General features: G+C 73.6%; 91 protein-coding genes, 2 tRNA genes and 1 pseudogene. 42 read left to right on the top strand and 52 right to left on the bottom strand.

All coding sequences use genetic code 11. The features are described from left to right. Nucleotides 1–353: 353 nt before the first annotated feature. A complete protein-coding gene (locus tag ACFW6A_RS29615; RefSeq protein WP_351843909.1) occupies nucleotides 354–818 on the bottom strand; it encodes a GatB/YqeY domain-containing protein in 465 nt (154 codons plus the stop codon). Nucleotides 819–892: 74 nt separating this feature from the next. On the opposite strand from ACFW6A_RS29615, the gene ACFW6A_RS29620 reads away from it, so the two are divergent. The 7 genes from ACFW6A_RS29620 (at nucleotide 893) to ACFW6A_RS29650 (ending at nucleotide 6904) form a co-directional block, all read left to right on the top strand. Further along, nucleotides 893–1831 (top strand): metallophosphoesterase, encoded by a 939-nt coding sequence (locus tag ACFW6A_RS29620; RefSeq protein ID WP_351843907.1) that lies wholly within the window; start codon nucleotides 893–895, stop codon nucleotides 1829–1831. Nucleotides 1832–1872: 41 nt separating this feature from the next. Next, on the top strand, nucleotides 1873–2556 hold the full coding sequence (locus tag ACFW6A_RS29625; protein ID WP_351843905.1) for a Pr6Pr family membrane protein: 684 nt from the start codon (nucleotides 1873–1875) through the stop codon (nucleotides 2554–2556). A 38-nt stretch (nucleotides 2557–2594) separates the two neighbouring features. Beyond that, nucleotides 2595–2668: transfer RNA gene (locus ACFW6A_RS29630), tRNA-Pro, on the top strand. 84 nt (nucleotides 2669–2752) lie between these two features. Then, nucleotides 2753–3811 (top strand): PucR family transcriptional regulator, encoded by a 1059-nt coding sequence (locus ACFW6A_RS29635; protein ID WP_386644267.1) that lies wholly within the window; start codon nucleotides 2753–2755, stop codon nucleotides 3809–3811. A 140-nt stretch (nucleotides 3812–3951) separates the two neighbouring features. Continuing rightward, entirely contained in the window at nucleotides 3952–4455 is a 504-nt protein-coding gene (locus ACFW6A_RS29640; RefSeq protein ID WP_386644270.1) for a hypothetical protein, read from the top strand. 105 nt (nucleotides 4456–4560) lie between these two features. Continuing rightward, entirely contained in the window at nucleotides 4561–6111 is a 1551-nt protein-coding gene (locus ACFW6A_RS29645) for an SPFH domain-containing protein (RefSeq protein WP_351843898.1), read from the top strand. A gap of 94 nt (nucleotides 6112–6205) precedes the next feature. After that, nucleotides 6206–6904, top strand: coding sequence for an alpha/beta fold hydrolase (locus ACFW6A_RS29650; protein WP_386644329.1), 699 nt, complete (start codon nucleotides 6206–6208; stop codon nucleotides 6902–6904). 42 nt (nucleotides 6905–6946) lie between these two features. Here the strand turns inward: ACFW6A_RS29650 and ACFW6A_RS29655 are convergent, their stop codons facing one another. Next, complete coding sequence (locus tag ACFW6A_RS29655) at nucleotides 6947–7825, bottom strand: glycosyltransferase family 2 protein (protein ID WP_351843894.1); 879 nt, start codon at nucleotides 7823–7825, stop codon at nucleotides 6947–6949. Nucleotides 7826–8145: 320 nt separating this feature from the next. Here ACFW6A_RS29655 and ACFW6A_RS29660 point away from each other — a divergent pair, with 320 nt between their 5' ends. Further along, the gene (locus tag ACFW6A_RS29660) at nucleotides 8146–9318 is read left to right on the top strand and encodes a serine/threonine-protein kinase (RefSeq protein ID WP_386644332.1); all 1173 of its coding nucleotides are present in this window, start codon (nucleotides 8146–8148) and stop codon (nucleotides 9316–9318) included. A 40-nt stretch (nucleotides 9319–9358) separates the two neighbouring features. Here ACFW6A_RS29660 and ACFW6A_RS29665 read toward each other — a convergent pair whose 3' ends face one another. The 3 genes from ACFW6A_RS29665 to ACFW6A_RS29675 form a co-directional block, all read right to left on the bottom strand. Continuing rightward, a complete protein-coding gene (locus ACFW6A_RS29665; protein ID WP_351843889.1) occupies nucleotides 9359–9640 on the bottom strand; it encodes a hypothetical protein in 282 nt (93 codons plus the stop codon). A 135-nt stretch (nucleotides 9641–9775) separates the two neighbouring features. Then, nucleotides 9776–10789: a YdcF family protein gene (locus ACFW6A_RS29670; RefSeq protein WP_351843887.1), complete on the bottom strand. Its 1014-nt coding sequence runs from the start codon at nucleotides 10787–10789 to the stop codon at nucleotides 9776–9778. A 118-nt stretch (nucleotides 10790–10907) separates the two neighbouring features. Further along, nucleotides 10908–12314 carry a tetratricopeptide repeat protein gene (locus tag ACFW6A_RS29675; protein ID WP_386644273.1) on the bottom strand — a complete coding sequence of 469 codons (1407 nt, stop codon included), beginning with the start codon at nucleotides 12312–12314 and terminating at the stop codon, nucleotides 10908–10910. Nucleotides 12315–12492: 178 nt separating this feature from the next. On the opposite strand from ACFW6A_RS29675, the gene ACFW6A_RS29680 reads away from it, so the two are divergent. From ACFW6A_RS29680 to ACFW6A_RS29690, 3 genes are all read left to right on the top strand, one after another. Further along, nucleotides 12493–13521, top strand: coding sequence for an AsnC family transcriptional regulator (locus ACFW6A_RS29680; protein WP_351843883.1), 1029 nt, complete (start codon nucleotides 12493–12495; stop codon nucleotides 13519–13521). Between the two features lie 220 nt (nucleotides 13522–13741). Then, on the top strand, nucleotides 13742–14041 hold the full coding sequence (locus tag ACFW6A_RS29685; protein WP_351843881.1) for a DUF6191 domain-containing protein: 300 nt from the start codon (nucleotides 13742–13744) through the stop codon (nucleotides 14039–14041). Nucleotides 14042–14101: 60 nt separating this feature from the next. Continuing rightward, nucleotides 14102–14851, top strand: a complete 750-nt coding sequence (locus tag ACFW6A_RS29690; RefSeq protein ID WP_386644277.1) for an SURF1 family protein — start codon at nucleotides 14102–14104, stop codon at nucleotides 14849–14851. 79 nt (nucleotides 14852–14930) lie between these two features. Here the strand turns inward: ACFW6A_RS29690 and ACFW6A_RS29695 are convergent, their stop codons facing one another. The 6 genes from ACFW6A_RS29695 to ACFW6A_RS29720 all read right to left on the bottom strand — a co-directional run bounded on the left by ACFW6A_RS29695 (nucleotide 14931) and on the right by ACFW6A_RS29720 (nucleotide 20401). Further along, complete coding sequence (locus ACFW6A_RS29695) at nucleotides 14931–16217, bottom strand: hypothetical protein (RefSeq protein ID WP_351843875.1); 1287 nt, start codon at nucleotides 16215–16217, stop codon at nucleotides 14931–14933. Further along, a complete protein-coding gene (locus tag ACFW6A_RS29700) occupies nucleotides 16214–16762 on the bottom strand; it encodes a SigE family RNA polymerase sigma factor (RefSeq protein WP_386478210.1) in 549 nt (182 codons plus the stop codon). The genes ACFW6A_RS29695 and ACFW6A_RS29700 overlap by 4 nt, the downstream gene beginning before the upstream one ends. 538 nt (nucleotides 16763–17300) lie before the next feature. Beyond that, nucleotides 17301–18569: an aspartate kinase gene (locus ACFW6A_RS29705; RefSeq protein WP_351843871.1), complete on the bottom strand. Its 1269-nt coding sequence runs from the start codon at nucleotides 18567–18569 to the stop codon at nucleotides 17301–17303. A gap of 127 nt (nucleotides 18570–18696) precedes the next feature. Then, on the bottom strand, nucleotides 18697–19353 hold the full coding sequence (locus ACFW6A_RS29710; RefSeq protein ID WP_351843869.1) for a DUF5063 domain-containing protein: 657 nt from the start codon (nucleotides 19351–19353) through the stop codon (nucleotides 18697–18699). 56 nt (nucleotides 19354–19409) lie between these two features. Next, nucleotides 19410–20009, bottom strand: coding sequence for a recombination mediator RecR (recR, locus tag ACFW6A_RS29715; protein WP_033202382.1), 600 nt, complete (start codon nucleotides 20007–20009; stop codon nucleotides 19410–19412). Between the two features lie 56 nt (nucleotides 20010–20065). After that, nucleotides 20066–20401: a YbaB/EbfC family nucleoid-associated protein gene (locus tag ACFW6A_RS29720; protein WP_351843868.1), complete on the bottom strand. Its 336-nt coding sequence runs from the start codon at nucleotides 20399–20401 to the stop codon at nucleotides 20066–20068. 289 nt (nucleotides 20402–20690) lie between these two features. Here ACFW6A_RS29720 and ACFW6A_RS29725 point away from each other — a divergent pair, with 289 nt between their 5' ends. Then, a complete protein-coding gene (locus ACFW6A_RS29725) occupies nucleotides 20691–21395 on the top strand; it encodes an SLATT domain-containing protein (protein WP_386644335.1) in 705 nt (234 codons plus the stop codon). 32 nt (nucleotides 21396–21427) lie between these two features. On the opposite strand, the gene ACFW6A_RS29730 is transcribed toward ACFW6A_RS29725, so the two are convergent. From ACFW6A_RS29730 to ACFW6A_RS29740, 3 genes are all read right to left on the bottom strand, one after another. Further along, a complete protein-coding gene (locus ACFW6A_RS29730; RefSeq protein WP_386478191.1) occupies nucleotides 21428–22078 on the bottom strand; it encodes a hypothetical protein in 651 nt (216 codons plus the stop codon). A 149-nt stretch (nucleotides 22079–22227) separates the two neighbouring features. Then, nucleotides 22228–22941, bottom strand: a complete 714-nt coding sequence (locus tag ACFW6A_RS29735) for a GntR family transcriptional regulator (RefSeq protein WP_351843864.1) — start codon at nucleotides 22939–22941, stop codon at nucleotides 22228–22230. A gap of 112 nt (nucleotides 22942–23053) precedes the next feature. Further along, a complete protein-coding gene (locus ACFW6A_RS29740) occupies nucleotides 23054–24415 on the bottom strand; it encodes an aspartate aminotransferase family protein (RefSeq protein ID WP_386644281.1) in 1362 nt (453 codons plus the stop codon). Between the two features lie 166 nt (nucleotides 24416–24581). On the opposite strand from ACFW6A_RS29740, the gene ACFW6A_RS29745 reads away from it, so the two are divergent. The 3 genes from ACFW6A_RS29745 to ACFW6A_RS29755 are packed head-to-tail and all read left to right on the top strand — an operon-like array spanning nucleotide 24582 to nucleotide 26586. Beyond that, a complete protein-coding gene (locus ACFW6A_RS29745; protein ID WP_351843859.1) occupies nucleotides 24582–25175 on the top strand; it encodes a DJ-1/PfpI family protein in 594 nt (197 codons plus the stop codon). Beyond that, the gene (locus tag ACFW6A_RS29750) at nucleotides 25172–25639 is read left to right on the top strand and encodes a MarR family winged helix-turn-helix transcriptional regulator (protein WP_351843857.1); all 468 of its coding nucleotides are present in this window, start codon (nucleotides 25172–25174) and stop codon (nucleotides 25637–25639) included. The genes ACFW6A_RS29745 and ACFW6A_RS29750 overlap by 4 nt, the downstream gene beginning before the upstream one ends. Before the next feature lie 35 nt (nucleotides 25640–25674). Next, nucleotides 25675–26586: a hypothetical protein gene (locus tag ACFW6A_RS29755; protein WP_351843855.1), complete on the top strand. Its 912-nt coding sequence runs from the start codon at nucleotides 25675–25677 to the stop codon at nucleotides 26584–26586. 16 nt (nucleotides 26587–26602) lie between these two features. Here ACFW6A_RS29755 and ACFW6A_RS29760 read toward each other — a convergent pair whose 3' ends face one another. Both ACFW6A_RS29760 and ACFW6A_RS29765 read right to left on the bottom strand, forming a co-directional pair. After that, complete coding sequence (locus ACFW6A_RS29760) at nucleotides 26603–27484, bottom strand: glycoside hydrolase family 19 protein (protein ID WP_386644284.1); 882 nt, start codon at nucleotides 27482–27484, stop codon at nucleotides 26603–26605. A 174-nt stretch (nucleotides 27485–27658) separates the two neighbouring features. Next, the gene (locus ACFW6A_RS29765; RefSeq protein ID WP_351843850.1) at nucleotides 27659–28600 is read right to left on the bottom strand and encodes an NADP-dependent oxidoreductase; all 942 of its coding nucleotides are present in this window, start codon (nucleotides 28598–28600) and stop codon (nucleotides 27659–27661) included. 215 nt (nucleotides 28601–28815) lie between these two features. On the opposite strand from ACFW6A_RS29765, the gene ACFW6A_RS29770 reads away from it, so the two are divergent. The 4 genes from ACFW6A_RS29770 (at nucleotide 28816) to ACFW6A_RS29785 (ending at nucleotide 34302) form a co-directional block, all read left to right on the top strand. After that, nucleotides 28816–30372: a PstS family phosphate ABC transporter substrate-binding protein gene (locus ACFW6A_RS29770; RefSeq protein WP_386644287.1), complete on the top strand. Its 1557-nt coding sequence runs from the start codon at nucleotides 28816–28818 to the stop codon at nucleotides 30370–30372. A gap of 62 nt (nucleotides 30373–30434) precedes the next feature. Continuing rightward, entirely contained in the window at nucleotides 30435–32357 is a 1923-nt protein-coding gene (locus ACFW6A_RS29775) for a serine/threonine-protein kinase (RefSeq protein WP_386644290.1), read from the top strand. Between the two features lie 38 nt (nucleotides 32358–32395). Next, nucleotides 32396–33520 (top strand): serine/threonine-protein kinase, encoded by a 1125-nt coding sequence (locus tag ACFW6A_RS29780; protein WP_386644293.1) that lies wholly within the window; start codon nucleotides 32396–32398, stop codon nucleotides 33518–33520. Nucleotides 33521–33606: 86 nt separating this feature from the next. Continuing rightward, a complete protein-coding gene (locus ACFW6A_RS29785) occupies nucleotides 33607–34302 on the top strand; it encodes a hypothetical protein (protein ID WP_386486152.1) in 696 nt (231 codons plus the stop codon). Nucleotides 34303–34322: 20 nt separating this feature from the next. Here the strand turns inward: ACFW6A_RS29785 and ACFW6A_RS29790 are convergent, their stop codons facing one another. Beyond that, entirely contained in the window at nucleotides 34323–35606 is a 1284-nt protein-coding gene (locus ACFW6A_RS29790; RefSeq protein ID WP_351843842.1) for an adenylosuccinate synthase, read from the bottom strand. A gap of 143 nt (nucleotides 35607–35749) precedes the next feature. On the opposite strand from ACFW6A_RS29790, the gene ACFW6A_RS29795 reads away from it, so the two are divergent. Together ACFW6A_RS29795 and ACFW6A_RS29800 are read left to right on the top strand one after the other, a co-directional pair. Then, on the top strand, nucleotides 35750–36556 hold the full coding sequence (locus ACFW6A_RS29795; protein ID WP_351843840.1) for a diacylglycerol kinase: 807 nt from the start codon (nucleotides 35750–35752) through the stop codon (nucleotides 36554–36556). Between the two features lie 75 nt (nucleotides 36557–36631). Next, nucleotides 36632–38587 carry a hypothetical protein gene (locus ACFW6A_RS29800; RefSeq protein WP_386644297.1) on the top strand — a complete coding sequence of 652 codons (1956 nt, stop codon included), beginning with the start codon at nucleotides 36632–36634 and terminating at the stop codon, nucleotides 38585–38587. Here ACFW6A_RS29800 and ACFW6A_RS29805 read toward each other — a convergent pair. Then, a complete protein-coding gene (locus tag ACFW6A_RS29805; protein ID WP_351843835.1) occupies nucleotides 38566–39087 on the bottom strand; it encodes a MarR family transcriptional regulator in 522 nt (173 codons plus the stop codon). The two genes, ACFW6A_RS29800 and ACFW6A_RS29805, sit on opposite strands and share 22 nt — an antisense overlap. A gap of 75 nt (nucleotides 39088–39162) precedes the next feature. Here ACFW6A_RS29805 and ACFW6A_RS29810 point away from each other — a divergent pair, with 75 nt between their 5' ends. Both ACFW6A_RS29810 and ACFW6A_RS29815 read left to right on the top strand, forming a co-directional pair. After that, nucleotides 39163–40062, top strand: coding sequence for an ATP-binding cassette domain-containing protein (locus tag ACFW6A_RS29810; protein ID WP_386644300.1), 900 nt, complete (start codon nucleotides 39163–39165; stop codon nucleotides 40060–40062). Further along, nucleotides 40059–41627 carry an ABC transporter permease gene (locus ACFW6A_RS29815; RefSeq protein WP_386644303.1) on the top strand — a complete coding sequence of 523 codons (1569 nt, stop codon included), beginning with the start codon at nucleotides 40059–40061 and terminating at the stop codon, nucleotides 41625–41627. Before ACFW6A_RS29810 ends, ACFW6A_RS29815 begins: the two co-directional genes overlap by 4 nt. Nucleotides 41628–41633: 6 nt before the next feature. Here the strand turns inward: ACFW6A_RS29815 and ACFW6A_RS29820 are convergent, their stop codons facing one another. The 18 genes from ACFW6A_RS29820 to ACFW6A_RS29905 form a co-directional block, all read right to left on the bottom strand. Next, entirely contained in the window at nucleotides 41634–42833 is a 1200-nt protein-coding gene (locus ACFW6A_RS29820; protein WP_351843829.1) for a cytochrome P450, read from the bottom strand. Between the two features lie 28 nt (nucleotides 42834–42861). Further along, complete coding sequence (locus ACFW6A_RS29825) at nucleotides 42862–43524, bottom strand: response regulator transcription factor (RefSeq protein WP_351843826.1); 663 nt, start codon at nucleotides 43522–43524, stop codon at nucleotides 42862–42864. Continuing rightward, complete coding sequence (locus ACFW6A_RS29830) at nucleotides 43521–44834, bottom strand: histidine kinase (protein ID WP_351843973.1); 1314 nt, start codon at nucleotides 44832–44834, stop codon at nucleotides 43521–43523. Before ACFW6A_RS29830 ends, ACFW6A_RS29825 begins: the two co-directional genes overlap by 4 nt. 137 nt (nucleotides 44835–44971) lie before the next feature. After that, nucleotides 44972–45766: a hypothetical protein gene (locus ACFW6A_RS29835; protein WP_386480872.1), complete on the bottom strand. Its 795-nt coding sequence runs from the start codon at nucleotides 45764–45766 to the stop codon at nucleotides 44972–44974. A 337-nt stretch (nucleotides 45767–46103) separates the two neighbouring features. Continuing rightward, nucleotides 46104–46982 (bottom strand): alpha/beta hydrolase family protein, encoded by an 879-nt coding sequence (locus ACFW6A_RS29840; RefSeq protein WP_386644307.1) that lies wholly within the window; start codon nucleotides 46980–46982, stop codon nucleotides 46104–46106. 135 nt (nucleotides 46983–47117) lie between these two features. Beyond that, entirely contained in the window at nucleotides 47118–48320 is a 1203-nt protein-coding gene (kynU, locus tag ACFW6A_RS29845; RefSeq protein ID WP_386480875.1) for a kynureninase, read from the bottom strand. Further along, a complete protein-coding gene (locus ACFW6A_RS29850; RefSeq protein ID WP_351843816.1) occupies nucleotides 48313–49176 on the bottom strand; it encodes a tryptophan 2,3-dioxygenase family protein in 864 nt (287 codons plus the stop codon). The genes kynU and ACFW6A_RS29850 overlap by 8 nt, the downstream gene beginning before the upstream one ends. Before the next feature lie 121 nt (nucleotides 49177–49297). Next, on the bottom strand, nucleotides 49298–50200 hold the full coding sequence (locus ACFW6A_RS29855; RefSeq protein ID WP_386644311.1) for a DUF3152 domain-containing protein: 903 nt from the start codon (nucleotides 50198–50200) through the stop codon (nucleotides 49298–49300). 195 nt (nucleotides 50201–50395) lie between these two features. Continuing rightward, complete coding sequence (locus tag ACFW6A_RS29860; RefSeq protein ID WP_351843812.1) at nucleotides 50396–50809, bottom strand: DUF3151 domain-containing protein; 414 nt, start codon at nucleotides 50807–50809, stop codon at nucleotides 50396–50398. A gap of 36 nt (nucleotides 50810–50845) precedes the next feature. Beyond that, entirely contained in the window at nucleotides 50846–52297 is a 1452-nt protein-coding gene (locus ACFW6A_RS29865) for an MFS transporter (protein ID WP_351843810.1), read from the bottom strand. A gap of 49 nt (nucleotides 52298–52346) precedes the next feature. Next, the gene (locus ACFW6A_RS29870) at nucleotides 52347–53516 is read right to left on the bottom strand and encodes a MalY/PatB family protein (RefSeq protein ID WP_351843808.1); all 1170 of its coding nucleotides are present in this window, start codon (nucleotides 53514–53516) and stop codon (nucleotides 52347–52349) included. 68 nt (nucleotides 53517–53584) lie between these two features. Then, complete coding sequence (fbaA, locus tag ACFW6A_RS29875) at nucleotides 53585–54607, bottom strand: class II fructose-bisphosphate aldolase (protein WP_351843806.1); 1023 nt, start codon at nucleotides 54605–54607, stop codon at nucleotides 53585–53587. Nucleotides 54608–54847: 240 nt separating this feature from the next. Beyond that, nucleotides 54848–55387, bottom strand: coding sequence for an orotate phosphoribosyltransferase (gene pyrE / locus ACFW6A_RS29880; RefSeq protein WP_386480883.1), 540 nt, complete (start codon nucleotides 55385–55387; stop codon nucleotides 54848–54850). A gap of 25 nt (nucleotides 55388–55412) precedes the next feature. Beyond that, a complete protein-coding gene (locus ACFW6A_RS29885; protein ID WP_351843801.1) occupies nucleotides 55413–56204 on the bottom strand; it encodes an aldose 1-epimerase in 792 nt (263 codons plus the stop codon). Between the two features lie 92 nt (nucleotides 56205–56296). Then, nucleotides 56297–57175, bottom strand: coding sequence for an SRPBCC family protein (locus ACFW6A_RS29890; protein ID WP_351843799.1), 879 nt, complete (start codon nucleotides 57173–57175; stop codon nucleotides 56297–56299). Nucleotides 57176–57247: 72 nt separating this feature from the next. Beyond that, nucleotides 57248–58933 carry a polyamine aminopropyltransferase gene (locus ACFW6A_RS29895; protein WP_351843797.1) on the bottom strand — a complete coding sequence of 562 codons (1686 nt, stop codon included), beginning with the start codon at nucleotides 58931–58933 and terminating at the stop codon, nucleotides 57248–57250. Nucleotides 58934–59008: 75 nt separating this feature from the next. Further along, nucleotides 59009–59527, bottom strand: coding sequence for a DUF2617 family protein (locus ACFW6A_RS29900; RefSeq protein WP_351843794.1), 519 nt, complete (start codon nucleotides 59525–59527; stop codon nucleotides 59009–59011). Nucleotides 59528–59828: 301 nt separating this feature from the next. Next, on the bottom strand, nucleotides 59829–60029 hold the full coding sequence (locus tag ACFW6A_RS29905) for a hypothetical protein (RefSeq protein ID WP_351843792.1): 201 nt from the start codon (nucleotides 60027–60029) through the stop codon (nucleotides 59829–59831). A gap of 105 nt (nucleotides 60030–60134) precedes the next feature. On the opposite strand from ACFW6A_RS29905, the gene ACFW6A_RS29910 reads away from it, so the two are divergent. Continuing rightward, nucleotides 60135–61313 (top strand): pyridoxal phosphate-dependent aminotransferase, encoded by a 1179-nt coding sequence (locus ACFW6A_RS29910; protein WP_351843790.1) that lies wholly within the window; start codon nucleotides 60135–60137, stop codon nucleotides 61311–61313. Between the two features lie 64 nt (nucleotides 61314–61377). Here ACFW6A_RS29910 and ACFW6A_RS29915 read toward each other — a convergent pair whose 3' ends face one another. Then, nucleotides 61378–61914: a YbjN domain-containing protein gene (locus ACFW6A_RS29915; RefSeq protein WP_351843788.1), complete on the bottom strand. Its 537-nt coding sequence runs from the start codon at nucleotides 61912–61914 to the stop codon at nucleotides 61378–61380. 109 nt (nucleotides 61915–62023) lie between these two features. After that, on the bottom strand, nucleotides 62024–64609 hold the full coding sequence (clpB, locus tag ACFW6A_RS29920) for an ATP-dependent chaperone ClpB (RefSeq protein WP_351843786.1): 2586 nt from the start codon (nucleotides 64607–64609) through the stop codon (nucleotides 62024–62026). A gap of 127 nt (nucleotides 64610–64736) precedes the next feature. Between clpB and ACFW6A_RS29925 the strand changes: the two genes are divergently transcribed. After that, a complete protein-coding gene (locus tag ACFW6A_RS29925; protein ID WP_351843784.1) occupies nucleotides 64737–65141 on the top strand; it encodes a TIGR03618 family F420-dependent PPOX class oxidoreductase in 405 nt (134 codons plus the stop codon). Nucleotides 65142–65298: 157 nt separating this feature from the next. On the opposite strand, the gene ACFW6A_RS29930 is transcribed toward ACFW6A_RS29925, so the two are convergent. Continuing rightward, entirely contained in the window at nucleotides 65299–65628 is a 330-nt protein-coding gene (locus ACFW6A_RS29930; protein WP_351843781.1) for a (2Fe-2S)-binding protein, read from the bottom strand. Then, entirely contained in the window at nucleotides 65625–65843 is a 219-nt protein-coding gene (locus ACFW6A_RS29935; protein ID WP_351843779.1) for a hypothetical protein, read from the bottom strand. Before ACFW6A_RS29935 ends, ACFW6A_RS29930 begins: the two co-directional genes overlap by 4 nt. Nucleotides 65844–65976: 133 nt before the next feature. Between ACFW6A_RS29935 and ACFW6A_RS29940 the strand changes: the two genes are divergently transcribed. Both ACFW6A_RS29940 and ACFW6A_RS29945 read left to right on the top strand, forming a co-directional pair. Then, on the top strand, nucleotides 65977–66957 hold the full coding sequence (locus ACFW6A_RS29940) for a helix-turn-helix transcriptional regulator (protein ID WP_351843777.1): 981 nt from the start codon (nucleotides 65977–65979) through the stop codon (nucleotides 66955–66957). Then, complete coding sequence (locus tag ACFW6A_RS29945) at nucleotides 66954–67433, top strand: hypothetical protein (protein WP_386644338.1); 480 nt, start codon at nucleotides 66954–66956, stop codon at nucleotides 67431–67433. The genes ACFW6A_RS29940 and ACFW6A_RS29945 overlap by 4 nt, the downstream gene beginning before the upstream one ends. Before the next feature lie 130 nt (nucleotides 67434–67563). Here ACFW6A_RS29945 and ACFW6A_RS29950 read toward each other — a convergent pair whose 3' ends face one another. Genes ACFW6A_RS29950 through dnaK form a run of 4 tightly spaced genes read right to left on the bottom strand, consistent with a single transcriptional unit; the run spans nucleotide 67564 to nucleotide 71689 of the window. Continuing rightward, nucleotides 67564–68031 (bottom strand): heat shock protein transcriptional repressor HspR, encoded by a 468-nt coding sequence (locus ACFW6A_RS29950; RefSeq protein ID WP_351843772.1) that lies wholly within the window; start codon nucleotides 68029–68031, stop codon nucleotides 67564–67566. A 4-nt stretch (nucleotides 68032–68035) separates the two neighbouring features. Beyond that, nucleotides 68036–69208, bottom strand: coding sequence for a molecular chaperone DnaJ (gene dnaJ, locus ACFW6A_RS29955; RefSeq protein ID WP_386479106.1), 1173 nt, complete (start codon nucleotides 69206–69208; stop codon nucleotides 68036–68038). Nucleotides 69209–69242: 34 nt separating this feature from the next. Beyond that, nucleotides 69243–69857 (bottom strand): nucleotide exchange factor GrpE, encoded by a 615-nt coding sequence (gene grpE / locus ACFW6A_RS29960; protein WP_386644318.1) that lies wholly within the window; start codon nucleotides 69855–69857, stop codon nucleotides 69243–69245. Continuing rightward, on the bottom strand, nucleotides 69854–71689 hold the full coding sequence (gene dnaK, locus ACFW6A_RS29965) for a molecular chaperone DnaK (protein ID WP_386644321.1): 1836 nt from the start codon (nucleotides 71687–71689) through the stop codon (nucleotides 69854–69856). Before dnaK ends, grpE begins: the two co-directional genes overlap by 4 nt. A 255-nt stretch (nucleotides 71690–71944) precedes the next feature. On the opposite strand from dnaK, the gene ACFW6A_RS29970 reads away from it, so the two are divergent. Further along, nucleotides 71945–72466 (top strand): sugar transferase, encoded by a 522-nt coding sequence (locus ACFW6A_RS29970; RefSeq protein WP_351843762.1) that lies wholly within the window; start codon nucleotides 71945–71947, stop codon nucleotides 72464–72466. Nucleotides 72467–72628: 162 nt separating this feature from the next. Further along, the gene (locus tag ACFW6A_RS29975; RefSeq protein ID WP_351843760.1) at nucleotides 72629–74887 is read left to right on the top strand and encodes a heterodisulfide reductase-related iron-sulfur binding cluster; all 2259 of its coding nucleotides are present in this window, start codon (nucleotides 72629–72631) and stop codon (nucleotides 74885–74887) included. A gap of 128 nt (nucleotides 74888–75015) precedes the next feature. Here ACFW6A_RS29975 and ACFW6A_RS29980 read toward each other — a convergent pair whose 3' ends face one another. Beyond that, the gene (locus ACFW6A_RS29980) at nucleotides 75016–75723 is read right to left on the bottom strand and encodes a hypothetical protein (RefSeq protein WP_351843758.1); all 708 of its coding nucleotides are present in this window, start codon (nucleotides 75721–75723) and stop codon (nucleotides 75016–75018) included. 181 nt (nucleotides 75724–75904) lie between these two features. Between ACFW6A_RS29980 and ACFW6A_RS29985 the strand changes: the two genes are divergently transcribed. Next, on the top strand, nucleotides 75905–76753 hold the full coding sequence (locus tag ACFW6A_RS29985; RefSeq protein WP_351843756.1) for a Yip1 family protein: 849 nt from the start codon (nucleotides 75905–75907) through the stop codon (nucleotides 76751–76753). A 122-nt stretch (nucleotides 76754–76875) separates the two neighbouring features. Here the strand turns inward: ACFW6A_RS29985 and ACFW6A_RS29990 are convergent, their stop codons facing one another. Then, entirely contained in the window at nucleotides 76876–77373 is a 498-nt protein-coding gene (locus ACFW6A_RS29990; RefSeq protein WP_351843754.1) for a phosphoribosyltransferase, read from the bottom strand. A gap of 14 nt (nucleotides 77374–77387) precedes the next feature. Beyond that, nucleotides 77388–77963 (bottom strand): dCTP deaminase, encoded by a 576-nt coding sequence (gene dcd / locus ACFW6A_RS29995; RefSeq protein ID WP_062754053.1) that lies wholly within the window; start codon nucleotides 77961–77963, stop codon nucleotides 77388–77390. Between the two features lie 410 nt (nucleotides 77964–78373). Here dcd and ACFW6A_RS30000 point away from each other — a divergent pair. Next, nucleotides 78374–78444 (top strand) — tRNA-Gly (locus ACFW6A_RS30000). 241 nt (nucleotides 78445–78685) lie between these two features. Here the strand turns inward: ACFW6A_RS30000 and ACFW6A_RS30005 are convergent. Together ACFW6A_RS30005 and ACFW6A_RS30010 are read right to left on the bottom strand one after the other, a co-directional pair. Further along, complete coding sequence (locus tag ACFW6A_RS30005; protein WP_386479091.1) at nucleotides 78686–79696, bottom strand: quinone oxidoreductase family protein; 1011 nt, start codon at nucleotides 79694–79696, stop codon at nucleotides 78686–78688. Nucleotides 79697–79781: 85 nt separating this feature from the next. Continuing rightward, nucleotides 79782–80306, bottom strand: a complete 525-nt coding sequence (locus tag ACFW6A_RS30010; RefSeq protein ID WP_351843749.1) for a DUF5994 family protein — start codon at nucleotides 80304–80306, stop codon at nucleotides 79782–79784. Between the two features lie 228 nt (nucleotides 80307–80534). On the opposite strand from ACFW6A_RS30010, the gene ACFW6A_RS30015 reads away from it, so the two are divergent. The 3 genes from ACFW6A_RS30015 to ACFW6A_RS30025 all read left to right on the top strand — a co-directional run bounded on the left by ACFW6A_RS30015 (nucleotide 80535) and on the right by ACFW6A_RS30025 (nucleotide 82909). Continuing rightward, complete coding sequence (locus ACFW6A_RS30015) at nucleotides 80535–80807, top strand: hypothetical protein (RefSeq protein ID WP_351843746.1); 273 nt, start codon at nucleotides 80535–80537, stop codon at nucleotides 80805–80807. A gap of 141 nt (nucleotides 80808–80948) precedes the next feature. Next, nucleotides 80949–82160 (top strand): PP2C family protein-serine/threonine phosphatase, encoded by a 1212-nt coding sequence (locus ACFW6A_RS30020; protein ID WP_351843744.1) that lies wholly within the window; start codon nucleotides 80949–80951, stop codon nucleotides 82158–82160. 188 nt (nucleotides 82161–82348) lie between these two features. Beyond that, nucleotides 82349–82909, top strand: coding sequence for a DUF5994 family protein (locus ACFW6A_RS30025; RefSeq protein WP_351843741.1), 561 nt, complete (start codon nucleotides 82349–82351; stop codon nucleotides 82907–82909). Nucleotides 82910–83249: 340 nt separating this feature from the next. Here the strand turns inward: ACFW6A_RS30025 and ACFW6A_RS30030 are convergent, their stop codons facing one another. Beyond that, the gene (locus ACFW6A_RS30030; protein ID WP_351843739.1) at nucleotides 83250–83903 is read right to left on the bottom strand and encodes a TetR/AcrR family transcriptional regulator; all 654 of its coding nucleotides are present in this window, start codon (nucleotides 83901–83903) and stop codon (nucleotides 83250–83252) included. A 106-nt stretch (nucleotides 83904–84009) separates the two neighbouring features. Between ACFW6A_RS30030 and ACFW6A_RS30035 the strand changes: the two genes are divergently transcribed. The 3 genes from ACFW6A_RS30035 (at nucleotide 84010) to ACFW6A_RS30045 (ending at nucleotide 85133) form a co-directional block, all read left to right on the top strand. Further along, entirely contained in the window at nucleotides 84010–84195 is a 186-nt protein-coding gene (locus ACFW6A_RS30035) for a hypothetical protein (protein WP_351843737.1), read from the top strand. 56 nt (nucleotides 84196–84251) lie between these two features. Continuing rightward, nucleotides 84252–84650, top strand: coding sequence for a VOC family protein (locus ACFW6A_RS30040; protein ID WP_351843735.1), 399 nt, complete (start codon nucleotides 84252–84254; stop codon nucleotides 84648–84650). Between the two features lie 138 nt (nucleotides 84651–84788). Beyond that, complete coding sequence (locus tag ACFW6A_RS30045; RefSeq protein WP_351843732.1) at nucleotides 84789–85133, top strand: YciI family protein; 345 nt, start codon at nucleotides 84789–84791, stop codon at nucleotides 85131–85133. A 528-nt stretch (nucleotides 85134–85661) separates the two neighbouring features. Here the strand turns inward: ACFW6A_RS30045 and ACFW6A_RS30050 are convergent. Next, on the bottom strand, nucleotides 85662–86000 hold the full coding sequence (locus ACFW6A_RS30050) for a MerR family transcriptional regulator (RefSeq protein ID WP_351843729.1): 339 nt from the start codon (nucleotides 85998–86000) through the stop codon (nucleotides 85662–85664). Between the two features lie 989 nt (nucleotides 86001–86989). Between ACFW6A_RS30050 and ACFW6A_RS30055 the strand changes: the two genes are divergently transcribed. Continuing rightward, nucleotides 86990–87412: an STAS domain-containing protein gene (locus ACFW6A_RS30055; RefSeq protein WP_351843726.1), complete on the top strand. Its 423-nt coding sequence runs from the start codon at nucleotides 86990–86992 to the stop codon at nucleotides 87410–87412. A gap of 252 nt (nucleotides 87413–87664) precedes the next feature. On the opposite strand, the gene ACFW6A_RS30060 is transcribed toward ACFW6A_RS30055, so the two are convergent. After that, on the bottom strand, nucleotides 87665–88027 hold the full coding sequence (locus ACFW6A_RS30060) for a hypothetical protein (protein WP_351843724.1): 363 nt from the start codon (nucleotides 88025–88027) through the stop codon (nucleotides 87665–87667). A 584-nt stretch (nucleotides 88028–88611) separates the two neighbouring features. On the opposite strand from ACFW6A_RS30060, the gene ACFW6A_RS30065 reads away from it, so the two are divergent. From ACFW6A_RS30065 to ACFW6A_RS30080, 4 genes and pseudogenes are all read left to right on the top strand, one after another. Then, the gene (locus ACFW6A_RS30065; RefSeq protein ID WP_079428392.1) at nucleotides 88612–88815 is read left to right on the top strand and encodes a cold-shock protein; all 204 of its coding nucleotides are present in this window, start codon (nucleotides 88612–88614) and stop codon (nucleotides 88813–88815) included. 192 nt (nucleotides 88816–89007) lie between these two features. Continuing rightward, nucleotides 89008–90381, top strand: a pseudogene (locus ACFW6A_RS30070) (DEAD/DEAH box helicase); the annotation flags it as partial. Between the two features lie 141 nt (nucleotides 90382–90522). Then, complete coding sequence (locus tag ACFW6A_RS30075) at nucleotides 90523–90786, top strand: CBS domain-containing protein (protein WP_351843719.1); 264 nt, start codon at nucleotides 90523–90525, stop codon at nucleotides 90784–90786. Between the two features lie 53 nt (nucleotides 90787–90839). Then, entirely contained in the window at nucleotides 90840–91151 is a 312-nt protein-coding gene (locus tag ACFW6A_RS30080; RefSeq protein WP_351843717.1) for an SCO5918 family protein, read from the top strand. The last annotated feature ends 117 nt before the right edge of the window (nucleotides 91152–91268 follow it).

Raw genomic sequence — 91268 nt, forward strand, 5'->3', positions numbered from 1 at the left:
TCGCTACGACAAGACCGCCACCATCTACCTCGCCGGACTCCACATCGCCGCCATCTTCATCTGGTCGGCGAGATGATCCGAAAGAAACTTCCTAGGGCCCACAGGCAGGACCCACGGGTAGGACCGACAGAAAGGGCGCCTCGCCGGATTTCTCCGGCGGGGCGCCCTTTCCGTGGCTTCGGCCCCACGGGCCGGACCCGTCGTGCGGGCCCGGGCTCCGGCCCGTTGCCGGGCCCGTCGTGCGGTCATGCGGCCCAGACCCGCGGCCCGTCGTGCGGCCCCGCAGGCCCGGACCCGCAGGCCCTGACCCGTCGTGCGGACCCCCGCCCGGACCCGCGGCCCGGGTGGGGGGTTCAGCTCGCGAGGAGCTTCTTCACGGCGGCGGCCACGCGGCCGCCTTCGGCCTGGCCGGCCACCTTCGGGTTCACGATCTTCATGACGGCGCCCATGGCGCGCGGGCCCTCGGCGCCGGCGGCCTTCGCCTCCTCGACGGCGGCGGCGACGATGCCCTCCAGCTCCTCGTCGGAGAGCTGCTTCGGCAGGTACGCGTCGAGCAGGACGCCCTCCGCCCGCTCGCGCTCGGCGGACTCCGCGCGACCGCCCTGCTCGAAGGCGTCCGCGGCCTCGCGCCGCTTCTTCGCCTCCTTGGCGATCACCTTCTGCACCTCGTCGTCGGAGAGCTCGCGCTTGGTCTTGCCCGCGACCTCCTCCTTGGTGATCGCGGCGATGGTCAGCCGCAGGGTCGAGGAGCGCAGCTCGTCGCGGTCCTTGATCGCGGCGTTGAGGTCGTCCTTCAGTCGTGCCTTGAGCGTGGTCATGGCAGCAAGTGTCGCAGGTGCCCACGGCACCCCGCCCGTCCATTTCCACCCCGCGGGTCTGGAACGATGGGGGGATGCGCGCACGGTACGGGATCCCCCTGAAGATCACGGCAGGCGTCGCGGCCACGGCCGCGGCCGGACTCGTCTACGCGGCGGGCTTCGAGGCCCGCTCCTTCCGGCTCCGCCGGATCACCGTCCCCGTCCTGCCGCCGGGCATGGACGACCTGCGGGTCCTCCAGGTCTCCGACGTGCACATGGTGTGCGGCCAGGACAAGAAGCGCGCCTGGCTGCAGAAGCTCGCCGGGCTCCGCCCCGACTTCGTCGTGAACACCGGCGACAACCTCTCCGACACCGACGCCGTGCCGGAGCTGCTGGACGCGCTGGGCCCGCTGATGGAGTTCCCCGGCGTCTACGTCTTCGGCTCCAACGACTACTACGGCCCCCGCTTCCGCAACCCGGCCCGCTACCTCCTGGAGAAGGTCCAGGGCCGGCACGGGCTCAACGGCAACAAGCCGGTCGTCGGCGCCGTCCACAACCCCTGGGAGGGGATCAAGGAGGCCTTCGACGCGGCCGGCTGGGTGGACCTCACCAACACCCGCGGGGCGCTCAAGCTGCCCCAGGGCGACCTGGCCTTCACCGGCCTCGACGACCCGCACATCAAGCGGGACCGGTACGAGCGGGTGGCCGGCGGCCCTGACGCCTCGGCGGACTTCTCGATGGGCATCGTCCACGCGCCGTACCTGCGCGCCCTCGACGCCTTCACCGCCGACGGCTACGAACTGGTCCTCGCCGGGCACACCCACGGCGGGCAGCTGTGCGTCCCCTTCTACGGCGCGCTCGTCACCAACTGCGACCTCGACACCGACCGGGTGAAGGGCCTCTCCACCCACACCGCCGGCGGGCACACCTCCTACCTGCACGTCTCCGCGGGCTGCGGCACCAACCGCTTCACCCCGGTCCGCTTCGCCTGCCCGCCCGAGGCGACGCTGCTGACCCTGACGGCACGCGCCTGAACGCCGGGCGGGGACGCGCCCGCCCCCGTACCGTGAACGCCATGCCGAACCGTTTCGCCGCCGTCGTCCGCGGTCTGATCGCCCTGGCCGCGGCGACCGGCATCGTGATCGAGTGCGTCCAAGGGAACCCGCTGGTCGTCTTCAGCTTCTTCACGATCTGGTCCAACATGGCCGTCGCCGTCGTCCTCGGCCTGGGGGCCGCCCGCGCCTGGACCGGCCGCCCGCCGCTGCCGGCCGTGTGGACCGGCGGGGTGCTGCTCTGCATCTCGATCGTCGGGCTCGTCTTCCACCTGGTCCTCGACAACCCGTCGAGCTCCTTCAACCAGGCCGCCGACATCGCCCGCCTCACCGGCGCCCGCGCCGTCGCCAACCAGCTCCTGCACACCGTGACCCCGCTCGGCGTCGCCCTGGACTGGCTGCTCCTCACCCCGCCCGGCGCGCTCCGCCCCCGCCACGCCGTGCTGTGGCTCGCCGCGCCCGGCGCCTACCTGGTCTTCGCCCTCGTCCGCGGCGCGCTGCTCCCCGACGGCGCCCGGACCCGCTACACGTACCCCTTCCTCGACGTCACCGCCCACGGCTACGCCGGCGTCCTGCTCAACGCCCTGGTCCTCGGTCTCGCCTTCTGCGCCCTCGGCCTGCTCCTCGTCGCGGCGGACCGCTTCCGACCTGCGGTGGCGGGGCGCCGTAACCGGATTTCGTCTCTGGGCGCCGGTGGGCTAAAGTAATCGATGTCGCCGCGACGTGAAGAACAGAGCAGCGACATCGGGGTGTAGCGCAGCTTGGCAGCGCGCTTCGTTCGGGACGAAGAGGTCGTGGGTTCAAATCCCGCCACCCCGACAGCCAGAAGTTCAGGGCCTGATCCGCGCAAGCGGGTCGGGCCCTGAGTCGTTTCCGGGGGCCGGGTGGGGGGCGGAGCCGACCATGACCGAACAGTACGAGGCGTACCTCGACGGGTACGCCGGGATCCTGGCCGGGGTGTGCGCCACCGGCCGGCGGCTGAGCCGCGAGGAGCTGGAGGGGCTGCGGGCGCGGGGAGAGCGGGCGGCCGAGGCGGGGATCGGGCTGCGGGCGCTGGTGCGGGCCCATCTGGTCGCCGCGCGGGTGGTGCGGGGCGGGCTGCCCCGGGGGACCGACCCCGATCTGCTGCTCGGGGCGGTCGAGCAGGCCGTCGACGCCTTCGCCGAGGGGCACGAGCGGGCGCAGAAGCTGGCGGTGCGGCAGGAGGAGGCCGCGCGGCGGGAGTTCGTGGACGACCTGCTGTACGGGCGCAGCGACCTGGGGCGGCTCTCGGAGCGGGCCGAGCGGTTCGGACTGCTGCTGTCGCACGCGCACGCGGTGGCCGTGGCGCAGGCGCCCGAGCCGTTCGGGGACGGGGCGCCGGTCTCGCGGAGCGTGGAGTCCTCGCTGCTCGCCCGCTTCGGCACCCGGCGGATCCTGCTCACCACCAAGGACGGGCGGCTGATCTGTGTCGCCCCGGCCGACGAGCCCGAGGTCCTCGCCCACTTCGCCAAGCAGACGTACGCGGCCGCCGAGGGCAGCCTCGTCGCGATCGGGCGCCCGCACCCGGGCGCCGGCGGCGTCGTCCACTCGTACGAGGAGGCCCTCGGCGCGCTCGACCTGGCCGGCCGCATCGGGCTCGACGGGCCCGTGCTGTACGCCGCCGACCTGCTGGTCTACCCGGTCCTCGGACGGGACCGGCAGGCCATGGCCGACCTCGTCGGGACCGTGCTGGGGCCGCTCGCCGGCGCCCGGGGCGGCGCGCGCCCCCTGCTCGACACCCTGCACGCCTACTTCGAGGCGGGCTGCGTCACCACCGAGGCCGCCCGCCGGCTCGCGCTGAGCGTGCGGGCCGTCACGTACCGGCTCGACCGGATCCACCGGCTCACCGGCTCGGACCCCGGCGACCCGACCCAGCGGTACACGCTCCAGACCGCCGCGATCGGGGCGCGGCTGCTCGGCTGGCCGGACGAGGAGCTGTGAGCCCTCGGGCGTCCCGTCCGTTTCGGGACGGCATCAAGAACGCGTAAAGATTGCCGATCACCGGCAATGCGGGGGATGCCTGTGCGGTGAAACGATCCTCTGGACGGCGGACAGGACACGGCGGCCGAAGGAGCGGGGACATGGTCTGGTTTCTTGGTCTCGGCATCGGCGGTCTGCTGCTGCTCGTCCTGAGCCTGGTCTTCGACGGGGTCCTGGAAGGACTCCTCGACGGCTTCGGGGGGCTGGACGGGGTCCTGTCGCTGCCGGTGGTCGCCGGGTTCCTCTCGGCACTCGGCTTCACCGGGGCGCTCGTGCTCGGCACGACCGGCACGGGGGCGGGGGTCGCCACCGGTGCGGGCGCGGTCGCGGGGATCGGCGTCGGGTGGGTGACCTGGCGGTTCGGCCGGGTCCTGCTGCACGACCCGAGCGCGCCCGCACCGCGCGGCGAGGACCTGGCCGGCAGCTCCGGCTCGGTGGTCACCGCCGTGCCGGCGGACGGCTACGGCGAGGTGCTGCTGTACCTGGCCGGCCAGCCCGTGAAGTACGCGGCCCGGTCGGACCGGGCCGTCCCGCGCGGCACCGAGGTGTGGGTCGAGTCGGTCCTCTCGCCGACCTCCGTCCTCGTGCGCCCCGTCGACCGCTGACCGCCCGCCGCCGACCACCCGGCCGTCGGTCACCGGCCGCCGCTCACGGCCGCCGGCGCCCGGCCGCCGTTCCTTTCGCTGAATCCGACCGAAGGGGGTTTCGTCATGAGCCCTGTCCTCACCGCTGTGGTGGGCATCGTCGTCCTCGTCGTCCTGCTCGCCCTCGCCGTCGTCACCCGCTACAAGGTCGCGGGTCCGAGCGAGGCGTTCATCATCACCGGCCGGCGCGGCCAGAAGGCCACCGATCCGGCGACCGGCCGCGTCTACACCGACAACAGCGGCCAGAAGGTCGTCGTCGGCGGCGGCGTCTTCGTCGTGCCGTTCGTGCAGCAGAAGTTCACCCTCGACCTCTCCAGCCGGCACATCCCGATCGCGGTCCGCGGCGCCGTCACCCTGCGCGGCGTGAAGGCCAACCTGGAGGGCGTCGCGATCGTCAAGGTCGGCGGCACCGAGGACTCCATCCGGGCCGCCGCCCAGCGCTTCCTGATGCAGCAGGACGGCATCGTCGGCTTCACCCAGGAGGTGCTGTCCGGCGCGCTGCGGTCCATCGTCGGCCGGATGTCCGTCGAGGACATCATCCGCGACCGGGCCGCCTTCGCCGGGCAGGTCGCCGAGGAGGCGGAGGCGAGCCTCTCCGGGCAGGGCCTGGTCCTCGACGCCTTCCAGATCCAGGACATCACCACCGAGGGCTCCTACCTGGAGGACCTGGGCCGGCCCGAGGCCGCCCGCGCCAAGCAGGAGGCCGACATCGCCGAGGCCGAGGCCCGGCGCGCCGCCGAGCAGGCCCGGCTGAAGGCCGAGGAGGAGATCGCGGTCGCCCAGCGGACGCTGTACCTGAAGCAGGCCGAGATCAAGGCCCAGACCGACGAGGCCGCCGCCCAGGCCAACGCCGCCGGCCCGCTCGCCGAGGCCGCCCGCCAGCAGGACATCCTCACCGAGCAGGAGAAGGTCGCCGCCCGGCAGGCCGCGCTGACCGACCGGCAGCTCGACACCCAGGTCCGCAAGCCCGCCGACGCCAAGCGGTACGAGGCCGAGCAGCAGGCGGAGGCCCAGCGCACCGCCCGGGTGAAGCAGGCCGAGGCCGAGCGGATGGCGGCCATCGCGGCGGCCGAGGCCGAGGCCGAGCGGGCCCGGCTCACCGGTGAGGGCGAGAAGCAGCGCCGCCAGGCCCTCGCCGAGGCGGAGGCCATCGAGGGGGCCAAGCGCGGTGAGGCCGAGCGGGCCCGCCGTGCGGCCATCGCGGAGGCCGTCCGGCTGGAGGGCGACGCGGAGGCCGGCGCCATCGCGGCGAAGGGGGCCGCCGAGGCGGAGGCCATGCACAAGCGGGCCGACGCCTTCGAGCGGTACGGCGACGCGGCCGTGCTCCAGATGCTGGTGGAGGTGCTGCCGCAGGTGGTCGCCAAGGCCGCGGAGCCGCTGGCCGCCGTCGACAAGATGACCGTCATCTCCACGGACGGCGCGAGCCGGCTGACCCGCACCGTGACGGACAACGTCACCCAGGGCGTCGAACTCCTCTCCTCCACCACGGGAGTCGACCTGGCCTCCCTGCTCCAGGGGCTCACGGGCAAGGCGGTTCCGGCGGGCACTCCGGCGTCCTCGGCAGCTTCCCCGTCGGCTTCCTCTTCCGTGAACGGGAAGGTGGAGATCACCGACTGACCCGTACGACGCCGCCCCGCTCCCGCCGTGATAGGCAGGGGCGGGGCCAAGTCGTGCGTACGGAGGGGCGGTTGTCGTGACGGGGCTGTTGCTGGTGCACGGGGGCGGGGGGAGCGCCGAGGGGCACTTCGGGGGGCTCACGAGGCGCCTGGGGGACCGGTTCCGTTACGTCCGGGGGCAGTTGCCCGACCGGACCGGGCTCGGGACGGACGAGGTCGTGGACGGCCTCGTGGCCGCCGCGGACGCCGCCGGGACCGGGACCTTCGCCGTCTGCGGCTACTCGCTCGGCGCCCCGCTGGCCGTACGGCTCGCGGTGCGGCACCCGGAGCGGGTCACCGCCCTGGTGCTGACCGCGCCGTTCGCGTACCCCGACCACCGGATGCGGCTGGCCCTCTCCCTGTGGCGGGGACTGCACGAGACCGGGCGGCACCGGCTGCTCGCCGAGCACCTGGCGCTGAACGGACTCGGCGACACCTTCCTGGACGCGACCGACCCGGACCGGCTGCGGGCCGTGCTGAGCTTCGCGCCCGCCCCGCCCGCCGGCACCCCGGCCCACCTGGAACTGGCCGGGCGGATCGACGTACGGGAGGACCTGGGGCGGATCGCGGTGCCGGCGCTCGTCGTCGTCACCGCCGAGGACCCGCTCGTCTCCCCCGCCCGCCAGCGGGCGCTCGCCGCCGCGATCCCGGGCGCCAGGGACGTCGAACTCACCACCGGGCACCTGCCGTTCTGGGAGGACCCGGAGGGCTGGGCGGACGCGGTGGGGGCGTTCCTGACGTCCGTCGCCGGATGACGGACGCCTCGGCCGACGGCCGGCGGCGGATGACGGACGGCGTCAGATGATCGGCGGACGGCCCAGCTTCGTCATGCGGAGGACCGTCGACCAGCGCATCGGGCGGCGCGGGCCGGCCGGGGCCTTCAGGCCCTCCGCGAAGCCGGCGAACCAGGAGCGCAGGCCGCGGACCGAGCGGGTGCGGGCGACCGTCAGGAGGACCCAGACCACCAGGTAGAGCGGGACCAGCGGGGCCGGGAGGTTCCGCTTCGCCAGCCACACGCGGTTGCGGGCGGTCATCCGGTAGTAGACGTCGTGCCGGGCCGGGCTGGTCTTCGGGTGCTGGAGCAGCAGCTCGGGCGCGTACCGGATGCGCCAGCCCGCGTCGAGGGCGCGCCAGGCCAGGTCGGTCTCCTCGTGCGCGAAGAAGAAGTCCTCCGGCCAGCCGCCGATCCGGTCGAGCATCGGCATCGACAGGCCGTGGCCGCCGCCGAGGAAGGTGGTGACCTCGCCGCCGCGCATCGGGTCCTTCGCGCCCAGCCGGGGGATGTGCCGGCGCTGGGTCTCGCCCGTCTCGTCGGCGATCCGGAAGGAGACGACGCCGAGCTTCGGCTCGGTCTCGTACAGGTCCACCAGGCGGCGGAAGACGTCCGTGTCGACCAGCAGGCCGTCGTCGTCGAGGTCGACCAGGACGTCCACGTCGCCGAAGGAACGGAGGGTGTCGATCGCCACGTTCCGGCCGCCGGTGACCCCGCGGTTCTCGGGCAGCTCCACGCCGGTGACGCCGTCGGGGAGCGCGGGCAGCGATCCCGTGCCGTTGCCGACCACGACGATCCGGGCGGCGGGCTCGTCCTGCATCGCCACCGAGTCGAGCAGCGCGCCCAGCTCGGCGGGGCGGGTGCCCATCGTCAGTACCGCCACGCCCACTCGCGGTCGCGCCACGGTCCACTCCGTTCCAGATCGGGGTCGGGTCTCGCGTACGGGCCGGCAGCCGCCGGCCCCACGGCACCCATTGTTCACCCTCCGGGAACCCCGGTGGAACCCGGAAGGAACCCGGGGCCCGCCTCCGGGGGAAACGGGGGCGTCCGGCGCGCGGAACCCGCCTCCGGGCGGAACCCGCGGGGCCCTTCCGTACGTCCGTGCGTACGGCGGCGGTTCTCCCCCGGTTCCGCTTCGGGGGGAGCCCGGCGGACGCGCACAAGCAGCGGCTCTACCCTGGTCCTCTGCCGTCAAGTGATCGATTGTCGAAAGGGCGTCTCCTGGTGCTGGTCGCGGACCGATATCGGCTTCACGGGTGTATCGGCCGTGGCGGCATGGGCGAGGTGTGGCAGGCCACCGACGAGGTCCTCGGCCGCCCCGTCGCCGTGAAGCTGATGCTGGCGCAGTCCACCGACCCGTCGGGCGCCGACCGCTTCCGCCTGGAGGCGCAGACCGCCGCCCGGCTCAGCCACCCGCACGTCGTCGGCGTCTTCGACTTCGGCACCTGGGACGGCAAGCTCTTCCTGGTGATGGAGCTGGTCGAGGGCGACAGCCTCGGCTCCTCCCCCGCCCAGCCGCTGGTGCTGCCCGCCGAGCGGGTCGCGGTGGTCGCCGCGCACGCCGCCGCCGGTCTGGCCGCCGCCCACCGGCAGGGCGTGGTCCACCGCGACATCAAGCCCGGCAACCTGCTGATGGACGCCGAGGGCACGGTCAAGCTGGCCGACTTCGGCATCGCCCGCTTCGTCGACGACCCCTCGGCCGGGCTGACCACGACCGGGCAGATCGTCGGCACCGGCCTCTACCTGGCCCCGGAGCGGGCCCTCGGGAAGCCCGCCTCCCCCGCCTCGGACGTCTACTCGCTGGGCTGCGTGCTCTACCAGCTGCTCACCGGGCACCCGCCGTTCCGCGCGGACACCGCGACCGCCCTGCTGTACCAGCACATCGACAGCGCCCCGACCCCGCCGAGCCGGCTCGGGGTGGTCCTCACGCCCGCCTTCGAGGCGTACCTGCTGAGCCTGCTGGCCAAGCAGCCCGAGCAGCGCCCGCCGGCGCAGGCCATCGCCGACTGGTTCGGCTCCGGCGCCTGGCGGGAGTACGCGCCCCGGCCCGCCACGGCCGGCGCCATGCCCGGGGCCGTCCACGCCCCGCCCGCCCAGGCCGCACCGCGCGCGCCTCACGCACCGCACGCGCCCGCGCACACCGCGCCGGTGCCCCCGGCGGCGGCCATGCCCGCCCCGCGCACTCCCCTCCCCGGCCCGGCGTCCGTGCCGACGGCCGTGTCCGGCCCGGCGGCCGGCGGGTCCCGGCGGCGGGTTCCCGAGCGGGCCGGGAACTCCGGCTCCGCGAGCGGCGCGCTCGCCGAGCTGTCCCGGCGGCGCCCGCGCAAGACGGCCGCCGTCGCCGGGGTCGTCGCCTTCGTCGTCTTCCTCTTCATCGGCATGGCCTGGCTCTCCTGACCGGGCCGTGCCGCCCGTCCCGCCCCGCCCGGCCCCGCCCTCAGTACAGCCGTGGCGCCATGACGTGCGGATCCGCGTCGCCCTCGGCGAGCAGCAGGCAGCGGGGCACCCCCGGCCCCGGGGTGGCGCGCACGGTCGCCGGCGTCGGCGGGTCGGTCGGCAGCTCGATCGGGACGGCCACCGGGCGGTCGTCCCGGGTCGTCGCGTGCCCGGTCTCCTTGCCGTCGACGAGGACCTCGACCGTCGGCCGCGAGCCGCTCTCCACCGTCGCCGAGACGGAATGGCCCCGGTAGTCGATGTGGAAGTGGTGGCGTCGCCTCATGGGGTCACCTCCGCGGCGGCCTCCGGGCACCTCCCGCCGGCGCCCTCGGACACCTCCGTCCCTCCAGCGTAGGGACCCCCGGCCGGACCCGCCCGTCCGGCCCGTCGGCGCGGCCCGCCCCCCGGGGCGCGGCCGTCACGCCGTGACCGCGAGCCCCAGGCAGCCGATGGCGACCAGCACCGCGCAGACCGTCAGGTTGACCGCCCGGTACTCCAGGAAGACCGCGGCGAACTCGCGGATGGTGGCGCTCGGCCAGAAGTAGGCGGCGGTCGGCGAACCCACCACCTGGCCGTCCACCCCCGCCTTCCGGGCCATCAGCGCGGCCCGGAAGGCGTGGAAGTTGTTGGTGACGACGACGCAGCCCGCGCCCGGCCGCTCCGCGTCCATCAGCTCCTTGCTGAACAGCAGGTTCTCCTCGGTGTTGCGGGAGCGGTCCTCGCGGAGGATCCGGTCCTCGGGGAAGCCCCGCTCCACCAGGTAGGCGGCCATGGCGTGCGACTCCGGCAGCTCCTCGTCCGGGCCCCGGCCGCCGGAGACGACGAGGAGCGGCGGCCCGTCCTGGCCGCGCGCGGCCAGCAGTTCGTACACCTCCCGGCCCCGGTCGAGCCGGCTCGCGAGGAGCGGCGGCACCCGCCGGCCGCCGATCAGCCCGGAGCCGAGGACCACCACGAAGCCGGCGTCCCGGCGCAGTCTCATGCGGCCGTACAGGAACGCGTACCCGACGAAGCACAGGAAGAGGAAGGAGACGTAGCCGAGGACGAGGAGCAGGGTGACGGCGACGACGCCGAGGACGCGGGAGCGGGTGAGGACCGCGACCGCCATCAGTCCGAGCACGCCGAGGATGCCGAGGCCGGCCAGGAGCGACAGCAGGTTGGCCGGGCTCCTGCCCTCCTTGCGGACCATCTTGACGCCGTTGGCGCAGAGCAGCCCCGCGAGGACCACCGGGCCCAGGCCGAGGACCAGCAGGAGCAGCACCAGGACCGTCTCCGTCAGGCCGTGCGGCAGGTCGTCGACGGCCGAGAGCAGGCCGAGGCCGAGGAAGGTGACGGCGAGACCGAGGTACACCGCGTTCCCGAAGCGGCGGCGGTCGCGCAGCACACCGGCCCCGAAGAAGAGGAGGAACAGGGCGGACACCGCGAAAGCGATCATGCCGCCATCGTAGGCAGCGCGCCCGGCGCCCGGGAGGACCGCGGACGAGACTGTGGACAAGTCCCCGGCGGGCCGCCCGCCCCCACCCCGGACGGGTGACGCGGTCCGGGCCGGCCCCTCACCGCTCCCGCGAGAGCGCGAACAGGCCCTTCCGCGCGCCCTCTTCGTACGCCTCCCGCAGCTCCGGGTCGTCGAGGAGCGCCCGCAGCGCCTCGTCGCTGCGGGCCCGCGCCGCCGTGCAGTAGCGCGACGGACGGTAGGAGGTGTCGAAGAGGGAGGTGCGCAACAGGTCCACGGCGCCCAGGAGATGGGCCGCCCGGTCGGGGCGGCCGTCGAGCAGCCGCATCCGGGCGAGGAGTTCGGCCGCGCAGGAGGCGCCGACGGCGCAGCCGAGCCGCAGGTGCTCGCGGAGCGCCCGGCGGGCGTGCTCGGCGGCCCTGGTCCGCTCCCCGTCCCAGGCCAGGAGTTCGGCCCGGGCGTGGTCGGCCCACGCGTCGGCGAACAGGTCCCGCCCCGCCCAGGTCCGCCGCCCCGCCCCGTCCAGCTCCAGCTGGTCCAGCGCCTCCTGCGCGGCCTCCGGGTCGGTGCGGCTGTGGCAGAGCGCCAGCGCCGCCCAGCAGGCCTCCCGGGTCGGGCCGAAGTCGGGCACGTCCCCGATCTGCTCCAGCGCCTCCCGGAACTCGTCCGCCGCCGCCCGGGTGCGGCCCTGGTAGAGGGCGATGGCACCGCGCAGATGGGCCAGGAGCCCCAGGCACCGCTCGTCGCCGTCCCGCACCGCGCTCGCCCACGCCTGGACGAGGAGCGGATCGGCGTCCTCGGGGCGGCCCGACTCCAGCTCCAGGAAGGCGGCGAGCCACAGCGCGCGGGCGGGCGGCGGGCCCTGGTGCAGTGACAGGGCGTGCCGCAGCCGGGTGCGCCCCTCGGTGGTCCGCCCGCAGGACACCCACAGGAACCACAGCGAGACCGCGATCTCCAGCGCCGCTCCGGTCTCGTCCCCGGCCGCGGTCTGCGCCGTCGTCGGGTCCATCGCGGCGGCCAGGTCGGGCAGTTCGCGCAGGGCCAGGTCGCGGGCGTCCAGCTGCCGGCCCCGCTGCCACCACTCGGCGGCCCGCCGGGCGACCTTCACGCACCACCTCCGGTGGTGCAGGACGACGGTCCGGCGGTCGCCCCGTGCGGTGAGCCGCCGGGCGCCCACCGCCCGCATCGCGTGCGGCATCCAGTGGCGCGGCCCGCCCTCCTCCCCGTCGAACAGGTCGTCCACCGGCAGCAGCGCCAGCGGCGCCAGCCGCTCCAGGACCGCCCCGACGTCGGTGGCGGCCAGCGCGCCGTACCCGCAGACCTCCTCCACCGCCCGCAGGTCGAAGGCGCCCTCGAAGACCGAGAGCCGCTCCCACAGCAGCCGCGCGGCGGGGCCGGCGGCCGCGTACCCCTCCTCGGCGGCGGCGAGTTGGGCGGACCCGACGTGCTCGCCCCACAAGACCTGGTACTCGGGTGGCTCCCCCGCCACGCGCCCCATGCCGTCCATCCGCCGTGCGTCCCCGTTCCTCCGGCCGGCGCCGCCGCCGGGTGTCGTCGCTGTGACGTTTGGCCGACTTTGTGGCCACCGGGCGCCGGGGCGGCTTGAATGCATATGCCCTGGTCCACATCCTGGGGTGCGCCCGGGGCCGCGGCCAAGGTTTTCCGGGGATCGGCCAAGGAGGAAAATGCGGAGCGGGGAATCCGTCCTGGGGGAGGCGGACATGTCGCTGATCCACGCCCTCCAGATCCTGCCGCGGGCCAGCTGGACCCAGCTCTCCACCGTCCTCGGGGCCGGGCCCGACACCCTCGCGCGCCGCTGGGAGCACCTCACCGCCGGCGGCTACGCCTGGACCTCGCTGCTCATCGCCCGGCGCGGCACCGAGGCCGCGCTGTACGCCTGGGTCGAGCTGGAGTGCACCGCCGACAGCACCGAGGCCACCGCGCTCGAACTGGCCGGCGACCCGGGCACCCTCGGCGTGCACGCGGTGACCGGCGGCGCCGACCTGGTCCTGCTGCTGATCGCGCCGGACCTGCCCGCCCTCGACGCCTACGTCACCGGGCGGGTGCGCCGGCTGCCCGGCGTGCTGCGGGCCCGCACCCAGGTCGTCACCCGGATGCACAACCGTCCCTACCGCTCCCGGACCGAGCAACTCACCCCCGCGCAGGCCCGGCTCCTCAGCGGCCTCAGCGCCCTGGAGCGGCGGGACGGGGCACGCGCGCGCGTGGTCCCCCGGGTGACGGAGCTGGACCGGCGGCTCGTCGCGGAGCTGGCCGGTGACGCCCGCCGCAGCGCCGCCGAGCTGGCCCGGCAGTGCGGCACCAGCGAGTCCACGGCGCGCCGGAGGCTGGACGTCCTGGCGGCGGGCGGCGCGCTCCACCACCACTGCCAGCCGGCCCCCCGCTTCTCCGGCCGCCCGGTGTGGGCGATGGTGACGGCGCAGGTGGCGCCGCTGGACGAGCCGGGCACGGTGGCGGCGCTCACCCGGGTGCGGCGCACCCAGGTGATCACCTCGGTGACCGGGCCGCACAACCTGGCGCTGTCGATGTGGCTGGGCTCGGTCGAGGAGCTGCACGAGACCACGGCGGGGCTCGTCCGGGCCGCGCCGGCGCTGCGGATCACGGGGACGGCGGTGAGCCTGCGCACGTACAAGCTCGGGGCGCAGGTGCTGGGCCCCGACGGCCGCCGCCTGCACCACGTCCGCCCGGAGGCCTGACCCGCGGCCGGCACCCGGCCGGGGACCCGGCACCCGCGGGTGCCGCCCGGCCCGAGGCCCGACCCGCGCCCGCCCCCGGGCCGAGACCTGACACGCGCCCACCGTCCGCCGCCCGCCGTCCGCCGTCCGCCGCCCACCGTCCGGCCGGAGGGCGGGCGGGCGGGCGCCCGTGCCCGTCGGAGGCTTCCGGGGGTCCCGGTCCGCGTGGTCTCCTGGGGGCATGGAGTTCGCCGTGTTCGTGACGCTGCCGGGGCTGGTCGTCCTGCTGACCGTGATCGCCTTCGCCGACCAGTTCCTGCGCATGACCGGCCGGGGCAAGCGCCGGGGCACGGTCTCCTCGACCGGCTTCGAGCAGCTGCACGCCACCTTCTCGCCCGGCAAGCAGAGCGAGCTGAAGGAGCGGCAGAGCGCCCTGCTGCTCCGCGACGACGAGGAGGACGGCGCGCCGCCGCGCCGGACCACGGTGGACCTGACGGGCGGCCGCGCCGTGATCCGGCTCCGGCCGGACGCGCGCGGCTAGCGGGGCCCGGCGGGGGCCCTCCCGGCGGGCGCGCGGGCCCGCCCCCGTACCGTGGGGGGTGTGTACCGGTTCCTGAGGACCCCCCGCTGGTGGGGGATCAATCTCTTCGTCCTGCTGGCCATCCCGTTCTGCGTGTTCATGGGGACCTGGCAGCTGGGCAAGTTCGAGGATCGCGTCGACTCCCACCAGGAGGCCGAGCGGAAGCCGGCCGCGAGCGCGCTGGAGGCCGCGCCGCTGGCCTCGCTGCTGCCCGTGGACAAGGAGACCTCCGGCCGCGCCGCCGAGGCCCGCGGCCGCTACGGGGAGCAGTTCCTGGTGCCGGACCGCGAGCTGGACGGGAGGTCCGGCGCGTACGTGCTGACGCTCCTGCGGACGGACGCGGGCCGCTCGCTGCCGGTCGTCCGCGGCTGGCTGCCGGCGGGCGCCGAGGCGCCCGCCCCGCCGTCCGGCGAGGTCACGGTCGTCGGCGCGCTCCAGGCCTCGGAGAACCAGGGCACGAAGGGCGTGCGGACGGCCGGCGGGCTGCCCGAGGGGCAGCTCGGCATGATCAGCGCGGCCTCGCTGGTGAACGTGGTCGACGACGACGTGTACGACGCCTGGGTCACGCTCACCGAGTCGCCCGCCGGCCTCACGCCGGTCCCCGCGGCCGCGGCGGCGGGCACGGGCCTGGACGCCAAGGCCTTCCAGAACCTCGGCTACACCGCCGAGTGGTTCGTCTTCGCCGGCTTCGTCGTCTTCATGTGGTTCCGGCTGCTGCGCCGGGAGGCGGAGGCGGCCCGTGACGAGGCGCTGGGCCTGGCGGGCGCCTGACGGGCCCGTACGGCACGGCGAAGGGGCCGGGGGACGGTGATCCGTCCCCCGGCCCCTTCGCGTGGTGTGCGGGCCGCTCTCAGCCCCGGAGCATTCCGGTGCGGTAGAGCGTGCCGGCGCAGGCGCCGTTGAGGACCGTGGTGACCGTCGGGTCGCCGGGCTCCGCGGTGTAGCCGACGGAGACGCTGCCCTCGGCCGGTTCGGCGCGCAGGAGCTGGGTGCCCAGGCCGGAGTCCGTGCCGGTGCCGCTCCCGGTGCCCGTCCCGCCGGCGCCGGGGTCGGTGCCGCCCGCGTCGGTGCCGCCCGCGTCGGCGCCGTCGCCGCCGCCGGTGGGCGTCGGGGTCGGCTCGGTCGGGACCTCGGTGGGCTCGGTCGGCGTCGGGGTCGGCTCGGTCGGGACCTCGGTGGGCTCGGTCGGCGTCGGGGTGACGCCGCCGCCGTCGGTCGAGCAGCTCGCGGACGGCACCCAGGCGAACTTCACCTGGAACGAGCCGCCCGGTTCGAGCACCAGCGGCTTGACGTCCGCCGAGGAGTCGGGCAGGCCGGTCGCCGGGTCGCCGGCGGTGTGCCGGACGACGGCGATCCGGCTCTGGTCGGCGGCGCCGCTCGCGGTGACGTGGACCACTCCGGACCCGTCGACCCGGCAGGCCGTTCGGGAGCCGTTGACGACGGTGAAGCCGCCGTAGACGACTCCGGTGGAGTCGGGTCCGCTGTTGTACCCGCCGCCCGAACGGAGAGTCCCGGGGCCGCAGCTCCGCACGGAGCCGGCGTCGCCGCCGGAGCCCGGGCCGGTCCGGCCGGCCTTGGGGCCGTCGGGGTCCGCCCCGCCCTTGTCGGGGGCGCCCTTGGTGGGGCCCGTGGTCGGCGAGACCTTGACGGAGGGCGCCTTGGTGGCGGTCGGGTCGCCGCCCTCCGCCTCCGCGCCGGTGCCGCCCTGGGCCTGCTCGCCGTGGCCGGCGAGGGCGGGGTTGGCGGCGGTGAGCCCCGGGGCTCCCGCGACGTGGAGGAAGGCGGGGACGGCGGTGCCGAGGAGGACCGCCGCGGCGGCGGCGCCGACGAGCGCCTGCCGCTTGCGGGCGCGGCGGGCGGGGACGGCGCGGCGCAGGTGGTCCAGGGACGCGGCGGACGGTTCGAGGCCGGAGACGGCGCCGTGGAACAGCCGCCGCAGCGCGAGCTCGTCCTCCCCGTCGTCCTCGCCGGTGCCGTACTCGAAGTCCCTCATCAGTCGTCCACTCAGCTCGTCACGTCCGACGCGGGCCCGTTCCGCTCCGCGTCCGCTGCGTTCGTCGGGGTCGTGGCGCTCCTCGCCCCCGCCGCGTTCCTCGCGCGCCTCCGGGGCCAGGTCGTCCTCGTGGCCGCCGCTCATGCCTTCGCCTCCATGACGACGCGCAGGGCGGCTATGCCCCGGGAACCGTACGCCTTCACGGAGCCGAGCGAGATCCCGAGGGTCTCGGCGACCTGGGCCTCCGTCATGTCGGCGAAGTAGCGCAGGACGAGGACCTCGCGCTGGCGGCGCTGGAGGCCCTTCATCGCCTTGATGAGGTCGTCGCGCTCCAGCTGGTCGTACGCCCCCTCCTCGGCGCTGGCCATGTCCGGCATCGGCTTGGACAGCAGCTTGAGGCCGAGGATGCGGCGGCGCAGCGCGGACCGGGACAGGTTGACCACGGTCTGGCGCAGGTAGGCCAGGGTCTTCTCGGGGTCGCGGACGCGCCGGCGGGCCGAGTGGACGCGGATGAAGGCCTCCTGGACGACGTCCTCGCAGGAGGCGGTGTCGTCGAGCAGGAGGGCGGCGAGACCGAGCAGCGACCGGTAGTGGGCGCGGTAGGTCTCGGTGAGGTGGTCGACGGTGGTGCCGGTGCTGGTGACGGTGGCGGTGACGGTGCCTTCGGCGGCCTTGCGCGGCGTCGGGATGCCGCTCACTCTCGCGCGGGAATCGGTGGTCACGGCGGTGGTCACCGGAGGGCCGTCGAGGAGTCGCGGGCGTCCGAGCGGACGGACCGCGGCGCGTCCGGGCACGGCGCCGGTGCCGGGTTCCCGCGGGGGGAGCACGGCCGTGCGTCCCCGGCGGAGCGGGGAGAGCGCGGGAATGTCGAGTACGTCTGCCACGCCTGTTTGACTCGTGTTCCCCCGGAATGGTTGTACGCCTGCGCCGCCGTTCTCGTCGGCGAGCTGTTCGTCCTCATGCGTAACCGTTCTCCCCCATTGCCCCGTTCCATCGCGCACTCCGCTCCCCTGTGGTGGGTGAACGCGGAGACGCGCCCCGCCCAACTACTAGTTGCAGGAAGGGGGAAGAGCATCGTCCGTCACCACATCGCCGCAGTTCAAGGGGGTTCCGTCGCCGAATTGCTCACAGGATGTTCACAGATCCTCCGAAGCCACCGCAATCGGATACGACCGCGCCCGGCCGCTGGGGAGCGGCCGGGCGCGGTGCGGGACGGGTCGGGTCGGGTCAGCGCCCGGTGCCTCCGTAGACGACGGCCTCGTCCGAGTCGCTGTCCAGTCCGAAGGCGGAGTGGACGGCGGTCACGGCCTCGTTGACGTCGTCGGCGCGGGTGACGACCGAGATGCGGATCTCGGAGGTCGAGATCAGCTCGATGTTGACGCCCGCGTCGGACAGGGCGCGGAAGAAGTCCGCGGTCACGCCCGGGTTGGTCTTCATGCCGGCGCCGACGAGGGAGATCTTGCCGATCTGGTCGTCGTAGCGGAGCGAGTCGAAGCCGATCGAGCCCTTCGCCTTCTCCAGGGCGTCGATGGCCTTGCGGCCCTCGGCCTTCGGGAGGGTGAAGGAGATGTCGGTGAGACCGGTGGAGGCCGCCGACACGTTCTGCACGATCATGTCGATGTTGATCTCGGCGTCCGCGACGGCCCGGAAGATGGCCGCGGCCTCGCCCGGCTTGTCCGGCACGCCGACGACGGTGATCTTCGCCTCGGAGGTGTCGTGGGCGACACCGGAGATGATGGCCTGCTCCACCTTGTCCCCTGTCGGTTCGTTGCTGACCCACGTGCCCTGGAGTCCGGAGAAGGACGAGCGGACGTGGATCGGGATGTTGTAGCGGCGTGCGTACTCGACGCAGCGGTGCAGCAGCACCTTGGAGCCGGAGGCGGCGAGCTCCAGCATGTCCTCGAAGGAGATCCAGTCGATCTTCCGCGCCTTCTTCACCACGCGCGGGTCGGCGGTGAAGACGCCGTCGACGTCGGTGTAGATCTCGCACACCTCGGCGTCGAGCGCGGCGGCGAGCGCCACGGCCGTGGTGTCGGAGCCGCCGCGGCCCAGGGTGGTGATGTCCTTCTTGTCCTGGGACACGCCCTGGAAGCCGGCGACGATGGCGATGTTGCCCTCGTCGAGGGCGGTGCGGATCCGGCCCGGCGTGACATCGATGATGCGCGCTTTGTTGTGGACCGAGTCGGTGATGACACCCGCCTGGCTGCCGGTGAACGACTGGGCCTCGTGGCCCAGGTTTTTGATCGCCATCGCCAGCAGGGCCATGGAGATCCGCTCTCCGGCGGTCAGCAGCATGTCGAACTCACGTCCGGCAGGCATGGGAGAAACCTGCTCGGCGAGATCGATCAGCTCGTCCGTCGTGTCGCCCATCGCGGAGACCACGACGACCACCTGGTGGCCGTTCTTCTTGGCTTCCACGATCCGCTTGGCGACGCGCTTGATGCCCTCGGCATCGGCAACGGAGGAGCCTCCGTACTTCTGCACGACAAGGCCCACGTGCGCTCCTCGCTCGGTCGGTGCCGCAGCCCGTGCTGCGGTCGGCTCAGTCTAACGAGCGACCGAAAAACACCAGCCCGCTATCACATCCTGAGACGGCGTGCTCGGGAAGTGATCACGGGGCGGTCTAGAGGCCCTTCATCCCCAGCGGGCCCGCGATCTCCTGGATCATCACGCGGCCGGCCTCCTCCGCCAGGTCGTCCTCGGTGAGGTCCTCGTCGGTGTCGAGGCCGTCGAGGGCGGCGAGGGGCTGGTCGAGCCGGACGTGGGCGACCAGGGACTGCAGGGCGCGCAGGGTGGCGGAGGCGGTGGGGCCCCAGTTGGAGAAGTAGGAGAACTGCCACCACCACAGCGCCTCGGAGGTGCGGCCGGCCCGGTAGTGGGCGAGACCGTGGCGGAGGTCCGCGACGATGTCCGCGAGGTTGTCCGAGATCCGGGCCGGGACCGGCGCCTTGCGGGGCTCGTACGGGTCGAAGACCTCGGAGAAGACGTCCACCGGGTCCAGCATCGCCGCGAACCGCTCCCGCAGGTCGTCCACGTCCGGCTCCGGGCCCGTGTCGGTCTCGTACCGCTCGTCCGGGACGATGTCCTCGTGCGCGCCCAGCCGGCCGCCCGCGAGGAGCAGCTGGGAGATCTCCAGGAGCAGGAAGGGCACCGCGCTGTCCGGCTCGTCGCCCTTGGCGACCTCGGTCGTGGCGACGATGAAGCTCTCGACGGAGTCGGCGATCTGGACCGCGAAGTCGTCGGGACTCTGCGTGAGGGAGTGGAGCGTGGGGTCAGACATCGAGGAGCCTTTCTGAGAGCTCGCCGGCACCGGCCCGGTCCTCCCGCGCCCGGTCGTCATACATCTAGCAGCCTCCGCCCCTCGAAGGCACGGCCGAGCGTGACCTCGTCGGCGTACTCCAGGTCGCCGCCGACCGGCAGGCCGCTCGCGAGCCGGGTGACCTTGAGCCCCATGGGCTTGATCATCCGGGCCAGGTACGTGGCCGTGGCCTCGCCCTCCAGGTTGGGGTCGGTCGCCAGGATCAGCTCGGTGACCGCGCCGTCCGCGAGGCGGGCGAGCAGCTCCCGGATCCGCAGGTCGTCCGGGCCGACGCCCTCGATCGGGCTGATCGCGCCGCCGAGGACGTGGTACCGCCCCCGGAACTCGCGGGTCCGCTCGATCGCGACGACGTCCTTCGGCTCCTCGACCACGCAGATGACGGTCAGGTCCCGGCGCGGGTCGCGGCAGATGTTGCACTGCTCCTGCTGCGCCACGTTCCCGCAGACCGCGCAGAACCGGACCTTCTCCTTGACCTCCAGGAGCGCGTGCGCGAGGCGGCGCACGTCCGTCGGCTCGGCCTGGAGGACGTGGAAGGCGATCCGCTGCGCGCTCTTGGGACCGACGCCGGGCAGCCTGCCCAGCTCGTCGATCAGGTCCTGGACCACGCCTTCGTACAACGGAACGCCCTTCGGGGAGTGCTCTTGCTTCTTACGGTAGTGGCTGGGGGTGCCGCTTAGAACCCCAGACCCGGCATCCCGCCCAGGCCCTGCGCCAGCGGGCCGAGCTTGGCCTGCTGGAGCTGCTGCGCGTTGTCGTTCGCGGCCTGCACGGCGGCGACCACCAGGTCCGCCAGGGTCTCGGTGTCCTCCGGGTCGACGGCCTTCGGGTCGATGACCAGGCCGCGCAGCTCCCCGGAGCCGGTCACGGTGGCCTTCACCAGACCGCCGCCCGCCTGGCCCTCGACCTCGGTCGCGGCGAGCTCCTGCTGGGCGCGGGCGAGGTCCTGCTGCATCTTCTGCGCCTGCTGGAGGATCTGCTGCATGTTGGGCTGGCCGCCACCGGGGATCACGGTCACTCCTCGTGTTCGAAGCTCGGCCGGTCCACGTCCGGTACCGGTGCTCCGAGCCTACGCGGTCGCGGACCGGCCCGCCGCGACAACTCTTTCGGGTGAGAAACTGCGGGCTCCTCTACCTGATCAACACCCTCTTGCGGGCGGAAATCCCGGGATTCCGGGCCCGCCGCCCACCATTCGGCGGTAGGAAGGGCAGGCACCACGTGCACCGCACGTCACAGAAGGACACGAGCGACACGAACGCTGGGCTGAACAGAGGAGTCCCCCGGTGAGCCACCAGCCGGAGATGCAGCCGCCGGGGCAGCCCGGGGAAGACGTCCACAGAGATCTGACGGGGAAGCCCTTCCCCCTGGGCGACTGGGGCGAGCCCGCGGAGCGCCTCGACGAGCTCTACCGGTGGGTGGAGGCCGGCGCCCTGCGCACCGCCGAGTGGTACCTCTCGGACCGGGTGTGGAAGCGCCGCTGCGCCCGGGTGCTGAGGATCGGCACCGCGCTCGGCGTGATCGCCGGGGCGGCGCTGCCGCTGCTCGACCTGACCGGGGTCGCCGAGGGCACGGCCGGCTGGGGCTACCTGTCGCTGCTGCTCGGCGCGGCCTGCATGGCCTGCGACCGGTACTTCGGGCTGACCTCGGGCTGGATAAGGGACGTGGCGACCGCCCAGGCGGTGCAGCGGCGGCTGCAGGCCCTCCAGTTCGACTGGGCCTCGGAGAGCGTGCGGGAGGTCCTCGGGCCGACGGAGGGGACCGCCAGCGAGGCCGCCGAGCGCTGTCTCGGAGTGCTGCGCCGCTTCTCGGAGGACGTCACGGAGCTGGTCCGGGCGGAGACGGCGGACTGGATGGTCGAGTTCCGCTCGGGCCCCGCGCCGCTGGCGCTCCAGTCGGTCGGGGTCGTACCGGCCCGGCCGGAGGTGGCGCACCCGTCCGGGCGCTTCCCGCTGCCGCCCGGCACCCGGCCGAACATGCCGCGCCAGCGGCCCCCGGAGGCCCGCTGAGGCTCCTCCGGGGCGGCCGGGCGCGCACGGGGTCAGCTGAGCATGATCATCGAGCCCTGGGCGAGGCTGCGGGTGGCCGCCGCGTGCAGGCCGAGCCAGACGTGCCGCTCGCGGGCGAAGGGGCCGCCGTCGGGCGGCACCGGGGCGGCGGGCTCCTCCAGCTCGGTGGGCCGGGCGGGCGGGGCCGGGGCGGCCGGCGGGTTCGCCGGGTCGATGCCGAGGGCCGGGGCGACGAACTCCAGCTCGCGCAGCAGCCCGTACGAGGAGCCGAGCGGGCCGCCGCCCTCCAGGAGCCGGTCGTTGGAGAGCGGCACCGGGAAGTCGACCGGCACGTAGGCGCCCGCGTGGTCGTAGTGCCAGACCAGGTGGGACTGCTGGGCGGTCGCCTCGAACATCTCCAGGAGCTGCTCGTAGTCCCCGCCGAGTTCGCCGACGGGCTCGACGGGCAGTCCGCAGATCGCCAGCAGGTAGGCCCGGCGCAGGAAGTGCAGGGCCTCGTAGTCGAAGCCGGCGACCGGCGCGACGTCGCCGGAGAGCCCCGGCATGTACGCGTACACGGGCACGGTCGGCAGCCCCGAGGCGCTCAGCACGGCGTCGTACTCGGCGAGGTCCTCGGCGAAGGGGTTGTCGGGGCTGTGGCACAGCACGTCGACGAGGGGGACCAGCCACAGGTCACAGGCCAAGGGAGGCTCGCTCTCCGTCGGTTTCGGGGAGGGCCAGGGTAGTCGGCGGGGCCGACGACGCCCACCCGTGGGAGGCCTGCCCCGGGAAGCGCCGCCTCAACCCGGCGGCGGGTCACCGGGTGGACCGGGCCGCGTGTCCCGGTGGGCGGTCATCGGCCGAGGCGGGTCTCCAGGCGGTCGGCCCATTCCAGCGAGTGGGTGTTGTAGGCGCGGACGACGGCGGCGGCGGCCTCGGCGTCGCCGCGGGTGACGGCGTCGATCAGCTCCACGTGTCCGGACCAGAGCCAGCCGTGGAGTTCGCGCTCGGCCCGCAGGTGGGGCACGGAGAAGACCCAGGCCTGGACGCGGAGCCGGTGCAGGAAGTCGGCGATGTGGCCGTTGCGGGCGACGAGCCGGCCCAGCTCGTGCCAGTAGCGCAGGTCGTAGCCGATGAGGACGTCCAGGTCGCCGGCGCGGGCGGCGCGGGCGGCGGCCTCGCCCCGGCGGCGTATCGACACCAGGACGACCCCGATGCCGGGGTCGGGTTCGGGGAACGCGGTGCGGGCCTGCGGGGTGTGGCGGCGGAAGATGCCGTCGACGACGAGCATCCGGGCCTCGACCATCTCCCGGTAGTCGGCCACCGAGAAGCGGTGGACCCGGAAGCCGCGGTGCTGGTCGGAGTCGAGCAGGCCCTGGGCGCAGAGCTCGACGAGGGCCTCGCGGACGGGGGTGGCGGAGACGCCGTACTGCTCGGCGATCTGCTTGACGGTGAACTCACGGCCGGGCTGGAGACGCCCCGCGAGGACCTCGTCACGGAGCGCGTCCGCGATCTGCCGGCTGAGGGTGCTGCGGGTGACGGCGCTGTTCGCGGACGTGCCGGGCATGCGGATGGGCCCCCTCCGTGAGGTTCCGGGAGACTCTAGTCCAGAGCCGGTCCCTCGGGAGGAGGCCCTCGTCACACGGGGTGACGCCGGCCGGTGCCGTCGGCGGACGGCGTCAGACCGTGTGCTCGTCGGCGACGGTGAGCGCCGCGTCGAGGGCCGCCAGGCCCTCCTTGACCTCGTCGTCCGTGACGTTGCAGGCGGGGACGGCGTGGGTGCGGTTCATGTTGACGAAGGGCCACAGGCCGTTCTTCTTCGCCGCGGCGCCGAAGGCGGCCATCGGGGCGTTGGCCTCGCCGGACGCGTTGTACGGGACGAGCGGCTCGCGCGTCTCCTTGTTCCTGACCAGGTCGAGCGCCCAGAAGACGCCCATGCCGCGGACCTCGCCGACGGACGGGTGGCGCTCGGCGAGCTCGCGCAGGCCGGGGCCGAGGACCTGCTCGCCGATCCGGGCGGCGTTCTCGACGACCTTCTCGTCCTCCATCACCCGGATGGTGGCGACGGCGGCGGCGCAGGCCAGCGGGTGGCCGGAGTAGGTGAGGCCGCCCGGGTAGGGGCGGGTCTCGAAGGTGGCGGCGATCCTCTCGCTGATGGCGACGCCGCCGAGCGGCACGTAGCCGGAGTTGACGCCCTTGGCGAAGGTCATCAGGTCGGGGACGACGTCGAAGTGCTCGGCGGCGAACCACTTGCCGGTGCGGCCGAAGCCGGCCATGACCTCGTCGAGGACGAAGACGATGCCGTACTTGTCGCAGATCGCGCGGACGCCGGCGAGGTAGCCGGGCGGCGGGGTCATGATGCCGGCGGTGCCGGGGACGGTCTCCAGGATGATCGCGGCGATCGTCGCCGGACCCTCGAAGGCGATGGTGTCCTCCAGGTGCGCGAGGGCGCGCTCGCACTCCTGCTGCTCGGTCTCCGCGTAGAACGGCGAGCGGTAGAGGAAGGGCGCCCAGAAGCGCACGACGCCGGCGGAGCCGGTGTCGGAGGCCCAGCGGCGGGGGTCGCCGGTGAGGTTGATCGCGGTGGAGGTGGCGCCGTGGTACGAGCGGAAGGCGGAGAGCACCTTGTGGCGGCCGGTGTGCAGCCGGGCCATCCGGACGGCGTTCTCGACGGCCTCGGCGCCGCCGTTGGTGAAGAAGATCTTGTCGAGGTCGCCGGGGGTGCGCTCGGCGATGAGGCGTGCGGCCTCGGAGCGGACGTCGACGGCGAAGGCGGGGGCGAAGGTCGCGAGCTTCGCGGCCTGCTCCTGGATGGCGGCGACCACCTTGGGGTGCTGGTAGCCGATGTTGGTGTAGACGAGGCCGCTGGTGAAGTCGAGGTAGCGGTTGCCGTCGTAGTCCCAGAAGTACGAGCCCTCCGCGCCGGCCACGGCGAGCGGGTCGATCAGGCCCTGGGCGGACCAGCTGTGGAAGACGTGGGCGCGGTCCGCGGCCTTGACGGCGGCGCCGGCCTGGGGGTCGGGCACGACATGAGGGGTCATGCACCGAAGGGTAAGGAACCCCAGGTGGGGCGGCCATCACCATCTTGTCCACCGAGAACGCGCCGGACGCGACACTGTGCTTCGCCGGGGGGCGCTGCGGATTCCGTCGCGGGGCTCCGGAGGCGTTTCTCTTGACAGTATCCTGTCGTTTTGACAGTCTACTGCCATGACCTCGAAGACCGTTCACCTCGCCGTGTACGACACCCTCGCCGACTGGGAGACGGGGCACGCCACCGCGTGGCTCGCCCGCGCCGGATTCACCGTGCGGACCGTGGGCGTGGACGCCGGGAGGCCCGTCACCACGATCGCCGGGATCCGGATCGTGCCCGACGTCGCGCTGGACGAGCTGCGCCCCGAGGACAGCGCCCTGCTGATCCTCCCCGGGGCCGAGAAGTACGACGAGGGCGACGAGCTCGCCCCCTTCGCCGCCGTCGCTCGGGCCTTCCTCGACGCCGGGGTGCCGGTCGCCGCCATCTGCGGCGCGACCGCCGGACTGGCCCGCGAGGGCCTGCTCGACGACCGGGCCCACACCAGTGCCGCCTCCTTCTACCTCGCCGCGACCGGGTACGCGGGCGCGGAGCGGTACGTGGAGGCCGACGCCGTCACCGACGGGGACCTGATCACGGCGGGCCCGACCGAGCCGGTCGCCTTCGCCCGCGAGATCTTCGCCCGGCTCGGCGCGTACGAGGGGAAGCGGGACGCCTGGTTCCGGCTCTTCCACGACTCCGACCCGGCGGCCTTCGCCGAGCTGAACGGATGAGCGGCCGCGCCCGGCAGGACGCCCTGAGCCGGACCGCCCTCGGCGTCTTCCGGCTCAACGGCCAGTTCCTCGCCGTCTCCGAGAAGCTGGCCGAGCCCGCCGGCCTGACCGCCGCCTGGTGGCAGGTGCTCGGGGCGGTGCTGCCCGAGCCGCTGCCGGTGGCGGGGATCGCCCGGGTCATGGGCATCACCCGGCAGAGCGTCCAGCGGATCGCCGACCTGCTGGTCCGCGACGGCCTGGCCGTCTACGCCCCGAATCCGGCGCACCGCCGCGCCAAGCTGCTCGCCCCCACCGGGGCGGGCCGGGCCGCGATCGCCCGGATCGACCCGGGGCACGCGGAGCTGGCCGCCCGGCTGACGGCCGAACTCGGCGGCGTCGAGGCCTTCGAGGAGACCGTGCGGGTGCTGGAGCGGCTGTCGGCGGCGCTGGAGGCCGTCGAGGCGGCGGCCGACCGCGAGGGGTAGCCCTCCGGCCACCCGGGCGACCTATGCTGCGCGCCATGTACACGTCGGGTGGAAGTGCCGCCACCAGGGTCTGCGGGTGGGGGATGGTCGTCAGCGCGGGCGCGGCGGTGGGGTGTTCGCTGGCCGGGGTCTCGCCGTACCCGCCGCTGGTGTGGGAGGTGGCGCTCGCGGGGGCCTCGGCGCTCTTCGCCGTCGCCTGGGTGGCGGCCTCGTGCCGGAAGCCGGAGGAACCGGACCACTTCGGCGACCGGCCGCGCAAGCCCCGTACGCTCCGTGGGTCCGGCGGGCCCAACCCGGCACTGCCGTACGTCTTCGGCTTCGGGATCGCGCTGGCCACCGTCGCCGCGTTCCTGGTCGGCTTCACGCCGAGTACCGCCCGGGGGCAGTGGGAGGAGCGGATGCTGGCGGCCGGGTACGGGGAGTTCGAGGTGCCGGTCGTACGGGTCTCCGGCGAGCCGGAGTTCGTGCCCGAGAGCCAGGACAACAGCGCGTACCACCTCACCGACGTCGTGGTGCGGGTGCCCTTCGCAGCCGGGCCCCGCGAGGTCCTGGTGGAGGGGATGTACTCCGCGTCCGAGCCGCTCGCGCCGGGCGCGAAGGTGGCGGTGTACTACGCGCCGGGGCTCCCGGACGAGCCGGTGACCGAGCACGACCAGGTGGAGGAGGGCGCGCCGTTCCTCGGCTTCGAACTGGGCGTCTGGGTGTGGCCGTGGGTGATCATCGCCGGGGTGATCCTGAAGTCGCAGATGGAGGCGTCCGACCTGCACTGGCTGCGCCGCTTCCGACCGGTGGTCCATCTGCCCGCGCTCGGGATCCTGTTCGCCGGGCTCGTGCTGCTGCTGCCGATGGCGCTGGGGTTCCAGGTGGCGGGCTACGACCGACTGCCCGCCTTTATCGCCTCGCTCACCCCCGCGCTCGCCCTGACCTGGGTGGTCAGGGCGAGCTGAGGAGGGCGGTGCGGGATCAGCAGGAGAGGTTGGATCCGGCGGGGACGCCGAGGATCTGGGTGAACTGCTGGTACTTGGTGACGCGGCTCTGGACCTGGGCCGGGTTGCGGCCGTTGCACTCCAGGGCGCCGTTGATCGCCCAGATGGTCTGGCCGAAGCCGGCGCCGTTGACCATGGCGTTGTGGGCGGTCATGGTGCCGGGGCCGTTCTGGGTGTTCCAGTACCAGAGGCCCGTCATCATGGCGACGGCCGGGTCCTGCTCGACGCGCCAGGGGTTGTTCAGGAGGTCGATGCCGAGGGCGTCGCCCGCGGCCTTGTAGTTGAAGTTCCAGGAGAGCTGGATCGGGCCGCGGCCGTAGTAGGCGGCCTGGCCGGCCGGGCAGCCGTAGGGCTGGTTGGCGTCGCAGTAGTGGGGGTAGTTGGCGGTGTTCTGCTCGACGATGTAGTAGAGGCCGCCGGTCTCGTGGGAGACGTTGGCGAGGAAGGCCGCGGCCTCCTGCTTCTTCACGGTGTCGCTGCCGGTGCCCGCGAAGGCCGGGTACTTCTTGGCGGCGGCGACCAGGCCCGCGTACGTGTAGAAGGGGTTCCGGTTCGGGAACATCTGGTTGAACTGGGCCTCGGTGACGACGAACCCGGAGGGGTCGGGGGTGCCGCCGCCGCCCGTGCCGCAGGCGCCCTCGTCGCGCCAGACGTCGCTGGAGCCGGGACGCTCGTTCTGCGTCCACCACTTCGCGTACCAGTTGCGGCCGTTGTACGAGGCGGTCATGCCGCCGGTGTAGACCTGGCCCGAGTTCCAGGCGCCGACGCAGGCGGGGGCTGCTCCGGCGGTGGCGGGGAGCAGGACCGCGAGCCCGAGTGCCGTACAGAGGGCCGCGAACAGGGCGAGAAGACGTCGCATGCGCTGTCGTCCTTCCGGTGGGGGGAAGGACAGCGAAGCGATAATGGTCTGTACCTGTCAAGGTCTAGACCAGAAGTGGCGGGTTCGAGCCGGCGGCACGACTCCGCCCCTCCGCGCCGGGGGCACGAAGGGGCGGGCGTTGGGGGAGGGTTGGGAGCGGGCGCCGGGCGCCCGTCAGATCATCAGCACGATCCGGCCGGGCCGGTGACCCGCCTCCGCGCGCCGGTGCGCCTCCCCCGCCCCCTCCAGCGGCAGCACGTCGGCCACCCGGGTCGCGAGGCCGCCCGTGCCGACCAGCTCCAGGAGCTCCTTCAGCCGGGCCGCGTCCGGGCGGCCCTCCACCACGTCCACCCGGACGCCCCGCTCGGCCACCGGCACCCGCTCGCCGGTGGCGGAGACGAAGACCCCGTCGTCCTTGACCGCGGGCAGCAGCGGGTCGGCGATCAGGGCCGCGTCGAAGACGCCGTCCACCCGGTCCGGCGCGAAGCCCAGCACCCCGGTGATCACCTCCTCCGGCGCCCCGCGCGGCACCACCCCGTCGGCCCCCAGGAGCCGCAGCTCGTGCGCGTCGTCGGCGTCGCCGAGGGCGATCACCCGGTGGCCCGCCCGCGCCGCCAGCTGCACCGCGAACCGGCCCACCACCCCGCTCGCACCGGTGACCAGCAGCGTCGCGCCGTCCGGCAGCGCCATCAGGTCCAGCGCCTGGGCGGCGGTCAGCGCGGAGAGCGGCAGCGAGGCCGCCGCCGTGAAGTCCACCTCGTCCGGGATCGGGGCCAGCCACTCCGGCTCCGCCAGGATCGTCTCCGCGTACGTCCCCGCCCCGGCCCCCTCCGCCACCCAGGGCACGAAACCGGCCACCCGGGTGCCCGGAGGAAGGCCGGGCGCCGGGTCCACCAGGGTCCCGGCGAAGTCGTAGCCGAGCACGAAGGGCGGGGCCAGCGGGCCGAGCAGCGCCGCGAACCGGCCGGAGCGGATCTTGAGGTCCGCCTGGTTGACCCCGGCGGCCTTGAGCCGCACCCGGACCCGCCCCGGGGCGTCCGCCGGATCCGGCTCCGGGCGGCGCGCGGACCTGAGGACCTCGGGTCCGCCGTAGGCGGTCACTTCGACGACACGCATGGGGTTCCTCCTCCGGAAGGGCCCCCTCACGGTCATTACATCCACGCTCCTCCGACCCGGGCAACCCCGGCCGGGCCACCCGGACGACCCCCGCCGCGGCGGCCCCCGCACCGTCCTCCCGGCCGGCTGAACGAGCGGCGAACTCCGGGTGTCGGGCCGCTACGCCGCCCCCGGGCCCGCACACCCGTCCGTACCGTCCCGGCCATGGAGTCCCCATGGAGTGGATAACCGCCGAGAACGTGGTCGCCGTCGCCACCGCCCTGCTCGGCGTCCTCGTCTCGGTCGGCGCCGTCTGGATCGACCGCTTCAAGCCCCAGCGCAAGCGCCTCGGCTACCGCGTGCAGCTGAACACCCCGCTGCACAAGGAGGGCGACGACCAGGACGGCGGCGCGATGACCGTCCGGGCCGGCGAGGTGCTGGGCAGCGCCGCCGCAGGCGCCACCCTCGTCCTGCTCCGCATCGAGAACGACCGCGACCTCGCCATCGGCATCGACGACTACGGCGTCGCCCCCGCCGAGCACGCCCTCCGCATCACCTTCGGCACCCCCGCGGTGACCGTCCGGGGCGTCGTCGCCACCGTCCCCGCCGGCTGGAACGCCGTCCGCGACGACCTCGACGGCGCCCCCAAGCTCGGCCGCGAGGGCAACGCCGTCCTCGTCCCCCGGGTCGCCCTCGACCCCGGCCAGTACTACAAGCTGCTCGTCCAGCTGTCCGGCCCGGTCGCCGACCGCGACATCAAGGTGCACGGCACCGTCGCCGGCGGCTCGCTGCGCCGCAACCGCTCGACCACCCCCGACGACCAGACCGGCCGCTTCAGCACCGCCGCCCGCTCCGTCACCGTCGTCCTCACCGCCTGCGTGGTCGCGCTCGCCGCGATCATCGTCCGCGAGCGGACCCCGCCCCCGATCGGCTGCGCCCGCGGCAGCCTCACCGTCACCGGCTCCACCGCCTTCGCGCCGGTCGTCCGGGAGGTGGCGAAGGCCTACGAGAAGGACTGCGCGGGAGCCGTCGTCACCGTGGACGCCGACGGCTCCACCTCCGGCGTCCGCGACCTCGCCGAGGCGGGCGCGCGCACCGGGGGCTCCCCCGCCGTCATCGCCCTCTCCGACGGGCACGGTCCGGCCGGCCACCCGCGGCTGCGCGAGCACATGGTGGCCGTCTCCCTCTTCACCGTCGTCGCCCACGACGCCGTCCCGGTCCGGGACCTCACCCTGGACCAGGTCCGCGCCCTCTACCGCGGCGACGTCGCCCGCTGGAACCGGCTGACCGGCCCCGGCCTGCCCGCCGGCCTCCCCGACCTGCCCGTCCTCCTCGTCAGCCGGGACGCCAACTCCGGTACCAGGGAGGTCTTCCAGCGCCGGGTCCTCGGCCGCAACGAGCCCGCCGGCTCCTCCCGCGACTGCGCCACCGTCGACGACCCGGAGGCGAAGGTCGTCCGCTGCGAACTCGACTCCACCGACCAGGTCCTGGCCACCGTCGCCCGCCTCCCCGGGGCGATCGGCTACGCCGAACTCGGCGCCGTCGCCGCGGCGAAGGGCCTGCACCGCGTCGGCCTCGACGGCCGCGGCCCGGTCCTGGACGAGCTGGGCACGTCCCCGTACCCCTACCGGGAGATCGAGTACGCCTACACCTGGGGCGACCCGGCGAGCGACTCCCTCACCGCGAGCTTCCTCGCCTACCTCGCGCGGGGCCGGGGCCAGGACGTCGTGCGCGCCCGCGGGCACCTGCCGTGCGCGACCCCGCAGGGGCTGCGGATCTGCGGGGACGGCTGACACCGGACCGTGACCCGGAGCGGGCCCCGGCCCCTCCGCCCGGTCTGGCATCCTCTTGCCACGTGGAGCCATTGAACGCGGAAGACCCGGTCGTCATCGGCCCGTTCCGAATCGTCGGCCGGCTCGGGGTCGGCGGCATGGGCCGGGTGTTCCTCGCGCGTTCGGCCGGCGGGCGGACCGTCGCCGTCAAGGTGGTGCACGCCGAACTGGCCGCCCAGGACGAGTTCCGGCGGCGCTTCGCCCGCGAGGTCGAGGCGCTGGAGCGGGTCGGCGGCACCGGCACCGCGCCCGTCCTCGGCTCCGACACCACCGCCGCCGCCCCGTGGGTGGCGATCGGCTACGTCCCCGGCCCCTCGCTGCGGAACGTCGTCGGCGACGAGTACGGGCCGCTGCCGCCCGCGACCGTACGGGCGCTGGGCGCCGGCCTCGGCCGGGCCCTGGACCACATCCACCGGGCCGGGCTCGTCCACCGCGACCTCAAGCCGTCCAACGTGCTGCTGACCGTCGACGGGCCCCGGATCATCGACTTCGGCATCGCCAGGGCCGTCGACACCGTCACCGACGGCGGGCTCACCAGCACCGGCGCCGTCGTCGGCTCCCCCGGCTTCATGTCGCCCGAGCAGGTGCGCGGCGAGAAGGTGGGCCCCGCCTCCGACGTCTTCTGCCTGGGCTCGGTCCTCGCCTACGCGGCGACCGGCCGCTCCCCCTTCGGCACCTCCGACAGCGGCGTCCACGCGCTGATGTTCCGGATCGCCCACGACGAGCCCGACCTGACGGACGTGGCGCCCGCGCTGACCGGGCTGATCCGGGCCTGCCTCGCCAAGGACCCGGCGAACCGGCCGACCGCGGCCGAGATCGCCGAGACGCTGCCGGTCGCCGACCCCTGGCTGCCCGCCGACGTCCTGGCCCGCCTCGGCCGGCACGCGGCCCGGATCCTGGAGGCGGAGGGCGCGGAAGGCACCGGCGGGGCGGCGCACGCCCCCGACCGCACGGCGGGCGGCGCGGCGGCCGGCGACCCCACCGGGCCGACCGGGCCGGCCGGGGGCTCCCCGGCCGCCGCCCCGGCCCCGGAGGCGCCGCGCCCCCGCTCCCGCCGCCGGGTCCTGGCCGCCGCGCTCGCGACCGCCGCCGTCGCGGCCGCGGCGGGCGTCGGCTACGCCTTCTGGCCGCAGGGCGGACCGGGCGGCACCCCCGGCGACGGCAGGGGCACCGGCTCGTCCTCCGCCTCGTCCGCCACCGGCTCCCGCCCCGCCGGGGCCGTCCCCGCCGCCTTCCTCGGCGCCTGGGAGGGCGTCCTCCAGGGCACCCCCGAGAACCCCCGCGAGACCGTCCGCATCGAGCTGTCCCAGGGCCCGGCCGGCGCCAAGACCGCCGTGTACACCCACGTCGGCGACGGCCGCCTGTGCATGGGCCGCTCCCGGCTGGTCTCCGCCGACGAGGACAAGGTCGTCCTGGGCGAGTCGACCGTCACCACGAGCGTGCCCGCCCGGCGGTGCATGGCCGCCGCGCACCAGACCCTCACCCTGCGCTCCCCCGAGGTCCTCGAATGGACCTCGGGCGCCGCGAGGGCCACCTTCCACAAGGCCCGCACCGGCTCGGAGGTCCTCCCCGCGGAGTACCTCGGCCGCTGGCGGATGAAGCCCCTGGTCGAGGGTCCCGAGGCCGACCGCTACACCGACGAGGTGACCGTCGCCCAGGGCGCGGTCGGCGCCGCCGTCCTGCGCACCCTCAGCGCCTACCCGCGCACCGACGAGGAGGGCAACGCCCTCGCGGACGCCGTCAACTGCTCCTGGACCGCCATCCTGGCCACCACCACGCCCCCGTACGTCGTCGGCCCCCTGACCCCCGAACCCGGCGCCGACCCGGAATGCGTCCGCGACGACCTCGGCAGCTACCTGGTCCTCACCACGTACAAGGGCGAGAAGGTTTTCCAGGTCTACCCGATGACGGACACGGAACCGGCCGAATACCACCGCCCCGACTGACGGGCCCGCGCTCCGGACGCCTGTGCGAGGATCCGCGGGTGGACCAACTCCTGCCGGACGACCCCGCGTTCATAGGCCCCTATCGTCTCGTCGGCAGGCTCGGCGCGGGCGGGATGGGCGTGGTGTACCGCGCCGAGGCCGCCGGCGGACGGCCGCTGGCGGTGAAGCTCGTCCGGGCCGACGCGGCCAGGGACGCGGAGTTCCGGCGCCGCTTCGCCCGCGAGGTGCGGGCCGCCCGCCTCGTCGGCGGCGAGTGGACCGCGCGGGTCCTGGACTCGGACACCGAGGGGGAGGTGCCGTGGGTGGCCACCGAGTACGTCCCGGGACCGTCCCTGCGGGCCGCCGTCGAGGGCAGGCTCGGCCCGCTGCCCGCCGCGTCGGTGCTCGTCCTCGCGCACCGGCTCGCCCTGGCCCTGCGGGCGATCCACGGGGCCGGGCTGATCCACCGCGACCTCAAGCCCTCGAACATCCTGCTCACCGAGGGCGGCCCCCGGGTGATCGACTTCGGCATCGCCCGGCTCGCGGCGCTCTCCTCGGAGAGCGACCTCACCCGGACCGGCGTCCTGCTCGGCTCGCCGGAGTTCATGTCGCCGGAGCAGGTGCGGGGCCAGGAGGCCGCCGCGGCGAGCGACGTCTTCTCGCTGGGCGGGGTCCTCGCGTACGCCGCGACCGGCCGCGCCCCCTTCAGCGGCGGCGAACCCGGCGTCCACGGCCTGCTGTTCCGGGTGGCCTACGAGGAACCGGACGTGGCGGGCGTCCCGGAGGCGGTCGCGGAGCTGGTCCAGGAGTGCCTGGCGAAGGAGCCGGAGGCACGGCCGACGGTGGAGGCGGTCCTCTCCCGGACCGGCAAGGCCCTGGGCGGCAGCTGGCTGCCGCCCGAACTCCTCGCCCGGCTCGACGCGGACGCGGCGGACTTCCTCCGGACCCGGCCGCGCGGGGAGCCGGACCCCCGCCGGGAGCCGGACCCCCGCCCCTTCCTCCGTACCCGGCCGGCGGAGGCCGTCCGCCCGGGGCCGGACACCCCCGCGCCGGACGCCCTGAGGTCGGACACCCCCGCGGCGGGCACCGGCAGGACGGGCACCGGCGCGCCGGAACCGGCGCGGCCCGGAGGCGCGGGCCGGCCGCGGGTTTCCCGGCTCCCCGGCTCTCCCGGCGGCGGCTGACGGCGCTCCTCACGGCCGCGGCGGTCGGCGCCTTCACGTACTTCACGGGCGTTCCCGCGTCCCCGTGGCCGTCGGACGGCACGGAGGTGGCCGCCCCGTTCGCCGGGTCGTGGCTGCTGGACCGGAGCGTGGGGGTGGAGCCGTTCCTGGTGCGGTTCGACGTCACGAACTCCCTCACCGTGGGACGGCGGGCAGGGGGCTACGTCGCCGCGACCGCGGCGGGCGTCTGCCGCGGGGACGCGGTGCTGGCCGGCCGCACCCGAGACCGGATGGTCCTCGCGGAGTTCCGGGTGACGCACAGCACGCCCGGCGGCCTCTCGGCGCCGGAGTGCGGGCTTCCGGAGGAGTTCACCCTGGTCGGCCCGCTCCCGGGCGAGGGGGCGGGGATCGCCTGGCAGCAGGGGGACACGTTCGTCGGCCTGTCGCGCACCGCGTGGCCGACCGCCGAGATCCCGCCGGACTTCCTGGACGTCTGGACCTCGGGGAACGGCCTGGTGGTCACCTTCCGGCGGGGAGCGCCGGGCGACACCGTCGTCCGGTCCATCGTCGCGGACGCCGAGGGGCACTGCGAGTGGACGGCCGCGCTGCTGGCTGTCGACGGGCAGCGCCTGATCACCGCGCCCCCGCTCGTCGACCGGTCGGCCTCGGACGTCAGCTGCCTGCCCGAGTGGGTCGCCTGGAACTACCGCCTCGTGCCGGGCAGCGCACGGCGGCCCGCCCCCGCCCTCGTCCGCGAGTCGGAGACCACCGCGAAACGCGACCGCCTGCACCTCGTGGAGTGAGGCGCAGGCGGTCGCGGGGCCTACAGGAAGGAGTTGATCTCGATGGTCTCGGTGCGGCCGGGGCCGACGCCGATGGCGGAGATCGGGGCGCCGGACATCTCCTCCAGCGCCTTCACGTAGTTCTGCGCGTTCTTCGGGAGGTCCGCGAAGGTCTTGGCCTTCGTGATGTCCTCCGACCAGCCCGGCAGGGTCTCGTAGATCGGCTTCGCGTGGTGGAAGTCGGTCTGGGAGTACGGGAGCTCCTCGACGCGCTTGCCGTCGATCTCGTACGCCACGCAGACCGGGATCTCCTCCCAGCCGGTCAGGACGTCCAGCTTGGTGAGGAAGAAGTCGGTCAGGCCGTTGACGCGGGTGGCGTAGCGGGCGATGACCGCGTCGAACCAGCCGCAGCGGCGGTCGCGGCCGGTGGTGACGCCCCGCTCGCCGCCGATGCGGCGCAGCGCCTCGCCGTCCTCGTCGAAGAGCTCCGTCGGGAACGGGCCGGCGCCGACGCGGGTGGTGTAGGCCTTGAGGATGCCGATGACCCGGTTGATCTTCGTCGGGCCGACGCCCGCGCCGGTGCAGGCACCGCCGGCGGTCGGGTTCGAGGAGGTGACGAAGGGGTACGTGCCGTGGTCCACGTCCAGGAGGGTGCCCTGGCCGCCCTCGAAGAGGACGACCTTGCCCTCGTCGATGGCGTTGTTGAGGATCAGGGTCGTGTCGGCCACGAAGGGCTTGATCTGCTCCGCGTACTGGAGCATCTCCTCGACGATCCGGCCGGACTCGATGGCGCGGCGGTTGAAGACCTTGGCGAGGAGCTGGTTCTTCTGCTCCAGGGCCGCCTCGACCTTCTGCTCCAGGATCGACTCGTCGTAGAGGTCCTGGACCCGGATGCCGGTGCGGTTGATCTTGTCGGCGTAGGTGGGGCCGATGCCGCGCCCGGTGGTGCCGATCTTGCGCTTGCCGAGGAACCGTTCCGTCACCTTGTCGAGGGTGACGTTGTACGGGGTGATCAGATGGGCGTTGCCACTGATCAGGAGCTTCGACGTGTCCACGCCTCGCTCGTTCAGTCCGCTCAGCTCGGAGAGCAGGACCGCCGGGTCGACGACGACACCGTTCCCGATCACCGGGGTGCACCCCGGGGAGAGGATTCCGGAAGGGAGGAGGTGGAGCGCGTACTTCTGGTCGCCGACGACGACCGTGTGGCCGGCATTGTTGCCGCCCTGGTAACGCACCACGTAGTCCACGGATCCACCGAGCAGGTCGGTGGCCTTTCCCTTGCCCTCGTCACCCCACTGAGCACCGAGCAGCACAAGTGCGGGCACAGGCGTACACCCCTTCCGGGTGGGGCATGTCCAAGGTCAGGGGGCGTACGCCGCCTCACCGGTGTGCCCCGGAATAGACGAAGCCCCTGGCGCAATAGCGCAAGGGGCTCTTGCACAAAGATGCTACCCGAGGAAGGACCGAGGTGTCGGATCACGACCAGCTGCTGGTCATCGTCGACCCGGTCGCCCGCCGAAGTGACGGCGAGTCCGTGCGGATCGCGAAGGATGTGCTGTCCGCGGGCGCGGAGGCGAAGATCTGCCTGCCGGACTCCCCCGAGGAATTCTCCCGCGCCCTGTCCCGGCGCGGCTCCCGGCGCCCCGTCGTCCTCGGCGACGACCGGGCCCTGCTGCGCGCGGTGACCCTGCTGCACCGGGACCGGGCGCCGCTCGCCCTCGTCCCGATCGGCCCGCCGGACGCCCTGGAGACCGCGTACGGCCTCGGCGTGCCGCGCAGCGCGGTGGCCGCCGCCCGGACGGTCCTGGACGGGACGGTGCGGAGCCTGGACCTGCTGGTCGACGACAGCGGCGGGGTGGTCCTGGGCGGCCTGCGGGTGCCCGCCGTGCCGGTGCCCGCCGCCGGCACCGCCCCCTCCGTCTGGGGCACCTGCCGCTCCCTCGTGCGCACCCTGGTGCGGCCCGCCCCGCCGCACCCCGGCGTGCTGGTGCACCGGCTGCGGGTGGAGGCCGACGGGGTGCTGCTGGCCGACGTGGACGCGCCGGTGACGGCGGTGACGGCCCGCCCTGACGGCGGCGCCGGCACGGCGGAGGTGACCGTCCACCCGGCCGGTCCGGCCGCCGCCCCGCGCCGCGCCTCCGCCGGCGTCCTGACCGTCTCCGGACCCGACTTCCGCTACCGCGCCGACGGCCGCGTCGCCGGCCCGGTCCGCCGCCGGACCTGGACGGTCCGCCCGGACGGCTGGGGCCTGACGCTGCCGCGCGGCGCCGCCTGACACTGGCCCGGCGGCCCCTCCGGCGCTACCTTCGCCCCGGGGACACGGGGACACGGGGACACCGGGGGGGGCGAAGTGGCGCGTGCGCTGGATCTGCGGGAGACCGCCGGGGCGCTGGAGGCGTACCGGCGGTCGGGCGTCAGGAAGACGGCGGGCGGCGGGGTGCTCCTCGCGCTCTCCCTCGGCATCGCGTCGTCCGGGTCCGGGCCCGCCTGGCAGGAGGACCTGGTCGGCTGGCTCGCCGTCCTCGGCGTGACGGGCCTCGTCCTGGGCACGGTGAACCTGGCCTACGCGCGCCGCTTCCGGCGGGTGCTCGGCGCCGGGGCCTGGTCCGCCCACGCGGCCGTCCCGGTGGCCAGGTCCTGGACGTCGGAGGCCGTCGTGCTGTCCCACGGGCCGGGCGGGGACGAGCTGTGGCCGCTCGCGGTGGTCGCGACGCGCCCGCGCTGGGAGCCGTTGCGGCCGGCCCGGGGCGCGGTGATGTGGTGGTGCGGCGACCCGGCCGCCGGCGGGGTGCTCGCGCCGCCCGGCGGCGGGGCGCTGGTCTGGACGAGGCCGGTGCGCGGCCGGAAGGGGCGGCGCCGGCTGGTGGAGCGGGCGGCCGGGGAGGGCCTGGCCGGGATGCCGGTGCCGGTGCAGCCCCAGCCGGCCCCCGCTCCGGGAGCGGACCCGGGGGCTGCCCCGGGGGCGGCGCCCGGGCCGGTTCCCGGGCCGGAGGAGGAGCGGCGGAAGGAGCGGCTGCGGCTGCTGACCGGGCGCTGGCGGTGGCTGGTCGTGGCCTCCGCCCTCGTCCTCGCGCTCAGCTGGAGCTGGGCCGGCGCCGCCGAAACGGACCCGCAGGTCGACCTGACCGTGCTGAGCGAGGAGGCGGACGGCGGCTGCGTGGTCCGCTGGAAGGACCCGTGGGACGGGTCGGAGCGCTCCGGGCCCTTCCACTGCGACCCGACGCGCGATCCGCTGCTCGTCGGCACCTGGGAGAGCGCCTTCGTCGTCTCGTACGGGCCCTGGAAGGGCGACCTGTACGGGTACGACGCCGAGGGCGCGCGCCACGGCTCGCAGGCGCTGGGCGCGGTCGACACCATCGGCCTCGCCTCCGTCGGCGGCGTGCTCCTCGGCCTCGTCGCCGGCTGGGCGACCTTCTGGAACCGGTGGCACCGGCGCCGGCGCGCGGCCCGGGAGGCGCGGGAAGGGCGAGGGGGTCGGGCGGCGGCGTCCACGGCCCCTTCTACCGCCGGCCCGGCGGGGACCCCGCGCGCCGGGGCTCCGTCCGCCGGGGCGCCCTCCCTTCCGTCCTACGCGCGCCTCGCCGCGCAGGCCGAGCGGCAGGCCGTCCCGCAGCCGGGCCCGCCGCGCCCGGAGGCGGACGTCCGCGAGGCGCCCTGGTGGCGGGTGCGGAGCCTGCGGCGGTGGGCCGGGGTGCGGGGCCTCCTGCTGCTGCCGGCGTTCCTCGCGGGGGCGGTCGTGGCGGGTTTCGTCGTCCCGCCGGACCCGGCGTCGGCGATCCCGGCCGTCGCGGCGGGGGTCCTCCTCGCCGTGCTGCTCGTCCGCAACGCCTTCCGCTTCCTCACCGCCGGCCTGCCGGCCGTCCGGCTGGTGGTCCGCGCCGCCACCGCGCCCGTCCCGGTCGTCCGGCGCTACGCGCTGCTCCACGACCCCTACGGAGGCGGCCCGGTCCTGGTGCTCTTCCCCGGTCACGGCGGGGACGACGACCTGCCCGAGGGCGTGCTCGAACTGGCCGCGCCGGGGCCGCCGAAGCGGCCGTGGCGGGGGCTGCCGGCGGAGCCCACCGGCACCGTCGAGCTGCGCGGCTGGCTGGACCGGGCGGACGACGGGGACCCGTTCGTGGTCGCCTGGCACGAGGGGCGGGCGCTGTGGCCCGCCGCGCCCTACCGGGAGGCCGGCTCGGCGGAGGCGTCGGCGCTGCTCGGCCGGCTCGCCCCGCCGGTGGAGACGCCTGCGGAGGCGCCGCCGGAGGAGCCCTCGCCGGAGGGGCCCTCGCCGGAGGGGCTTCAGGAGGCGGGCGGCTCCTGAGCGGGGCCGTCGGCGGCCTTCCCCGCCTTCCGGTCACGCCAGCGGTCCATCAGGGTGAGCATCTCCTCCTGCATGAAGGCGAAGAAGTCGGCGGTCTCGGTGGTGCGGGCGCCGGCGGCGGTGTCGGGGCCGAGGGAGGCGGCGCCGTCGCGGAGGACCTTCTCCCAGCGGAGCAGGATCTGGTCGCGGCGGGTGAAGGTCTCGTACCAGATCTCGTTGTGGAGGACGTACCGCTCGCGCCGGGTGCCCGGTTCGCGTTCGCGGGCGACCATGCCGACCTGGGTGAGGTAGCGGATCGCGCCGGAGACGGCGGCGGGGCTGATCTTGAGCTGCTCGGCGAGTTCGGCCGAGGTCAGCGAGGCGGTCTCGGAGGCGAGCAGGGCGGCGAAGACCCGGGAGGCCATCCGCTGCATGCCCGCCTCGGTCAGCTCGCCCGCGAAGCGCTCCACGAAACGGGAGACGGCCTCCTCCTGTGCGGGGGTGCCTTCGGTGCTGGTCATGGGACGACTCTATACCGTCTCTTTTTACGATTCCTTAACTTCACAAATTTGTGAAATGAGCGTACGTTCCGAAGCATGACGAACGCCCTCAGCGTCACGGGACTCCACAAGTCCTTCGGCCGCACCCACGCCCTCGACGGACTCGACCTCACCGTCGCCACCGGCGAGGTCCACGGCTTCCTCGGCCCCAACGGCGCCGGGAAGTCCACCGCCATCCGCGTCCTCCTCGGACTGCTGCGCGCCGACTCCGGCGCCGTGGAGCTGCTCGGCGGCGACCCCTGGGCCGACGCCGTCGCCCTCCACCGGCGCCTGGCGTACGTCCCCGGCGACGTCACCCTCTGGCGGAACCTCTCCGGCGGCGAGGTCATCGACCTGTACGGGCGGCTGCGCGGCACCGGCCTCGACCGGGCCCGCCGCGCGGAGCTGATCGAGCGCTTCGAGCTCGACCCCACCAAGAAGGGCCGCACCTACTCCAAGGGCAACCGGCAGAAGGTCGCCCTCGTCGCCGCCTTCGCCTCCGACGCCGAACTCCTCGTCCTCGACGAGCCCACCAGCGGCCTCGACCCGCTGATGGAGGAGGTCTTCCAGGACTGCGTCCGCGAGGCCCGCGACCGGGGCCGGACCGTCCTGCTCTCCAGCCACATCCTCAGCGAGGTCGAGACCCTCTGCGACCGGGTCAGCATCGTCCGCAAGGGCCGCACGGTCGAGTCGGGTTCGCTCGCCCAGCTGCGCCACCTGACCCGCACCAGCGTCACCGCCGAACTCGCCGGCGCCCCCGAGGGCCTGGACCGCCTCACCGGCGTCCACGACCTGCACGTCGAGGGCCGCAGGGTCCGGCTCCAGGTCGACACCGACAAGCTCGACCCGGTCCTCGCCGCGCTCCTGGCCGCCGGCGTCCGCTCGCTCACCAGCACCCCGCCCACCCTGGAGGAGCTCTTCCTCCGCCACTACGCGGACACCGAGGTGGCGTCATGACCGCCCTCGCCGGCACCGGCACCCTCACCCGGCTCGCGCTCCGCCGCGACCGGCTGGCCCTCCCGCTGTGGGCCCTGGTCGCCGGCGGCCTCGTCGCCTCCGGCCCCGGCTCCCTCGGCGGCCTGTACGACACCGACGCCGCGCGCGCCGAACTCGCCGCCTCGATGACCGCCAACAGCTCGATGCGCTCGCTCTACGGGCCGGTCTTCTCCGACTCCCTCGGGGGCCTCGTCGCCTGGCGCTTCGGCACCTTCGCCGCCGTCCTCGCGGCCGTCGCGAGCCTGATCGTCGTCGTCCGGCACACCCGCGAGGAGGAGGAGTCGGGCCGTCAGGAGCTGCTCTCCGCCGGGGCGGTCGGCCGCCGCGCGCCGCTCACCTCCGCGCTGCTCGCCGCCCTGGCCCTCAACGCCGCCACCGCCCTGCTCGTCTTCGCCGGGCTCGCCGGCCAGGGCCCGGCCGGAGCGCTCGCGCTCGCCCTCGCCGTCGGCGGCACCGGCATGGTCTTCGCGACCGTCGCGGCGCTCGCCGCGCAGCTCACCGAGAGCGCCCGGCTCGCCAAGGGCATCGCGGGCGGCGCCCTCGGCCTCGCGTTCGCGCTGCGCGCGGCGGGCGACTCCGGGGACGCCTCCGGGGACTCCGTGCTCACCTGGCTCTCGCCCGTCGGCTGGGCCGAGAACGTCCGCGCCTACGCCGACGAGCGGTGGTGGGTGCCGCTGCTGATCGCCGCCGTCGTCGCCGCGCAGACCGCGCTCGCGTACGGACTCGCCGCCCGGCGCGACGTCGGCGCGTCCTTCCTCGCCACCCGTCCCGGACCCGCCACCGGACGGCTCGCCACCGCCGGGGCCCTCGCCCTGCGGCTCCAGCGCGGCGCCCTGGCCGGCTGGGGGGCCGGCTTCCTCCTCGGCGGGCTCGTCTTCGGCGGCATGGCCGAGGGGGCCGCGGACATCGTCGGCGACAACGACAAGGCCCGCGAGATCTTCGAACGGATGGGCGGCCAGACCGCCCTCACCGACGCCTTCCTCGCCACGATGGTCTCCCTCTTCGGCATGCTCGCCGCGCTGTACGCGGTCGGCGCGGTGCTCCGGGCGCACACCGAGGAGACCTCCGGGCGGGCGGAACCCCTGCTGGCGGGCTCCCTCGGCCGGCTCCGCTGGGCGGCGGGCCACCTGGTCCCCGCCTTCGGCGGCTCGGCCCTGATCCTCCTCGCGGCCGGCCTCGGCCTCTCCCTCGGCTTCGGCGGCTCGTACGGCCCCGTCCTCGGCGCCGCGCTCGCCCAGCTGCCCGCCGTCTGGACGCTCGCGGGCGTGGCGACCCTCCTGTGGGGCGCGGTGCCCCGGGCGGCGGGCGGCGGATGGGCGGCCGCCGGGCTCTGCCTGGCGCTCGGCTGGATCGGCCCGGCCCTGGACCTCCCCCGGGCGGTCCTGGACGTCTCCCCCTTCGCCCACCTGCCGAAGCTGCCGGGCCCGGAGACGACGTGGACGCCGCTCCTCGCCCTCACCGCGGTGGCGGCGGCCCTCACCGCGGCCGGCCTGGCGGGGCTGCGCCGCCGCGACCTCCGGGTCTGACGCGGGTCAGACCTCCACGAGCAGCGACTCGAAGCCGCGGATCACGTAACCGGGTCTCCGGACGGGGTCCGCGGCGAGCCGCAGCCCGGGCGCCCGCCGCAGCAGCGCGTCGAAGACGGCGGCGAGTTCGAGGCGGGCCAGCGGGGCGCCGAGGCAGTAGTGGACGCCCGCGCCGAAGGTGACGTGGGGGTTGTCGGCGCGGGTCAGGTCCAGCGCGTCCGCCGTGGGGCCGAAGCGGGCCGGGTCGCGGTTGGCGGAACCGAGGAGGAGGGCGACCTCCGAGCCCCGGGGGATGACGGTCCCGCCGACCTCGACGTCGTCGAGGACCCAGCGCTCGAACAGGTGCAGCGGGGTGTCGTACCGCAGGAGTTCGTCCACGGCGGTGGACAGCTCCGGCGCGGGGAGCGCCGCCCACGCCCCGTGCCGCAGCAGCGTCCACACCCCGCCCACCGTCGTGTTGACGGTCGCCTCGTGACCGGCATTGAGCAGCAGCACGCAGGTGGAGACCATCTCCTGCTCGGTCAGCTCCTCCACCGCGATCAGCGCCGAGACCAGGTCGTCGCCCGGCTCGGCCCGCCGCCGGGCGATCAGCTCCCGCAGGTAGCCGGAGAACTCGATCGAGGCCCGCACGGCCGCCCGGGCCGTCTCCTCGGAGGGGTTCAGCTCGAACATCCCGCAGATCGCCGCCGACCAGGGCCGCAGCATGGCCCGCTCCTCGTCCCCCTCAGGGACGCCCAGCATCGCGGCGATGACCGCGACCGGCAGAGGTTCGGCGACCGCCGCCTGGAGGTCGCCGCCGCCCGCCGCGACCAGCTGCCCCACCAGGCCGTCCGCCAGCCCCCGTACCGTCGGCGCCAGCCGCTCCACCGTCCTCGGGGTGAACGCCTTCGACACCAGCCGCCGGATGCGGGTGTGGTCGGCGCCCTCCAGGTCGAGCAGCCCGTGGTCGTTGAGGGTGTGGAAGGGCTCGTGGCGGGGGTCCGGCGCCTCGCGGCCGAACTCCTCGTGGGTGAAGCGGTGGGTGTACGTACGCCCCAGGCGCCGGTCCCGCAGCAGCGCCGACACGTCCTCGTGGCGCGGGATCAGCCACTGCCCGGTGGGCCCGTACCAGTGGACGGGCCCGGCGGCGCGCAGTTCCGCGTAGGCCGGGTAGGGGTCGGCGACGAACTCGGGGGACCAGGGGTCGAAGGCGGCGACGGCGTCCATGCCCGGACGCTACCCCCGCTCCCCCGGCTCAGCGACCGACCCGCACCAGCCGTGCCTCGTACGCGAAGACCGCCGCCTGCGTCCGGTCGCGCAGGCCCAGCTTCACCAGGATCCGGCTGACGTGGGTCTTGATGGTCGACTCGGCGACGACGAGGTGGCCGGCGATCTCCTGGTTCGACAGGCCCTGGGCGATGAGGACCAGCACCTCCGTCTCGCGCTCGGTCAGTTCGCCGACCCGGTCGACGGCGGGCGCCCTCGGCGCGGTGTCGGCGGACTTCGCGAACTCGGTGATGAGCCGCCGCGTGACGGTCGGCGCGAGCAGCGCCTCGCCGGCGGCGACGACCCGGACGCCCTCGGCGAGCTGCCGGGCGGAGGCGTCCTTGAGGAGGAACCCGGAGGCCCCGGCGCGCAGCGCCTGGTAGACGTACTCGTCGAGGTCGAAGGTGGTGAGGACCAGCACCTTGGCGTCCGCGTCGGCGGCGACGATCTCGCGGGTGGCGTCGATGCCGTTCAGCTCGGGCATCCGGATGTCCATGAGGACGACGTCGGGACGGAGGGCGGCGACCTGGGCGACCGCCTCCCGGCCGTTGACGGCCTCGCCGACGACCTCGATGTCCGGCATCGCGCCGAGCAGCACCGAGAAGCCCTCGCGGACCATGATCTGGTCGTCGACGATCAGTACCCTGATCACTGGTCGGCCCCCTCGCGCTGGACGGGGACGAAGACGGCGACCTCGTAGCCGCCGTCGTCGGTCGGTCCGTCGGTCATCTCCCCGCCGAGCATCGTGACACGTTCCCGCATGCCGGTGATGCCGTGGCCGGCGCCGGTCGAGAGGGGCGGGCGCAGCCCTCCTTCAGCGGCGGCGGCCGGGTGACGGGTGGGCTTGACCAGGCCGCGCGCCGGACCGTTGGCGATCCGCAGCCCGAGGCCGCCGAGCACGTGGCTGACCTCCACCTTCGCGTCGGCCCCGGGCGCGTGCCGCAGCACGTTGGACAGGGCCTCCTGGACGATCCGGTACGCGGAGAGCTCCACGCCCTGCGGCAGCTCGCGCACCGCGCCGGTCACCGCCATGGAGACGTCGAGCCCGGCCTCCCGGACGTTGTCGACCAGCCCGTGCAGATCGGCGAGGGTCGGCTGCGGGGCGTCGGGGGCCTCGTAGTCCTCGGCGCGGACGACGCCGAGGATGCGGCGCAGCTCGGTGAGGGCGGCCACCGCGTTCTCCCGGATGGTGCGGAAGGCCTGCTCCAGCTCGGGCGGCGGGTTCTCGACCCGGTAGGGCGCGGCCTCGGCCTGGATGGCGACCACCGACATGTGGTGGGCGACGACGTCGTGCAGCTCCCGGGCGATGGTCGTCCGCTCTTCGAGGAGGGTCCGCCTGGAGCGTTCGACGGCGGTGACGGTCTGCTGGGCGGTGACCTCCCGGTCCGCCTGGCGGCGGATCTGGACGACGGCGATCACCAGCAGGAAGAGCGCGGAGAAGAAGAGCATCTCGGCGCCGTTGGAGCCGTACCCCGAGGACATGCCCAGGAAGAAGGAGGTGAAGGCGGCGTACGCGGCGGTGATCACCCACATCCACGCGGCGGCCCTGGGCCCGGTCCGCAGGGCGACGATCACCATGACGAAGAGGTGGGCGGCGAAGGAGTTCGGGGCCCAGGGCCAGCCGTCGTAGCCGCTCAGATAGGCGACGAAGGGGGTCGACCCGATCGAGAGCCAGAAGGCCGACGCCGGCCGGATCAGGGTCAGGAGCACGGCGGCGACGGGCGTCAGGCAGGAGACGAAGGCGACCGGGCCGCTGCCGCCGGCGTTCTCGAAGCCGAGGAGGAAGGTCACCAGGGCGAGGAAGCCGACCGCCGCGTGCGGGAGCCGCCCGGCGTACGGGCGTATCCGCCGGGGCAGGAAGCGCAGGGCGGGGCTGTCCGGCGCGAGCGGGGGCAGCGGGCGGTAGGCGAGGGCGTCGCCGGCGAGGTCCGCGCGGAGACCGCCGAGCGCGTCCAGCGTCATGCGGAGTTCGGGGCTGCGGCTGCCCGTGCCGGGGGTCTGTGTCGGGTTCACGCCGACCACCGTACGGAACGGCCCGGGACGGCCGCGTCCCGCTGGATGCGGATCCCGGGCCGTCCCCCTTGAGTACTACGCGCCGGTCAGGACGTCTTGGGCCAGACGTAGAGGGTGCCGCTGGCGGTGTCCTCCGCGTCGCCCTCGCTGATGTGGTCGATCGTCGCCATGGCGACGGCGCCCTCGGTCGTCACGGAGCAGATGGCGGCGCCGACGACGAAGCCGGCCTGCTCGATCGTCTTGGACTGGTTCAGGTTCAGCGGGGGCAGGCCGGTGTTCGAGACCTTCCGGCACTGCTCCGCCGTGTGCGGCTCGCCGGCCCGCAGCAGGCCCACCCGGGTGTTGGGGACGCCCCGCAGGCGGTAGTCGGCGTAGCCCGTGCAGTCCTCCGGCCAGTAGTGGAGCTCGGCCCCGCCGGGCTCCCCGATCTTTCCGTCGTCCTCCTTCTCGACGCGGCTCAGGCCCGTGTCGAGGTCGATCAGCTGCTGCTCGTAGTTGGTGCAGGGCGCGGGGGTGAGGCCCCACGAGGACTCGCGCGCCGGGCCGTGCCCCCGGGGAGGGGCCAGGTCCACCCGGGTCGTCGACGCGCCGGACCCGGTGGGGCGGGGACTGTCGGGCGGGTCGAGCGGCGGCACCGTGCTCTCGTCGCCGGAGGCGGAGTCGGAACCGGAGGCGGAGGCGGACGTGGTCGGTTCCACCGGCTCTTCGGAGGAGGCCGGATCCAGGGGACCCGGGGAACCCGAGGGATCGGAGGAATCCGGGGAATCGGGGGAGGACGAGGAGGACGAGGGCGGGGCGGCCGCCGGGGACGTGCCGTCGCGGTCCATGCCCACGACCAGGCTGGCCACGATGCCCAGCAGGGGCAGGGCGATCCCCGCCACCCACCACGCCCACCGGGGCTGCTCCGGCCGGGGCGGGCCCGGCGGCGGCTGCGGAGGCGGGTAGGCGCCCGCGTGCTGCGGAGCAGACGCGGAGGGCGCGTGCTGCGGAGCAGACGCGGAGGGCGCGTGCTGCGGAGCCGGGGCGGAGGGCGCGTGCTGCGGAGGAGGCGCGGAGGGCGGGTGCTGCGGAGGAGGCGGAGGCGTCGCCCCCGTCTGGTCGTCGGTCCCCATGAGCCCCTACTCCCCCTGCCGTCACGTCAGTTGACCCACACAGAGAATATCCGCAGCCGCCGACGGCGGTTCGGGAAAAAGAACCCGGCGAGGCCGCCGGGTCCCCTCAGAAGGCGAGCTGCGCGAGCTCCTCCGCGACCACCGCGCACGCGTCGGCCGCCGGGTCGATCAGCGGGAAGTGGCCGACGTCCTCCAGGAGCGTGAGGCCGACCGTCTCGCCGGCCTTCGCCGCCGCCTCCACGAAGGCGTCGGCGACCTCGGCGGGGACGGTGAGGTCCGCGCGGCCCTGGACGAGGGCGGTGGCGATGCCGGTGGGCAGCAGCCGTGCCGGGTCGGTGGCCGCGGCCCGCTCCTCGTACGCCCCGCGCGCCTCCTCGCCGCCGAGCAGCTGGGTCACCGCGCCTCCGCACACGTCGAGTTCGCGGGCCCGGTCGAAGTGGCCGATCGGGGCGAGGGCGACGACCCCGCGCAGCGCGGGCGGGGCGGGCAGCCGCCACGGGGAGCCCGCGGGCAGCACGTGCCGGGCGGCGGCCCACAGGGCGAGCTGGCCGCCGGCCGAGTGCCCGGTGAGGACCGTGCGGTGCGGGTCGGCCCGCGGCAGGTGGGCGGCGGCCAGGCCGGGCAGGGCGTCGAGGGCGGCGGCCACGTCGTCGAAGGTCTCCGGCCAGCGGCCCGCGACCGGGGCCGCGCCGCCCTGGTGGGGCAGGCCGGGGCCGCGCCGGTACTCGACGCTGGCGACGGCGAAGCCGCGGCGGGCGAGGAAGTCCGCGAAGGGGCTGACGTGCAGGCGGTCGTAGGGGGCCCGCCAGGCGCCGCCGTGCAGGACGACGACGAGCGGGGCCCGTCCTTCGCCGGTCCTGGGGGCGTAGAGGTCGACGATCTGGTCGGGGTGGTCGCCGTACGCGGCGGTGGCGTCGGGGGGGACGGCCGGGTGCGAGAAGGCCGACGCCTCTTCGGCGGCATCGCGCGCGGCGGGGTCCGGCATGGGGGTTCCAACCTCTCGGTGACGGGGCCGAATCGGCCTGACCTGCGGGGACCGTACCAGGGTCACGGGCCCCGCAGATCAGGTGAAGATCCGACCTGACGACCGGTCACCGGCCGTCCACCGTCGGTGAGTCGGCTACTCTCCGGCGGGCGATCCGGCCAGCACGTCGGCGAGGACGCGGGCCGCGCGCTCGGCGTCCGCGAAGCCGACGTACAGCGGGGTGAAGCCGAAGCGCAGCAGGCCGGGGCGCAGGTCGCCGACGATCCCCCGCCGGATCAGCTCGGGCATCACGGTGGGCGCGTCCGCGCAGGCCAGCGCCACCTGGCTGCCGCGCTCGCCGTGCGCCTCCGGGGTGATCGGGGTGACCCGGCCCTCGGGGACGTACGCCCGCACGCACTCCAGGAAGAAGTCCGTGAGGGCGAGGGACTTGGCGCGGACGGACTCGATCGCGACCCCGTCCCACACGTCGAGCGCTGCCTCCAGGGCCAGCATGGACAGGATGTCCGGGGTGCCGACGCGGCCCCGGACGGCGCCGTCGGCGGCCCGGTAGCCGGACTCCATGCCGAAGGGGTCGGCGTGCGAGGTCCAGCCGGGCAGCGGCGAGTCGAAGCGGCCCTGGTGGCGCTCGGCGACGTACACGTACGCGGGCGAACCGGGGCCGCCGTTGAGGTACTTGTAGGTGCAGCCGACCGCGAGGTCGACGCCGTGCGCGTCGAGTCCGACGGGCAGGGCGCCGGCGCTGTGGCACAGGTCCCAGACGGCCAGCGCGCCCGCCGCGTGGAGGGCGGCGGTGGTGCCGGGCAGGTCGTGCAGCCGGCCGGTGCGGTAGTCGACGTGGTTGACGAGCGCGAGGGCCGTCCGGTCGCCGGCCGCGGCGGGGATGTCGGCCGGGTCGAGGGGCACGATCCGGTGACCGGTCATCCGGGCTGCGGACGCGGCGATGTACCCGTCCGTGGGAAAGGTCGACGCGTCCACCAGGATCTCGTCGCGTCCCTCCCCGGCGATCCGGGCCGCCGCGACGACCGCCTTGAAGACGTTCACGCTGGTCGAGTCGCCGACCACGATCTGCCCGGCGGCGGCGCCGACGAGCGGGGCGATCCGGTCGCCGATCCGTTCCGGGGCGGTCCACCAGCCCGACTCGTCCCAGGAGCGGATCCGCAGCTCGCCCCACTCGCGGCCGATGACGTCGGCCATCCGGGCGGGGACGTGCGCGGGCAGCGCGCCGAGCGAGTTGCCGTCGAGGTAGACGGTGGCGTCGTCGAGGGCGAACTTGGCGCGGTGGCCGGCGAGCGGGTCGGCGGCGTCGAGGCGCTTGGCCTCCTGCTGGAGGTCAGACATGGCTGCGCGCCGTCCACAGCTCGGGGAAGACGTTCTTCTGGGCGCGCTTCTCCAGCCAGGCCACGCCCGCGGAGCCGCCGGTGCCGGTCTTGGACCCCATCGCGCGGCGGGTCGCCACCAGGTGGTCGTTGCGCCAGCGCCAGACCAGTTCGGCGACGTCGCTGAGCGCCTCGCCGAGGCGGACCAGTTCGGCGTTGCCGTCGGCCTCGGGCTCCGCGTAGAGCGCCGTCCAGACGGCCTCGACCTGCGGCGAGGGCTCGTACCGCTGCGCCAGGTCGCGGCCGAGGACGGAGGCGGGCACGGGCAGGCCGCGGCGGGCGAGGAAGCCGAGCGCCTCGTCGTACAGGCTCGGCTCGTGCAGCGCCTTCTCCAGCTCGGCGTGGACGCGGGGCGCGCCCCGGTGCGGGACGAGCATGGACGCCGACTTCTCGCCGAGCAGGAACTCCATGCGCCGGTACATCGCCGACTGGAAGCCGGAGCCCTCGCCGAGCGCGCCGCGGTAGGCGTTGAACTGGGCGGGGGTGAGCTGGGAGAGCGGGCGCCAGGAGTGGTTGAGCGCCTCCAGCTCGCGCACCGAGCGCTTGAGCGCGTCGATCGCGACCGGCAGGCGGTCCTCGCGCAGGGCGCGGCTCGCGGTCTCCCACTCGTGCACGATCACCGTGAACCAGAGTTCCATGACCTGGGTGGTGACCAGGAAGACCATCTCGCCGGGGTCGTCCGAGCGGAGGTGCTGGAGGTGGGTGAGGACGTCCGCCTGGACGTAGTCCTCGTAGGGCGTCGTCCCCGCGAAGTCGAGGTTCGGGGCGTCGACGGCCGGTCCGGATCCGGTGGCGTCCGGAGGGGGGGTGGATGACATTGCTGTCTCCTCGGTACGGGCTACCGGGTAGCGGTCCGCTCCACCGCGGGCACGCTGCGGTGCGCCGCGGGAGCTCCGGTCCCCTCGGGAGGCGCGCTTCCTCGCGCGCGTCCCACGCGCATCATGACACGATCGGACCGGTGATGTAGATCCCGTCTTCGCTGTACGGAAATTCGTTCGAAAGACAGCCGTTGAGGCCCTTGATCTGCTGCATCATCGCGGGCGCCGGCTTCCCCGGTCCCCCGCAGCCCATGTGCTGCCGGATGCCGATCTCGTGCCCGACCTCGTGGTTGATGATCAGGTGCCGGTAACGCTCCGGCGGCCCGGCGAAGGTCGGCGAGCCCAGCATCCAGCGCTTGAGGTTCACCACGACGCCGTCGGTGGTCTCGCAATTCAGCTCGCCGTGCGTGTTGAGGCCCTGCCGGGCGCAGAGCGCGTCGGCGGTGTCGGGGGTGGCGATCCGGATCACGAAGTCGGCGTTCGACGCGACCAGCTGGAAGCGGCCCCGGCCGTGGGCCGCCCAGCTCTGCGGGTGGGCGAGGATCGCCTCGATCTCCTCGGCGGTCCCGCGCGCCGACAGGTCGACGCCCTCCTCGATCTGCACCCGGTAGCGGCGGAGCGTGCCGCTGGTACCGGTGATCCGTCCGGAGGCGGTGGCGGTGGTGAAGGTGCCGGGACCGGACCGCGGCACGGTCGGGGGCTTCTTCTTCGTCGCGGTCGGCTTCGGCGACGGCGTCGGCTTGGGCTTCGGCTTCTTGCTCGGGGTGGGCTTCGGCGTCGGGTCGGGCTCCGGCGGGGCCGAGGCCGGGGGCGACGCGGTCAGCGGGGCGCGGGCGGCGGGGTCGGCGGAGTCCTGGAGGCTCTGGAAGTGGGCGAGCGCCACGCCCGCGCCGAGCGAGACGCCCATCAGCACCAGGGTCGACAGGACGAGCCGGCCGCGGCGCGTGACACGCGTTCCCCCGCGGCGGCTCCGCCCGCTATGTCGGTTCTGGCGGCGCCGGTCGGCCGCCCCCCGCTTGCCCATGACAGTTCCCCCCTGTTCAGGCCGGTCCGGGGATCGTACCGGCCGGGGAGCGGCACCCGGCCCGGGGCCTCGACGGCCCCCGGGCGCCGGGGGGGCGGGCCGGGCCCCGGCGCGTCCGGGCGCCGAGGGGGCGGCCGGCCCGGGACCCCGACGCCTCCGGGGCCCCGGGGCGGCGGCCGGCCCGGGGCCCGGCGGTCAGCCCAGGGTCGCGGCGGCCGTCTCCGAGGAGTCCCGCAGGAAGGTCGTGCACCGCTCGTACTCGTCCTGCTCGCCGATCTCCCCGGCGGCCCGCGCCAGCGCGTGCAGCGCCCTCAGGAAGCCGCGGTTCGGCTCGTGCTCCCACGGCACCGGGCCGTGCCCCTTCCACCCGTTGCGGCGCAGCGCGTCCAGCGCCCGGTGGTAGCCGGTGCGGGCGTAGGCGTACGACTCCACCACGCGGCCCGCCTCGAAGGCGTCGTCCGCGAGCTGCGCCCAGGCGAGCGAGGAGGTCGGGTACTTCGCGGCGACGTCGGCGGGCGCGGTGCCCTGCGCGAGCGCCTCGCGGGGACCGGGGTCGTCGGGCAGCAGGGTGGGCGCGGGCCCGCCCAGCAGATTCTCATGCGTAACCATCCCCCCAGTCTGCCCCAGGGCCCCGCGGGGCGGGCGTCACGGGGGGCCGGGATCCAGGGGCGGGGCGGAGACCGCGCAGTGCGTCCTGCACGTGGGATGGCAGGCGGGCGGGCGGGGGGCGCGCAGGGTGGCCCAGGCGAGGCCGGCGCCCAGGAGCAGCACCGCCGCGCACATCGGCATCGCCTTCCCGAACGTCTCGTCGAACTCCGCCGGCGAGCGGTACGCCTCCGGCCCCATCCCCGTCAGCAGCGGCAGCGCCGCCACCGCGACCAGCCCCGCCGCCCGGGCCGCCGCGTTGTTGATGCCGCTGGCGAGCCCGGCCCGGGAGACGTCGACGGAGGCGAGCACGGTCGCGGTCAGGGGCGCGACCAGCACGGTCATGCCGAGGCCCAGCACGACCAGGGCCGGCAGCACGTCGCGCACGTACGAGGCGTCCGCCCCGACCCGCAGCATCAGCAGCATCCCGGCCGCGCACAGCAGCGGCCCGACGGTCAGCGGGACGCGCGGCCCGATCCGCTCGCCCAGCTCGCCGGACTTCGCGGAAAGCAGCAGCATCAGCACGGTGGTCGGCAGCAGCGCCGTCCCGGCGGCGAGGGCGGAGTAGCCCGAGACCACCTGGAGCTGGAGCGCGGCGAGGAAGAAGAAGCCGCCGAAGGCCGCGTACACGCAGAGCGTCACGAGGTTCACCGCCGTGAAGAGGCGGGACCGGAAGATCGACGGCGGCACCATCGCCCGCTCGCCCCGCCGCCGCTCCACCCCCACGAAACCGGCCCCGGCCAGCAGGCCCGCCGCCCCCGCCCACCACACCGCGTCGATCAGCGCGTACGTCACGAGGGCGAGCGCCGCCGCGCCGAGCACCGCCCCGAGCACGTCGAAGCGGCGGCCGCGCGCCGCCTCGTCGCGGGACTCGGGGACGTGCCGCAGCGCGACCGGCACGCAGAGCGCGGCGAGCGGCACGTTCAGGAGGAAGACCCACCGCCAGCCGGGCCCGTCGACGAGCCAGCCGCCGACGAACGGCCCGACCGCCGCCCCGACGCCGCCGAAGCCGGACCACAGGCCGACCGCCCGAGCCCGGTCGTCCGGGTGGAAGCTCGCCTGGATCAGCGCGAGCGACCCGGGGGTGAGCAGCGCCCCGCCGACGCCCTGGAGGGCGCGGGCGGCGACGAGCACGCCGGCGTTCGGGGCGAGCCCGCACAGCAGCGAGGCGAGGGCGAACCAGACCACGCCGACGACGAAGACCCGCCGGCGGCCGTACCGGTCGCCGAGCGAGCCGCCGAGCAGGATGAGCCCGGCCAGCGTCAGCATGTACGCGTTCACGGTCCACTGGAGGACGGCGAGGTCGGCGCCGAGGTCCTCGCCGATGTGCGGCAGCGCGACGTTGACGACGGTCGAGTCGAGCAGGGCCATCCCGGAGCCGAGGACGGTGGTGAGGACGATCCGCCGTCCGGTCCGGGAGGCCATCCGCACCTCGGGGCCGGCCGTGCTCATGCCTGCATGGTCCCCCGGGCCCGGCTCCCCCGCCTCCCCGGCGGCGGGCTCAGCGGGTCCGCAGCCGTCCCGCCGCCGCGACCAGGGCGTCGACGCCCCGCTCGGCCTTGGACCGGGGGCAGCCGACGTTGAGCCGGACGAAGCCGGGGGTGCCGTACGTCCCGCCGGGCATGATGGCGACCTTCTCGGTGCGGATCAGCTCCTCCTGGAGCCGGTCCTCGTCGATGCCGAGCGGCCGGAGGTCGATCCAGGCGAGGTAGCCGGCCTGCGGCGGGGTCCAGTCGACTCCCGGGAGGCCCGCGCGGAGCCGTTCCCCGACCATCGCCATCGTCCCGGCGACGTAGTCGCGCAGCCCGTCGAGCCAGGGCGCGCCGTGCCGGTAGGCGGCGACGTGGGCGGTGAGCGAGAGGACGGCCGGGGAGGCGAGGCCCTCGGCGGTCTCCATCCGCCGCAGGAACTCCGCGCGCTCGGCGGGGTCGCCGACGATGCCGTACGAGCCGGAGAGGGCCGGGAAGTTGAAGGCCTTGGTCCCCGAGGTGATCAGGGCCCAGCCGCAGCCCGGGCCGGGCTCCGCGATCCGGCTCCACGGGACGTGGCGGTGGCCGTCGGCGGTCAGGTCGGCGTGGATCTCGTCGCTGACCACGGTCGCGCCGTGCCGCCGGGCCAGCTCCCGGAAGCCGGTCAGCTCCTCCTCGGTCCACACCCGGCCGGTCGGGTTGTGCGGGGAGCAGAGCAGCAGCATCCGGCTGTCCGGGCGGGCCAGCTCCCGCTCCAGCGCCTCGCCGTCCCCGACCGGGACCCCGCGCAGCTCGCGCCCGAGGCCGGTGACGGCCTTGCGGAAGCCGTCGTACGTGGGGGTGTGGACGACGACGCCGTCGCCGGGCTCCGTCCACATCTGGAGCAGCTGGGAGAGCTGGCTGAGCACCGAGGGCGCGTACACGAGGGCGTCGGTGTCGATCGCGGTGTCGTACCGGCTCGCGTACCAGTGGCGTATCGCCTCCCGGAAGCCGCCGTCGCCGCCGAGCCGCCAGTCGGTGTAGCCGAAGACGCCGTGGGCGACCCGCTCGCGCAGCGCGTCGAGGACCACGGGCGGGGAGGCGAAGTCCATGTCGGAGATGGTGAAGGGCAGCAGGCCGGGGACGCCGAAGCGGTCCGCGACGCCGTCCCACTGGACCGACCAGGTGCCCGTCCGGTCCCGCGTCTCGTCGAAGTCGTACATCGATCCCTACCTCCAGGTACGCGAAGGGCCCGGCACCCTCCGTGGATGCCGGGCCCCTCGGTCACGGCTTACTTCAGCTTCTTGCCGGCCGAGCGCAGCGCCTCGCACGCCTCGGTGACGCGCTTGGCCATGCCCGCCTCGGCGAGCTTGCCCCAGGTCCGCGGGTCGTAGGTGGACTTGGTGCCGACCTCGCCGTCGACCTTCAGGACGCCGTCGTAGTTGCGGAACATGTGGTCCACGACCGGACGGGTGAAGGCGTACTGGGTGTCGGTGTCGAGGTTCATCTTCACCACGCCGTTCTCGATGGCGGTGGCGATCTCCTCGGCGGTCGAGCCCGAGCCGCCGTGGAAGACGAAGTCGAACGGGGAGGCCTGGCCGAACTTCTCGGCGACGCCGGCCTGGAGGTCCTTGAGGAGCTCCGGGCGCAGGACGACGTTGCCCGGCTTGTAGACGCCGTGCACGTTGCCGAAGGAGGCGGCGAGCAGGTAGCGGCCCTTCTCGCCCAGGCCCAGGGCCTCGGCGGTGCGGATCGCGTCGTCGACGGTGGTGTACAGCTCGTCGTTGATCTCGTGGCTGACGCCGTCCTCCTCGCCGCCGGTCGGGGTGATCTCGACCTCGAGGATGATCTTGGCGGCGGCGGCCTTCGCGAGCAGCTCCTGGGCGATGGCCAGGTTGTCGGCGAGGGTCTCGGCGGAGCCGTCCCACATGTGCGACTGGAAGAGCGGGTTCTCGCCGCGCGCGACGCGCTCGGCGGAGACCTCCAGGAGCGGGCGGACGTAGCCGTCCAGCTTGTCCTTCGGGCAGTGGTCCGTGTGCAGCGCGACCGTGACGTCGTACTTCGCGGCGACGATGTGGGCGAACTCGGCCAGGGCGACGGCGCCCGTGACCATGTCCTTGCTGTACTGGCCGCCCAGGAACTCGGCGCCACCGGTCGAGATCTGGATGATGCCGTCGCTCTGGGCCTCGGCGAACCCGCGCAGCGCCGCGTGGAGGGTCTGGGAGGAGGTCACGTTGATGGCCGGGTAGGCGAACTTGCCAGCCTTCGCCCGGTCGAGCATCTCGGCGTAGACCTCGGGGGTTGCGATGGGCATTCGTCCGCTCCTTGTGATGTGCGGGTGTGCGTTGCTGTATCCCTGACCTAGGGCGACGTCATCGTCGGTGCCATCTTTCCAGACTCTTGTACGGGCTCCCACGGGCACCGCGCGCCGAAGGGCGGGGTGTTTCACGTGAAACACCCCGCCCTTCGGTAAAAGCGCAGGTCAGAACCGTATGTGCCGGGGTCCGGGACCTAAGTCACGACTTCGCGGCGGTTACGCCGGTCCCCGCCGGCCTCAGGCGAGGCCGAGGTCCGTCAGCTGGTAGCCGGTCAGGTACGGCAGGCCCGCGTCGGCGATCGCGCCGGCCGCGCCCCGGTCCACGATCGTGGCGACGGCGACGACCTCGCCGCCGGCCTCGCGGACGGCCTCGACGGCCGTCAGCGGGGAACCGCCGGTGGTCGAGGTGTCCTCGACCACCAGGCAGCGGCGGCCCTTCACGTCCGTGCCCTCGATCCGGCGCTGCATGCCGTGCGCCTTCTGCGCCTTGCGCACGACGAAGGCGTCGAGGCGCTGTCCGCGCGCGGCGGAGGCGTGCAGCATCGAGGTGGCGACCGGGTCGGCGCCCAGGGTGAGGCCGCCGACGCAGTCGAAGTCCAGGTCCGCGGTCAGGTCGAGCATGACCTGACCCACGAGCGGCGCGGCCTCGCCGTCCAGCGTGATCCGGCGAAGGTCGATGTAGTAGTCGGCTTCCAGACCCGAGGAGAGGGTCACCTTGCCGTGCACCACGGCCTTGTCCTTGATCTGCCGGAGCAGTTCAGCGCGTACGTCAGTCATGCCCCCGAGCTTAAGGGCGCCGGGGTCAGAGCCGCCGCCAGGCCCAGACGCTCTCGACCTCCAAGGGGTCGATGGGGGTGACCAGGCGCGGGTGGGTGTTGAGGCCGTTCGGCGGGCCGGACTGCGGCTCGACACAGACGGCGTCCTCCGGCTCGTCGTAGATCACCACCCACGCGGCGCGGCTGGTCACCTCGAGCTCCAGCTCGCCCGGCCAGGTGAGGGTGACGTCCACGCCGTCGGGCATGCCGAAGCAGTCGTCCCAGGGGCCGGGGAGGGGGGCGATGCGGCGGCCGGTGGGCAGGTGGTTCCCGCCGCGCTCCTCCTGCCAGGCGGGGGTGAAGCCGATCGTCACGTCCTCGCCGCCCCGGCCGAGGTTCCGCAGGAACCAGGGGTGCCAGCCGGCCTGCGCCGGGAAGGAGTCGTCGTACGCCTCCACGCCGAACCGCAGCGTCAGCCGGTCCTCGGCCAGTTCGAGGACCTGGGTGACCCGGCCCTTGTACGGCCACGGGTCGTCGAGCTCGCAGGTGAGGACGGCCTCGGTGGCGGAGGACCGGGCGAGCGTCCAGGCCCGGTCGCGGACGGTGCCGTGGATGGCGTGCGGGGCGGCGTTGACGGGCAGCCGGTGGGTGGTGGCCCCGTCGCGGAACCGGCCGTTCTCGGTCCGGCCGCACCAGGGCACCATCGGGAAGCTGCCGTAGCGCTCGCCCTGCTTCAGGACCTCGGTGCCGGCGATGCGCAGGCTCTCGATCCGGCCGCCGTGCTCGGGGTTGATGGTCAGCTCGGCGTCGCCCGCCGTCAGTCGCGTCAGGTTGCTCACGCCCCGACCCTAAGTCCTGGGACCCACGGGATTGGACCGTTTCAACGCCGACTTTCGGGGCCGTCGTGCGGCGCCGCCGCGCGGGCGGGCCCTCAGCGGCGCCGGCGCAGCGCCCGGGTGACGATCACCGCGGAGGCGAGGGCGAGGGCGGCGGCGGGGGCGACCCAGCGGAGGGTGGCGCCCGCACCGCCCTGCTCGGGGGCGGGCACGGGGGCGTACCGTCCGCGCGGCGGCGCGTGGTCGACCTCCTCGGCGCTCCGGCCGATCATCGTCCGCCGTGCGTGGGCGGCCTCGGCGGCGGGCTTCGCGGCGGGGAACTCCGGGGGCGCGGCGGGGCCGGGGACCGAGTCCTCCTCGAAGTCCGGTCCGCCGTCGAAGGCCCCGGTCCCGAAGGCGGTCCGCCCCTCGGGGCCGGCGTCCGCCGCGGAACCGGCGGCATCGGCGGCATCGGCGGAACCGGCGGCCTCACCGGTCCCGCCCGCCGCCCCGGCGGAATCCGTGGAATCCCTGGAGCCCGTGGAATCCGCCGCCCTCGCCGCGAGCGCGGCGGCGGCCTCCACGAAGGCGTCGAGGAGTCGGTCGCGGGCGGCGGTCCGGGCCTCCTCGGGCTCCTCGGCGAGCCGGCCGGTGGCGGTGAGGGCGCCGGTGAAACCGAGTCCGGTGCCTTCCGCCGCCGGGGTGAGGACGACGGTCAGGGAGACCTCGACGACGCCCTTGCCGCGGGCCTCGGTGCCCTCGCCCTCGTAGGTGATGGCGCCGTCCCGTTCGACGATCCGCAGACCGCCCCGGTAGGTGATGGTGTGGCCGCCGACCCGGAGCCGGAACCGGCCGACGAGGTCCTCGCCCGCCTCGGACGCCGCCTCCGAGGCGTCGCGCTGGAGGCCGGGGACGCAGCGCGCCACCCGCGCCGGGTCGGTGAGGGCGGCCCGCAGGGCCTCGGCCGGGACCGGGACGAACACCTCATGCTCCATGGGAGCCGAGCCTACTCAGCGGGGCGCCCGGCGTCGCCCGTTCGCCCCCGGAGCCCCTCCCGGGTCCCCCGCTCAGCTGCCGTAGCGGGGGTGCACCAGCGTGGACGGCGGCAGCCCGGTGAGCCGGGTGCGCTCGGCGCGCCGGGCGGCGGCGGCCAGGTCGCGGGGGGTGAGGGAGCGGAGCGGGGGCGCGTCGGCGGCGAGCCCGAGGGCGGGCGGCCGGTGGCCGCGGACGGCGAGCAGGAAGCCCCAGTCGTCGGGCTCGTGGCGGCTGCCGCTGGTCCGGTCGGCGCGGTCGGGTCCCGCGGCGAAACCGGGGGCGCGGCCCTCGGTGCTGTACGGCCGGGTGGCGTAGCCGGCGGCGCGCAGGGTCGCGTCGGCGGTCCAGTAGGCGCGGGGCCGGTCGGTGGCGGTCCCGGCGTGCACGACGAGCCGGCCGCCGTCGGCGAGGACGCCGGCGACGAGGCCGTAGAACTCCTGGGCGTACAGCTTGGTGCTGGGGGTGATCCCGGGGTCGGGCAGATCGGAGATCACCACGTCGTACCGTTCCTGCACGTGCCCGGCGGTGCCCCTCAGCCAGTTGAAGGCGTCGGCGTGGACGACCTCCACGCGCGGGTCGCGGAAGGCCTGGCCGTTGAGCGCGGCGAGGGCGGGGTCGGTGCGGGCGAGCCGGACGACGCCCGGGTCGATCTCGACCACGGTGACGGAGCGGACGCCGCGGTGGCGGAGGACTTCGCGGGCGGCGAGGCCGTCGCCGCCGCCGACGACGAGGACGCGCGCGTGCGGACCGTTCATCGCGGGGTGGACGAGCGCCTCGTGGTAGCGGTACTCGTCCGCTCCGGCGACCCGCAGCCGGCCGTCGAGGTAGAGGTCGGGCGGGCCCTCGCGGCCGCCGGTGACCACCACCTCCTGGAGGTCGGTGTGGACGGCGACCCGCACCCGCTCCCCGTACACGGCCCGGCGGGCGGCCTCCTCGAAGTCGTCGACGAGGACGGTCGCGGTGGCGAGCACGCCGAGGACGGCGAGGTTGACGCCGACGACGAGCGCGCGGGTGCGGGCGGTGAGGTCGCGGCGGAAGAACCAGAGGACGAGGGCGGCGCCCGCGACCGCGTTGACCGCGCCGGTGACGAGCGCGCCGGTGAGCTGGCCCAGCCAGGGCAGCAGCAGGAACGGGAAGGCGAGGCCGCCGACGAGCGCGCCCACGTAGTCGGCGGCGAAGAGGTCGGCGACCGTCCCCGCCGCGTCGTCGGGGTCGCCGGCCGGGGCAGGCCGCCCCGCCCGGCGGGGTCTGCCGCCGTCCCCGGACCGCTCCGGAGCCCGCTGGATGAGCGACATCAGCAGCGGGATCTCCGCGCCGATGAGCACCCCGATGCCGAGCGAGAAGGCCACCAGGACCCAGCGCGACTCGCCGAGCCAGGCGAAGCACGCGTACAGCACCAGCGCCGAGGTGCCGCCGATGAGCGCGAGCGCGCCCTCGACCAGGCCGAAGCCGACGGCGGCGCGGCAGCGCAGCCGCTTGGCGAGGAGCGAGCCCAGGCCCATCGCGAAGACCATCACGGACAGCACGACGGACGCCTGCGTGACCGAGTCGCCGATCAGGTACGAGGCGAGGGCGACGAGTTCGAGCTCGTAGACGAGTCCGCAGGCGGCGCAGACGAAGACCACCGCGAGGATCGGCCACCGCACCGTGTCGCGCGGCCGCGGCGGCGGCCGGCGTCGCACCCTCGTGGGTGGCAGGGTCACGGTCGGCTCGATCATGCCCGTAACGCTACGTCACGACTTCCTCGCCCCTTGTCACCCACACGAGTGCACCTGGGGCAAGGGGGAGGCGCGTCAGAGCGTGGCGGGCATACGGGCGCCGATCCTGGTGCGGGTGACCACGAGCTGGCCTTCCTGCGGGTAGGCGTGCCAGGTCCGCCAGCGCACCTGTCCCTCGTGACGCTGCGCCAGCATGGCGGTGAAGGCGTGCGGCGAGCCGGGGAAGGTCCCGGCCAGACCGTGGGGATGGTCGGCGACCAGCGCGAGCAGTTCCTGCGCCCGGCCCGCGAAGGACCCCCGCGTGAGCGTCTCGACGCGGGCCGCGAATTCGTACTCCCATTCTCCGAAGCGCTTGGAGACGCCGAGCGGCAGCGGGGTGCTGCTGCCCTTCATGCAGGCGACGGTCTCGGAACAGGCCCGGCCGTCCTCCTCCAGGAGGACCTGGTGGGAGGCGCCGAGCAGTCTCAACTGCAGTTTCGCGCCTGATAGTTCGAGGTCGAGCACGGCGAGCGCGGGCAGCGGTTCGCGGCCCAGCGCCCAGGCCAGGTCGGCCGCGCGCGTGTCGGTGTAGGAGGTCTTCAGGGTGGTGAGCATGGGTCGGCTCCGCAAACACGGTTTGACGGGTGGGCCGGGGGCGCCCCGGAGAGGATGTCAACGGGAGTGGGGGATCGCCGGCTCGGGTCCACACACGGTCCGAGGGCTGTCTCTGACAGGAGCGAGAGAACCACGGACGCCGGACGACTCGCAGCGTTTTTACCCAACTTGCCGTGGTTTCCATCCCCTTCGGGGACCCCACAGTTCACTTGTTCAAACGGAATCGATCGTTGAGCGAGCGAAAAAGCCCTGCGGAACGTCAATCCCGCCCCGTCCCGGGCCCGTTGTCGCGCCCGTCCCGTCAGTCGCCGCCACCACCGCCGCAACCGCCGCCCCCGCAGCCGGATCCGGAGCCGCACGAGCTGGAGCCGCACCCGCCGCCCCCGCCGTCGGACCAGCCGCCGCGCCGCTTCCTCCTCCCGCCGCCCCCGCCGCCCCTGGTGCCCGACACGATCAGGCCGACCACCAGCACGCCCATGAACACCACGATCAGGGTTTCCATCGTCGTCTCCCCCGTGCGGCGGCACCCTGCCGCCTCCGCCCGGGGGATTCCCGCCCCCCGCCGCCCCCAAAGCGCACTTGAGCAAGTCCAGAGCTTCGGCCCAGGATGACCGGCATGACAAGGCCACCGCTCAACCGCCGGCTCGCGGAGTTCGGGACGACGATCTTCGCCGAGATGTCCGCCCTCGCCGCCCGGACCGGATCGATCAACCTCGGTCAGGGCTTCCCCGACACCGACGGCCCCGAGGAGGTGCGCGAGGCCGCCGTGCGCGCCCTGCGCGACGGCCGCGGCAACCAGTACCCGCCCGGCCCCGGCGTCCCCGAACTGCGCACCGCGATCGCCGACCACCAGCGCGCCCGATACGGCCTGGAGTACGACCCCGACAGCGAGGTCCTGGTCACGGCCGGCGCCACCGAGGCCATCGCCGCGGCCCTGCTCGCGCTGGTCGAGCCCGGCGACGAGGTCGTCGCCCTGGAGCCGTACTACGACTCGTACGCGGCCTGCGTGGCGATGGCCGGCGGCACCCGCGTGCCCGTCACCCTCCGCCCCCACGAGGGCCGCTACGTCCTCGACCTCGACGAGCTGCGGGCCGCCGTCACCCCGCGCACCCGGCTGATCCTGCTCAACACCCCGCACAACCCCACCGGCACCGTCCTCACCCGCGCCGAGCTGACCGCCGTCGCCGAGCTGGCCGTCGAGCGGGACCTCCTCGTCGTCACCGACGAGGTCTACGAGCACCTGGTCTTCGACGGCGCCGCGCACCTGCCGCTCGCGGCCCTCCCCGGCATGCGGGACCGCACCGTCACCATCGGCTCGGCCGGCAAGACGTACTCCTTCACCGGCTGGAAGGTCGGCTGGACCACCGCGAGCCCGGAGCTGACCGCGGCCGTCCGCTCGGCGAAGCAGTTCCTGACCTACGTGTCGTCCGGGCCGTTCCAGTACGCGGTCGCCGAGGCCCTGCGGCTGCCCGACGCCTACTACGACGGGCTGCGCGCCGACCTCCAGGACAAGCGGGACCTGCTGAGCGACGGCCTCGCCCAGGCGGGCTTCACGGTCTTCCGCCCGCAGGGCACGTACTTCGTCACCACCGACATCCGCCCCCTCGGCACCGGCGACGGCTTCGCCTTCTGCCGCTCGCTGCCCGAGCGGGCGGGCGTCGTCGCCATCCCGAACGCGGTCTTCTACGACGACCGCGCGGCCGGCGCCCCCTTCGTCCGCTTCGCCTTCTGCAAGCGGACCGACGTCCTCCAGGAGGCGGTGGACCGGCTCAAGCGGCTGGGCTGAGGAAACGGCGGAAGCCGGGCCCCCTCGTGGGGGCCCGGCTTCCGCGCGCGGTGCGGGACGGGGCTCAGGCCTCGTCGGCCTCGCCCTCGGCCTTGTCCTCGGGGGACTGCAGGCCGAACTGCTCGACGATCCACTTGTCGAACTCGATGGAGGCGCGGACCCAGCTCACCGTGGAGGACACGAAGTGCTCCAGGGCGACGCCGGTGCCGATCAGCATCTGGGCCTCACCGATGAGACGGAGGGTGGCGGAGCCGTCCTCCTCCTCGTGCAGGTGGGTGTAGACCTTCGGCCACAGGGTGCGGCGGTTCCAGTCGTCGATCGCGTCGAGGATCCTGGACCGGTCGTCGGCCGAGTGCGGACGGTCGTAGAACGTGCGCACCGAGAACACCTGCTGCTCGTTCTCGCCGCGGAACATGAAGTATGTGCGGAAGTCCTCCCACGGCGCCGCGAGGTCACCCTCGTCGTCGACGACGTACTTGAGCTCCATCTGCTCCAGGAGCTGCTTCACCAGGTCCTGGTCGGGGACGACGGGGCCCGCCGGTCCTGCCTGGGGCTGGGGCTGTCCCCCGAAATTCGGAATCGAGGACGGGTCGATGCTCACCGTGAATTTCCCTTCGTACGGATGTTGCCATCCTCCCCCATCCCGGCCGGTCCGTGGCAAGCCCCGCCGGGGCGGATCCGCTGCGGGCTGACTTGATCCGCGCCCCGGCCTACTGCGCCGCCCCGACGATCAGTCCGTCCTCGAAGCGGTCCACGCGGACGGTGTCGCCGTCGCGGACCTCGCCGGCCAGGATCTCCTTGGCGAGCCGGTCGCCGATGGCCGTCTGGATGAGGCGGCGCAGCGGCCGGGCGCCGTACGCCGGGTCGTTGCCCTCCTCGGCCAGCCACTCCAGGGCCTCCGGGGTGACGTCCAGGGTGAGCCGGCGGTCGGCGAGCCGCCTGGCGAGCCGGTCGATCTGGAGGCGGGCGATCCGGCCCAGCTCGGCGCGGTCGAGCGCGGAGAAGACCACGAGGTCGTCCAGCCGGTTCAGGAACTCGGGCTTGAAGCTGGCCCTGACGACCTCCAGGACCTGCTGCTTCTTCTCCTCGTCGCCGGTCAGCGGCTCGACCAGGTACTGGCTGCCCAGGTTCGAGGTGAGGATCAGGATGGTGTTGCGGAAGTCCACGGTGCGGCCCTGGCCGTCGGTGAGGCGGCCGTCGTCGAGGACCTGGAGCAGGATGTCGAAGACCTCCGGGTGGGCCTTCTCCACCTCGTCCAGGAGCACGACGCTGTACGGGCGGCGGCGGACGGCCTCGGTGAGCTGGCCGCCCTCCTCGTAGCCGACGTAGCCGGGGGGCGCGCCGACCAGCCGGGCCACCGAGTGCTTCTCGGAGTACTCGGACATGTCGATGCGGACCATGGCCCGCTCGTCGTCGAAGAGGAAGTCCGCGAGCGCCTTCGCCAGCTCGGTCTTGCCGACGCCGGTGGGGCCGAGGAAGAGGAAGGAGCCGGTGGGCCGGTCGGGGTCGGCGATCCCGGCGCGGGTGCGGCGCACCGCGTCGGAGACGGCCCGGACGGCCTCGGTCTGGCCGATGAGGCGGCGGCCCAGCTCGTCCTCCATGCGGAGCAGCTTCTGGGTCTCGCCCTCCAGGAGGCGTCCTGCGGGGATGCCGGTCCAGGCGCCGACGACGTCGGCGATGTCGTCGGGGCCGACCTCCTCCTTGACCATGGTGTCCTTCTGGACCTCTCGCTCGGCCTCGGTGGCCGCCTCCAGCTCGCGCTCCAGGGTGGGGATCTCGCCGTAGAGCAGCTTGGAGGCGGTGTCGAAGTCGCCGTCTCGCTGGGCGCGCTCGGCGCGGCCGCGGGTCTCGTCGAGCCGTTCCTTCAGCTCGCCGACCCGGTTGAGGGACTGCTTCTCCTTCTCCCAGCGGGCGGTGAGGCCGCGCAGCTCCTCCTCGCGGTCGGCGAGGTCGCGGCGGAGCTTCTCCAGGCGCTGGACGCTGGCCGGGTCGGTCTCCTTGGCGAGGGCCAGCTCCTCCATGCGGAGCCGGTCGACGGAGCGCTGGAGCTCGTCGATCTCGACCGGGGAGGAGTCGATCTCCATGCGGAGCCGGGAGGCGGCCTCGTCGACGAGGTCGATGGCCTTGTCGGGGAGGAAGCGGGAGGTGATGTACCGGTCGGAGAGGGTCGCGGCGGCCACCAGCGCGGAGTCGTTGATCTGCACCTTGTGGTGGGCCTCGTACCGGCCCTTGAGGCCGCGGAGGATGGCGACGGTGTCCTCGACGGACGGCTCGGCGACCAGGACCTGCTGGAAGCGGCGCTCCAGGGCGGGGTCCTTCTCGATGCGCTCGCGGTACTCGTCGAGGGTGGTGGCGCCGACCATGCGGAGCTCGCCGCGGGCCAGCATGGGCTTGAGCATGTTGCCGGCGTCCATGGCGGAGTCGCCGCCCGCGCCCGCGCCGACGACGGTGTGCAGCTCGTCGATGAAGGTGATGACCTGGCCGTCGCTCTCCTTGATCTCGGAGAGGACGGTCTTCAGCCGCTCCTCGAACTCGCCGCGGTACTTCGCGCCGGCGACCATCGCGCCGAGGTCCAGGGAGACCAGCCGCTTGTTCCGCAGCGACTCGGGGACGTCGCCCTTCACGATCCGCTGGGCGAGGCCCTCGACGACGGCGGTCTTGCCGACGCCGGGCTCGCCGATGAGGACGGGGTTGTTCTTGGTGCGCCGGGACAGGACCTGCACCACGCGGCGGATCTCGTGGTCGCGGCCGATCACCGGGTCGAGCTTGCCCTCGCGGGCTGCGGCGGTGAAGTCGGTGCCGAACTTCTCCAGGGCCTTGTACGAGCCCTCCGGGTCGGCGGTGGTCACGCGGCGGCCTCCCCTGGCCTTCTCGAAGGCGTCCTCGAGCCGGCGGGCGGTCGCGCCCTGCCGGTCGAGGACCTGGCCGGCCTGGCCGCCCTTGGCGGCGAGGCCGATGAGCAGGTGCTCCGTGGACAGGAACTCGTCGCCGAGCCGCTTCGCGCGCGCGTCGGCGTCGGCGATGACGGCGAGCAGGTCCCGGTTGGGCTGCGGGGGCGCGACGGTGGAGCCGGTGACGCTGGGCAGGGCGGCGAGCAGCCGCTCCGCGCCCTCGCGGACGGCGGCCTGGTCGGCCTCGACGGCGGCGAGCAGGTCGGTGATGTTCTCGTTGTCCTGACCGGCCAGCAGTGCGAGCAGAAGGTGGGCGGGGGTCAGGTCGGCGTGCCCCTGGGACACGGCGCGGCTGCTCGCCGCGTTCAGCGCGTCCCGGCTCCTGTTGGTCAGTTCGGCGTCCACGTGCGGGGTCTCCTCCTGGGTGCGGTCCTCTGGGTCCTTGTCTGTACTGACTCATACAGCGTACATAAAGTTGAGTCTATTCCGCTCAAGGTATCGGGGCCGGAGGAAGCGGCGGTAGTTTCCGGGCATGGCGACTGACCCGAGGAACCCCACCGACTCGTACCTCAGCTTCTGGCGCGAGTACCACATGTGCACGCTGACCACCCCGCGCCCGGACGGCACCCCCCACGTGGTGGCCGTCGGCGTCACGTACGACCCCGAGAACGGCCTGGCGCGGGTCATCACCAACAAGCACAGCCGGAAGGTCGCGAACGTGCTGGCGGCCGGCGCGGAGGGCGCGCGGGTCGCGGTCTGCCAGGTCGACAAGGGCCGCTGGGCCACCCTGGAGGGCGTCGCCCGGATCCGTACGGAGGAGGCGCGGGTCGCCGACGCCGTGGCGCGCTACGCGGAGCGCTACGGCCGCACCCCGACGCCCAACCCCGACCGGGTCGTCATCGAGATCGCCCTCACCCGGGCGATGGGCCGCGCGTAGCGGAAACGGGAACGGCGGCAGCGGCAGCGGCAGCGGCAGCGGCAGCGGCAGCGGGGCGGAAACGGAAAAGCACAACGGCGCCATCGCGTTTCAGGTCCGCGATGGCGCCGTTGTGTGGGGGAAGCACCTGAGCGATCTACAACGACGGGGGAATCGCTCAGGCGCTGCGGGGGGTGGCGGTGATGGTCTCGGGCTCGAACCGCGCCCCGACCGGCTGGTGGTCGCGCTGGTCCAAGTTGACGAAGATCATGCCGTACCTGATGGCACAGCGGACGGGCCGAGGGGCGCCGCGCGGGCGGCGGAGGCATCGATAGGCGCGAATGTCCTCGTCGTCCTCGCGGACGATGACGATCGGCTCACCGAAGAGAGTGACCTTCAACGACTCGCCACGGCGCGGCACCGCGGTGACGAGGTCGATGAAGTGCCACCCGGACCGGTAGGCACTCGCCATCTCGCGTCGAAAACGAGGGTCTTCGGGAACCGTCATGCCCTCACGGACCCCCATCCGGGATCGGCGGCCGGCGCCACGCCCCAACCGGGATCGGCGAGGGCGACGGCCTGTCGCAGACCCCAGCCCGGGTCCGCCTGCACGACCTTCGTCTGCGAACCCCACCCCGGGTCCTGGGTCACCGTGACCGCGCCCACAGCTGCAGCAGCCATCAGCGCGACACCGACTACGGTGCGTATGAGCTTCTTGGACATGACCGAGCAACCTCACTCGAAGGTGTGTAACTACCTGCTCCCCCGCAAGTCACGACGATCGCTCACTCGTCCCGTTTCCACCACTCGCCCAATGCATCATGTTCCTGTAATGCAAAAGCCTGGGGGTGTACGCATGCGGATAGAGCCTGACGAAAAGGTGCATTCTCACACGCACGCAGACCTGTGCGAACCGGGCACTCGGCTCTATGCGGAGGCCCTCAGGGGAGGCCGGATCGCCCGTTCCGACATCTCTCCCGCTCCCTGCCTGATGGAGCTGGACCTGCTGCGTCCCGACCCCGACGACGCCGAATGGCTCCGCCCGGTGGCCCCTTCGGCCGCCCTCGCCCGCCTCCTCGACCCGCTGGAGAAGGAGATACAGGAGCGGCGGCGCCAGACCGTCACCCTCGCCGACGCCTTCGAACCCTTCATGGCCCTCGGCGCACGCGACCCGTCGATGACCCACGCCATCACCGTCCTCGAAGGCCTGGAGCGGATCAACGACAACCTGGACCGCGCCGTGGCCGAATGCACCTCGGAACTGCTCACGGTACAGCCGGGGAAGGGCCGCAGCGCGCACACGTTCGGCGAAGCCCTGCGCCGGGTGCGGCCGTTGCTCGGCCGGGGCATCAAGATGCGCACCCTCTACCAGCACACCGCCCGCCACCAGCCCATCACCCTGGCGTATCTGGAGCGCATCGGGCCCGAGGTCGAGGTCCGCACGCTGGAGGAGATCATCGACCGGCTCATCATCGTCGACCGCAAGGTCGCCTTCGTGCCGGCGAGCCGCGACCGCACCATCGCCCTCGAACTGCGCCACCAGGGCCTCGTCGAGTACCTCGGCGGGGTCTTCGACCAGTTCTGGCTCCAGGCGACCCCGCTGGACGCGCCCGTCACCTACCAGCCGCAGCTCAGCGGCATCAGCGGCGTCCAGCGCTCCATCGCCGCCCTCCTCGTCGAAGGCCACGTCGACGAGGCCATCGCGCGCCGGCTCGGGATGAACGTCCGGACCTGCCGGGCGCACATCGCCAAGCTCGCGGCCACCCTGGGGAGCGGGAGCCGGGCGCAGCTCGGGTACCTCATCGCCCGGTCCGGGATCCTCGAACGGGACAACTGACCACCGTGCACGCACACATCGCGCTCGACGGCCCCGCCGGCACCCTCCGCGTCACCGGGGCCGGGCTGCCCGCCGTGGAACTCGTCCGGGCCCCGGGGACGCCCGCCGACGCCCACACGCCCATCGGCACCCGCAGGGCCGCCCTGCTGACGCTCACCGTCGACGGCGCGCCCGCCGTGATCCGGCCCGCCCGGGGGCGGCTGCTGCGGCGCTCGTACCGGGTGGACGTCCGCGTCGGCGGCCACCGCTACCGGCTCGTGCCCTGCTCGTACGGGGAGAGCCGGCTCAGCCGGGACGGGCGGCGGATCGGCACCCTGGAGTCCAGCGGCGACGGGCGGGTGAGCGACGCGTGGGACGCCGGGCCCACCCCGCTCGACCTGGCCGTCGGCACCGCGCTGGCCGCCGCCTTCGGCACCGGCGCCGCGCCCTGGTGGGAGACGGTGGGCGACATCGTCGGCGAACTCGTCGCGCCCTGAGGCGCCGCGCCCGGGACGACAGGCCCCGGGACGGCGCGCCCGGAGACGGCACGCGCGGGATGCCGAAACCCCCGGGACGCCGAAACGGCCCCCTCCACCGGAAGGGGGCCGTGCGGTCGCGTACCGGCGGCTACTCGCCGCGCTTCGGCGCCGGCCGCCAGACCACCAGCGCGCTCGCCTGCTGCACGTCCTGGTACGGGACCAGGTCGCGCCGGTAGGAGGCGTGCACCTGGGCCTCGCGCTGCCGCATCGCGGCGGCCGCGCCCTCGACGGCCGAGGAGAGCTCGGCGACGCGGGCCTGGAGCGCGGCGACCTGGTTCTCCAGCTCGATGATGCGCTTGATGCCGGCCAGGTTGATGCCCTCGTCCTGCGACAACTGCTGCACCTGGCGGAGCAGTTCGATGTCGCGGGCCGAGTAGCGGCGGCCGCGGCCGGCCGTGCGGTCCGGGGAGACCAGACCCAGGCGGTCGTACTGGCGCAGGGTCTGCGGATGCAGACCCGACAGCTGGGCCGCCACCGAGATGACGTACACCGGGGTCTCGTCGGTCAGTTCGTACGCCCTGCCGCCGAAGCCCGGCTGCCGTCGTCGTCCTTCCACCGCGTCACGCTCCCTTCGCCGCCTGGAACAGCTCCGCCCTGGGGTCCGTCGAGGCGGTCGCCTCGCGGTAGGTCTCCAGGGCCTCGCGGGCCTTGTCGTCCAGCTCCTTCGGCACCGCGACCTCGACCGTCACCAGCAGGTCGCCGCGCGTGCCGTCCTTGCGGACCGCGCCCTTGCCGCGGGCGCGCATGGTCCGGCCGTTCGGGGTGCCCGCGGGCAGCTTGAGGGTGACCGCGGGGCCGCCGAGGGTCGGGACCTTGATCTCGCCGCCGAGCGCGGCCTCCGTGAAGGAGACCGGGACGGTGACGGTGAGGTTGTCGTCCTTGCGGCCGAAGACCGGGTGGGCGTCGACGTGCACGACGACGAACAGGTCGCCGTGGGGTCCGCCGCGCTCGCCCGGGGCTCCCTTGCCGCGCAGCCGGATCTTCTGGCCGTCGAAGACGCCCGCCGGGATCCGGACCTGCATGGTGCGCGAGGACTTGGCCCGGCCGGAGCCCTTGCAGACCTCGCAGGGGTTCTCGGCGATGAGGCCGCGGCCCTTGCAGTCCACGCACGGGTCGGTCAGCGAGAAGCCGCCGCCGCTGCCGCGCGAGACCTGGCCGGTGCCGACGCAGGTGGGGCACACCCGGGGGGTGCCGTTCTTGTCGCCGGTGCCGGAGCAGGCCGTGCAGGGCTGCTGGCTGGACATCCGCAGGGGCACGGTCGCGCCCTCGATGGCCTCGGTGAAGCTGAGCGTCACCTCGGACTCGATGTCCTGGCCGCGCCGGGGCTGGGTGCGGGCGCCCGCGCCGCCGCCGCGGTTGAACAGGCCGCCGAAGACGTCCCCGATGCCACCGCCGCCGAAGCCGCCGGGCCCGCCCTGGGCGCCTCCGAAGAGGTCGCCCAGGTCGAAGTTGAACGAGCCGCCGGCCCCGGGCCCGCCGGCCCGGAAGCCGCCGTTCCCGAAGAGGGCGCGCGCCTCGTCGTACTCCTTGCGCTTCTTGGGGTCGCCGAGGACGTCGTTCGCCTCGGAGATCTCCTTGAAGCGCTCCTCGGCCTTGGTGTCGCCCTTGTTGGCGTCCGGGTGGTTCTCGCGGGCGAGCTTCCGGTACGCCTTCTTGATCTCTGCCTCGGTGGCGTCCTTGGGGACGCCGAGGACCTTGTAGTAGTCCTTCTCGACGAAGTCCTTCGTGCTCATCGACGTCCCTCCTCCCGCACGCGGGTGTGGCTGCTTACTCGCTGTCCTTCTCGGCGGAGTCGTCCGACTCCTCGGCCTTCGCCTGGGCGCCCGGCTGGGGCTCGGCGACGGCCACGCGGGCGGGCCGGACGGTCCGCTCGCCGATCCGGTACCCCGGCTGCAGGATCGCCACGCAGGTCGTCTCGGTGACGTCCGGCGCGTAACTGTGCATCAGGGCCTCGTGGATCGTCGGGTCGAAGGGCTCGCCCTCCTTGCCGAACTGCTGGAGCCCCATCTTGGCGACGACGGTCTCCAGCGACTCGGCGACCGACTTGAAGCCGCCCACGACCTCGCCGTGCTCCCGGGCCCGGCCGATGTCGTCGAGGACCGGGAGCAGCTCGGTCAGGAGGCTCGCCACGGCGATCTCCTTGACCGTGACCCGGTCCCGCTCGACCCGGCGCCGGTAGTTCTGGTACTCGGCCTGGAGCCGCTGGAGGTCCGCGGTGCGCTCGGAGAGCGCCGTACGGGCCTGGTCCAGCTGGGCCAGGAGAGCAGTGTCCGTCACGTCCCCGGCCGGGGCCGCCGCGTCCTCGGAGGACTCGGCGGCCTCGGCGGCGTCGCCGGAGGGGACGTCGGGCTTCTCCTCGAAGCCCGGAGTCTCCTCGCTCACGCCTGGCCGTCCTTCTTGGGCTCGTCGTCGACGATCTCGGCGTCGACGACGTCGTCGTCGGCCTTGGCCTCGCCGGCGGGCGCGCCGGCCTGGGCGGCCTGCGCGTCGGCGTACATGGCCTGGCCGAGCTTCTGCGAGACGGCCGCGACCTTCTCGGTGGCGGTGCGGATCTCGGCGGCGTCCTCGCCCTTGAGCTTCTCCTTCAGCTCGGCGACGGCGGCCTCGACCTCGGTCTTCACGTCGCCCGGGACCTTGTCCTCGTTGTCCTTGAGGAACTTCTCGGTCTGGTAGACGAGCGCCTCGCCCTGGTTGCGGGACTCGGCGGCCTCGCGGCGGCGGTGGTCCTCGTCCGCGTACTGCTCGGCCTCCTGGCGCATCCGGTCGACCTCGTCCTTCGGCAGCGAGGAGCCGCCGGTGACGGTCATCTTCTGCTCCTTGCCCGTGCCCAGGTCCTTCGCGGTCACGTGCATGATGCCGTTGGCGTCGATGTCGAAGGCGACCTCGATCTGCGGGACGCCGCGCGGGGCCGGCGGGAGGCCGGTCAGCTCGAACATGCCGAGCTTCTTGTTGTACGCCGCGATCTCGCGCTCGCCCTGGTAGACCTGGATCTGCACGGACGGCTGGTTGTCCTCGGCCGTCGTGAAGATCTCGGACCGCTTGGTCGGGATCGTGGTGTTGCGCTCGATGAGCTTGGTCATGATGCCGCCCTTGGTCTCGATGCCGAGGGACAGCGGGGTCACGTCGAGGAGCAGGACGTCCTTGACCTCGCCCTTGAGGACGCCGGCCTGGAGGACGGCGCCGATGGCGACGACCTCGTCCGGGTTCACGCCCTTGTTGGCCTCGTTGCCGCCGGTCAGCTCCTTGACGAGCTCGGCGACGGCCGGCATGCGGGTCGAACCGCCGACCAGGACCACGTGGTCGATCTCGGAGAGGGCGATGCCCGCGTCCTTGATGACGTTGTGGAAGGGGACCTTGCAGCGCTCCAGGAGGTCCGAGGTGAGCTGCTGGAACTGGGCGCGCGTGAGCTTCTCGTCCAGGTGCAGCGGGCCCTCGGCGGAGGCCGTGATGTAGGGCAGGTTGATGGAGGTCTCGGTCGAGGAGGAGAGCTCGATCTTCGCCTTCTCGGCCGCCTCGCGCAGACGCTGGAGCGCCATCTTGTCGGCGGAGAGGTCGACGCCGTGACCGTTCTTGAACTGGGTCACCAGGTAGTCGACGACGCGCTGGTCCCAGTCGTCGCCGCCGAGGTGGTTGTCACCGTTGGTGGCCTTCACCTCGACGACGCCGTCGCCGATCTCCAGGAGGGACACGTCGAAGGTGCCGCCACCGAGGTCGAAGACGAGGATCGTTTGGTCGTCCTTGTCGAGGCCGTAGGCCAGGGCGGCCGCGGTCGGCTCGTTGACGATGCGCAGGACGTTGAGGCCCGCGATCTCGCCGGCCTCCTTGGTGGCCTGGCGCTCGGAGTCGTTGAAGTACGCCGGGACGGTGATGACCGCGTCGGTGACCTTCTCGCCCAGGTAGGCCTCGGCGTCGCGCTTCAGCTTCTGGAGGATGAAGGCGGACATCTGCTGCGGGTTGAAGTTCTTCCCGTCCAGCTCGATCTTCCAGTCGGTGCCCATGTGGCGCTTCACGGACCGGATGGTCCGGTCGACGTTGGTGACCGCCTGGCGCTTGGCGACCTCGCCGACGAGCACCTCGCCGTTCTTGGCGAAGGCGACGACGGACGGCGTGGTCCTGGCGCCCTCGGCGTTGGTGATGACGGTGGGCTCGCCGCCTTCCAGAACGCTGACGACGGAGTTAGTCGTACCCAGGTCGATGCCGACCGCACGTGCCATTTCGATTCCTCCAGCTGACTGACTTGAGTGGAACTGACTCAAGGATGCATGACGGAACGCGGGGCGTCAACAGACCTGAGTCGGGTGGGCTCAACTCTTCGCCCTCCTCCTCGCTCAAAGAGACGCAGGGGGCGCGTCGTTACCTGACGCGGGGCGGAGGAAGTGGCAGAGTCCTGGTGCCCCTTGTCGGGCAAAGCAGGCAGAGCAGGCATATCCCACGAATATCCCATGATCTCAGCCGGAGGGGGCCGGGGCATGACGGCGGACCATCGCAGCGTCGACCTCAAGCGCGGCTTCGACCTGGTCGGGGGTACGGCGCTGCTGCTGCTCCTCGCGCCGGTGCTCGGCGCGGCCGCCCTCTCCCTCGCGCTCACCCGGGAGGGCCCCCTCCTGCGCCGCCGCACGGTGGCGGGGCGGGGCGGCCGGCCCTTCACGATGCTGACCCTGCGCACCCGCGGTCCGCTGGCCGCGCTGCCGCTGCTGCTGCACGTCGTGCGGGGCCAGATGTCGCTCGTCGGACCGTGCCCGCTCTCCCCCGGCCACCGGGAGTGCACGGGCGAGGCGCGGCGCCGGCTCTCGGTCCGCCCGGGGCTGACCGGGCCGTGGCAGATCAGCGACCGCTCCGACCTGCCGTGGGAGGAGCGCGAGCTGCTCGACCTCCACTACGTGGACCACCACTGGCTCGGCATGGACCTGGCCGTTCTGGCGCGTACGCTTCCAGCAGTCCGCCGACGTCGTCTCCGTCGCGCCTCCGCCCGCGCGGCAAGGCTTGCCTGAGCGACACAGATCACCGCAGGGGCCGCTACAGAGAGGCGGCCGGAAACGGTAATCTCAGCACGGACTAATTAAGTTACCGCTTAGTAGGCTCTGGGCGATGGTGAGGGTGAGGCGAGCACAGGCCGCCCCCGCCGCTCCCCGGGCCCGCCCGAGGAGCCCGTCATGCAACTCGCCGCGATCATCGTGTCGCTGACGCTGACCGTGGTCGGCGTTGCCCTGCTCGCTCGCGCCATCGGCCAGTTCGTCCGCTACTTCAAGCTCGGCCAGCCGGTCCCGGCCGGCACCCGCACGGACAACCCCTACCAGCGCAGCGTCACCCTGGTCCGGGAGTTCCTGGGCCACACCCGGATGAACCGCTGGGGCATCGTGGGCTTCGCCCACTGGTTCGTCGCGGTCGGCTTCCTGACCCTGCCGCCGACCCTCGCGCAGGCCTTCGGCCAGCTCTTCCAGGCCGACTGGACGCTGCCGGTCATCGGCGGCTTCCTGCCCTTCGAGCTCTACATCGAGTTCATCGGCGTCATGACGATCCTCGGCATCGCCGTGCTGATGGTCATCCGCCTGCTGAGCCTGCCCTCGCGCGCCGGCCGCAAGTCCCGCTTCGCCGGCTCCAAGGCCGGCCAGGCGTACTTCGTCGAGTACGTGATCCTCACCATCGGCCTCGCGATCTACGTGCTCCGCGGCCTGGAGGGCGCGATCCACCACGTCGAGGGCTACGAAGCCGCGTACTTCGCCTCGTACCCGCTCGTCCTGGCCTTCAAGGGCCTGTCGGTCGGTACCCTCCAGACGCTCATCTACTTCACCGCCATGGTGAAGATCAGCACCTCGTTCATCTGGATGATCGTGGTCTCGCTGAACACCAACATGGGCGTCGCCTGGCACCGCTTCCTCGGCTTCCCGAACATCTGGTTCAAGCGCAACGCCGACGGCGCCACCGCGCTCGGCGCGCTCCAGCCGATGACCACCGGCGGCAAGCCGGTCGACTTCGAGGACCCGGGCGAGGACGACGTCTACGGCGTCTCCCAGGTCGAGCAGTTCTCCTGGAAGGGCCTGCTCGACTTCTCCACCTGCACCGAGTGCGGCCGCTGCCAGTCGCAGTGCCCCGCCTGGAACACCGGCAAGCCCCTCTCCCCCAAGCTCCTCATCATGTCGCTGCGCGACCACGCGCACGCCAAGGCGCCGTACCTGCTCGCGGGCGGCGGCAAGGACATGGAGGGCAACGAGAAGGCGACCGCCGAGCAGCTCAAGGACGTCCCCGCCGCCGCGCTGGCCGAGGCCGAGCGCCCGCTGATCGGCACCGTCGAGGAGAACGGCGTCATCGACCCGGACGTCCTGTGGTCCTGCACCACCTGCGGCGCCTGCGTCGAGCAGTGCCCGGTCGACATCGAGCACATCGACCACATCGTCGACATGCGCCGCTACCAGGTCATGATCGAGTCCGCCTTCCCGTCGGAGGCCGGCACGATGCTGAAGAACCTGGAGAAGAAGGGCAACCCCTGGGGCCTGGCCAAGAAGCAGCGCGTCGAGTGGACCAAGGAGGTCGACTTCGAGGTCCCGATCGTCGGCAAGGACGTCGAGGACCTGTCCGAGGTCGACTACCTCTACTGGGTCGGCTGCGCCGGCGCCCTGGAGGACCGCGCCAAGAAGACCACCAAGGCCTTCGCCGAGCTGCTGCACATCGCGGGCGTCAAGTTCGCGATCATGGGCGGCGACGAGAAGTGCACCGGTGACTCCCCCCGCCGCCTGGGCAACGAGCCGCTCTTCCAGCAGCTCGGCCAGGAGAACGTCGCGATGCTGAACATGGCGTTCGGCGAGGACGACGACGACCCGGAGACGAAGAAGCCGAAGTCGGCCAAGAAGATCGTCTCGACCTGCCCGCACTGCTTCAACACCATCGCCAACGAGTACCCGCAGCTGGGCGGCGAGTACGAGGTCATCCACCACACCCAGCTGCTCCAGCACCTCATCGACGAGGGCAGGCTCATCCCGGTGACCCCGGTCGACGGCCTCATCACCTACCACGACCCGTGCTACCTGGGCCGCCACAACAAGGTCTACACGCCCCCGCGCGAGATCATGTCGGCCGTCCCGGGCCTGCGCCAGCAGGAGATGCACCGCCACAAGGAGCGCGGCTTCTGCTGCGGCGCCGGCGGCGCGCGGATGTGGATGGAGGAGCGGATCGGCAAGCGCATCAACACCGAGCGCGTCGACGAGGCCCTGTCCCTCAACCCGGACATCGTCTCCACCGCCTGCCCGTTCTGCCTCGTCATGCTCACGGACTCCGTGAACGGCAAGAAGAACGACGGCAAGGCGAAGGAGTCGCTCCAGGTCGTCGACGTGGCCCAGCTGCTGCTCGACTCGGTGAAGACCCCGGTCGACCCCGAGCCCGAGGCCCCGGCGGAGGAGCCGGAGCCGGTCGCGTAGGGCGTAGGCCGGCCGCGTAAGGCGTAGGCCGGCCGCGTCGGGCGTACGACCGGCCGCGTCAGGCGTACGAGAAGGGCCGCACCCACCCGCTGGTGGGGGCGGCCCTTCGTCGCGTCCGGGGCCCGGGGTCACCGCTTCTGGGCGTGGTACTTCGCGACGAGCCTGCCGTTCAGGTCGTAGACCCAGCTGTCGCCGCCCTGCTTCGGGGTGCCGACGACGACGAAGCGGTACGCGTGCTGGCCGGGCTGCACGGCGAGCTTGTAGGTCCAGCCGCGGTGCCGGGCGGTGAGGTGCCGGGCGTCGACGGTGGCGAGCCGCTTGCCGCCGGCGAGCGAGACCTGGACGCGCGGCCCGTTCCCTGCCCTCTCCGCGAAGGTGGCGACGGTGCCGTCGGGCAGCTTGACCTGCGCGTTCCGGTGGTGCGGGGCGGGCTTGGGCTGCGGCTTCGGGGTGGGGGCGGGCTTCGGGGTCGGGACGGGCGCCGGGACGTCCTCCTTCCAGGAGCTCACGGTGCCGTCGGGCTGGAGGACGATGTGGAGCCCGTTGTTCTCCCCGTACCCGGGCCGTCCCCCCGTACTGGTCAGACTGCCGATCAGGAACCCGTCACGCCCCACGACGTCGGCGGTGTACGCGTCCTCCCCGGTCTGCCGCACCCACGCGGTGGACCCGTCGGCCAGCGGCCAGTCGGAACCCCGGTCCCGCACGGCCGCCCGCGGCTCCGCGGAGCCCGCGCCGTCGTCGGCGAAGGCGGCGACGGCCGGGAGGAGGAGGGCGACGGAGGTGCCGGCGGCGACGGCGGCGGTACGCAGGACACGGGCACGGCGGTGCAGAAGCATGGAGAACTCCCAGGGGTTTCACTGCTGACCCCACCGAAGCTACGGACCCCACATTGAGGTGATACGTCCGTTTTGTAACAGCGACCGCACGGCCGTCCCGCGACCCTGTGACCCCCTAGGGGATGTCACAGCTCCGCACCGAAGGAGCGGGGCCGCCGCGGAAGCGGGTACGTTCATTGACGTGGCTGGATTCAGGAACGGACGCGGCCGGGACAACCGCCCCCCGCAGCAGCAGCATCGACCGCAGCAGGCGCCGTACGGGTACGAGGCGCCTCCGCAGGCGTACCCGCAGCAGCAGTGGCGGCAACAGCCGCCGCAGCACCAGCAGCCGTACGGCGAGCCGGAATACTTCGGCGACCCGCACGGATCGCACCAGCACCAGCACCAGCACGCGGCGGCGGCGAACAACCCGGGCCACACCCAGATGTTCAGCGTCGACGACCCCTACGGGCAGGCGGGCGCCTACCAGGCCCCGCCCGTCCCGGTCGGCCCCCGCCTGCCCTGGAAGGCCCTCCTGAGCGGCATCGTGCTCCGCCCCGCGGACACCTTCCTCCGGATGCGCGACCACGCGGTCTGGGGCCCGGCGCTGACCGTCACCTTCCTCTACGGCCTGCTGGCGATCTTCGGCTTCGACCAGGCCCGCGAGGAGGTGCTGAACGCGACGCTGTCCAGCACGATCCCGTACGTCCTGATGACGGGCGTCGGCTTCGTCGTCGCCGGTCTGATCCTCGGCGCCGTCACCCACACCCTCGCCCGCCAGCTCGGCGGCGACGGCGCCTGGCAGCCCACGGTCGGCCTGTCCATGCTGATCATGTCCCTCACGGACGCCCCCCGCCTCCTCTTCGCCCTCTTCCTCGGCGGCGACAACGGCCTGGTGCAGATCATCGGCTGGCTGACCTGGGGCGCGGCCGGCGCCCTCTTCACCCTCATGGTCGGCCGCTCCCACGACCTCCCCTGGCCCAAGGCCCTCGGCGCCTCGGCCATCCAGCTGGTCGCCCTCCTGAGCCTGATCAAGCTGGGCACCCTGTAACGGGGGCCGCCGCACGCGAAGAAGGCCCCCGCCGTGACCGGCGGGGGCCTTCTCGCGCGTCGGGGAGGCCCGGGCGCCGGGGACGCTCAGGCCGCCCGGGGTCGCTCAGGCGTCGGGGACGCTCAGGCGTCGAGGACCTGGCCCTCGCGCTTGACGACGGGGGGCTCGACGGACCAGGGGAAGTTGATCCACTCGTCCGTCTTCTTCCACACGTACTCGCACTTCACGAGGGAGTGGGACTTCTCGTAGACGACGGCGGAGCGGACCTCGGCGACGTGGTCGACGCAGAAGTCGTGGACGAGCTTCAGCGTCTTGCCGGTGTCGGCGACGTCGTCGGTGATCAGGACCTTCTTGTCGGAGAAGTCGATCGCGTCCGGGACCGGCGCCAGCATGACCGGCATCTCCAGCGTGGTGCCCACGCCCGTGTAGAACTCCACGTTCACCAGGTGGATGTTCTTGCAGTCGAGCGCGTAGGCCAGACCGCCGGCGACGAAGACGCCGCCGCGCGCGATGGAGAGGATGATGTCGGGCTCGTAGCCGTCGTCGGCGATCGTCTGGGCCAGCTCGCGGACGGCCGTCCCGAAGCCCTCGTACGTCAGGTTCTCGCGCACTTCACTCATGTCCGGCTACCGCCTCACACCTGGGTCCGATGGAAGTTCATGAACGAGCGGGACGCCGTCGGCCCCCGCTGCCCCTGGTACCGGGAGCCGTACCGCTCGCTGCCGTAGGGGAACTCGGCGGGCGAGCTCAGCCGGAACATGCACAGCTGCCCGATCTTCATCCCCGGCCAGAGCTTGATGGGGAGGGTCGCGAGGTTCGACAGCTCCAGCGTCACGTGCCCCGAGAACCCGGGGTCGATGAACCCGGCGGTGGAGTGCGTGACGAGCCCGAGCCGTCCGAGGGAACTCTTCCCCTCCAGCCGGGACGCGATGTCGTCCGGCAGGGTGATGACCTCGTAGGTCGACGCGAGCACGAACTCGCCCGGGTGCAGGATGAACGCCTCGTCGCCCTCCGGCTCCACCTCGCGCGTCAGGTCGAGCTGCTCGATCGCGGGGTCGATGTGCGGGTAGCGGTGGTTCTCGAACACCCGGAAGAAGCGGTCGAGCCGCACGTCGATGCTCGACGGCTGCACCATGGATTCGTCGTACGGGTCGATGCGCACCCGCCCGGCATCGATCTCGGCCCGGATGTCCTTGTCTGAGAGAAGCACGCCCCCACGATACGCAGAGGGCGCGGACCTCCCCAATCGGGACCGGCTCCGCGCCCCACCCGGTTCACCCAGCTCAGCGCTGCTGAACCTCCACCGGCACCGCGTGCCTCAACCGCGCGCACCGCGGGCACCGGATGAGCCGCCCGGGCCCGATCCGCCCGGAACCGAGCTGCTGAAGCGGAAACGAGGCGGTACTGAACACGTGCCCTTCGGCACAGCGGACGACGGTGCGCTCCACGGAACCCATCAAGTCCCTTCCCCTACACACATGCTGGACGAGAGGCCACATTAGGGGATCAACAGGGCGCCCTCCACACGGCACTCCGACCCACGGAGGAGAGGCGAACTACGCCACCCGTTGCACATGGGGTACAGTGTGCAACGATGCGGCTGGCTCATCCGGCCGCTGTGCGGATGTAGTTTAATGGTAGAACATGAGCTTCCCAAGCTTATAGCGCGGGTTCGATTCCCGTCATCCGCTCGTGAACGAAGGCCCAGGTCAGTGACCTGGGCCTTCGTCGTTGTCCCGACCTCTCAGGGGGCCGCGTGCCATTCGCGTGCCATAGGGCCCGGACTGCACGCCGTGAGCGGCCTGGGCGGGCGATCCGTCCCGCCAGCTTGGCGGGCAGGCCCCACAGGGTGGGGCGAGCACCTGAAACCGACGGGGACGACTGACTGAAGCTCGTTGGAGAACGTGTCTGCCCCGACCTCGTCACCCGCGATCAGCTCTGCGTCTCCTCGCGGCGACCCATCGCGGCCGCATCGGGTATGACGAGCAGCTTGCCGGTGGTGCGCCGGCCCTCCAGATCGCTGTGGGCCTGAGCGGCCTCGGACAATGCGTAGCGGCCCGTTACGGTGATCTCAAGCGCCTTGGAGCGCATCCACTCGAACACGTCGGCGGCCCGTCGGAGCAGTTCGGACCGATCGGCGATGAAGTCCCCGAGGCTGGGCCGGATCAGGGTCAGCGATCCGCCGTGGGCGAGCCGAATCGGATCAAACGGCGGCACGGCACCGCTTGCCGCGCCGAAGAGCACGAGATGGCCGCGGGTTCGCAGGCTGGCGAGGCTCGCATCGAAGGTGTGCGCGCCGACGCCGTCGAAGACGACCGGCAGTCCCTGACCGCCGTTGAGCCGCCTCACCTCGGCTGCGAGATCGTCGACTTCGGAGGAGAGGATCACCTCGGCGGCCCCGGCACGCTTCGCCAGCTCGGCCTTCGCCGTGGTCGACGTCGTGCCGATCACCCTGCCGCCGAGGTGGGTGATGAGCTGGGTCAAGAGCAGCCCCATGCCACCGGCAGCCGCATGCACGAGCACCGTGTCGCCCCCCTGAACCGGGTAGGCGTCCTTGACGAGATAGTGCGCGGTCATGCCTTGGAGGAGTACGGCGGCGGCTGTCTCGAAGTCGATGTCGTCGGGCAGCGGCACCAGCCGGGAGGATTCCACGACGGCCCGCTCGGCGTACGTGCCGGGAATCTCCACCCAACCGACCCGGTCCCCGACTGCGACGTCAGCGACGCCGGGTCCGACTTCGACGACCGTGCCGGCGCCCTCGGCGCCCGGGGTGAAGGGCAGCGGGAGGCTGTACCGGCCCTCGCGGTGGTAGACGTCGAGGAAGTTGACCCCGGATGCGGCGACCTCCACGACCGCCTCGCCCGGACCCGGCCGCGGCTGGTCCACCTCGGCCTCCTGCAGCACCTCGGGACCGCCCACCTCGTACACCTGAATCGCTCGCATGACCCTCCAATGATCGGCTCGTCCCCCACCAACCCCGTTGACGGTGATCCGATTCCCGTCATCCGCTCTTCTTCGAAGCCCCGGGTCAGAGACCTGGGGCTTCGTCGTCGTCCGGGGAAGTACCGCCCGACGGGGCTGCGGCGTGGGGGAGTTCGGCGAGGAGGATCTCGGCGGCCCGGGTGACGTTGTCGGCGTGGACGGCGCGGGCCATGGCCGTGCGGGCGGCCTCGGGCGTCGTGGCGGGCGGGACGACCATGAGGGAGAAGTGGTCGTTGTCCCCGCGGGTGATCAGGACGGTGTCGTCGCCGACGGGGAAGGAGTCGAGGTGCACGACCTGGTCGTCGACGACCAGGCGGGTCGGGATGGCGTTCCAGGCCGAGGCGTCCAGACCTACCCGGGTGATGGGTCCGAGGTGTTCGGTCAGGGCGGTGATCAGCGGCGGGAGCTCTCGCTCCACGTCACGTGAGCGCGGCCACCAGGCCCCGTCGAGCAGGCTCTGCCGGGACCCCGTCGTCTCCAGTCGGAGCAGCGCGGTACCCGGTCCGACGGCCCGGTGGATCTCGTCCGGCAGGAGGCGCGGGGGCGTGTGGGGAATGCCCGTGTCGGTCATGGTCGGTCCGTCCGTCCCCGGGTGGTGCCGCTGCCGCCCGGACCGGTGCCACGGCGGACGCCGGGCCGGTGAGCGGGGCGACGGCCCCGTTCTTTCACCGTACTCCGGGAGAACTCGCGGACGCGCCGTTCCCCGCCGCAGAACCGATCGGCGCCGGACCTTCGGACGTACCGTGGACGTACAGAGACCCGACCAGCCCGGCCTTCGACGGGAAAGGACGATGCCGCCTTGGATCGCAACGAGCCAGAACCCGACGTTCTGCCGCCGCCGGGGTACGCCGAAGTCCGCATCGTCGCCGCCACCCCGGACGCCGCCCGGATGGTGGCCGAGGTCCTCCGCCACTGCTTCGCCGGCGGCGAGCAGCGCAGCTACCCCGCCCCCGGCGGAGGCACCCGCCTCCACCTCACCGTCGACACCGCCCGCACCGCCGAACCGGCTCGGTCCTGGCTGGCCACCAGCAGGCCCCCGAGCGGCACCGGGCCCCACTCCCAAGAACCCTGACCAGGCGGCCGGAGCCCTCGGGCGCGCGTGGCGGCCCCGGTCGCCGCGGAGCATCCTGGAAGCCGCACCGCGGTGCCGACGGATCGGCCCGTCGGCACCGGAGCAGGGTGTTGCCCCGCCGCCCGCCTGGAGGCCCCCCGGATGACCGTCGGACCGCACGAGGACGGGGGCCCCGACCGCTCGGAGAGCTTCGGGGAGATGCTGCTGGGCGGGCTCCTGGACCACGCCCACGCACTGCCGCCCGACCGGGTCGGGCCCGCCCTCGCCGCCGCGGTCGCCCGGATCGGCGGCCGGGGGGCGCAGATCCTGCTCCAGGACTACGGGCAGCAGAACCTGGTCCCCCTCGCCGGGGACGGGCTGGAGGACGGTGATCCCCTGCCCCTGGACGGTTCGGCGGCCGGCCGGTGCTTCCTCACCTGGCGTCCGGTCGAGGTGCCGGTGGCCGACGGGGTACGCGTCCACGTCCCGCTGCTGGACGGTGGCGACCAGGCCGGAGTCCTGGCCGTCACCCTGGACGCGGTCGACGACGACGACCGCCGCATCCTGCGCAGGCTCGCGGCCCTGGCCGCCGACACCATCCGGACCAAGAACGGCTACACCGACCTCTTCTTCCGCACCCGGCGGGGCGAAGCGATGAGCGTCGCCGCCGAGATCCAGTGGTCGCTCCTGCCACCGCTGGCCATGACGATGCCCCGCGTCGCCGTCGCCGGAGTCCTGGAACCCGCCTACGACGTGGCCGGCGACAGCTTCGACTACGCCCTGAACGGCGACGTCCTCCACCTCGCCATGATCGACGCCATGGGCCACGGCCTGGACGCGGCGACCATGGCGACCGTCGCCATCGGCGCGTACCGGCACGCCCGCCGCACCAGCGTCGAACTCTCCGAGATCTACCTCTTCATGGACCGGGCCGTCGCCGAGCAGTTCGCCCCCGACCACTTCGTCACCGCCCAGATGCTGCGGCTCGACACCGGCACCGGCCGCCTCCAGTGGGTCAACGCCGGACACCCCGCCCCCATGCTGATCCGCGAGCACCGCGTCGTACGTCGCCTCGACAGCCCCACCACCCTCCCCGTCGGCTTCGGCGGAGACCAGCCGCAGGTCAGTGAGGTGGCGCTCGAACCCGGGGACCGGATCCTCTGCTTCACCGACGGCCTGATCGAGGAACACGAGAGCGGGCAGGAGGAGTTCGGCGAGGAACAGCTGATCGACCGGGTCCACCGGCTGGACCGGGCCGACCGGAACGTACGGGCCGTGGCACGCGACCTCTCCCACACGCTCAGGAGGGCCCGCGGCGGGGCCACCACCGACGACGCCACCCTCGTCCTCGTCGAGTGGCGCGGACGCGGGTGACGGGGCCCCGGCTTTCCGGCGGCCCCGCCCGCCGGAAGAGCGGCCCGGTCCGCCGCCCCGTCCGGCTCCGGCGCGGAGTACGTTGGAGGTACCGGGAGCACCTCGTACACCCGCTCCCACGCGGACGTCGTTCCCGGCGCTCACTAGGCCGGGGCGCCCCGGGCGCCCCGGGGACGGGTCCCGGTCTCATGACCAGCACCACTGCTCCCACCCGCCAGGCCCGCCTGGCCCTGACCCCGAACACCTCCATGACCGGCCTGCTGGACGGCGCCTGGTGGCCGTATTCCCGCGATCTCGCCACCGAGCTGCTTCCCCTGGTGGAGGCTTTGCGGGACCGCTTCGGACGCGTCACGCGCATCACCGCGAACCCGGCCCCCTGGCCGGTCGCCCTGCGCAAGGTCCCCGTCGGCGACTACGCCGTGCACGTGGGCTGGTTCGCCGGCCAGGCTCCCGACACGATGATCCTGCTCTCGTACAGCCTCGGCCGCTGCGACCTGCTCGTGATCCCCCCGGAAACCGAACCCGCCTCCGCCGCGCGCCTGATGGCCGCCGCGTCCGCCCCGGGCAACGGCCGCACCACCGGCTCCCTGATGTCCGAGGAACACGAGACAGGTCTTCTCCTGCGGGAGGCAGGGGTACGTGAGGACGCCTGGGAGACGGACGGCGGCGCCTCCCCGCAGCCCAGGCTCCGCCCCCACCCCGTCGTCGGGGCACGCATGATCTACCTGCCCCACGGCGTGCGGAGATGACACCTGCTGCGGCCCGCCCTCCGAACCCGTGCCCCATCCGTGCCCTCGGTGGCGGTGAACAGCGGTCGAAACGGGTGCCCACCGGACCGGTGGAAAGCCGCCGCAAGGGCGCGTTTCCGCAGGTCAGGCGCTAGATGATCGAGACGGGCGCCGGTGATTCCCAAGCTTATGGCGCGGGTTCGATTCCCGTCATCCGCTCTTCTTCGAAGGCCCGGGTCAGTGACCTGGGCCTTCGTCGTCGTCCGGGGAGTTCAGAGGCCGCGTGCTCCTAGCGGCTCGAGGGGTCGCGTGCGTCGTCGCCGGTCGGGCGGTGTCGGGGCGGCGGGGTGCGGCGCCCGGTTCATGCTGTGGCGTAGTGGGCGAGGGAGGGCTCCAGCAGGTCGAAGGCGGTGTCCGCCTCCGCGGTGACGGTGGCGGAGATCCGGGCGTTGTCCTGGCCGGCGAGGGTGAGTTCCTGGATGCGCTGGAACAGGGTGCGGTGCACCGCGCCGAGCAGGGCGGCGGCGGTGCGGGGGGCGATGTCTCCGCGGGGGGTGCCGGTGGCGTCGGCCAGGGCGTCGGCCAGGGCGGCTTCCCGCAGGTCGTGCAGGTCCCGAAGCCGTGTGGAGAGGGTGGGGCTGTCGGCGACCATGCGGGCGAAGTCGGGGCCGGAGAAGCCGGCGACCGGGTCGGCGTTCGCGGCCGCGTCGGTGAAGGCGCGGCGGAGGGCCGAGAGGGCGGACTCGCCGGCCTGACGGCCGGTCACCGTCTCGGCCAGGGAGGCGGCGAAGGCGTCCTGGTGGTCCAGGGCCAGGTCCTCCTTGCGCGGGAAGTAGTTGGTCACCGTCTTCTTCGCCACCCGCGCGGCCGCGGCGATCTCGGCGATGGTGGTCCGCTCGAACCCCTGGGCCAGGAACAGGCCGGTGGCGACGTCGGAGATGAGCTGCCGGGTCTCCTGCTTCTTGGATTCCCGCAGGCCGGGAGGGGGGCCGGACAAGGCTCGGTCAGTAGTCATGACGCAATCTTACACTCGTAGCATTTTTATGTTGACTCCCCTGGTGCGCTCGATGTAATTTTACGTCCGTCGCAAGTTTCCTGCGGAGTGAAGAACGGATACGCCCATGCCCGAGCGCCACCTCGTCGCCCTTCAGGTCCCCCACGTCAAGACCGGCGCCCTCCCGGCCCGGCGGGACGGCCGCGTCCCGGCTCCGCCCTTCGGCAGCCGGCGCCCCGGCCGCTCCGTCCCGACGCCGGCCCCGCGGAACCCCCCGAAGAACCGCAACCTGCCGCGTCGCTCCGGCTACTGACCCGCACTCACCCGGAGCCCGAGCCCACCGCCGTGACACCCCTCAGGAGAAGCACCGTGCAGATCACCGCGTCCACCGTCTCGCTCACCGTCGACGACGTCGCCGCCTCCCGGCGGTTCTTCACCACCCACCTCGGCTACGCCGAGCAGGCCGCCGCCGACGGGTTCGCCTCCCTCACGCGCGACGACGCCGCGATGGACATCGTCCTGCTCGCCCGCGGTACCGAGGTGCTGCCGGCCGACCAGCGCGACCGGCACGCCTCCGGCCTGATCCTCGCCTTCACGGCCACCGGCATCGAGCAGGAGGAGAAGCGACTGCGTGCCGAGGGCGTCGAGATCACCATGCCGCTGCGCGAGGAGACCTGGGGCGAGCGTCTCTTCCAGATCACCGACCCCAACGGCGTGATCGTCCAGTTCGTCGAATGGGCCACCCCGACCGGCCCCGCACACGCCTGAGCCGCACCCTCATGGCCGGAACCCCCGCCGAGATCGCCCGTGTCGCCCCGGCGGACGGCCCCGCCTGAGCCGTCCGTCTCCCTTTCCCGTCCGACGTCAACAGCGGTCGCCGGTACGGCGGCCGGAGAGGAAGCCCCGATGAAGTACGCACTGGTGATCTTCGAGACGGACGAGTCGCGCCGCCGGATCCGGGCCGACCGGGCCGCCTACCGCAAGGAGTACGAAGGCTGGATCGGCGGCCTCGCCGCGGCCGGGAAACTGGTCGGTGGCGACGCCCTGGAGACCGAGGACACCGCTCCCGCGACCGTGCGCACCACGGCCGACGGGACGACGGTGACCGACGGGCCCGCGCACGCCGGTGAGGAGACCCTCGGCGGCTGGTTCGTCGTCGAGGTCGCCGACCGCGCGGAAGCCGTGGAACTGGCCAGGAGCCTGCCGACCCCGGAGACCGTCGAGGTCCGCCCGCTCCTCGAATCCGCCTGACCGGCACGAATCCGCCTGACCGGTACGGCTCGGAGCGACAGGCCGGAGCGGTCGCCCGCCGCGGCCGGGTGGCCGAAGAGCCGTGCCACAACGTGACAGGAGAACCGGTGAACAGCGGTCGGCAGAGGGCCCGGCCGGACGCCGGGGTCGCCCCCGGCCACGGCTGTTCCCGCAGTCCGGGCGGGGTGTACGCGGTCAAGTGCCGGGGGGAGTTCCCGAGCTCATAGCGCGGGTTCGGCTCCCGTCGTCCGCTCGTGAACGAAGGCCCCGGTCGGAGACCGGGGCCTTCGTCGTTGTCCGGGCCTGTCGCCGGTCGAGGTGATCCCGCCGGGGGGCGCGACCAGGCGTGCGGTCGGTCCGGTGCGACGGTGGACAGCACGGGGGCGCGGAGGACGAGGTGCGCGGCAGCATCCTGGTCCGACGTTTCGCTCTCCCCGCAGACCGGCTCTAGGGCCTGGCCCTGGAGGTGGCCGACAGCGCCTCTCGGCACACGCGGCGGCCCACCTCGCGCGGTGGGCCGGGAGCCGTTCAGGTCGCGTTCGGCGGAGGGGCCCCTTCGGCGGCGCGGCGGTATTGGGCGTTGATCCGCTGCGCTTCTTCGAGCTGGTCCTCGAGGACGATGATGCGGCAGGCGGCCTCGATGGGGGTGCCCTGGTCGACGAGGTCGCGGGCGCGGGTGGCGATGCGCAGCTGGTAGCGGGAGTAGCGGCGGTGGCCGCCTTCGGAGCGCAGCGGGGTGATGAGGCGGTGTTCGCCCAGGGCGCGGAGGAAGGCGGGCGTGGTGCCGGTCATCTCGGCGGCCCGGCCCATGGTGTAGGCGGGGTAGTCGTCGTCGTCGAGTCGGTCGTAGGGGTTGTCTGCTGTCATCGGCACCTTCCTGGGGCACGCGTCGAGGGGCCCTGGTGCCGTACGGCACCAGGGCCCCGAAGGAACTGCTACACCATCCATCGGCCCTGATACGGCGCCGACTCGTCATGTCCGCATCCCGGACCTGGCTGCTGTCGGGGGTGCGGGGATCGCGGTTGCCTGACCGGAGACCACCTCGCTGTCGATGTCCTGCGGTACCCGGGGGTCTGACGTCGCCGCCCGGGCGATCCTGATGGCGTTCCGCTCCTCCCTTTCTTCATCGGTTCGCACTGTTTCACGAGGGTGTTGCGGGTACTGCGCTGCGGCCCGTGGTGGCGCCGCCGCCCGGTGCGCGCGTCCGCAGCCGACGCCTTTCACCCGGGGCACTGCTCACCGGCGTACCGCCGGCCACTGCGGGGTGCGAGTCCGCCTCTGCCATGACTGCGGACCGCCTGCGGCGACCCCTGATCACTGCGGGTCGCCCGGTGCGGCGGTCAGTCCTGCTGCCGTCCTGCAACATCATCGGCTTCGGAACTCCACCGCCGCACCGTCTTGCGTACTGCACCTACCTGTCCTGCTGATCCTGCTTGCCGGCAGTTCACCTCTGCCCGGCCCTACTGACTTCCTGGGGTTACAACAGAAACCATATGCGCGCCGAGGACCAATGTCTACTCTCGCCGATACAGATTCCTGAGATTCACGCAGGGAGGTTATCGACTGTGGTCGCGTCCGAAAGCGACCGCTCCGGACGAGGAGCCGCGTTCGTCGAGGCGGGGAGGCGCGACCGGGCGCCCCGGACCGGCATGCGCCGGGCCGGGGCTCTCCGGGCCGGCGCTCTCCGGGCCGGCGCGTGGCACCAGCGCCCTTGGACACCGTGGTCACGTCAGGGGCGCCCCCTCCCTCGTCAGGGTGGAACCTGTCCCTCCTATCGGGCATCGGCACTGGTCACATGGGGTGAAACAGCCGCACGGCGCGTGCCCCGGCCCCGGGCGGAGAGCGTTGACGGGGATGTGAGTACCTCGACCACCACCCCGATACTGCCGACGCCTCCCGCCGCCCCCGCCCCTCCCGTCGTGCACGACTCGGGCGCGGACACCGCGCCCGGCGTCATAGTCATCGACTCCTGCACCACCCTCGGCGCCACTCTGGTCGTCCACCTCGCCGGGGAGATCGACCACTACAGCGCCACACCGTTGCGGGCGCTGTTGGCCTCAGCCGCCGACGACGGCTACACCGGCCTCGTCCTGGACACCTCACGGGTCACTTTCTGTGACACCGGGTTCCTGGCCGTCCTCGACTGGTGGCCCCGGAACGGGCGCCGCCTCAGGCTCGCGAATCGCTCCCCGGCCGTTCAGCGCCTCCTGAACGCGGCGGCCGCAGCGGACCGGCCACCGGCCCGGTCCGGCTCGCCCACGGCGGCGGTCACGTCATGACGTTCGGGCTCCTGGGCCGTGGCCCCATGCCCACGGCGGTTCTCCTCGCCCACCGGCCACCCGGGGAGAAGCGGCGCCGCCGCCCCTGAGGTCCATGACGCGGACATGGGAAGGTAGGGCCCGTCCCTCTCGACGGGCCCCACGCCTTCGGCACGACTTCCCGGACCGCTCAGGCGGCGTCTTCGCCCCGGCGGCCGGCCGGCGCTCGGCCCCCCTCGGGTGCCGGCGGGCCGGATCCGCCTCGCGCGAGGATCAGTGGTCGGAGTAGCGGACGTCCCCCATGGTCCACGCGCTGATGTCCGCGATCGAGACGCGGTACATCCCACCCGTTTCCGGGATCCCGACCGCGCCCTGGAGGATCCGCGCCAGGTGGAAGTGCAGATGCGTGGGGGGCCCGTTCCTCTCCGCCGCTCCGGCGGCGAAGACGGCGGAGAACTCGGCCAGGTGGTCGGAGTCCGCCAGGACCTCCGAGACCCGCTGACGCCACACCGCCTCAGGGGCCAGCCGCCCCGTGATGACAGCGCCTCCGGTGACGACGGTCAGGGACATCTGATTGCTCCGCCCGGACTCCACCAAACCGGCGATGTCAACGAGCAGCTCGTCAGTCTTCGACATGAGAGCCGATCCTACGGGCCGCCTCACCCGGTCCACAGGTCCGCTCCCGCAGAGGGGACGGACCGGCAGGAGAGCGCACCGCCAGGGCCGCCCCTCCTTCGCGGTCGATCGGCGCTCCTCCCCGGCTCCGCCCGTCCGCGCGTCCGCCCGTCCGCCCGTCCGCCCGTCCGCCCGTCCGCCCGTCCGCCCGTCCGGCCGTCCGGCCGTCAGGATCCAGCGTTCGGACGGGGTGGCGGTGGCGGCCGGGCCGGCACGCATCCCCTCCGCGGCGAAGCACGGGGAAGCGACGGACACGGTGAAGGGCGAAACCGAATCTACCCGCGCGGAACCAGAATTCGACAGACGGCGCGACGAGGATTACTACCGCTCAAAAAGAGCAGGAATGCTTCTGCCGTCTTCCAGGACGATCCCGTGCTACTGTCGATATCAGTTGCAGTTGCGGTTCCCGAAAATTCACGTGCCCCCAGCAGCCTTCAAGGCGCCGGGAGCGCTATTTTTCGTCTCCGGATCATCCGGCGGGGCAATCGGCACGGCGACCTGGTTTCCGTGCAACGCGGACGCCGATGATCCTCGAAGGAGAAAAAATGAGCACGGGTACCGTGAAGTGGTTCAACGCGGAAAAGGGCTTCGGCTTCATCGAGCAGGACGGCGGCGGCCCCGACGTCTTCGCCCACTACTCGAACATCGCCTCCCAGGGCTTCCGCGAGCTGCAGGAGGGCCAGAAGGTCAGCTTCGACATCGCGCAGGGCCAGAAGGGCCCGACGGCCGAGAACATCGTCTCCGTCTGATCCTGAAGCACGGACAGCAGCAGGGGCCCGCATCCTTCGGGGTGCGGGCCCCTGCTGCGCATGTCACCCGGAACCTCCCGGCCGGATTCCCTCCATAAATCGCTCCGGAGGACGGCCCGGCCCTCACCGCCGCCCCACTCCGCTCCTCCGCCGATCCCGCCTTTCCGGCCCCTTTCCGGCGGTTCGGCTTTCATGCAGAATTCGAAGCCGTCGGGAAGTTTTTCGCCCCGTTCCTCAGCCGCGGAAATCCCTCGATGCGCCGCGCACCGAGGAAGGACCCGCATGGACAGCACGCACCCGGCCGGTCGTCGTTCCTGCCGTGACGACGGACCCGTCCACGGGCGATACGAGATCACCTCCCTTTCGCCGCCCACGCCCACGCCCGCGCCGCAGGCCGCCCGGACGTTCGCCGGCCTCGGCCTGCCGGACCGCCTGATCGCCGCGCTCGCCTCCGAAGGCGTCACCGTGCCGTTCCCCATCCAGAGCGCGACCCTTCCGGACGCGCTCGCGGGCCGAGACGTCCTGGGGCGCGGCCGCACCGGCTCCGGCAAGACACTGGCCTTCGGCCTCGCCGTGACGGCCCGCACGGCCGGCATGCGGGCCGCACCCAGGCGCCCCCTCGCCCTCGTCCTCGTCCCCACCCGCGAGCTGGCACAGCAGGTGACCGGCGCGCTCGCGCCGTACGCCCGCGCCGTCGGGTCGAGGCTGGCCGCGGTCGTCGGCGGGACGCCCCTCAGCAGGCAGACCTACGCCCTCCGGAAGGGCGTCGAGGTCGTCGTCGCCACCCCGGGCCGGCTCACGGACCTCGTCGTCCGGGGCGACTGTCTGCTGGACCGGATCTCCGTCACCGTCCTGGACGAGGCGGACCAGATGACCGACATGGGCTTCGCGCCCCAGATCACCGACCTCCTCGACCGGGTGCCGGCCGAAGGCCAGCGGCTGCTCTTCTCCGCCACCCTGGACCGCAGTGTCGACCGACTCGTCGACCGCTACCTGTCGGACCCCGTCGTGCACTCCGTCGACCCCGCCGCCGGGGCCGTCACCACGATGGAGCACCACGTCCTGCACGTCCACGCCGACGACAAGCAGGCCGCGACCGCCGAGATCGCCGCCCGCACGGGGCGCGTGATCCTGTTCCTCGACACCCAGCACGCCGTCGACCGGCTGACCGGGGACCTGCTGGCCCGCGGGGTGCCCGCCGCCGCGCTGCACGGCGGCAAGTCCCAGCCCCAGCGCACCCGCGCGCTCGCGCGGTTCAGGAGCGGGCAGGTGCCGGTGCTCGTCGCCACGAGCGTCGCCGCCCGGGGCATCCACGTCGACGGACTCGACCTCGTCGTCAACGTCGACCCGCCCGCCGACCCCAAGGACTACCTGCACCGCAGCGGCCGCACGGCCAGGGCCGGGAACCCCGGCAGCGTCGTCACCCTGGTCACGCCGAAGCAGCGTCGCGCCACCGCCCGCCTCATGTCGGCGGCGGGCGTCCGGCCCCGGATCACCCGGATCCGCCCCGGCGAGGCGGAACTGCACCGCATCACGGGCGCCCGGACCCCCTCGGGCACCCCCGTCCGCGGGACCTAGCCGCCGGCGAGCGGCCGCTCCGGACCGGGACGACCCCCGCCGGACCGCCCGGGACCCCGCGCCACCGCGGGGCGCCGCCGCCCGGCCCCCTCCCCGTACCTTCCCCCCTCCCTCCACCAGGAGCCGCTCGTGACACCTGCACAGACACGACCCCACCACCCGTACACCCAGGACGCGGCCGAACCGCACGTCTGGGCGGACATGACCGTCGAGGTCGCCCTGGCGGTCATGAGCGGGTCCCGTACCGGACGCCTGGTCATCCGTGACGCCGACGGCCGGCGCACCGGGCTCGTCACCCGGGCCCAACTCGCCGGTTTCCGCGCCAGTCCCGCGTACACCGACCGGGTGCGCCTGAGCGAGATCGACCCGCCGGACACCACCCCCCGCCCCTGACCGCCCGCGCCGGGAACGCCCACCCGCCGCATTCCTTCCCCCTGTGAGGTCCCATGCGTTGCGTGATCGCCCGCTTCCCGTTCGAGCTGACGAAGAGCGGTGTCCTGGAGACGATGAAGGGCGTCGTGCCCGAACCCGTCTCCGGCCCGTTCGTGACGATCGGCCGCCGTACCTATCCCGCCAAACAGGTCGGCGCGGTCGTCACGCGCCAGGACCGTCGCGACTTCGGCGTCGACGAGGTCCTGCGGGCCATGTCCCGGCTCGGCTTCACGTGCGGCACCCGTCCGGCCGTCCTCTCTTCCCCGGCCGCCGCCGACCCGGTCCGGCGGGCGTCCGATCTCCTGGGCGAGTCCCCCGCGGCCTGACGGCCGGAAAAGGCGCGCCGGCGATGCGGCGGCCCCCTGCCGAGGACGGTTCTCCCCGCCCGCCCTCCACCCGTCCTCCCTCCACCCGTCCGTGACGCCGGTACCGGCGACACGGAC

This window comes from Streptomyces sp. NPDC058758, assembly GCF_042746075.1.
In the GTDB taxonomy this organism is placed as follows: domain Bacteria; phylum Actinomycetota; class Actinomycetes; order Streptomycetales; family Streptomycetaceae; genus Streptomyces.

Coding starts and splice junctions, on each gene's coding strand:
- ACFW6A_RS29910 (WP_351843790.1), top strand. CDS start 60,135: ATGACCGGCATGACAAGGCCACCGCTCAACCGCCGGCTCGCGGAGTTC.
- ACFW6A_RS29895 (WP_351843797.1), bottom strand. CDS start 58,933: ATGATCGAGCCGACCGTGACCCTGCCACCCACGAGGGTGCGACGCCGG.
- ACFW6A_RS29975 (WP_351843760.1), top strand. CDS start 72,629: ATGCAACTCGCCGCGATCATCGTGTCGCTGACGCTGACCGTGGTCGGC.
- ACFW6A_RS29695 (WP_351843875.1), bottom strand. CDS start 16,217: ATGAGCGGCGGCCACGAGGACGACCTGGCCCCGGAGGCGCGCGAGGAA.
- ACFW6A_RS30035 (WP_351843737.1), top strand. CDS start 84,010: ATGCCCGAGCGCCACCTCGTCGCCCTTCAGGTCCCCCACGTCAAGACC.
- dnaK (WP_386644321.1), bottom strand. CDS start 71,689: ATGGCACGTGCGGTCGGCATCGACCTGGGTACGACTAACTCCGTCGTC.
- ACFW6A_RS30005 (WP_386479091.1), bottom strand. CDS start 79,696: ATGCGAGCGATTCAGGTGTACGAGGTGGGCGGTCCCGAGGTGCTGCAG.
- ACFW6A_RS29930 (WP_351843781.1), bottom strand. CDS start 65,628: ATGACGGTTCCCGAAGACCCTCGTTTTCGACGCGAGATGGCGAGTGCC.
- ACFW6A_RS29840 (WP_386644307.1), bottom strand. CDS start 46,982: ATGCCGGACCCCGCCGCGCGCGATGCCGCCGAAGAGGCGTCGGCCTTC.
- ACFW6A_RS29980 (WP_351843758.1), bottom strand. CDS start 75,723: ATGCTTCTGCACCGCCGTGCCCGTGTCCTGCGTACCGCCGCCGTCGCC.
- ACFW6A_RS29810 (WP_386644300.1), top strand. CDS start 39,163: ATGACGAACGCCCTCAGCGTCACGGGACTCCACAAGTCCTTCGGCCGC.
- ACFW6A_RS29805 (WP_351843835.1), bottom strand. CDS start 39,087: ATGACCAGCACCGAAGGCACCCCCGCACAGGAGGAGGCCGTCTCCCGT.
- ACFW6A_RS29990 (WP_351843754.1), bottom strand. CDS start 77,373: ATGAGTGAAGTGCGCGAGAACCTGACGTACGAGGGCTTCGGGACGGCC.
- ACFW6A_RS30010 (WP_351843749.1), bottom strand. CDS start 80,306: ATGACCGACACGGGCATTCCCCACACGCCCCCGCGCCTCCTGCCGGAC.
- ACFW6A_RS29755 (WP_351843855.1), top strand. CDS start 25,675: ATGTACACGTCGGGTGGAAGTGCCGCCACCAGGGTCTGCGGGTGGGGG.
- ACFW6A_RS29830 (WP_351843973.1), bottom strand. CDS start 44,834: ATGACGCTGGACGCGCTCGGCGGTCTCCGCGCGGACCTCGCCGGCGAC.
- ACFW6A_RS29635 (WP_386644267.1), top strand. CDS start 2,753: ATGACCGAACAGTACGAGGCGTACCTCGACGGGTACGCCGGGATCCTG.
- ACFW6A_RS29670 (WP_351843887.1), bottom strand. CDS start 10,789: ATGATCGCTTTCGCGGTGTCCGCCCTGTTCCTCCTCTTCTTCGGGGCC.
- ACFW6A_RS29625 (WP_351843905.1), top strand. CDS start 1,873: ATGCCGAACCGTTTCGCCGCCGTCGTCCGCGGTCTGATCGCCCTGGCC.
- kynU (WP_386480875.1), bottom strand. CDS start 48,320: ATGTCTGACCTCCAGCAGGAGGCCAAGCGCCTCGACGCCGCCGACCCG.
- ACFW6A_RS29815 (WP_386644303.1), top strand. CDS start 40,059: ATGACCGCCCTCGCCGGCACCGGCACCCTCACCCGGCTCGCGCTCCGC.
- ACFW6A_RS29750 (WP_351843857.1), top strand. CDS start 25,172: ATGAGCGGCCGCGCCCGGCAGGACGCCCTGAGCCGGACCGCCCTCGGC.
- ACFW6A_RS29685 (WP_351843881.1), top strand. CDS start 13,742: ATGGAGTTCGCCGTGTTCGTGACGCTGCCGGGGCTGGTCGTCCTGCTG.
- ACFW6A_RS29820 (WP_351843829.1), bottom strand. CDS start 42,833: ATGGACGCCGTCGCCGCCTTCGACCCCTGGTCCCCCGAGTTCGTCGCC.
- ACFW6A_RS29760 (WP_386644284.1), bottom strand. CDS start 27,484: ATGCGACGTCTTCTCGCCCTGTTCGCGGCCCTCTGTACGGCACTCGGG.
- ACFW6A_RS30080 (WP_351843717.1), top strand. CDS start 90,840: ATGCGTTGCGTGATCGCCCGCTTCCCGTTCGAGCTGACGAAGAGCGGT.
- ACFW6A_RS29925 (WP_351843784.1), top strand. CDS start 64,737: ATGGCGACTGACCCGAGGAACCCCACCGACTCGTACCTCAGCTTCTGG.
- ACFW6A_RS29725 (WP_386644335.1), top strand. CDS start 20,691: ATGCAGCCGCCGGGGCAGCCCGGGGAAGACGTCCACAGAGATCTGACG.
- ACFW6A_RS29870 (WP_351843808.1), bottom strand. CDS start 53,516: ATGTACGACTTCGACGAGACGCGGGACCGGACGGGCACCTGGTCGGTC.
- ACFW6A_RS30050 (WP_351843729.1), bottom strand. CDS start 86,000: ATGACAGCAGACAACCCCTACGACCGACTCGACGACGACGACTACCCC.
- ACFW6A_RS29900 (WP_351843794.1), bottom strand. CDS start 59,527: ATGCTCACCACCCTGAAGACCTCCTACACCGACACGCGCGCGGCCGAC.
- ACFW6A_RS30045 (WP_351843732.1), top strand. CDS start 84,789: ATGAAGTACGCACTGGTGATCTTCGAGACGGACGAGTCGCGCCGCCGG.
- ACFW6A_RS29940 (WP_351843777.1), top strand. CDS start 65,977: ATGCGGATAGAGCCTGACGAAAAGGTGCATTCTCACACGCACGCAGAC.
- ACFW6A_RS29740 (WP_386644281.1), bottom strand. CDS start 24,415: ATGACCCCTCATGTCGTGCCCGACCCCCAGGCCGGCGCCGCCGTCAAG.
- ACFW6A_RS29865 (WP_351843810.1), bottom strand. CDS start 52,297: ATGAGCACGGCCGGCCCCGAGGTGCGGATGGCCTCCCGGACCGGACGG.
- ACFW6A_RS29615 (WP_351843909.1), bottom strand. CDS start 818: ATGACCACGCTCAAGGCACGACTGAAGGACGACCTCAACGCCGCGATC.
- ACFW6A_RS30065 (WP_079428392.1), top strand. CDS start 88,612: ATGAGCACGGGTACCGTGAAGTGGTTCAACGCGGAAAAGGGCTTCGGC.
- fbaA (WP_351843806.1), bottom strand. CDS start 54,607: ATGCCCATCGCAACCCCCGAGGTCTACGCCGAGATGCTCGACCGGGCG.
- ACFW6A_RS29890 (WP_351843799.1), bottom strand. CDS start 57,175: ATGGAGCATGAGGTGTTCGTCCCGGTCCCGGCCGAGGCCCTGCGGGCC.
- ACFW6A_RS30060 (WP_351843724.1), bottom strand. CDS start 88,027: ATGTCGAAGACTGACGAGCTGCTCGTTGACATCGCCGGTTTGGTGGAG.
- ACFW6A_RS29680 (WP_351843883.1), top strand. CDS start 12,493: ATGCGGAGCGGGGAATCCGTCCTGGGGGAGGCGGACATGTCGCTGATC.
- ACFW6A_RS29850 (WP_351843816.1), bottom strand. CDS start 49,176: ATGTCATCCACCCCCCCTCCGGACGCCACCGGATCCGGACCGGCCGTC.
- ACFW6A_RS29665 (WP_351843889.1), bottom strand. CDS start 9,640: ATGAGGCGACGCCACCACTTCCACATCGACTACCGGGGCCATTCCGTC.
- dnaJ (WP_386479106.1), bottom strand. CDS start 69,208: ATGAGCACGAAGGACTTCGTCGAGAAGGACTACTACAAGGTCCTCGGC.
- ACFW6A_RS29970 (WP_351843762.1), top strand. CDS start 71,945: ATGACGGCGGACCATCGCAGCGTCGACCTCAAGCGCGGCTTCGACCTG.
- ACFW6A_RS29905 (WP_351843792.1), bottom strand. CDS start 60,029: ATGGAAACCCTGATCGTGGTGTTCATGGGCGTGCTGGTGGTCGGCCTG.
- ACFW6A_RS29770 (WP_386644287.1), top strand. CDS start 28,816: ATGGAGTGGATAACCGCCGAGAACGTGGTCGCCGTCGCCACCGCCCTG.
- ACFW6A_RS30030 (WP_351843739.1), bottom strand. CDS start 83,903: ATGACTACTGACCGAGCCTTGTCCGGCCCCCCTCCCGGCCTGCGGGAA.
- ACFW6A_RS29640 (WP_386644270.1), top strand. CDS start 3,952: ATGGTCTGGTTTCTTGGTCTCGGCATCGGCGGTCTGCTGCTGCTCGTC.
- ACFW6A_RS29645 (WP_351843898.1), top strand. CDS start 4,561: ATGAGCCCTGTCCTCACCGCTGTGGTGGGCATCGTCGTCCTCGTCGTC.
- ACFW6A_RS29860 (WP_351843812.1), bottom strand. CDS start 50,809: ATGGTTACGCATGAGAATCTGCTGGGCGGGCCCGCGCCCACCCTGCTG.
- ACFW6A_RS29745 (WP_351843859.1), top strand. CDS start 24,582: ATGACCTCGAAGACCGTTCACCTCGCCGTGTACGACACCCTCGCCGAC.
- ACFW6A_RS29675 (WP_386644273.1), bottom strand. CDS start 12,314: ATGGACGGCATGGGGCGCGTGGCGGGGGAGCCACCCGAGTACCAGGTC.
- ACFW6A_RS29710 (WP_351843869.1), bottom strand. CDS start 19,353: ATGTCTGACCCCACGCTCCACTCCCTCACGCAGAGTCCCGACGACTTC.
- ACFW6A_RS29855 (WP_386644311.1), bottom strand. CDS start 50,200: ATGGGCAAGCGGGGGGCGGCCGACCGGCGCCGCCAGAACCGACATAGC.
- ACFW6A_RS29935 (WP_351843779.1), bottom strand. CDS start 65,843: ATGTCCAAGAAGCTCATACGCACCGTAGTCGGTGTCGCGCTGATGGCT.
- ACFW6A_RS29735 (WP_351843864.1), bottom strand. CDS start 22,941: ATGCCCGGCACGTCCGCGAACAGCGCCGTCACCCGCAGCACCCTCAGC.
- ACFW6A_RS30025 (WP_351843741.1), top strand. CDS start 82,349: ATGACCAGCACCACTGCTCCCACCCGCCAGGCCCGCCTGGCCCTGACC.
- ACFW6A_RS30020 (WP_351843744.1), top strand. CDS start 80,949: ATGACCGTCGGACCGCACGAGGACGGGGGCCCCGACCGCTCGGAGAGC.
- ACFW6A_RS29620 (WP_351843907.1), top strand. CDS start 893: ATGCGCGCACGGTACGGGATCCCCCTGAAGATCACGGCAGGCGTCGCG.
- pyrE (WP_386480883.1), bottom strand. CDS start 55,387: ATGACTGACGTACGCGCTGAACTGCTCCGGCAGATCAAGGACAAGGCC.
- ACFW6A_RS29765 (WP_351843850.1), bottom strand. CDS start 28,600: ATGCGTGTCGTCGAAGTGACCGCCTACGGCGGACCCGAGGTCCTCAGG.